This window comes from Paenibacillus sp. Root444D2 (assembly GCF_001426375.1).
Taxonomy (GTDB): domain Bacteria; phylum Bacillota; class Bacilli; order Paenibacillales; family NBRC-103111; genus Paenibacillus_E.
The window spans coordinates 1-115,343 of record NZ_LMEO01000053.1; the positions used below are offsets into that span (position 1 = coordinate 1).

At 45.2% G+C, this 115,343-nt stretch carries 101 protein-coding genes and 7 pseudogenes (1 of these 108 running past the window's edge); 22 read left to right on the plus strand and 86 right to left on the minus strand.

What is annotated here, in order from left to right:
* The 7 genes and pseudogenes from ASD40_RS34995 to ASD40_RS35020 form a co-directional block, all read right to left on the minus strand.
* Positions 1-146: pseudogene (locus tag ASD40_RS34995) on the minus strand (ABC transporter permease); the annotation flags it as partial.
* Positions 147-497: AAA family ATPase (locus tag ASD40_RS38980; protein ID WP_235549505.1), on the minus strand; the 351-nt coding region annotated here is incomplete at its 5' end.
* Position 498: 1 nt separating this feature from the next.
* Positions 499-848 (minus strand): annotated as a pseudogene (locus ASD40_RS38985) (ATP-binding cassette domain-containing protein); the annotation flags it as partial.
* A 12-nt stretch (positions 849-860) separates the two neighbouring features.
* On the minus strand, positions 861-1,727 hold the full coding sequence (locus ASD40_RS35005) for a pentapeptide repeat-containing protein (RefSeq protein WP_057307938.1): 867 nt from the start codon (positions 1,725-1,727) through the stop codon (positions 861-863).
* 16 nt (positions 1,728-1,743) lie between these two features.
* Positions 1,744-2,073 carry a PadR family transcriptional regulator gene (locus tag ASD40_RS35010; RefSeq protein WP_057307752.1) on the minus strand — a complete coding sequence of 110 codons (330 nt, stop codon included), beginning with the start codon at positions 2,071-2,073 and terminating at the stop codon, positions 1,744-1,746.
* 294 nt (positions 2,074-2,367) lie between these two features.
* Positions 2,368-3,219, minus strand: a complete 852-nt coding sequence (locus tag ASD40_RS35015; RefSeq protein WP_057307753.1) for an aldo/keto reductase — start codon at positions 3,217-3,219, stop codon at positions 2,368-2,370.
* Positions 3,220-3,537: 318 nt separating this feature from the next.
* Positions 3,538-4,251 (minus strand): 2OG-Fe(II) oxygenase, encoded by a 714-nt coding sequence (locus tag ASD40_RS35020; protein ID WP_057307754.1) that lies wholly within the window; start codon positions 4,249-4,251, stop codon positions 3,538-3,540.
* 116 nt (positions 4,252-4,367) lie between these two features.
* Between ASD40_RS35020 and ASD40_RS36860 the strand changes: the two genes are divergently transcribed.
* From ASD40_RS36860 to ASD40_RS35035, 4 genes are all read left to right on the plus strand, one after another.
* On the plus strand, positions 4,368-4,496 hold the full coding sequence (locus ASD40_RS36860) for an Ada metal-binding domain-containing protein (RefSeq protein ID WP_156390285.1): 129 nt from the start codon (positions 4,368-4,370) through the stop codon (positions 4,494-4,496).
* A 120-nt stretch (positions 4,497-4,616) separates the two neighbouring features.
* Entirely contained in the window at positions 4,617-5,102 is a 486-nt protein-coding gene (locus ASD40_RS35025) for an SRPBCC family protein (RefSeq protein ID WP_057307755.1), read from the plus strand.
* Between the two features lie 46 nt (positions 5,103-5,148).
* Positions 5,149-5,547: a DoxX family protein gene (locus ASD40_RS35030; protein ID WP_057307756.1), complete on the plus strand. Its 399-nt coding sequence runs from the start codon at positions 5,149-5,151 to the stop codon at positions 5,545-5,547.
* A gap of 46 nt (positions 5,548-5,593) precedes the next feature.
* Complete coding sequence (locus ASD40_RS35035; protein ID WP_082562657.1) at positions 5,594-5,923, plus strand: metalloregulator ArsR/SmtB family transcription factor; 330 nt, start codon at positions 5,594-5,596, stop codon at positions 5,921-5,923.
* Between the two features lie 128 nt (positions 5,924-6,051).
* Here ASD40_RS35035 and ASD40_RS35040 read toward each other — a convergent pair whose 3' ends face one another.
* From ASD40_RS35040 to ASD40_RS35080, 8 genes are all read right to left on the minus strand, one after another.
* A complete protein-coding gene (locus ASD40_RS35040) occupies positions 6,052-6,540 on the minus strand; it encodes a hypothetical protein (RefSeq protein WP_057307758.1) in 489 nt (162 codons plus the stop codon).
* Positions 6,541-8,125: 1,585 nt separating this feature from the next.
* Positions 8,126-8,476, minus strand: a complete 351-nt coding sequence (locus ASD40_RS35050) for a DoxX family protein (protein WP_057307760.1) — start codon at positions 8,474-8,476, stop codon at positions 8,126-8,128.
* 22 nt (positions 8,477-8,498) lie between these two features.
* Complete coding sequence (locus ASD40_RS35055; RefSeq protein ID WP_057307761.1) at positions 8,499-8,918, minus strand: SRPBCC family protein; 420 nt, start codon at positions 8,916-8,918, stop codon at positions 8,499-8,501.
* A complete protein-coding gene (locus tag ASD40_RS35060; RefSeq protein WP_057307762.1) occupies positions 8,915-9,244 on the minus strand; it encodes an ArsR/SmtB family transcription factor in 330 nt (109 codons plus the stop codon). The genes ASD40_RS35055 and ASD40_RS35060 overlap by 4 nt, the downstream gene beginning before the upstream one ends.
* A 423-nt stretch (positions 9,245-9,667) precedes the next feature.
* Positions 9,668-10,414 carry a 3-oxoacyl-ACP reductase family protein gene (locus ASD40_RS35065; protein ID WP_057307763.1) on the minus strand — a complete coding sequence of 249 codons (747 nt, stop codon included), beginning with the start codon at positions 10,412-10,414 and terminating at the stop codon, positions 9,668-9,670.
* A 75-nt stretch (positions 10,415-10,489) separates the two neighbouring features.
* Positions 10,490-11,050, minus strand: coding sequence for a TetR/AcrR family transcriptional regulator (locus tag ASD40_RS35070; RefSeq protein WP_057307764.1), 561 nt, complete (start codon positions 11,048-11,050; stop codon positions 10,490-10,492).
* A 348-nt stretch (positions 11,051-11,398) separates the two neighbouring features.
* Positions 11,399-11,749 (minus strand): DoxX family protein, encoded by a 351-nt coding sequence (locus ASD40_RS35075; RefSeq protein WP_057307765.1) that lies wholly within the window; start codon positions 11,747-11,749, stop codon positions 11,399-11,401.
* Positions 11,750-11,790: 41 nt separating this feature from the next.
* Complete coding sequence (locus ASD40_RS35080; RefSeq protein WP_057307766.1) at positions 11,791-12,216, minus strand: VOC family protein; 426 nt, start codon at positions 12,214-12,216, stop codon at positions 11,791-11,793.
* 249 nt (positions 12,217-12,465) lie between these two features.
* Between ASD40_RS35080 and ASD40_RS35085 the strand changes: the two genes are divergently transcribed.
* Entirely contained in the window at positions 12,466-13,344 is an 879-nt protein-coding gene (locus ASD40_RS35085; protein WP_057307767.1) for a sigma-70 family RNA polymerase sigma factor, read from the plus strand.
* A 156-nt stretch (positions 13,345-13,500) separates the two neighbouring features.
* Here the strand turns inward: ASD40_RS35085 and ASD40_RS35090 are convergent, their stop codons facing one another.
* From ASD40_RS35090 to ASD40_RS35110, 5 genes are all read right to left on the minus strand, one after another.
* Entirely contained in the window at positions 13,501-13,956 is a 456-nt protein-coding gene (locus tag ASD40_RS35090) for a GNAT family N-acetyltransferase (RefSeq protein ID WP_057307768.1), read from the minus strand.
* 110 nt (positions 13,957-14,066) lie between these two features.
* Positions 14,067-15,020, minus strand: coding sequence for a hypothetical protein (locus tag ASD40_RS35095; RefSeq protein WP_057307769.1), 954 nt, complete (start codon positions 15,018-15,020; stop codon positions 14,067-14,069).
* 350 nt (positions 15,021-15,370) lie between these two features.
* Positions 15,371-16,573, minus strand: coding sequence for a macrolide family glycosyltransferase (locus tag ASD40_RS35100; protein ID WP_057307770.1), 1,203 nt, complete (start codon positions 16,571-16,573; stop codon positions 15,371-15,373).
* Positions 16,574-16,782: 209 nt separating this feature from the next.
* Positions 16,783-18,102: an MFS transporter gene (locus ASD40_RS35105; protein WP_057307771.1), complete on the minus strand. Its 1,320-nt coding sequence runs from the start codon at positions 18,100-18,102 to the stop codon at positions 16,783-16,785.
* Positions 18,103-18,588: 486 nt separating this feature from the next.
* Positions 18,589-19,047 carry a cupin domain-containing protein gene (locus ASD40_RS35110; protein WP_057307772.1) on the minus strand — a complete coding sequence of 153 codons (459 nt, stop codon included), beginning with the start codon at positions 19,045-19,047 and terminating at the stop codon, positions 18,589-18,591.
* A 221-nt stretch (positions 19,048-19,268) separates the two neighbouring features.
* Between ASD40_RS35110 and ASD40_RS35115 the strand changes: the two genes are divergently transcribed.
* Both ASD40_RS35115 and ASD40_RS35120 read left to right on the plus strand, forming a co-directional pair.
* Entirely contained in the window at positions 19,269-19,616 is a 348-nt protein-coding gene (locus ASD40_RS35115) for a winged helix-turn-helix transcriptional regulator (RefSeq protein ID WP_057307773.1), read from the plus strand.
* Positions 19,617-19,960: 344 nt separating this feature from the next.
* Entirely contained in the window at positions 19,961-20,302 is a 342-nt protein-coding gene (locus ASD40_RS35120) for an antibiotic biosynthesis monooxygenase family protein (protein WP_057307774.1), read from the plus strand.
* 281 nt (positions 20,303-20,583) lie between these two features.
* On the opposite strand, the gene ASD40_RS35125 is transcribed toward ASD40_RS35120, so the two are convergent.
* From ASD40_RS35125 to ASD40_RS35155, 6 genes are all read right to left on the minus strand, one after another.
* Positions 20,584-21,174 carry a TetR/AcrR family transcriptional regulator gene (locus ASD40_RS35125; RefSeq protein ID WP_057307775.1) on the minus strand — a complete coding sequence of 197 codons (591 nt, stop codon included), beginning with the start codon at positions 21,172-21,174 and terminating at the stop codon, positions 20,584-20,586.
* Between the two features lie 125 nt (positions 21,175-21,299).
* Positions 21,300-22,121 (minus strand): SDR family oxidoreductase, encoded by an 822-nt coding sequence (locus ASD40_RS35130; protein WP_057307776.1) that lies wholly within the window; start codon positions 22,119-22,121, stop codon positions 21,300-21,302.
* Between the two features lie 489 nt (positions 22,122-22,610).
* Positions 22,611-24,095 (minus strand): Lsa family ABC-F type ribosomal protection protein, encoded by a 1,485-nt coding sequence (locus ASD40_RS35140; RefSeq protein ID WP_057307778.1) that lies wholly within the window; start codon positions 24,093-24,095, stop codon positions 22,611-22,613.
* A 244-nt stretch (positions 24,096-24,339) separates the two neighbouring features.
* Entirely contained in the window at positions 24,340-24,870 is a 531-nt protein-coding gene (locus ASD40_RS35145; protein WP_268795953.1) for a PrsW family glutamic-type intramembrane protease, read from the minus strand.
* Positions 24,871-25,240: 370 nt separating this feature from the next.
* On the minus strand, positions 25,241-27,106 hold the full coding sequence (locus ASD40_RS37670) for a stalk domain-containing protein (RefSeq protein ID WP_235549506.1): 1,866 nt from the start codon (positions 27,104-27,106) through the stop codon (positions 25,241-25,243).
* Positions 27,107-27,133: 27 nt separating this feature from the next.
* The gene (locus ASD40_RS35155; protein WP_057307780.1) at positions 27,134-27,700 is read right to left on the minus strand and encodes a hypothetical protein; all 567 of its coding nucleotides are present in this window, start codon (positions 27,698-27,700) and stop codon (positions 27,134-27,136) included.
* 781 nt (positions 27,701-28,481) lie between these two features.
* Between ASD40_RS35155 and ASD40_RS37675 the strand changes: the two genes are divergently transcribed.
* Positions 28,482-28,652, plus strand: coding sequence for a hypothetical protein (locus tag ASD40_RS37675; protein WP_156390286.1), 171 nt, complete (start codon positions 28,482-28,484; stop codon positions 28,650-28,652).
* 66 nt (positions 28,653-28,718) lie between these two features.
* Here the strand turns inward: ASD40_RS37675 and ASD40_RS35160 are convergent, their stop codons facing one another.
* The 5 genes from ASD40_RS35160 to ASD40_RS35180 form a co-directional block, all read right to left on the minus strand.
* The gene (locus ASD40_RS35160; RefSeq protein ID WP_057307781.1) at positions 28,719-30,062 is read right to left on the minus strand and encodes a NosD domain-containing protein; all 1,344 of its coding nucleotides are present in this window, start codon (positions 30,060-30,062) and stop codon (positions 28,719-28,721) included.
* Positions 30,063-30,470: 408 nt separating this feature from the next.
* A complete protein-coding gene (locus ASD40_RS35165) occupies positions 30,471-31,970 on the minus strand; it encodes a glycoside hydrolase family 32 protein (RefSeq protein WP_057307782.1) in 1,500 nt (499 codons plus the stop codon).
* A gap of 41 nt (positions 31,971-32,011) precedes the next feature.
* On the minus strand, positions 32,012-32,857 hold the full coding sequence (locus tag ASD40_RS35170; RefSeq protein ID WP_200957503.1) for a carbohydrate ABC transporter permease: 846 nt from the start codon (positions 32,855-32,857) through the stop codon (positions 32,012-32,014).
* 16 nt (positions 32,858-32,873) lie between these two features.
* Positions 32,874-33,755, minus strand: a complete 882-nt coding sequence (locus tag ASD40_RS35175) for a carbohydrate ABC transporter permease (RefSeq protein WP_057307783.1) — start codon at positions 33,753-33,755, stop codon at positions 32,874-32,876.
* Between the two features lie 69 nt (positions 33,756-33,824).
* On the minus strand, positions 33,825-35,204 hold the full coding sequence (locus ASD40_RS35180; protein ID WP_057307784.1) for an ABC transporter substrate-binding protein: 1,380 nt from the start codon (positions 35,202-35,204) through the stop codon (positions 33,825-33,827).
* A gap of 284 nt (positions 35,205-35,488) precedes the next feature.
* On the opposite strand from ASD40_RS35180, the gene ASD40_RS35185 reads away from it, so the two are divergent.
* Positions 35,489-36,370 (plus strand): AraC family transcriptional regulator, encoded by an 882-nt coding sequence (locus ASD40_RS35185; RefSeq protein WP_057307785.1) that lies wholly within the window; start codon positions 35,489-35,491, stop codon positions 36,368-36,370.
* A gap of 140 nt (positions 36,371-36,510) precedes the next feature.
* On the opposite strand, the pseudogene ASD40_RS38990 reads toward ASD40_RS35185, so the two are convergent.
* The 5 genes and pseudogenes from ASD40_RS38990 to ASD40_RS35210 form a co-directional block, all read right to left on the minus strand.
* Positions 36,511-36,684, minus strand: a pseudogene (locus ASD40_RS38990) (RNA polymerase subunit sigma-70); the annotation flags it as partial.
* Positions 36,685-36,993: 309 nt separating this feature from the next.
* Positions 36,994-37,329 (minus strand): thioredoxin family protein, encoded by a 336-nt coding sequence (locus ASD40_RS35195; RefSeq protein WP_057307787.1) that lies wholly within the window; start codon positions 37,327-37,329, stop codon positions 36,994-36,996.
* Between the two features lie 32 nt (positions 37,330-37,361).
* Complete coding sequence (locus ASD40_RS35200) at positions 37,362-37,679, minus strand: hypothetical protein (RefSeq protein ID WP_057307788.1); 318 nt, start codon at positions 37,677-37,679, stop codon at positions 37,362-37,364.
* 96 nt (positions 37,680-37,775) lie between these two features.
* Positions 37,776-38,651, minus strand: a complete 876-nt coding sequence (locus ASD40_RS35205; RefSeq protein WP_057307789.1) for an alpha/beta fold hydrolase — start codon at positions 38,649-38,651, stop codon at positions 37,776-37,778.
* A gap of 170 nt (positions 38,652-38,821) precedes the next feature.
* Positions 38,822-39,271, minus strand: coding sequence for a MarR family winged helix-turn-helix transcriptional regulator (locus ASD40_RS35210; RefSeq protein WP_057307790.1), 450 nt, complete (start codon positions 39,269-39,271; stop codon positions 38,822-38,824).
* A gap of 729 nt (positions 39,272-40,000) precedes the next feature.
* Here ASD40_RS35210 and ASD40_RS35215 point away from each other — a divergent pair.
* Positions 40,001-41,110: an ATP-binding protein gene (locus ASD40_RS35215; RefSeq protein WP_057307943.1), complete on the plus strand. Its 1,110-nt coding sequence runs from the start codon at positions 40,001-40,003 to the stop codon at positions 41,108-41,110.
* Between the two features lie 103 nt (positions 41,111-41,213).
* Positions 41,214-41,408: a hypothetical protein gene (locus ASD40_RS37680; RefSeq protein ID WP_057307791.1), complete on the plus strand. Its 195-nt coding sequence runs from the start codon at positions 41,214-41,216 to the stop codon at positions 41,406-41,408.
* Positions 41,409-41,680: 272 nt separating this feature from the next.
* Here the strand turns inward: ASD40_RS37680 and ASD40_RS35225 are convergent, their stop codons facing one another.
* Together ASD40_RS35225 and ASD40_RS36885 are read right to left on the minus strand one after the other, a co-directional pair.
* Positions 41,681-42,475, minus strand: a complete 795-nt coding sequence (locus tag ASD40_RS35225; protein ID WP_057307792.1) for a hypothetical protein — start codon at positions 42,473-42,475, stop codon at positions 41,681-41,683.
* A gap of 323 nt (positions 42,476-42,798) precedes the next feature.
* A pseudogene (locus tag ASD40_RS36885) lies at positions 42,799-42,940 on the minus strand (YdeI/OmpD-associated family protein); the annotation flags it as partial.
* A 98-nt stretch (positions 42,941-43,038) separates the two neighbouring features.
* Here ASD40_RS36885 and ASD40_RS35230 point away from each other — a divergent pair.
* The 3 genes from ASD40_RS35230 (at position 43,039) to ASD40_RS35240 (ending at position 45,336) form a co-directional block, all read left to right on the plus strand.
* The gene (locus ASD40_RS35230; protein WP_156390288.1) at positions 43,039-43,278 is read left to right on the plus strand and encodes a hypothetical protein; all 240 of its coding nucleotides are present in this window, start codon (positions 43,039-43,041) and stop codon (positions 43,276-43,278) included.
* 26 nt (positions 43,279-43,304) lie between these two features.
* Positions 43,305-44,120 carry an enoyl-CoA hydratase/isomerase family protein gene (locus ASD40_RS35235; RefSeq protein WP_057307794.1) on the plus strand — a complete coding sequence of 272 codons (816 nt, stop codon included), beginning with the start codon at positions 43,305-43,307 and terminating at the stop codon, positions 44,118-44,120.
* A 1,006-nt stretch (positions 44,121-45,126) separates the two neighbouring features.
* Positions 45,127-45,336, plus strand: a complete 210-nt coding sequence (locus tag ASD40_RS35240) for an alpha/beta-type small acid-soluble spore protein (RefSeq protein ID WP_057307795.1) — start codon at positions 45,127-45,129, stop codon at positions 45,334-45,336.
* A gap of 128 nt (positions 45,337-45,464) precedes the next feature.
* On the opposite strand, the gene ASD40_RS35245 is transcribed toward ASD40_RS35240, so the two are convergent.
* From ASD40_RS35245 to ASD40_RS35255, 3 genes are all read right to left on the minus strand, one after another.
* Positions 45,465-45,716: a hypothetical protein gene (locus tag ASD40_RS35245; RefSeq protein ID WP_057307796.1), complete on the minus strand. Its 252-nt coding sequence runs from the start codon at positions 45,714-45,716 to the stop codon at positions 45,465-45,467.
* A gap of 79 nt (positions 45,717-45,795) precedes the next feature.
* A complete protein-coding gene (locus ASD40_RS35250) occupies positions 45,796-46,656 on the minus strand; it encodes a protein phosphatase 2C domain-containing protein (protein WP_156390289.1) in 861 nt (286 codons plus the stop codon).
* A gap of 238 nt (positions 46,657-46,894) precedes the next feature.
* Positions 46,895-48,226: an epoxide hydrolase family protein gene (locus ASD40_RS35255; RefSeq protein ID WP_082562660.1), complete on the minus strand. Its 1,332-nt coding sequence runs from the start codon at positions 48,224-48,226 to the stop codon at positions 46,895-46,897.
* 561 nt (positions 48,227-48,787) lie between these two features.
* Here ASD40_RS35255 and hcp point away from each other — a divergent pair.
* Together hcp and ASD40_RS38370 are read left to right on the plus strand one after the other, a co-directional pair.
* Positions 48,788-50,080, plus strand: coding sequence for a hydroxylamine reductase (hcp, locus tag ASD40_RS35260; RefSeq protein ID WP_057307798.1), 1,293 nt, complete (start codon positions 48,788-48,790; stop codon positions 50,078-50,080).
* 449 nt (positions 50,081-50,529) lie between these two features.
* Entirely contained in the window at positions 50,530-50,673 is a 144-nt protein-coding gene (locus ASD40_RS38370; RefSeq protein WP_200957505.1) for a hypothetical protein, read from the plus strand.
* 931 nt (positions 50,674-51,604) lie between these two features.
* On the opposite strand, the gene ASD40_RS35270 is transcribed toward ASD40_RS38370, so the two are convergent.
* From ASD40_RS35270 to ASD40_RS35370, 21 genes and pseudogenes are all read right to left on the minus strand, one after another.
* Positions 51,605-52,063, minus strand: a complete 459-nt coding sequence (locus ASD40_RS35270) for a PIG-L family deacetylase (protein WP_057307800.1) — start codon at positions 52,061-52,063, stop codon at positions 51,605-51,607.
* 224 nt (positions 52,064-52,287) lie between these two features.
* Positions 52,288-52,632 carry a hypothetical protein gene (locus tag ASD40_RS35275; protein ID WP_057307801.1) on the minus strand — a complete coding sequence of 115 codons (345 nt, stop codon included), beginning with the start codon at positions 52,630-52,632 and terminating at the stop codon, positions 52,288-52,290.
* A complete protein-coding gene (locus ASD40_RS35280; protein ID WP_057307802.1) occupies positions 52,629-53,057 on the minus strand; it encodes a hypothetical protein in 429 nt (142 codons plus the stop codon). Before ASD40_RS35280 ends, ASD40_RS35275 begins: the two co-directional genes overlap by 4 nt.
* A 533-nt stretch (positions 53,058-53,590) precedes the next feature.
* Positions 53,591-53,773 carry a beta-galactosidase gene (locus ASD40_RS35285; protein WP_057307803.1) on the minus strand — a complete coding sequence of 61 codons (183 nt, stop codon included), beginning with the start codon at positions 53,771-53,773 and terminating at the stop codon, positions 53,591-53,593.
* Positions 53,774-53,812: 39 nt separating this feature from the next.
* Complete coding sequence (locus tag ASD40_RS35290; RefSeq protein ID WP_057307804.1) at positions 53,813-55,252, minus strand: glycosyl hydrolase family 28 protein; 1,440 nt, start codon at positions 55,250-55,252, stop codon at positions 53,813-53,815.
* Positions 55,253-55,613: 361 nt separating this feature from the next.
* Positions 55,614-57,461: a glycoside hydrolase family 97 protein gene (locus ASD40_RS35295; RefSeq protein ID WP_057307805.1), complete on the minus strand. Its 1,848-nt coding sequence runs from the start codon at positions 57,459-57,461 to the stop codon at positions 55,614-55,616.
* A 216-nt stretch (positions 57,462-57,677) separates the two neighbouring features.
* The gene (locus ASD40_RS38375) at positions 57,678-59,810 is read right to left on the minus strand and encodes an RICIN domain-containing protein (RefSeq protein WP_057307806.1); all 2,133 of its coding nucleotides are present in this window, start codon (positions 59,808-59,810) and stop codon (positions 57,678-57,680) included.
* 255 nt (positions 59,811-60,065) lie between these two features.
* Positions 60,066-65,729 (minus strand): discoidin domain-containing protein, encoded by a 5,664-nt coding sequence (locus ASD40_RS35305; protein WP_057307807.1) that lies wholly within the window; start codon positions 65,727-65,729, stop codon positions 60,066-60,068.
* Positions 65,730-65,766: 37 nt separating this feature from the next.
* Positions 65,767-67,191, minus strand: coding sequence for a glycosyl hydrolase family 28 protein (locus ASD40_RS35310; protein ID WP_082562661.1), 1,425 nt, complete (start codon positions 67,189-67,191; stop codon positions 65,767-65,769).
* Between the two features lie 87 nt (positions 67,192-67,278).
* Positions 67,279-68,877: an extracellular solute-binding protein gene (locus ASD40_RS35315; RefSeq protein ID WP_057307808.1), complete on the minus strand. Its 1,599-nt coding sequence runs from the start codon at positions 68,875-68,877 to the stop codon at positions 67,279-67,281.
* 78 nt (positions 68,878-68,955) lie between these two features.
* A complete protein-coding gene (locus ASD40_RS35320; RefSeq protein ID WP_057307809.1) occupies positions 68,956-69,819 on the minus strand; it encodes a carbohydrate ABC transporter permease in 864 nt (287 codons plus the stop codon).
* Positions 69,820-69,847: 28 nt separating this feature from the next.
* Positions 69,848-70,822 (minus strand): ABC transporter permease, encoded by a 975-nt coding sequence (locus ASD40_RS35325; RefSeq protein WP_057307810.1) that lies wholly within the window; start codon positions 70,820-70,822, stop codon positions 69,848-69,850.
* Between the two features lie 228 nt (positions 70,823-71,050).
* Positions 71,051-72,628 carry an extracellular solute-binding protein gene (locus ASD40_RS35335; RefSeq protein ID WP_057307812.1) on the minus strand — a complete coding sequence of 526 codons (1,578 nt, stop codon included), beginning with the start codon at positions 72,626-72,628 and terminating at the stop codon, positions 71,051-71,053.
* A gap of 80 nt (positions 72,629-72,708) precedes the next feature.
* Complete coding sequence (locus tag ASD40_RS35340) at positions 72,709-74,919, minus strand: AraC family transcriptional regulator (RefSeq protein WP_057307813.1); 2,211 nt, start codon at positions 74,917-74,919, stop codon at positions 72,709-72,711.
* A 280-nt stretch (positions 74,920-75,199) separates the two neighbouring features.
* Positions 75,200-75,373 (minus strand): annotated as a pseudogene (locus ASD40_RS38995) (PhzF family phenazine biosynthesis protein); the annotation flags it as partial.
* A 109-nt stretch (positions 75,374-75,482) separates the two neighbouring features.
* A complete protein-coding gene (locus tag ASD40_RS35345; RefSeq protein WP_057307814.1) occupies positions 75,483-77,030 on the minus strand; it encodes a response regulator transcription factor in 1,548 nt (515 codons plus the stop codon).
* 27 nt (positions 77,031-77,057) lie between these two features.
* The gene (locus tag ASD40_RS35350; protein WP_057307815.1) at positions 77,058-78,794 is read right to left on the minus strand and encodes a sensor histidine kinase; all 1,737 of its coding nucleotides are present in this window, start codon (positions 78,792-78,794) and stop codon (positions 77,058-77,060) included.
* Between the two features lie 75 nt (positions 78,795-78,869).
* On the minus strand, positions 78,870-79,703 hold the full coding sequence (locus ASD40_RS35355) for a carbohydrate ABC transporter permease (protein WP_057307816.1): 834 nt from the start codon (positions 79,701-79,703) through the stop codon (positions 78,870-78,872).
* A 13-nt stretch (positions 79,704-79,716) separates the two neighbouring features.
* Complete coding sequence (locus ASD40_RS35360; RefSeq protein ID WP_200957506.1) at positions 79,717-80,595, minus strand: carbohydrate ABC transporter permease; 879 nt, start codon at positions 80,593-80,595, stop codon at positions 79,717-79,719.
* 66 nt (positions 80,596-80,661) lie between these two features.
* Positions 80,662-82,011 carry an ABC transporter substrate-binding protein gene (locus tag ASD40_RS35365; protein WP_057307817.1) on the minus strand — a complete coding sequence of 450 codons (1,350 nt, stop codon included), beginning with the start codon at positions 82,009-82,011 and terminating at the stop codon, positions 80,662-80,664.
* A gap of 12 nt (positions 82,012-82,023) precedes the next feature.
* Positions 82,024-83,487, minus strand: a complete 1,464-nt coding sequence (locus tag ASD40_RS35370) for a glycoside hydrolase family 32 protein (protein ID WP_057307818.1) — start codon at positions 83,485-83,487, stop codon at positions 82,024-82,026.
* A gap of 408 nt (positions 83,488-83,895) precedes the next feature.
* Between ASD40_RS35370 and ASD40_RS36905 the strand changes: the two are divergent.
* Positions 83,896-84,072 (plus strand): annotated as a pseudogene (locus ASD40_RS36905) (helix-turn-helix domain-containing protein); the annotation flags it as partial.
* Between the two features lie 229 nt (positions 84,073-84,301).
* On the opposite strand, the gene ASD40_RS35375 reads toward ASD40_RS36905, so the two are convergent.
* The 3 genes from ASD40_RS35375 to ASD40_RS35385 are packed head-to-tail and all read right to left on the minus strand — an operon-like array spanning position 84,302 to position 86,970.
* On the minus strand, positions 84,302-85,156 hold the full coding sequence (locus ASD40_RS35375) for an SDR family oxidoreductase (protein ID WP_057307819.1): 855 nt from the start codon (positions 85,154-85,156) through the stop codon (positions 84,302-84,304).
* A gap of 2 nt (positions 85,157-85,158) precedes the next feature.
* A complete protein-coding gene (uxuA, locus tag ASD40_RS35380) occupies positions 85,159-86,241 on the minus strand; it encodes a mannonate dehydratase (protein WP_057307820.1) in 1,083 nt (360 codons plus the stop codon).
* 57 nt (positions 86,242-86,298) lie between these two features.
* Positions 86,299-86,970, minus strand: a complete 672-nt coding sequence (locus tag ASD40_RS35385) for a GntR family transcriptional regulator (RefSeq protein ID WP_235549507.1) — start codon at positions 86,968-86,970, stop codon at positions 86,299-86,301.
* A 227-nt stretch (positions 86,971-87,197) separates the two neighbouring features.
* Here ASD40_RS35385 and ASD40_RS35390 point away from each other — a divergent pair, with 227 nt between their 5' ends.
* From ASD40_RS35390 to clpP, 3 genes are read left to right on the plus strand one after another with little or no spacing between them, the layout of a single operon-like run.
* Positions 87,198-87,782, plus strand: coding sequence for an ArsR/SmtB family transcription factor (locus tag ASD40_RS35390; RefSeq protein ID WP_057307822.1), 585 nt, complete (start codon positions 87,198-87,200; stop codon positions 87,780-87,782).
* A gap of 13 nt (positions 87,783-87,795) precedes the next feature.
* The gene (locus ASD40_RS35395; protein ID WP_057307823.1) at positions 87,796-88,089 is read left to right on the plus strand and encodes a hypothetical protein; all 294 of its coding nucleotides are present in this window, start codon (positions 87,796-87,798) and stop codon (positions 88,087-88,089) included.
* A gap of 32 nt (positions 88,090-88,121) precedes the next feature.
* Positions 88,122-88,703 carry an ATP-dependent Clp endopeptidase proteolytic subunit ClpP gene (gene clpP, locus ASD40_RS35400; protein ID WP_057307824.1) on the plus strand — a complete coding sequence of 194 codons (582 nt, stop codon included), beginning with the start codon at positions 88,122-88,124 and terminating at the stop codon, positions 88,701-88,703.
* Positions 88,704-88,798: 95 nt separating this feature from the next.
* On the opposite strand, the gene ASD40_RS35405 is transcribed toward clpP, so the two are convergent.
* The 17 genes and pseudogenes from ASD40_RS35405 to ASD40_RS35475 all read right to left on the minus strand — a co-directional run bounded on the left by ASD40_RS35405 (position 88,799) and on the right by ASD40_RS35475 (position 109,714).
* Entirely contained in the window at positions 88,799-89,623 is an 825-nt protein-coding gene (locus ASD40_RS35405) for a carbohydrate ABC transporter permease (protein WP_057307825.1), read from the minus strand.
* Positions 89,624-89,646: 23 nt separating this feature from the next.
* Positions 89,647-90,522: a carbohydrate ABC transporter permease gene (locus ASD40_RS35410; RefSeq protein ID WP_057307826.1), complete on the minus strand. Its 876-nt coding sequence runs from the start codon at positions 90,520-90,522 to the stop codon at positions 89,647-89,649.
* A gap of 72 nt (positions 90,523-90,594) precedes the next feature.
* Positions 90,595-91,920, minus strand: coding sequence for an ABC transporter substrate-binding protein (locus ASD40_RS35415; protein ID WP_235549508.1), 1,326 nt, complete (start codon positions 91,918-91,920; stop codon positions 90,595-90,597).
* A gap of 115 nt (positions 91,921-92,035) precedes the next feature.
* Complete coding sequence (locus ASD40_RS35420) at positions 92,036-93,496, minus strand: response regulator (RefSeq protein WP_057307828.1); 1,461 nt, start codon at positions 93,494-93,496, stop codon at positions 92,036-92,038.
* Positions 93,468-95,255 carry a cache domain-containing sensor histidine kinase gene (locus ASD40_RS35425; RefSeq protein ID WP_057307829.1) on the minus strand — a complete coding sequence of 596 codons (1,788 nt, stop codon included), beginning with the start codon at positions 95,253-95,255 and terminating at the stop codon, positions 93,468-93,470. Before ASD40_RS35425 ends, ASD40_RS35420 begins: the two co-directional genes overlap by 29 nt.
* Before the next feature lie 110 nt (positions 95,256-95,365).
* Positions 95,366-96,553 (minus strand): M24 family metallopeptidase, encoded by a 1,188-nt coding sequence (locus ASD40_RS35430; RefSeq protein WP_057307830.1) that lies wholly within the window; start codon positions 96,551-96,553, stop codon positions 95,366-95,368.
* 63 nt (positions 96,554-96,616) lie between these two features.
* Positions 96,617-97,099 (minus strand): hypothetical protein, encoded by a 483-nt coding sequence (locus tag ASD40_RS35435; RefSeq protein WP_057307831.1) that lies wholly within the window; start codon positions 97,097-97,099, stop codon positions 96,617-96,619.
* Positions 97,100-97,116: 17 nt separating this feature from the next.
* A complete protein-coding gene (locus ASD40_RS35440) occupies positions 97,117-97,542 on the minus strand; it encodes a hypothetical protein (protein ID WP_057307832.1) in 426 nt (141 codons plus the stop codon).
* Positions 97,539-97,685, minus strand: coding sequence for a hypothetical protein (locus tag ASD40_RS38380; protein ID WP_200957507.1), 147 nt, complete (start codon positions 97,683-97,685; stop codon positions 97,539-97,541). The genes ASD40_RS35440 and ASD40_RS38380 overlap by 4 nt, the downstream gene beginning before the upstream one ends.
* A gap of 16 nt (positions 97,686-97,701) precedes the next feature.
* Positions 97,702-97,851 (minus strand): hypothetical protein, encoded by a 150-nt coding sequence (locus ASD40_RS38385; protein ID WP_164484210.1) that lies wholly within the window; start codon positions 97,849-97,851, stop codon positions 97,702-97,704.
* 15 nt (positions 97,852-97,866) lie between these two features.
* Positions 97,867-98,766 carry a hypothetical protein gene (locus tag ASD40_RS35445; RefSeq protein WP_057307833.1) on the minus strand — a complete coding sequence of 300 codons (900 nt, stop codon included), beginning with the start codon at positions 98,764-98,766 and terminating at the stop codon, positions 97,867-97,869.
* A gap of 13 nt (positions 98,767-98,779) precedes the next feature.
* Positions 98,780-99,712, minus strand: a complete 933-nt coding sequence (locus ASD40_RS35450; RefSeq protein WP_057307834.1) for a hypothetical protein — start codon at positions 99,710-99,712, stop codon at positions 98,780-98,782.
* The gene (locus ASD40_RS35455; RefSeq protein ID WP_063870895.1) at positions 99,709-101,265 is read right to left on the minus strand and encodes an ATPase, T2SS/T4P/T4SS family; all 1,557 of its coding nucleotides are present in this window, start codon (positions 101,263-101,265) and stop codon (positions 99,709-99,711) included. The genes ASD40_RS35450 and ASD40_RS35455 overlap by 4 nt, the downstream gene beginning before the upstream one ends.
* 25 nt (positions 101,266-101,290) lie before the next feature.
* The gene (locus ASD40_RS35460) at positions 101,291-102,526 is read right to left on the minus strand and encodes a hypothetical protein (RefSeq protein WP_057307835.1); all 1,236 of its coding nucleotides are present in this window, start codon (positions 102,524-102,526) and stop codon (positions 101,291-101,293) included.
* Positions 102,527-102,643: 117 nt separating this feature from the next.
* Positions 102,644-103,351 (minus strand): flagellar biosynthesis protein FlgA, encoded by a 708-nt coding sequence (locus tag ASD40_RS35465; RefSeq protein WP_057307836.1) that lies wholly within the window; start codon positions 103,349-103,351, stop codon positions 102,644-102,646.
* A 247-nt stretch (positions 103,352-103,598) separates the two neighbouring features.
* Complete coding sequence (locus tag ASD40_RS35470) at positions 103,599-107,471, minus strand: S-layer homology domain-containing protein (RefSeq protein WP_057307837.1); 3,873 nt, start codon at positions 107,469-107,471, stop codon at positions 103,599-103,601.
* Between the two features lie 250 nt (positions 107,472-107,721).
* Positions 107,722-109,714, minus strand: a pseudogene (locus ASD40_RS35475) (serine hydrolase).
* Positions 109,715-109,917: 203 nt separating this feature from the next.
* On the opposite strand from ASD40_RS35475, the gene ASD40_RS35480 reads away from it, so the two are divergent.
* Both ASD40_RS35480 and ASD40_RS35485 read left to right on the plus strand, forming a co-directional pair.
* Positions 109,918-110,502 carry a sensor domain-containing protein gene (locus tag ASD40_RS35480; protein WP_057307838.1) on the plus strand — a complete coding sequence of 195 codons (585 nt, stop codon included), beginning with the start codon at positions 109,918-109,920 and terminating at the stop codon, positions 110,500-110,502.
* 124 nt (positions 110,503-110,626) lie between these two features.
* Positions 110,627-112,426, plus strand: a complete 1,800-nt coding sequence (locus ASD40_RS35485; RefSeq protein WP_057307949.1) for a helix-turn-helix transcriptional regulator — start codon at positions 110,627-110,629, stop codon at positions 112,424-112,426.
* A gap of 42 nt (positions 112,427-112,468) precedes the next feature.
* Here ASD40_RS35485 and ASD40_RS35490 read toward each other — a convergent pair whose 3' ends face one another.
* From ASD40_RS35490 to ASD40_RS35505, 4 genes are all read right to left on the minus strand, one after another.
* A complete protein-coding gene (locus ASD40_RS35490) occupies positions 112,469-113,236 on the minus strand; it encodes a polysaccharide deacetylase family protein (RefSeq protein WP_082562668.1) in 768 nt (255 codons plus the stop codon).
* Complete coding sequence (locus ASD40_RS35495) at positions 113,233-113,886, minus strand: YkoP family protein (protein ID WP_063870896.1); 654 nt, start codon at positions 113,884-113,886, stop codon at positions 113,233-113,235. Before ASD40_RS35495 ends, ASD40_RS35490 begins: the two co-directional genes overlap by 4 nt.
* A gap of 84 nt (positions 113,887-113,970) precedes the next feature.
* The gene (locus tag ASD40_RS35500; protein ID WP_063870897.1) at positions 113,971-114,576 is read right to left on the minus strand and encodes a sensor domain-containing protein; all 606 of its coding nucleotides are present in this window, start codon (positions 114,574-114,576) and stop codon (positions 113,971-113,973) included.
* A 468-nt stretch (positions 114,577-115,044) separates the two neighbouring features.
* Positions 115,045-115,343, minus strand: the end of a protein-coding gene (locus ASD40_RS35505) for a PfkB family carbohydrate kinase (RefSeq protein WP_057307840.1). Its footprint extends 664 nt past the window's final position; the window shows 299 of its 963 coding nt (coding positions 665-963); its start codon lies off the right edge, out of view — the gene reads right to left on this strand; it ends in the stop codon at positions 115,045-115,047.

The following is a 115,343-nucleotide window of genomic DNA, read 5'->3' on the forward strand; positions in this document are numbered from 1 at the left end:
CCTAACACATAGACGAACAGCAGCATCATCGCAATTGGAGTGATGCAGACCGTGATGATGGTGTCCATACTGCGGAAAATATGGCGCATGGAACGTCCGAGCATAACGCTAATATCGGTGAAGAAATGATTCTTTGCCGTCTCCATTTACTTTCCCTCCTTTTTGCCGATGATTGAGAGGAATATTTCCTCTAATGTCGGCTGTTTTTCAACATACTCCACCTTTGCGGATGGGAACAGCTTTTTTAGCTCCGAGAGCGTGCCGCTGGCGATAATCTTACCCTCATGCAGAATAGCAATTCGGTCGGCAAGTTGCTCAGCTTCTTCCAAATACTGCGTGGTCAGCAGTACTGTCGTGCCACCGTCAGAAAGCTCCTTGACAATCTTCCAAACCTCGATACGCGACTCGGGATCAAGTCCAGTGGTCGGTTCGTCGAGGAAAATGATCTGCGGTTTTCCCACAAGGCTCAAGGCGATGTCGAGCCTGCGGCGCATACCNTCGTCCGCTACCTGACGCGGATTTTTGAGGTATCGCAGCTTGGCAATCATGATCAGATTTTCCCGTCCGGTCAAAATTTCGTCCACGGCGGCAAATTGCCCGGTCAGACTGATCGCCTGCCGCACATTCTCGGGTTTTGACGCAACATCGAATCCGTTTACGGTCGCGGTTCCGCTGTCTTGTTTGAGCAACGTGGTGAGGATTTTGACAACCGTTGTTTTGCCAGCTCCGTTGGAGCCGAGCAGGGCGAAAATACTGCCCTTTTCCACCTCGAAATCTACGCCTTTTAGGACTTGAAGCTGCTTGTAGGACTTTTGCAGCCCTGTCACTTTAATGGATTTAGTTTGCATGTTTTTCCCTCCTTATCGAATAGTAACCTTGGACAAGTCTGCCCCCATTCCTTTAAGCGAAGCATAGGTCAACTTATCCATGACTGCACCGTCAAAGCAGATGGTTTTGAAGGCACGGTAATACTTATTGGTTAATGAAAAGAACGCCTGAAAAGACACATTCTTAAGTATAGCGCCCCTAAATGAAACTTCGTTTACTGCCGATTTCTCAAACTTAACGCCGATAAAGGTTTGACCGTCAAAATTCAGCCCGCTCAGGTCGGAATATTCGAAGTCCACGCCGTCAAAGATACAACCTTCAAAGGATGTTTTTCTAAGGTCGATCTTGCTTATCGTGGCGTCGGTCAGTTTTACACCTGTGAATTTGGCTCCTTCCATCCCCGAAACGCTGAAGTTGGTTCGTACAAGGATCGATTCATTGAAGGTTACATTCGTAAGGTCAGTTGCTGTTAGGATACAGTCCGTCAGATTTGCGCCGTCAAAATTGGCATCACGTAAATCACTACTCTTAAATGAACTTCCCGTCAAGTCAGCGCCCGCAAAGTCGGCACCGCGTAACGCGCTAGCATTAAATTGACCTTTATGGGCCCTAACGCCTGCAAAGTCGCTCATTGCCAGGTTGCTGGCGCTAAAGTTTGTCACTACTTGCCGTTCCAGCGATCGGGAGAGGTTGGCGACTTCCAATATCGTTTGCTCAATGTCGCCGATGCTCTCAACGGTCATCATAAACGCGGTTTCATCGTCTTTGCCTTCGGCTTTGAGTTCACGATATCGCTCCTGCAAATCGGAGTGAAGGTCCGTCTTTAATTCGGTGACGCTTTTTACCCCATCGTATGGCGTAAACACGCCGTTCAAATAGTTCGTTAATTTCTGATTCATCATAATAATCTCTCCCTTATAATAAATTTTCTAGTACGCGCTTGGAATACTCCCAATTGCTTTTGTTGCGTGCGTAAGCACCTTTGCCTTTTTCGGTAATCCTAAAATATTTTCGACGTCCGCCTTGAGATTCATCGCCCCAATACCACTCGATATCGCCGTCAGTCTCTAGCCGCCGGACGCTGGAGTACATCGTGGCTTCCTTTAATTCATATTCGCCGCCCGAGCGCTCGGCAATTAATTTGACAATCTCGTACCCGTAGCGGTCAGCTTCGGATAAAAGCCGTAAAATCATCGTATCGGTATGTCCGCGCAGCAGGTCTGATGTAATTTTGTTCTCGCTCATATAATCACCTCCGCATCTCCATAATACGACACACTACTATGTCTGTCAAGGTAGTATTTCAAATAAAATACTTTGTTTGAAAAGCATGATGTATTCAAAACGATATCTAACGGATTCATTCTATTTTTTTGTGCTTTATCAGCCAGTATAAAGAACATAAAAATACCGATGCCCACTCCGACTTATGCATCGGTGTAGGCATCGGTATGAATGTAGTCATTTGCACAATATAACCCTCAACTTCCGAGCAGACAGATCCTTGATACTCTATCTGATCTTTCGAAATATCGATTATTAGATATCAAGTTTACGGGTACCGATCCATTTGACCATTTCAGGATCGCGATGTGAAAAGAACAGGCTCTGTTTCGTATCTAACGTAGTAATCGACTCCATATCCTCTTGGCTTAATTCAAAATCAAAGATGTTGAAGTTTTCGATAATTCTTTCTTTACGAACAGACTTAGGAATCACAACGACTTCTCTTTGTGTCAACCAACGTAAAACCACCTGAGCAACGGATTTATTAACCTTTTCAGCTATGGATACCAATACCTCGTTCTGGAACAAGTTATTTTTCCCTTCAGCAAAAGGCGCCCAGGATTCGATCTGAACATTATTATCTTTCATGAATTTTGCATTTTCAATTTGCTGGTTGAAAGGGTGCGTTTCAACTTGGTTTACGGCAGGAACGACATCATTATGAATAATCAAATCGATCAGACGATCCTCATGGAAGTTACTAACGCCAATTGCGCGGACCTTTCCTTCACGATTCAATTCCTCCATAGCGCGCCAAGACCCATGCACATCGCCAAATGGCTGGTGAATTAAATACAAATCCAAATAATCCAATTGCAGTCTTTCCATTGATTTTTCAAATGCTTTTTTTGTGCGCTCATAACCAGCATCCTGAACCCAAAGTTTCGTAGTGATAAATAATTCCTCTCTTGCCACGCCACTCCGTTTGATCGCTCTGCCAACTGCTTCTTCATTTTGATAAGAAGCAGCGGTATCAATCAGCCGATAGCCTGCCATAATAGCGTCATAAACGCTTTGTTCACACTCATTTTGATCTGCAATCTGAAAAACACCAAAACCGAGTATAGGCATCTCAACACCATTGTTCAAAATTACTTTTTGCATATAAAATCCTCCATTTTCGAAAATTATTTGTAAGTCGATACAGAGATCACGAATTGTGAAGTACCGACTAAAAGGTTGATAAGGGTCAGCATGTAAATTTTTCAGGTGTTGCTCATTGCGATGTATTATCTCCCCTCTTCACTTCCTTATTATGTACCAGATAACAAAGAGACTGGTATCCCATTCGTGCCAAATGTTTGCCTAATCCTCTCACTACCACTTATGTAACAGACAAATATGGACTATAATCGAACTATAAATCTGAGAAAAAGTTTCAAGCAATTTGGGAGTCGGTGTGGATCGGCACGCCTCCCAACCCTATTTCGCATCGTGAAATATAATACCCAAACTGTATCTTGTACCTGTGGTAACTGTGTTTACACCATGTCGAAGAGTCGTTCTATAATAGCCGCGCGTTCCCAAAACCGGACGATGATTGGTTGGAAAAATCAGACCCTCTCCTTCTTTCAGCGTGATGACATGGCCTCTACTTTGCGCCCTCGGACGCTGCTCCACCAAAAGTAACTCCCCGCCTGTGAAATCTTCTTCTCTTTGATTAAGAGCGAATACGACCTGAAAGGGAAAGAATACTTTCCCATACAAATCCTGATGCAGACAATTGTATCCCCCAGCTTCATATTTCAGGATCAATGGGGTTGGACGGTTCTGCCCCTCCTGATGGCATTGATCGAGGAATTCCGCTAATGCTGCCGGATAAGAAGCATTGTGGCCCAATTGTTCTAGCCAGCGATTAGCTGTTAGGGCAAGTTCCGGATACAATCCTTCGCGCAGCTGTTGAAGCAAAAATGGCAAGGGAGAGTTGTAATACTTGTACTCTCCGACCCCGAAGCGATATCTGGCCATGTCTATGGTCGTTCGAAAGTTACCTTCTTCCTCATACGTGCTTATGGTTTCCTTACATTCCATATTGCTTAACAAGCCAGGTAGTTTGGCATAACCGTGCTCGTCCAGCGACTGCTGGATGAAATTCCAATCCAGATCAGCTAATCTTTGCGACAGATTCTCAGGCATGCTGTAAGCCTCCTATTTGCTTCGCCATTTTTGTTAACCTCTGCGAACAGTATAACCCCGAAAATGAGCTTTTGTACGCATTCTCGAATGTAACAGCAAGATTACGAAATTACTAAATGTCGTTTTATGTTCGCGTATTTTTCGAGAATGAAGAAATCGCTATAGCCGCTGGATACAGACCTTGTGCAGGATGTTTACCGGAACATTATGCAAGATGGAAAGCGGAACTATCGAAGGAGGGTTAATGAATCTAGCTGCCTTCTTGGCAATAACTGAAATATTTTTTAAATATTCCTTTACAGGAATATTCCAGTTGTGGTATATTTAAAACACAAAGAACAAAAACAATTTGGAGGATGATTATTATGAATAACGCTAAGGACACAGACAACACGCGCACGTCAATCGCAGGTCAGGAACTCCGCGTCACCCGTATCTTTCATGCGCCGCGGGAACTGGTTTTCAAGGCTTGGACAGATCCGGAGCATTTGCCGAAATGGTGGGGACCCAAGGGCTTTACGAATACGGTTCAAGAAATCGATGTTAGACCAGGCGGGGTATGGCGTTACGTTATGCACGGTCCGGACGGCGTCGATTACGATAATAAAATCACCTACCACAAGATAGTAAGCCCAGAGCAACTCGTATACTCCCATGGCGACGGCGATGACGACGAACAATTTCATGTGACGGTCACGTTTGCCGAGCAAGCTAATTCGACGACAGAGCTAACCATGACGAGTCGATTCAAAACAGCTGCTGACCTTGAAAAAGTGGTCAAGGAATACGGAGCTATCGAAGGCGCTAAATCGACACTTGATCGTCTCGAGGAACAACTGGCCACTATGTAAGGGCCAAAATAAAATCAAATTATAAATTGAAGGGAGTAATTAATTCATGAAAAAAACCAAAGTTATGTATTGGATTTTTACAGCTTTGTTGGTAGCCTTGATGGGCATTGGTGCTATCCCGGATATCCTCTATGCATCAGATGCGGTTGCCTTATTTGCTCATTTAGGCTATCCCTCTTACCTCCTGCCCTTTCTTGGGGTGGCCAAATTATTAGGTCTTGTAGCGATACTGATTCCCGGCTTTCCGAGAATGAAGGAATGGGCTTATGCCGGGCTTACATTTGACCTTGTGGGTGCGATGTATTCAAGTATCGCGGTGGGCGATCCTGTTGGCGGCTTGGCATTTTTCATCATCGGATTTGTTATCATCGGCGGGTCCTATGTGTGCTATCATAGGAAACAAAGAGCTGCATCTTTAAGTCAGCCACCACGCTTAGCGGCATAAAAAAACTCCCTTGCCTGGTATATGTTGAAGGAAGGAGTGCATGAACATGGGCTTGATCACAACAACCTGGAGCGCACTTTCAGAGCCCAACCGATTGTACATCGTCGAACTCCTGCGGGGCGGTCCCCTCACCGTAGGGGAAATCGCCGAGCGCCTCAGCCTCCAGCAGCCACAAGTTTCCAAACATCTCCGCGTCCTAAGCGACGCGGGGTTTGTTGAAGTACAGCCCAGCGCCAATCGGCGCATTTATAAGCTTCGGGCCCAGCCCTTCATAGACATGAACAACTGGCTGGAATCTTACCGCCGCATGTGGGAGGAGCGCTTCGATCGATTGGACGAATATTTGAACGAATTGCAGGGAAAGGGGAAGCAGTAGGAGTTCTCTCCCCGTTCCCGCATAAGAAAAGACACCCTCTCGGGTGTCTTTTTCGTCTATTTACATACAAATATTGCAAATACCCCACCGGAGGCAGGAGAAACTCGCTAGCGACGCATACTCCTCCCTTAAATCGAAAAATTTTTCATCAATGGCATGATAAAGGAAATTACTCCCATCCCCAATTTAAAAAAACTACCTATGTTACCAAAGAAACCTCCACCTCCACCCCCACCAATACCTTTAGCGGCACCGCCTTTACCAAGACCACCCAATAATCCCCCAGAACCCCCGCCACCAAAAAGACCAAGCATGCTTCCTAATCCACCTCCACCAAGTAAGCCTCCCAAACCTCCTAAATTGGATATTTGCGCTTTGGCTTTGGTTTTGTTTCGGGGGAGTTTCTGATCTCCCTTGAATCCTTGAAGAATGACTTGGTTGCCTTGTATTTCGTTTAGAACCCCGTAATACAGAGAACCGTTCTTGAGCACTACACATACCGGTGTTCCTAAGTTGTCTTTAACTTGCGAAGAGATAGAGGGCGATGATGCAGGAATGGCTTTTTGCCCGACTTTCACGCGTCCGTGCTTTTTATTACGTTGCTGTAAAGTTTTCATTCCAGCTCACTCATCCTTTTAAATGAAATCATACTACTTGTCATCTTATGTTGATACGACATGTTTGGACTATGCTCTCTTGAACATTTTCCGCTAATTTGATAACTGCCCACTCACGGTTAATGGAGAGTTATCAAATTTTCGAAGGAAGCTTTCTGGTATTGAGGGTAAGTAACAGAGAAAGACGGCGGCCATTATTGGCTTCCGTCTTTTGCGTCCCCCTTAGCTGACTACACTTTACTTTGAATCTGTAATTGATTCTTAATACCTAACAAAACCTGTTCTGTACTGGATTATGGGATATCCAAAGGCATAGCTGTACGGAAAGCCCAAATACATTGGTGTAATCATAGGATAGGGTGCATAAGAATAGCCGTGAATAGGGCCAAATAATTGCGTTCCTAGATGAGGACTTTGATAGTTTATTTTGAGACCAGTTATGCCAGGTGGCCATACCGTTCCAATATTGCCAACTGCCTCAGGTCGCCCAAAATTCATTTCTTTTATAAAGTTTTCCTTTATCATTCAGTAGGTCACCTAATTCCCTGCAGCAAATTTGTTCGGGCTGTCATCAATTTGGTCGGACTCCTCCGTTATCCTTATGATATCCCTAATATATGTGTGCCTGTCCTTTTTGCATGCTTGCTTGGACGTAAATACGGCTATATTGGAGGACCGGGTGAAGTTGGAATATACGGTTTGAATAAAGACCAGTCCGCCAAAAAAAAGTCCGTCAAAAAAGCCAAGCAAGTAAAAACATCCGCTTTTTTACCTGGTTTCGGTTTTGAAAGATTCTTCTTTCCATTTGCAGCTTCACTTGCGTTTTTATTTGCCATACCGTTTCTTGGGTTCCCGTTTTTCTTTTAATTAAGTAAGTAAATTCTATGTAAACAAGAAAGACGGCGGCCATTATTAGCTTCCGTCTTTTCTTTTTGGATTAAGGAATATTTAAATTGCAAAAGCTGATGTGATGATAACCAAAAGAATAAAAAGAACCAAAATAAATGCTACGTTGCGGCCCATACCATAACCTTCACCATAACCTACGCTCATGTATACTCATTCCCTTCATTGATTTTTCACTACGGTATAATTATACGTTCGGTACATAAGGTATGCTTGTATACATACCACGGAGGCAATCGCCAATTGTTTTGTATGAAGATTTGGCGACGGATATCCGTCCGAATAAGAAGGGCAGCAGCTTGCTTATACCGCTTCAGCTCTTGCTCACTAGATGCAGCGGAAGCCTCTGCAAGCCCAGGATATTAAAGTTGGTCAGCGTTCCAGCCATGTTGACGCCTCCTTTTTGGAAATGAAAAAGAGCCCTGCGTCGTGGGCTCTCCTACATTTTGCTATAACAAATTTACATACTCACCTTTGGTGGAAAATAGGCTCTCCGGAAAGGAGTGTAAATACTTTCCAATCACTCAGGGTCATATTTGCGTTTGGAGGATTTTGACGTGTTCAGTGCAATGGCACGCGGACGAGAGCTATTAGAGCATCCTCATCCAGTCGCCTAGCTCCTCGATTTTTACGTCTATCAGCTCTGATGGCGATTCGAGTTTCATTGACCCGCTCTTCTTCATGCTACCTGGTGCACGACTACCAGAGTCACTGCAATCAAAGTAATCACAAAAGCCGGTATCGCACTTCCAACAGGATGCTTGACTCTGAAATGTGAAAGGCATGCCACTAGCATCGTAATGCCAATCCAAATGCCTGCCCATACGGCTGCTACCGGATTCCAGTATCCGATAACAAGTCCGGCTGCCCCGACTAGTTGAACGAGCCCAGTAACAACTCGAAACCATTGCGGCAGTTTAATCGACTCGAACATTTCAACAAAATTTTTCGCACCAGCCAGCTTGCTTCCGCCGCCAAAGGCCATGGAGACGAGCAGAAAGCTTTGTAAAATAATAAAAATGATATTCATAAGGCTCCCCTTCCTTTTACAACTAGGCCAATACCTTTTCAAGCTCGCCGCACCATTTACCCCAGCCATACCTAGCACCTTCGAGACCTTGAGCATTGGCGAATCCGGTTTGTTCGAGATGAAGGTTAACCTTGCCGTCCCCTAAATCCTGCAGCGTCCAGGTGACCGTGTGCTTCTCCCCTCCGCTGGCCCAAGTATAGGACACCCGGTTTGGTGCGTCCACGATAAGCACTTCGCCGTCAATAATGCCATCCCAATATTCGGACGGCTGCGTGCGAAACTGAAAACGGTGTCCTATGACGGGCTCAAAATCATTATCCATCGCCTGACCATTGTGGATGTTGACCACCCACTTGGCAAGCTTGCTTGAATCGGTTATTGCGGACCAAAGCTTCTCGATCGATGTCGTGTACTGAAAATCCAAGGATAATGCTAAACTCATTCTTCTTCCTCCTCTAATAGTTGGTTCAAGCGCAACATATTCGTACGCCAAAAATTGCTGTAGAAAGCCACCCAATCTTGAATTTCTCTGAGTGGAGAGGCGTTTAACCTAAATCGCGTTTCTCTACCGACTTTTCGGTCAAGTACCAGTCCAGCTTCTTTAAGGATTGTCAAATGCTTGGATACCGCTGTACGGCCCATTTGAAACTGTGCCGTTAATTCATGAAGAGGTATCTCCTCTGCCTCTGCTAACAGACGAATTAGCCCGCGCCTAGTCGGATCTGCAATCGCGTCAAAAACATCCCGCAATTGGTTGTTCTCGCTCATAACGCCCCCTCCTAAAAATCTTATTTTCTGTATTATAAATCTACTGATGTATGAAGGGACCGCCGTTTATTTCAACACCTCCTCCTAATTGGACACCATTTAGTGACACTTTGATTATAGGTCACCATTTGGTGTCGTGTCAACTATTGATTTTAAGCCATTTGGCTCCTTGATTACATATTAAAAAGCCTCCGAGCGATAATGCCGAAGCTTTATGATCATGACTCAGTTTTGTTGGGTGTCAGGATTGCTTAATTAATCTCATTCGCTTCTAGATAACTGCCTGCTACTTCAACAGGCTGCCGAGTAAGCCGGCAGCCTGGATATTGTGCTATTGTTCACCGTTAGAGTAACAGTTAATCACTTTCAAATTTCAAAGCGAAAATAAAAATAAGGGTAAGCTACGCTTACCCTTACCCAAGTTTAAATCATAAAGCCTCCGTTAATATCGAGCGACGCACCGGTAATATAGCTTGCTTCCGGGCTGGATAAGAATGAAACCAAGCTAGCGATGTCATTTGCGGTACCATAGCGGCCAAGAGCAATCATATTCTTTAATATGGAAGCCATAGAACCTTCAGCAGGATTCATGTCGGTATCAACCGGACCTGGCTGAATATTATTAACTGTTACCCCTTGCGCTGCCAGATCCCTTGCAAGACCGCGAGTCATAGCAGCGACTGCGGCTTTGGACATGCTATATAGACTCATTCCGGGAAAACCGGTTACATCGGCATTTACACTGCCTATATTAATGATTCTGTCACCACTCTGCATGTGGGGTCCGGCTGCTTGAATGGCAGCAAAAACCGCTCGAATATTAACAGCAACGGTGCGGTCGAACTCTTCCATTGTAAATTGGTCATATGGTTTAACATCTAGAATCCCAGCGTTATTAACCAGTATATTTAAATGACCAAAAGTGTTAATCGCCTCAGCAACTGCTGACTTAACCGAGTTAGTATTTTCACTGTTTGCTCTAATGGCTAAAGCTCTCCCACCTTCAGCCTCAATGCTCTTGACCAATTCATTAGCTTTCTCAGCAGAATTGGCATACGTGAAGGCTACGGCCGCGCCATCTTTAACCAACCTTCTAACAATTGATGCCCCTATACCTCGAGAACCGCCTGTAACAAATGCCGTTTTTCCATTTAAGAAATATAAATTCATGATATTTAGTCTCCTTTAGTGTGGATTATATATAAGTTTTAAGGGAATGATCGTTCCAAATTAGAACAAAAAAAATTATCGTAAAAAGTAAAGAGACGTCTCTAAAATGGTATCCAATGTTTTTCGATCTGCAGCTGCAGAGGTGATGGTTATTCCATTCGTAACGTTTACAAGGTATTGAGAAAGATCACGTAAATTGGGATTACCTTTTATTTCGCCATTGGCAATTCCGCGTGTAAGCAATTGAAAGAAAGCTCTTTCTCTTAAGTTATTGTTCGTACTAACTCTTGCTCGAACTTCCGGATGCTCACTCATCTCCAAGGATGCATAGATTAGTAAGCAAGTTCTAATACTATTATGTTCAAACAATTTATTGAAAAACCTCAATAACACTTCTTTACAAGTGCCCGGTTCATATAAGATGGAAGTAATATCACTCGTTTTCTCCCCATAACGATCCAGTGCCACTAAATACAAGTCTTCCTTACTTCGGAATGTCTGGTAGATGCTGCTCCGGTTTAGAGACAACGCACTGACCAAATCCTGCATGGATGTTCCCTGGTAACCTTTTTCACGAAAAACATCAATTGCCTTATCGATTGTCTCTTCGATCTGAAATGTTTTTAGTCTGGACATTATTCATCATCCCCTGTAACGTATGCTATCTCAATTTAGATTCACTGTCAATACTTTTGGAAACGATCATTCCAATTCAAGCGTTGTCAAAAGATGCTACGGCCATATTCTCCGTTATGTTGAACGATTAGAAGCTTTTTCATTCATCGATCATCGGGTGAGAGAGGCATTGGAGAACTAATCTACATTCAGCAAGCGCCCTCTCCTATCTGCCTTCGTATTTTCATTGTGCTAACTTTCTCCTCAACCCCTCGACTTAGAAAACAAAAAGGCTTACCCGACTTAGGGCAAGCTCATGGTTTAAGAGTTAATAAATTTAGATGATGCTTTATTATGAAAAGGGAAGTATCAGACCGCCGCATTAACGATGCTTAGAATGATAATTAACGCAGTAAACAGGAGGGCCGGTGCCGTTTTGCCGATCGGATCTTTGACCCTGAAATGTGCGAGACACGCCAGTAACATTGTAATTCCAAGCCAAATGCAAGCCCACGTGACCGCCGCTGAATACCAGTAGCCGATGATGAGTATAGCGGCACCGACTAACTGGACGACTCCTGTGACGACACGAAACCACTGTGGTATTCCAAGATTGTTGAAAATATCGACCCAATATTTGGCCCCTATGGTCTTTGCAGTGCCTGAAAATACATAGTATAAGGCCAGCAAGCTTTGAAGAACGATGAAAAGAACAGTCATTAGGATTTCCTCCCTTAATTTTATTTAGTAACAGTGATTGATCACTGGTGTCCTCTTGTGAGAATTCGAAACGTGACGCCGAATTTATCCGTTACATTGCCGTAAGCGGGGCTGAAAAAACTTGCCTGCAGCGGCTCATTTACTTGACCGCCCTGCTTCAGTGCTTCAAAATATTGGGTAGCCTTGTCTTTGTCATTGGTTTGAACAACTATGGTCACTTGCGTTCCCTTCTGGTAGCTGCTGCCGGTAACATTGTCGGTGAGCTGAAGCTCCGATTCGCCGATTTTCAAGATGGCGTAGCCTATCAAATCTTTCTTTTCTGGAGGCAGCGGAGATTCCGGATTTCCCGGCAAATCGCCGAATCGCAACGTATAGACAACCTTGGCATCCAGCGCTTTCATGTAAAAATCAATAGCCTCATTAGCGCTGCCGTTCATTTCAAGAAAAGGGATCAAACTCGTACTCACAACAATCATCTCCTTAGTTTAAATGTTCTTTTGCCAGGACACCCGGTATGGCCTCTTATTTCGTAGTGGCGTATTTCACTTGTCACTAACTATGTCGGAAGTCAGTAAGGAAACGTGACCGATTCGGTGAAAAAAATTTTTAGGATGCGTAACTCAGAAAAAACTGCAGATATCGTACATCTCTGTCACATCTGTTGAGTTTCATACGACATATAAGTAAAAATGAAAACGAAGGAAGGGATGTAACGTATGAACGATCATCATTGGCTTGTGGAACAATTCGAGGCGCATCGGAATCACCTGCAAGCGGTGTCTTATCGGATGCTCGGATCTCTGAGCGAAGCGGATGACGCTGTACAGGAGTCATGGATACGCCTTAGCCGCTCCGATACTAGTGGAGTCGAGAATATGGGAGGATGGCTGACAACAATAGTCTCCAGGGTGTGTCTGGATATGTTGCGATCTCGCAAATCGCGGCGTGAGGAGCTTACGCTGGTAAGTGTACCTGAACCGGTTGCTAGCCGCCAAGATGGAAGCGATCCCGAGCACGAAGCACTGCTGGCTGACTCTGTTGGTCTTGCGATGCTTATGGTCCTCGGAAATTTGAATCCCGCCGAACGCATTGCGTTCGTATTGCACGATATTTTCGCCTTGTCTTTCTCGGACATCGCCCCGATTATAGGGCGTAACGAGGTTGCAGCAAGACAGCTTGCGAGTCGTGCGCGGCGTCGGGTTCAGGGGGCGAAAACGACCGCTGATTCAGAGGATTTCAAGCGAAAACGGGAGCTAGTAGATGCTTTCCTAGCTGCGTCGCGCTCCGGAGATTTCGAGAAACTTCTTGCGGTATTAGACCCCGATGTCGTGCTCCGGAACGATCCTGCATTTCCACCGGTCGCCGCATGGCCAGTTGTTCACGGTGCGCATGATGTGGCCATGGGATTCGTTGGTCGCGCCCAAGGTGCACGGCCGGTGCTCGTGAACGGATCTGTGGGCGCAGTCGTGGCTCCTCGCGGTCGACTACTTTTCGTACTCGAACTCAAGATTGTGGATGGGAAGATCACCGAGATCGACATGATAGCCGAACAAACTCGTCTTCGCCAGCTCGACATAGCAGAAATGAACGATTGATAGGGCTAGCTTCAAAGAGCAGCAATAATAACAATAAAATAGAAATACAAAAGCAAAAAAACGCTCTGTCGCAGACCGCAGACAATGCGTTTTTTTGCTTTGTTCAGTAGACAATGTTTTTATTACTTATACCAATGACTCGTTCGTGTGAATACTTTATAAATACGAATTGAACTTCTTTATGAAATTTTTTTGGTCCTTTGTAAACATGTAGCCACGTCGTTCGTAGAACTGGTGAGCATGTAATCGAGTTGGATGGGATAACAATTTAATCCCAGAAAATCCATTATTCATTGCCCACTGCTCAAGACGCCCTATCAACATGCTGCCTAAACCTTGATTTCTATACTCTTCTTTAACAACAAATCCTAAGATGTTTACTAAAGAGTCAGAAAAAAGCAACTCATATGGGCTACCATGAATATAACCAATTACCTCGTTTTCTTGTTCATAAACATAGATGATATCTTTTGTTTTCTTTGTGATGATTTCAATCTTCTCTTTTACTTTTTCTTCAGAAAAGAAATATAAATTCGGATTAAAGATTTGGTTTAACAAATAAATATCATGATAATCAGTTACCCTAATTTCCCGAACGTTTTTTTCTCTCATTTTTGTACACCTCAATTCGTTATACCAGAATGAACATCTGAAATAATGCTAGATATCTTTGCATGTTTTGGCAAGACCCTACTCTTGAACTAGCCTACCTATGACCTCAATTAGTGTCGTGTTGAATACCAGTCCAGCACTCGTAAGGCGCGGAGAGTGTTCCAGCGGCTAGGCTCGCCTTCCACACCTTCCATGTCGAAGTGAACTCGATCGGGGTGAGAGTTCTCGAGCGGCCATTTCCCGTTTTGGTCTTGTTTCTTCGCCACCAGACCGACGGCCTCGGTGACGCGTTCATCGGGTTCTACACCAGCGCTGCGTAAGTAATCCAGACCCCGCAGCACGTCATAATGCCACGTAGTCGGGAACGAGGAACGCATCCAATTTGGATCGATCACCTCGCCGGATGACAGGGACCTCAACATGCGACGCTCCAGAAGGTACTCTTGTGCCCGGATGCGGGCTTCGGTCACCGCAGCAGTTTCACCCTTAGCCTTCTCGTACTCTAATAGTCCTTCCAAGACACAAATGGTGCTGTGGAACGAGGATCGTCGACTTTGAGGGGCGTCGCAATTCCAGCCTCCGTCCTCAAGCTGCTCACCGAGGAGTCGATCGACTAGCCGACCGCTTGCCTCTCCGAAGTAGGCACCCACTCCAAGGATCCAACCATTGACACAGGGCTCGGTCTCACCGTCGAAGTAGGGCCGGCCGCCCATTTGCAGCGGCCAGGTGATCTGGTCACGCACGAGGCCGATCGATCTGCGGGCTTCCTCACCCGACGGATCCAAGCCTAGGTCCTTCAAAAGCAGCAAAGTGTAGCTCGTGCATAGCCAGTTCCGTGCGTCGGCGTCACCGCCCCAGTTGCCCTCGGAAGATTGCAGGCCGAGGATCCGGGCACCCCAACCTTCCGAAGCAATCCGCGACCGCTCTGCGGCAACACAGTCATCGGGCTCTTCGGTTAAGTCACGCATCACCTGCCAACGGATCGCAGGATCCCCGCCAAGCAGCCAATCTATTACTGATTTCTTTGGCTTCGGGATTTGCCATTCGGAATTTTTTGTAGTCATCTAATGGTCCTCCTTAATTTGGTCAAGTTTATACTACGTATCCTCCTTGGCTGTTTTTGACCATCGCTAAATATTTATATTTTTATATTCGCGAAGTGATTAAACTATCCTGCCCTGCCCGTATTAATCACCCCCTGGAGTGAACGAAGAAAGAGCCAAGGAGCCCAGAATTGGATCCCGCTTCTCGCTCGGCTCTTAGGCAAACATATAACGCCGCCCCGCGTGAGAGTAGGAAAGGGTACCGGATTCAAGAAAAGATTTAAATAAAAAAACAAGAGCCATTGACGGCCCTTATTTATTACTGACACTTTTTCTTTGGTACTGCTGTTGGGTGACAAATAAGTTGAGAATTAGATATGATATTGACTTTTAAATTGGAAAATCTCATCAACAGCTTGATGATACCCACCTGTTTTTCGAAAGGATTCCCTCATATCTGCAACAGCTTTCTTGAAAGATGAGAGGCCTAACACATGATCTACGGCATCACGTAGTTGATTTGCAGTCAAGCTTTGCATTTGCAATTGAATGCCTGCTCCGATTTCTGCGACTTGCCCGGCAATGATCGGCTGATCCGCACTTTGCGGGATTACAATTAGCGGAACCCCGTAATAGAGGCCTTCATGGGTACTGTTCATTCCGCCATGTGTAATAAATAATTTAGTGTATTGCAGGACGTCCGTTTGTGGGACATAATTTTTTACGATGAAGTTTTTGGGGATTTCCCCTAAGTCAAAAATTTGGACTTTATTCCCAATTGACATGACAATGGTATGATCCGTGTTCCCAAATGCCTCAAAACAAAGCTTATAGAAATCGATTGCTTGGTTAAAGACAGTACCCAGTGAAATGTAAATTGGGTTTTTCCCCTTGATTGCAGTAAAGTCGAAGTTTTCTTGCGTTAATCGTGAAGAGATGGATGGACCTACAAATTTATAAGTTTGGTCGAATGCTTCTCCATAAGGTTGAAACTCCCTTGTTGTATAAACGATTGAAAGTGGTGCAGGATTACAAAACACTTCGTAAGGAGAATGGACCTCCACATCATATTTTTCCTTCACCATTGCCGTCAGGCTTTGAAATTTATCGTTTATAGGTTTAACTATTTCTGTAGGGACTTTTATGGAAAATTGCTCCAACATTTTATCGAATGAACCTTTTGTCTGTGCAAAAGAAGTACAAGAGTTGATTGCAGGAAGTTTAAGAATTTGAGCAAGTAAACGTCCACAACCAAACATGGAATCATGGATGATGTAATCAAAATGCTCATCTTTGATCTGTTCAAGAACGCTTGGTATGACGATATCTGCCGTAAGTAAAAGACCGTTGATTCTTTCGGGCAAATAATCTCTTCCACCTGAGATAAAGGCTCTTATAAATTTTTGATCGTCAAATGTTCGTACTGAAGCTCCCGTCTTCTCAATACGTTCCCGAAAAGCTTCTATAGAAAAGTACACTACCTCTTCTCCACGTGAAATAAGCTCTTGCACAACGCCAATAGTTGGATTGATATGTCCCTCTGATCCACCATTAATAAATAAAACACGCGCCATTTCTACAACTCCTTAGGTATACTGTTCTCTTGAAAAACTCAAAACTTTAATCACCATATTTTTCACTATTCTGCCCGTCCCTCGGTTCAATAAAAAGAGCAGGTCAATAATTGCCTGCTCTTTCCTAATTTTAATTTTGTCATCTTGTAGAATAGCAAGTCAACTTATGACCGCCTCTTCCACATTTCTCTCTAGTTCAAATATCAATATTATTTCTTCTTTTTACTAGCGTCGAGTTCTGCTTCGATTTGGGAGACTTTTGAAGACTCCCCCATACGCCAGTAGACGAAAAAACTAATGGCAATACAAGCAGCTACGTAATAGTAGAAAAGCGACTCAGCCCCAATGCTCTTGAACCATAATGCAATGAACTCCGCAGTTCCACCGAATACCGCGACGGTGAGTCCGTAGGGAAAACCCACGCCAAGAGCACGAACTTCTGTCGGGAAGAGTTCGGCTTTCACGATTGCATTGATGGAAGTATATCCAGTGACAATAATGAGACCCACCAGCATGAGCAAAAAAGCACCGATAGGGTTCTTCGCATCCTCCAGGATCAGGAACAGCGGCACTGTCAGCAATGTTCCAAAGATTCCGAAACAGAGCAATAACGGGCGCCGTCCAATCCGGTCGGATAACATGCCAGCAAGCGGCTGAAGTACGACGAATACCAGCAGGGCAATAAAGTTGATCCAACTGACAACCTCCTTTTGGAGCCCCACCGTATTTACCATGTACTTCTGTAAATACGTCGTGTAGGTATAGAAGGCGACGGTTCCGCCGAGTGTTAGTCCAATTACTGTCAGCACCGCCTTAGGGTGCTTCATCAAAGCCCGAACCGTTCCAGCGCTAGCCCGGCTTTCAGAACTCATTTTTGAAAACTGTTCCGATTCATCCATCGTGCGGCGCAGCCATAATACGGCCAAAGCTCCCAATGCTCCGATAACGAAAGGAATACGCCAGCCCCAAGACTTCAGATCAGGTTCACTGAGTACTTGCTGGAGGATGATCTGCACTCCCAGTGCCACCAGCTGTCCGGCAATAAGTGTGACGTACTGGAAGCTCGAGTAGAAGCCTCGGCGGCCACTGGTAGCCATCTCGGACAAGTACGTTGCCGAGGTTCCATACTCTCCTCCTAGCGACAACCCTTGGAGCAGACGGGCAAGAACCAAAATAATAGGAGCCAGCACGCCAATGGTACCATAACTCGGGGTGCAGGCAATGATCAGGGAACCACCGGCCATGACGGAGATGGAAAGCGTCAGCGCTGCACGCCGGCCATTACGATCAGCGTAACGGCCTAGCAGCAGGCTCCCTATCGGGCGCATTAAAAAGCCGACGGCGAAGATCGCAGCTGTGTTTAGCAGTTGGCTAGTCGGATCTCCCTTGGGGAAGAACTGGGACGAGAAATACACTGCGAAAGCAGTATAAACGTACCAGTCGTACCATTCTATCAGATTTCCAACCGATCCTTTGAAGATGTTGCCTGTGATCCTTCGTATCTTTGCGCGCTCAATGGACTGAGTCATAGTTATATTCTCCTCCTGAATTGTCGGTGTTAGATCACTAATGAGCTCATTATAACAAGGTTTTAATCGGTTGGAAGCGCTTTATATCCAAGATGTATGATAGTCAACCTAAGATGTTATAGTTCGATCCTGAAACGCAATTCCCTTACTTTGTTAATTCATTCAATTAAACTTCCCTTTGATTTGAACTATTATTCTCAGTTAGCGCCATAGAGAAATCGGCTATGCGATGAAGCTTCTCTTTGTCGGTGGAGGTTCGGCAATAATCTGCTACGTTCGGTTAAAGCTTTCTTCAACCTCGACGTCTACTTCGGTTGCTGCTAGACTTTACATTGGACATGGAGAATCGAGAATGCGACAAAAAAAGAAAACCCGCTTTTTAGAGCGGGTTTCCTTCGTTTTGGTAGCTGATACATTAACCAATATTAAGTGCTTATCAGCGCCGAACATTTTGCAAAAGCTCTTTTCTTTTCCAGATCAAAAGCATTAACCCAGCGAGATACCAATCGAAGCATTATCGTCGGGGGTACCGAGCCAATAGCCATAAGCTATGGCTACCTCAACAAAATGTTGTAAAACATCTGGCGCAGGAGGGCCCGGTGGCACAGTATCAACGGGACGGCCAATTTCATTAAAAAATTCTCCCATTCTCACAGTCGATACGACTAACAATGTTACTATTTCGTTAGAGGAATTTCTCCAAGCGTGCTTTACATTTCCCGGAATATCAATAGTATCACCCGCCTTAACAGCTTTCCAACTGTCTTCCGTGAAAGCTTCGAGTTCACCTGAGAGAACAACAAAGGTTTCGCGATCTCCATGACTGTGAACAGGAACAATAACACCTGGTGGAACTTCAGCCTTCATAATGGAATAATCCCTATTTTCTGATAACTCCGTTAAGAGTTGAATACGTGGTCCCATTACATCCAAAAATGTTGACATAAATATTAGCCTCCTATTTTAAACATATTATAATACAGTCGACATGAATGATTTCCCCTCGTGGTTAACTAATATTTGAAATTATATGATTAAAGCTTGTAGTATTCTTGTCCGCGAACAAATGCTATTATGAATCAAAAGTAACATTTTGAAAAGTACACACCTTTTTGTTATATAGTAACTAAAAGGTGATAATTGAAATCGGGAGATGGTTATCAAACATGAAAACTTATTATTGTGACCTAGAGGTTTCTTTGGAGATAATCGGAGGGAAATGGAAGGGACTTATTTTGTACTATTTGATAAAGGGCCCTAAACGAACAAGCGAATTAAAAAGACTTGTGCACAGTATTTCTCAAAAAATGCTTATTCAAACACTTCGAGAACTAGAAACTGACGGACTCATACGTAGGAAGATGTACAATCAAGTACCTCCTAAAGTTGAATATTCAACTACTGAACTTGGTCAATCGCTTGAACCAATCCTGAGAGAGCTTTGCAGTTGGGGAGGAAATTATGCAGAGAAAACGTTTGCTCAGGGTGAGTATCAAATTTTGTATGTAGATTAAGAAAATAACAATATATCCATGTACTGCTTTCCCAAAGGATGTCATTTTTAACGATGACATCCTTTGGGATTTTCATTTCATACATGGTCATATAACCTAAGTATACTTCTTCTTACATTTCCAAATAATAATATTAAAAGACAAATAGTAAACATTGTTGTGCCTCCATTTATCCGTAAAATTTACCAATTAAGATTTTGCATGCATTAGGTCTTAAATATCACTTTTTAGTTACTATATAACCAAAAAGTATGTACTTTTTTTATTGTTACTTTTGATCCATAATGGCACTTGTGGCTACGAAAGCATGAAAAAAAATATACAAACCCAAGGAGTGTGTGATTATGTCCACAAACTTAAATCAAGTTATTCTCAATATCCGTTTTAAAATAAAACCCGGTAAGAAAGAGACATTCCGCGACAGTCTCTTTGCAATGATTAACAATTTTAGAAATGAGCCTACTTTTGTAAATGCAATTGTCTCTGATGATCTAGATAATCCCCATGATCTTGTCATCTATGAGATTTGGCAAGGTACTAGAGATAGTTGGATAAAAGAAGAGCTTCCAAAGTCTTATCGTACTGAGTACGAAGGGACACTTACAAGCTTAATTGATGATAGAATAGTAAGCTGGCTTGAACCTATCGGTGAATGGGGAAGCAAACTAACAAATGTGCCACGTTAAATAAACAACAAAATAGGCATTCTAACCTACACGGCCTTTTAGAATTAGTTGGTATTACGGACCGTCTGATCAGCCAAAAACTATCACCAGGCAAGATTTCATGCTCGTTGAAAATGGTTTGATCCATTCCATGACTGTATTTATTGAAACTCCTGGCGGATAAATCCTCTTCATTCAGGAATCGGACCGTCCAAAGCCGACTATGCCCCACCCATAAAAACAGAAGCCGCCCTCAAAGGTTCTTATCGAACTTCCTTTGAGAGCGGCTTTTGGCCATCTACCTACGTTACATCTCTAAGAGTTACAGCATTCCAACACGAACGGATTGCACTACTGACGCTCTCGCTGCTTAACTCAAAGATTCCGTGTAGGTGGGCCTTCAACATATAAACAAATGTGCCGTAATGCATCTGCACCATCATTTTCGGATTCATCGCGATAAACAGCTTCTCCTGAATGGCTTCTTCATATAAATCGTTCATTGGCCCACACCATCCGCCGGTATAGACTTCTTGCTTTACCTCTTCGTAAATGTATGGCGAGAACGAATACTGCTCAATAAATTGAAAGCCCTGAGGATATTGTTTCCCCAATTCGATAACCCGATTCCAACCTAATTCAAACTTTTCACGAATCGTTGTGCCCTTTAGCAAGCCTCCACGCACATACTCTCCGTTAAACGTAACAATGGCTCTATACAATTCGTTAACGATATCTTCTTTACTTTTGAAATAATGATAAATATTCCCGGTCGATACACCAGACTCCTTGGCGATAAGCGCCATTGAGGTAGCCTGTAATTCTTTTCGGATGATGATGTTAAGTGTTGTTTCAAGGACAGCCTGCTGCACCTTGTTATAGTTCTCAAACATTAAGTTATCCCGCTCCCACCATAAGATCGAATGATCATTCTAATCAACAAACATACACCTCATACAATCCGTAGTCAAGATTGTCAGATCGACCTGGCGTTATGACGAAGCGTTTCATAATGGGCTTACATATAATTCTTAGCGATCGTCTCCAAATATTCTTCTATGGACACAGAATTTCTAAGCGCCATCAGATCATTGCCAGCTGTTCCGATGACAGTGCGAAATTTATTACTCTCTCCAGTCGCCACAGCGGCTATGGCATCCACGATAATCAGAGGATCATCCAATGTAGAGCTAGATTCCGCATGATTCATTAAATTCTGCACTTTTGTCATCAGATTATCGTAATCTTGTATGTTATCATCTCGGTTCCAAGTGATACTGTTCTTGAAATTATTTCCTGTAGAACCTCCCTGCTCGATTAATCTAAGCTCGATATTCAACGGCTTCAGTTCGTAATAAAGACCTTCCGTCAGTCCTTCCAAAGCAAATTTCGACATATTATAGAGAGATCCGAGCGGCACCGCTGTCGTGATTCCCATGAAAGAGCTAATATTGATGAACATGCCTCCGCCATTGGCTCTGAAATGTGGTATAAATTCACGAATGACATTGATCGGTCCTCGCGTATTAACGGCGAATTGCCAGTCGATCGCTTCCTCTTGGGCTAATTCCAACGGACCGTAAGTCCCCATACCTGCATTATTGATAACGACGTCGATCTTACCGAACGCGGCAACGGCTTGATCTACCGATGTTTGAACTTCATTCACATTGGTGACGTCCAGTTTGAAAATTTTGATATTATCGTAACCGGTAAGCTCCGTTTCTTTGTCGGGATTACGCATGGTTGCAGCTACGTTCCAGCCCATTTCAGCAAACCGAATCGCCGTAAGTTTTCCCAAGCCTGAACTGGTTCCCGTAATAAAAACAGTTTTACTCATGTTAATACCTCCAAATCATAAATTGAACGTTCATTCTATTCCAATTAAACGGTTTAGATCGAATGTTCATTCTATTATGATACGGGATTCGTTTTCTGTCAAATACAAGATTACATAGCCATCCATATCTAGTAGCGCGATCCGCCCGGATGTCCTAATGTTCTTGTCAAAATCGGGAATGTCCTCAAGTTCTAGTCATCTGATTTTCACAAGCTAAAATAAAAAAGCTCCCGCCTCTTAAAAGACGAGAGCACGATTCCCGTGATACAGTTGCCACAAATGTGACGTTTTACTGTTGATAACGGGGCCTCCCCGACGTTCCTTCTAAATAGCGGAACATTAGAACGCCTTGTGCCTTTGTCGATAAACTGGTAAATCCCCGAGATTATATTTTCGTGAACCTTCTCATTCGAAATGAACAGGTTCACAAAATCATCTACAACCTCAACTTCAACCTCAATCATCATTGCCCTCATCCTCCAAGAAAGGTTAGTTTGTCAGTTCTACAATCTTTGTCGCGATATTCTTGCAAAACTCGCTGTCATGCTCCACGAATAGAATGGTTGGGGTATGCTCAAGCAGCAGTTCTTCGATTTGCATCCGCGAGATGACGTCAATAAAGTTAAGCGGTTCGTCCCAAATATGCAAATGCACTTGCTCGCTCAGGCTTTTGGCGATCAGCACCTTTTTCTTCTGGCCGCCGCTAAACGCCGACATATCCTTTTCAAACTGGGGTCTGGAGAAATCAAGCTTCCTAAGAATCGATTTAAACAAACTTTCGTCAATTCCATGCTCCCTAGCATAGTCCGACAAATTTCCACGAAGGTGGGAAGTATCCTGCGATACGTACGATATTCGAAGCTGGCTATCCTTCCGTAAGCTTCCGGTGTAGCTTAGCCCCTCACCACATATCAGCTTAAGAATCGAAGATTTTCCCGAACCGTTTGGGCCTATTAGCGCAATGCTTTCGCCCGGCTCAATCGTAAAGCTTACATTCTCGCATACCTGTCTTTCCCCGTAATAAATCGAAACTGCATCCAACTCCACAAGTTGAGGCTTATGATAAGAGAGCTGTGTAATCTCCAGATTTTCTGAGCTTTCAATATTTTTCAGAAGCTTGGATTTCTCTTCGATGGCCGATTGCTGCCTTTGTTCAATCGATTTCGAGCGTTTCATCATTTTGGCGGCTTTGTGGCCTACATAGCCTTTGTCGATTTTGGAGCCGGAATTTCTTGTGCCGTTTTTGCTTTTTTCTACTGCATGCGCCCAATTCCCAGTACGTCTGGCCGAATCGGACAACCGTTTGATGTCCTTACGGAGTTTTTCGTCCGTCGCAAGTTCGAACTGATCCTGCCTCCGTTTATTTTCCCACCAGCTCGAAAAATTGCCTTTCTGGATCTCGATATTGGTTTTGTTGATGGAGAGAATGTGATCGACGCAATGATCGAGAAACGCTCTGTCATGAGAAATAAGAATGAACCCACTCTTTGATCTTAAATATTGGCTTACAAGCTTCCTCGCATTCATATCTAGGTGGTTTGTCGGCTCGTCAATGAGCAGGAAGCTGTTTTCCTTAATGACCAAGGTCGCTAGCAGCACCTTGGTCTGTTCGCCGTTGGACAACGAATTGAAAGGGCGATACAACACGTCCTCGGACACTTTTAGTAGCGAAAACTCCCGTATTAATTGCCAGTGCTCATAGTCCGGGAAAATATCTTCAATTACTTCATACGTAAGACTTTCCTTGCGCTCCACATGGAATGGAAAATATTCAAACTCTACCTGCGACGAAATATAGCCGCTGTATTCATGTTTGCCGAGTAATAGTTGGAGAAACGTCGTTTTCCCACGGCCATTTCTCCCTGTAAAGCCCAATTTCCAGTCAGTATCCATCTGAAAACTGACGTTCTCAAAGATGTTGTCATAGCTGCCTTCATAGGCAAATGTCAGGTTTGATACGTTAATAGTAGACACTCTGATATCCTCCTTTGTCGAAAAAAAATTAAGCTGCAAGAAAGTTACCTTTCTTGCAGCTCAAAAAAATACGACAAATTCAACCCGGGCAAGGGTATGAAAAAGGATCTATTTTGAGAGAGAAGAATAAGGTAACTTTCTTGCCAATCAGGAATAAAACAAGCACTGTTCTATTCTTAGAATAAGGGCAAGAAATATTACATTATCCTCTTCATCTCCAATCGTTAAATGTAGCTGAATATTATCATATTCTTTTCCTTGTTGCAACTTCCGAATTCCGCGCGGCCTCCGCCCGGAGTGACTGCCCGCAGCGCGGACAATAACGTGTTTTTGGCGGGCACTGCGTGTCACATGCTTGGCAGTTTAGCGGACGCTCGACGTCCGCATCGTCTATCAACCGGTCCGCGCTCAGCGCAGGATTCAGCAGCGTGAGCGCTTGTATTTCTTCCACTGTGCCGGAACGGATAAGCAGGAATAGCAACAGGAGTCCAGCTGCACCGACTGCAGCCATGCCAACCACCCTCAGCGCTCCGCTTGCGAACTGGAAATCCCAGAGCGTGTGCAGCAAAATGCTCGCGCTAACCAGTCCAGCCACCTTTAGCCATACGCTTAACCTGCCAGACGATGTCGAGGCCTTCGACAATCCGATCCCAATGCCTGCTGCCGCAATAGCCGTCCAAGTCCCGTGCCCAAATGGTAATAGCAAGGCTCTCAACCATAAGACAGCAAGCATGCTGCCGGTCGCTCCCTTATCGGCAGCACGCTGCCCAACAATAAAACAATAGCGAGTACGAGAGACAGCCTTCTTTTAAAATGTTTCATCAAGAATGCTTGAACGCTCATTTGATTAGTAACTCCGAGATTATTATTAATTTCGATACATATTGTATCACAATAAACGTAGATGTAAGGTTTATCCAATCTTGGTTCCCAAAAAATTCAATCACTTACCCAACACTATACCAACATCATCATGTCCTGTGTATTTTCCGAAAGTATATTCTGCTCAAGTTTACCAACCATAAATAAATTTATATCTTAATGCTCGTTGGGCTAAGTGTTCATCATATCCCTCCAAAAAAATCGCAGCCTCTCCAAATAGGAGAGGCTGTGTGCTAACAGTACAGCAGATTTTCCAGCAAATGCTAAGGAAGTTTGACTACAAACTCGCTTATATAGTAGGAAGTGGTTATGGATTCGCCAAATTCGAATTCGGCAGAATCCGCATATTTACCGCCCTTAACACTAATCTGCATGGGCAATGGTTCGTGACCTTCTGGCAGCCATCTGGCACTCGCCTTGTATCGGCCGATCGGCACATGATCGATACCCGCGCCGCCTGGGACCGGGCCGCCCCGTTTAATCAACGTTTGGCCTGTGCTTCCGTCAAGCAATGGTCCTACAGGCGTAAGTGTAATTTCAAGATCGCTCATATCGAACTCAGGCAGGCTGTCATCGAAGGATGAAAAATTAGGATAAACAAAAATATGACCGTCGAATTTCTTCCAAGTAAAATCTCGGACAGCTCCTGTGCTTCCCGCAAGCGGACGATCGACGTCAGCTGCTAAATGGAATGTGAAGTTTTTGCCGTTAAACTCTTTGGTGATGTTAGCTCCCATTCGATAGGTTGTTGCGATTTGCGGTAATTCAATCCGATAGTGTCCTGATTCATCGGTGACTGCAAGGAGATTGCTGTCATAAAGCAAGGTGTTATCCGCAAAGATCTCAACGTCTGGTATCGGATTGCCCTTCGCGTCTCGTACGTAGCCTTTCACGACGTATGGTTCAACTTCCTCTACAGATGGTACGGGCGCCGGCGTTGGTTCCGGTGTTGGTGCTGGCGTCGGTGCCGGTGTTGGTGCTGGCGTCGGAGCCGGTGCAGGGTCCGGATTCGTGCCAGGGGCGGCATCCTCGATCCGAATCGTCCAAACATTGCCGCTACTGGAGAAGACAACATTGTAGCCGCTGCTCTCCGACACGAAGCGCAATGGTACCATCGTGCTTCCGTCAATGATCTGGGCAGGTACATCCAGGGCGACAGCTTTTCCGTTTACGATTGCATTCGTATTATTAATCGTCAATTCGATGGAAAGGCCGTTCTTCGTTCCAATCGCCTTCCGGACAGCTCCCTCTTCCACCCATTGCACCGTAAAGCCTAGGGTTTCAAACAGTTTGCGGAATGGGACAAGCGTGCGACCGTCTTTAACGATCGGTTGCGCATCGTTAAAGTGAAGCTCTGCCCCTTTGAAAAGCACATGGATCGCAATATCTTTCGTTCCATCCTCAGAAGCAGGGACGGGAGCCGGAGCAGGGTTCGGCGTCGGTGCTGGCGTTGGGTTTGGCGTCGGGTTTGGGTTTGGCGCCGGTGAGGGTGCCGGACTCGGTAACGGCGCTGGCGTCGTAGTAGGAGCAGGCGTCCCATCCGAAATCATTGGCTTCTTGTATTTAATCGGTTTGGAAACTATCGCACCTTGCGGTGTCTCGATTTCCAGCACATAAGACTGCGTTTCCTTAATCGTGCCGTTGTCGCTGGCATACAAGTCGAACGTAAGCTGCCCTTGGAACTCGCCAACCGACTCCTTCACATCTTTTCGAAAGCCCGGGTTAATAATTTCGCTTTCATGGGTTATCGCGCCGTCTGCAGATGTAACCGTTTTGTCCTTTACGATGCCGAGCAGCCAGCCGGTCGTAGCACGGTTTGTTCTCCACACCCCTTGATAATTATCCTTGCCGTAATCATCGGTAGAGCGGAGTACAACCGCATTAATGACCGTTTTCTGTGCTAAGTTCAGCACAAGCTTGAAGTGGCCATCCTTATTGCCCTCCGGCTTGAAGTCAGCAGCGCCGACAACATCAGACGCCGTATCGAGCAGACTAAACTCCTTGATCGCAACTCCCGCAGGTGAGGTTTCTCCGAAAGCGCCAGCGACTCCGCCATACGACAAGCAGCCCGCCAGCACAAGGGATAGAGCTGAATTCCAAATTTTTTGTTTTTTAACCGTAACCATCATGATCATTCTCCTTCTCCCAATTCATTTTTACAAAGAAATAATTCCTTTAATTTTTGCAGCCGGCCCTTTATTATATCTCCCTGTACAAATTAGAAAGCCCATTCCTACATACGATAGACCCCAGAAGAAGGCAAACCACTTGTCGAGCCATGGAAGTCCAAATGAGACCAGCATAATGACCATCAGGATAACCGTCCAACGCGGAAACACTTTTGCGCGGAAGGTTAGAATCGCAAGTATAATTGTCCCCAGCAGCATCCCCATGCCCGAAACGCCTCCCATAATACTTGCGAATGCTCCTTCTTTGGCGTAAAAGCCGTATGCGAACAAACCATAAAAATTAGATGCTACCAACAAATTCCCAATCATAAGGAGTAAGGCTGCAATAAATCCAAGTACCCCGGTTTCACGTGACTGGGACATGTAAAGCGCGATGGAGCTGATGGCCATCAACATACAGGCCATAAATCCGCAAATAACCTCCGGCGTACTATCATCTCCCCAAATGAGGGACGACGGCGTCATCCCCATTCTGATGATTCCCGCCAATAGGCAAAGAAACCCAAGCCACTTGACTACTCTCTCCAATGTCATTCTTTCATCCTCCGTTTGATTTCGATTTATGTAATTATCATAACAAACCTGTATTCCCGTTTTGGAGAGTAGCTCTTCCTGAGTGCTGCGGGAAGTTTCATAGGTAATTTCGGGAAACGATCTTAATGACAGAGCCACTATGAAAGTCTACGCACTAAATGCGTATTGCAATTATGCGGTCCTATGACTCCCGCTCCACCGACAACAATAGAGGCTCTAAACCGCTATCATTTTACGCCCGATACCTATGCGATGCCTTCGTCGTTATCGACTGTATACCCGGCACTGTTGAAGGACAATATAGTTTTGAAGTGCAAGAAGCCAGCAAACTCAAGGGTTTGCTGGCTTTTTCTTGAAAGTAAAATGACAAATTATGTTTTGAAGTAGTGGAGGTGTTCAAAATGTCTAACATACAATTAAGTTTTGAAGTACTTATATTAACTTCGAATTGAATAACCTCGCCATCATGCAAATTGCTCTATTACACACCTTCGTACCGCACGCCATACATAAAAACGAGCGAAATCAATCCTTTTGTAGGTCGGCCTTGTGATGTAATTTCAATAATTAGATCGTATCTGGCTTCTTGCAGTCCAGAAGTCGTAAACTGAAATTCCAGCTCGGTCCGGCCAACGTGGCAATCCTACTGCTCCAAGGAAGCCGCAATTTGTGATCCTGGTGCTATCACCCATCCGTTTGGCAAATGCCATTTCACTTACAGCCATTGCTGCATAAACAGCTGATTTTCTACAATAAGCTTAATGAATTTTGGAACACCATCTTGAATAAACGGCACTTACTTGTAATCGACGATTACCGCGAAAATAGTGAAGTCGTACGCCATTTGAAAAGGGCTTTGCTGCAGCTTGTAGGCAAAGCTCCGCTGCACCCAGGCAATCACTCGTTCTCCAAATATGGGAAACACTATAAAAAGAGGCACTTCCATCGCTAGGAAGCACCCAAAAAATTAGAAACTTTGGAACAAAAACTACCACCAAAACATAGTTGAATATATTATTTATGCTCCTGGTGTTGGAGTGGCTCTGAATGCATTTACAGTCTTGTCCATAACAACCTGTGCATCACTTCCCGAATCAAGAATCGTATTTTGAAGCGATTCTTTTTCTACCAATACTGTTGTTACGGTAAGCGGCTCTGATGCTTCGGTAGTCAACAAAGCGTCTACTTGCGCAGAGAAACAAGAATCACTTATCTTGGCATGAACCTCCGTGGCAACAACATGATTATTAGAAATATAATTTCCCTTACCCGAAACAATACGTATGATTACAGGTGTTGCACCTACCGGCTTGATGTTCTGAGTATTAATTCCTTCAGAAAAGTGATTAGCAATTACAGAATTATTATTGCCACTGATATATAGGAGACCATACAAATCATCTAAACCATTGTCAATTCCCAGAAAAGGGGTCCAAGGTTCATGGTCACGTAAAAAGTGATTTGAAGAAACCAAGTTTTCCGAACAATTTTCCCTGAATACCACCATTCCTGGATAAAATGAATGAAGTCTATTATTTGTGATACTGGAACGTGTCACACCATCAAAATAGATACTGCTCGCACCTCGTGGAAAAACATTATTCGCTGTAATCAAAAGTCCACCAAAATTTTGAGCGTAAATTGAATATCCTTTAAAACCGGCTCCTATCAAGTTATCGGTTATTTTTGAAGCCTGTCCCCAACCTCGTAGTTCTATACAGTTACCACATTCAGCTATGAAATTATCATGTATAGTCAGTGCATCTGCATGATAAATAGTAATTCCATGCTCTAAATACACAAACCCCATGCCTGTAATCCGAAATGAGTCACAAGCACTTGCAACATAAATACCCGTTTTCCCGTTAGTGTATGTGTTTTCCGGATTTGTTTCTCCTGAACCATCTTCAATAAAATGCAAACCATCAATACAAAAGTCAGAAAACTCTACCGAACTTATTCGGGGATTTCCACTTCGTTCAACATAAAATGCAGCTCCTTTATATTCCTCGTCATTTACTTCTAGGGGAATATCTACGAGTATGCGACTTCCTCCCGGCCACAATTCATGCAAATCCGCCCATTCATTCTCAGAAGTATTAAAACGAATACTCGAAGATGTAAACCCGTGTCCAGAACCCATAATTTTAAGATAACTGATGTCTATAACTACTTGACTGCCAAGATGATAATCTCCCGGTGGAATATAGATAACCGCACCCGGCTTTCCGCCTTTATTCACATCAGTGTCCGTTTGCCTACTTTTAATATCTGCTATAATGCTATTGATTACCTCACCAATATCCTCATACGGATTACCGACAGGCCACTCTGTTACGTCGTAATAATTTTTACTAGCCATAAATAAATTCTCCTATCCATTTAGTGTAAATTCTTATATGGTCAAAAAGATCGCTAATATCCTTGCCAAGAAGGCAGGATGAGGCGATTTTCTTACTTTCACAGAAACAATAGGCCCTTCGGTTTATTCGTTAGATGTTTTCAACGCCTTCAAACCAAGCGCCAACGCCCAGCACAGTCCGGCATTATCCCCTTTTGGATGAGATCTCGAAATCTCTGGAATTAGCAAACATTACTTGGTTCGTCTCTTTCAAAAAGCGTTTAGTATGAGTCCGATTCAATACCATGCGTGTGCATGCAGCACGCCATTTGATCCAATTTACCACCGACCCGCTTACCATCATCGCCGAGAAGATGGGCTTTCCAAGCATTCATGCATTCAGGCAGATACGCATCATACTACTTATGATCACCGCCAAATCGATTCGAGTTTCCAAACGTTTAATGAAAGCATTTTAACCTTTCCTCCACGGCAAAAAATGTCAATCCCCGTACTCGCCGGATCAGGATAGATATTGTTTGACATCACGGAGCGCCCTTCATTTGCATAGATTTCTATACATGTAGTATCAACAAAAATTTGCAATGCTACCAAACCATTAGCCGTTGTCTCGAGCATGCACGTTCGCACGCCTTCACTAAACGAATCTGAACGGGATCTATCAAACCGGAGTACCTTGGAGTTGACATCGTAGGATATCAAGGTTTCTTTACCGTCTTCAGAACATCTCAATCGCAATCCGAATTCTTCCGCATCGCAATCTTCCAATGAAAACTTCACCATGATCTCCAAACAATCGCCATTCATTTCTTTAGGAACGGGTCTTCGTCCTTCCTCAACCAACACATTCTCTACTACGTAATGCTCTTTACGCAAAGTTTGCAATTGTTCAACCGGAAGAAACTTCAAACGTCCGCCTGTATCCAATTCAACCGTTCTCGGAAGAGACATGGCCCCGCACCAATAGTTTGCTTTTGTCGGACCGAACGACTTAAACCACGGCATCCAATCCCAAGCGTTCAACCAACCTATAATAATTCGTCTTCCATTATCATCAAGGAAGGATTGAGGAGCATAGTACTCGAACCCGCAATCCACTTCTCCACAATAATCCCAAGTAAATTTCCCGCTACTATAATCTAATGAACCAGTTAAATAACTCGCTTTTTTTTCACCCATTCCCATTGGGGAGAACATTAGTACATAACGATCGCCAAGCTGAAAAATATCCGGACATTCCCACATCGTACCCATCGTACCGTCACTCTCAGCCAATACACTTACATACTCCCATACATACAGGTCATTCGAGCGATAAAGCAAAGCTCTTCCTTTTCCATCTTTACTTGAACCTACGACCATATACCATTTATCTTCGTGTTTCCATACTTTCGGATCCCTGAAATCAGAGGAACTCCCTTCTGGAGGAACAGAGATAACCGGATTTCCTACATATTTTTGAAATGTCACGCTATCGGTACTGGAAGCTAAACATTGGGTTTGAATGACACGCCCTTCCTTCATAATCGTGCCGGTGTAGATCAAAGTCAATATCCCGTTGTCATCGACGGCGCTTCCGGAAAAACATCCGCCTTTTTGGTCAAGATCATAGACTTCACTTGGCGCAAGTGCAATAGGAAGGTGTTCCCAATGAACCAAATCTTTACTTTTTGCATGGCCCCAATGCATCGGACCCCACTCGGCTGAATAGGGGTGGAACTGGTAAAACATATGATATTCTCCTTGATAGTATATAAGCCCGTTAGGATCGTTCATCCAATAGGCGGGAGGCATAAAATGAAACTTTAAGCGCATAGGGTCTTTACCCACATGTTCCTTTATAGTTGCAGCCGATTGTTCTGCTTTACCTAACATGAGATTATGGAACGTATGGTGATCATATTGCATCAATATTTCCTCCACTCTTTATTTCATCATTCAAATTTTCTCTATTCTTTAACAGCACCCATTGTCATTCCGCGAACAATGTATTTTTGCATGACAAACGAAAACAGCATGACAGGCACGCTAAATATGGTTGCCGCAGCCGTCATGGGGCCTAGATCCAAACCGTAAGCTGTTAAAAACTCTGAAATTCCTACTGGCACCGTTTTGGCCGAAGTGCTTGTTAAAAGTAATGCGAACAAGAAATCATTCCAGGAAAGCATAAAGCTAAAAATTGAGGTAGTTGCGATTCCAGGCAGCGAGATCGGTAAGATAATACGCATAAAAGTTCCAAACATCCCGCATCCGTCGACACGCGCAGATTCATCAAGTTCTTTTGGCAAATTGTCAAAAAAACCAATCATCATCCAGATAACAAACGGAATGTTTATGCTGGTATAGACTAAAACTAATGCTAATTTTGTATCCATTAAACCTAATTGCCCAATAATGCGATACATCGGTATTGCAACACTAATCAGAGGCGTCATACGAACACCTAAAGTAAAAAGTAGAAATAAATTCCCTAACTTTGATGCAAATCTGGTTAAGCCATAAGCAGCTAATGAACCCAGAAAAACACTCAATAATGTACCTGACATTGCAGTTATAAGACTGTTAACAAAATATTTTCCGATTGCCAGTTGATGAAACAAGGCATTGTAATTGGCTAAAGTAAACACAGAAGGCAACAACGTAGGGGTTGTGGAAATCACTTCCCTTGGCGGTTTCAGTGAAGATAACACAAGGTAAGCGTATGGAAATAAAGTAACAACCAAAAAAATACATGAGATGACGAATACAAATAAACCGGCAACTCTGGATTTTTGTTTACTCATGGTAATAACCATCTTGCTGATCTCCTTCCTATCGAACCGCTTTCTTATTTGGATTCCAGAATTGTTTAAAAAAGAATGAACAGATTGCCAGCAAGATAATCATAAAGATTACAGCCATTGCGCTTGCAAAGCCCTCTTGATTGTATCTGGCTACCGATTTATAAATTAATGTGCTTACTAAGGAAGAGGAACCATTCGGACCGCCTTGTGTCATCACCCAAATAATATCAAAGGATTTAGCTGCATCAATCATACGTATAACAACTGCAACTAAAATGACCGGTTTTAAACTTGGCAGTGTGATATGCAAAAAGTTTTGAAACTTATTTGCTCCGTCCATGCGGGCAGCTTCGTATAAACTTTCAGGTATACCTTGTATGCCCGCTAATAATATCAACATCATAAATGGCGTGGTAAGCCATACATCGGCAATCATACAGGAAATTAAAGCCAACTTGCTGTCAGATAACCACAAGATACTTTGAGGATTCTTAATCATGCCCAATTTGTATATAATTACATTTAAGATACCAAATTGATCGTTTAGCATAAATTTCCATATCAAACCGCAAACCAAAGGAGAAATCATTAACGGACTCAACAGCAAAGTACGAATGACGTTGGCGCCTTTAAACCCTGTACTTAGCAGAAGAGCAAGAAGCATGCCCAATATTAACTCAATTGCAACTGCACCTATCACATACACAATTGTGTTGTTTAAGGATTGATAGAATGTGTCCGAAGTTAAAGCGTGAGAATAATGCCGAAGACCAATAAATTTTGAAGGATCTTCATCATCAAAAAAACTATCTTTAAAAAGCAATATCATTGGGTAAACAAAAAACAAGACCATGAAGACGAAAGCCGGTAGAAAAAATAAGAAAGAAAGCTTCTGATCTCTTAGGGACATATCCATCATCCTTCTGTGAGAATTGGAATTCGGTTAAAAAGGGGCTCGAACCTGAGCCCCTTTTTCCATTTATTTTCCTTGTATCTCGTTAATTTTTGCTGCGGCTCTGTTTAATGCTTCTTGCGGTGTTTCCTTTCCGGAGAGAGCTACTTGAATGGCAGAGACTAATGCTTCATTTTCGATTTCGTTCCAATGTGGCAATATTGGACGATTTTGTGTTTGGCTGGCAGCCAGTGTAGTTTCAAGCGCTTTCAGGTGTGCATATTCAGGTTTTTGGCCGTATTTGTCAAAGACCGATTTTCGTGCAGCCACTCCTAATGCTTTCATAAACAATTCATTTTTTTCATAAATAAATTTCACGTATTGTTTTGCGATATCTTGTTTTTTGGAAGTGCTCGGGATCACTTGATACCAAGGTCCTGGTACAACCCCTACCCCGGATTCTCCGGCAATCATTGGCGCCGCCCCCACTTTCCCCGCTACTTTCGATTTGGCTGGATCGTTAGAAGGGACAAAGAAATGAGCCCACTCAAGCATCATAGCCATTTTTCCATTCCAGAACATTTCAGAAATCTCAGAAGAGGCCATGTTTAGTGCACCTTCTGGTGCAGACTTGTCTTCACGTAAAATCTTTGTTTCAAATTCCAGAGCTTTTACATATGGCTCCGAGTTGACTAATGCTTTATTATCTTTACCCACAACCAACGGTTTGGCTCCTGCTTGCGCGGCATGATCCAACCAACTGGCAACTGAATCCCCGTTATTCATTCCTAATACGCCTGTACCATATAGATCAGTAGTCCCATCATTATTCGTATCACGAGTAAAGAACTTGGCGACATCCCTGTATTGCTGCCAATTCGTAGGCGGCTTCAAATCATATCCATATTTAGCCTTAAATGCATCTTGTTCCTTCGGATCATTAAACAAATCGGTTCGATACAATAAAATTTTTGAGTTCGTCCAAACCGGCATGCCCAGAATTTTACCGTTCACTTTACCGCCATCGACTACATTAGGTACAAAATCATTTTTGACCTCATCCGTCATTAAGTCATCCATAGCTACCAAGTTTTTTGCCAAAGCAGGAAACCACAAGATATCGATCGTGGCAACATCGTATGCTCCTGAGTTAGCTTTCATTTCTACATTCAATTTGTCATAGACACCGATGTAGGGAACCGTTTCAATCTTCACTTCATAGCCAGTCTTTTGCTTAAATTCTTCCGCCGTTTGGCTGGCGACCGTATTGGCCGGACTTCCGCCCTCAACCAGAACCGTGATGGATTTATCCGACGAGCCAGATGCTCCTTTCTCAGAAGTTTGTTGTCCTTTATTGGACGCAGAGCTTTCAGGGTTCTTTTCATTACTAGAACATCCAACCAAAATCGCTGAAAAAGACATGCATAGTACAAGAACACCAGATAATAATTTACCTTTTAATTTCATAAAAAGTTACCCCCTCATTATTATTTAACAAATGGTAGTCTCCCTAAAGGACTATTAGATTGCCAAACGTTCATAGTAAGTTCCTCCAGGCAATCCCCCCAAGTAAAAGTAAAGATTATCCAAAATTGTGTTTCTCGAAAACGTTTGATTTTCTCGGGTAAACGTTTTCTTTTCTCAGGTAAACGTTTTCTTTTCCACAAAATCAATGATATACTAATATTCAAGCATTGTCGTTGGCTTAAATTATTATTAATTTGTCAAATATTTTGGTTGGAGGTTCATACTTGAACATACACAATCTGTCGCCCTATTTACGAATTGCTATGGATAGCTATGTCTCATTTCCTTGGTATTTGGAGGAAAGGGTATTATTTGACTATGAGATCCTTTATCTCAAAGAAGGCAGATTAAAAGTTACTGTTGAGGATGATGTTTATTTTGGAGAACCAGGTGACATCTTTTTCTTTCGCCCCAAACAAAGGCATTCGATTAGCAAAGTTGGAACAGATTTAGTTCGGCAACCCCATTTACATTTTGATTTGTTCTATCAAGAAGATAGTCACGATGTTAAAGTTTCTTTTAAAAAATTTGAAAATATGACGAAAGAAGAAATGAAGTGGTTCCGAAGCGACGAGATTGACGTATTAACTATTCCTTTAGCAAGTCATATACGCTTACGGCATCATTTAGTTATCGAGAAAATACTTTTTGAAATTATAAGAGAATTCCAAATGAAGCTGCCATTTTATGAATTGAATATGAAGGGATTATTTATTCAATTATTCACCGCATTATTACGCGAAAACTATTGGAACAGAAATCCTCACTTACTTTCCAATATCAATGAGCTGGAGCAAGTCAGAATTTTCTTAAAGCATAACACGGGTCAAAAGGTGACTTTAGATGAACTGGCCAAAATATCTGGAATCAGCAAGTACTATTTAATCACCCTGTTTAATCAAACATTTGGGATGAGTCCTATCCAATATCACCAATTAATGAGAATAGAAAAAGCCAGAGAGATGATCCAATTCACTAATGAACCTTTAAAACGAATTGCGGAACTTATCGGGTTTCCGGATATTCATTCTTTTAGTAAAGCATTCAAAAAAATAGAAGGCGTTAATCCTTCTTTTTATCGAAAAAAGAAACCATCTAGCTCATAATTACATAGCCTCTCGGCATTGATTAGGGTGAATACGAAATAGAGTCATAGGGCGTCTTGGGGAATAGCCTTAGACCATCTACGATATTGCAACGGATTGGGAGCAGATGCGGAGCTGACGCTTGGTGAGCGGAAGCGCCCATTTCCCTCTTTATCGGTTCCGATCGGATCATGCAAGGACACATCCTTGCGCGTTTTCTTCAACGAAAGCAGATGCATCAAAATCTCGTTCTCGATGAAGCGTTCCGCTAACGTTGCGAGTTTCGTTCCCTTGTTTGGCGAAAATGATTAGATCACCTTGATCAGCCCTATCGTCCGGGGAGGAGGGACTGCTGTTCTGTTCTTCTGTTCTTCTGTTCTTCTTCTCTCTTCTAGTTGGGTGACAAATAAGTTTTGAAGTGCAAGAAGCCAGCAAACACAAGGGTTTGCTGGCTTTTTCGTGAAAAATAAAATGACAAATGAAGTTTTGAAATGGTTTTATGGCCAAATTTACTGATTTACAAATTAGTTTTAAATTACTTCTGACAAAATAATTTTAAACAGATAGCTTCTTTAATGGTACGCTGCCATCAGCCGCACGTATGGACGGCTGCCGTCATGTCGTGATTGAGTTATCGTACATCATTACACGCATGAATCGCCCATGGTCGCATATCGGTTGATTTTCTGCAGCAAAACTTCTTTACTTTGTTGCCCAACCAATGTTTCCACTTGATAGCCATCTTTAAACAGCATTAAAGTTGGCACGCTCAACACACCGTATTCCGTGGCAAGTTCTTTTTCCTGATCGATATTAACTTTGGCAATGATAGCTTGATATCTTACGTCTCGAGCCAGCTTCTCAGCAATGAGAAGCTGCTCTTGACAAGATTCGCTCTTAGGCGAATAAAAATCAACGAGCGTGATCCCATGATTTATCTGTCCTCGGAGTGTTTCTTTTATTAATGAAATAACCTCCACCCTTTTACCACCTTATGTTCGAAGTATTTTTATCATTTACCACACTGCTCGCTTGATTTATTGATAAGATTCTCTCTTGCGTCACCTTTTATTCCGTAAGCACTTGCTACACCTGTAAAAGCCCCGTAAGCAATAACTTGCCAAATACTGATTCGAAGTACCCGCTTCAATCCCCAGTAACTCCCTCGCGCTGCCACAATTAGCAATGTTGGAAGTAGGATTGCAGCATAAACGACAAACAAAATTGTAATTTCTAAACTACTGAGCTTATAATGCTCCCCATAAACAGGGAATGGAATGTACGTCGCCGCACAAGACATAATAAGTACGATCAATAGCATTCTTTTCATTCAAGCTCTCCTTTTAAAATTAAGAAGAACTGATATTTTCCTTTATCCTGAGCAACTTCTTTTGCTGCTCCGGGTGATCTGTCAAAATCTAGTTTATTAGTTATCTAACATAACCTTTGCGACTTGGTCAGGAATATCCACTTGCAACCAGTGACCTGCTGGCAAAACATGCAGTTGCGGTTTTTTTAGAAGCGTAGTGAGATGTCTCGCAATACCATAGTTAAGGTACGGGTCATTTTCGCCCCAAATAAGTTTGACTGGCATATCAAGCTGCCACATCTTATTAATTCGTTTCGTATTTCTTGCAAGTTCATCAAAGTGTTGTGAAGTCATTTGTGCGAACGCTGGTCCAGAGCTCGGCTGCTGGCGGAAGTTGGCGTCTATTATAGGGCCAAGGAACTTTGAGTAGTATTCCTTCTGTTCCTCTATAAGATGCTCTTGGAATTTGCTTCTTTGGAATTGAAGGACCCATGCGAATTGTTCTGGGCTTCTAAGAATGGCTTGTGTGAGTGCTTTTAGATTCGTAGTGGCAAACAACTCGATGAATTCGGGATATTTTGCCGTTGGCGACTCTATATAAAAGGAGTTGAGTAGGCAAACGGAATCAACGTGTTGTGGATACTCGATGGCATAGTTGACCGCTGCTGGACCTGAGGAGTCGTGACCTACAGGTACGATTTTGTCTAGTTTCAAGGCCTCCACTACTGCATGCAGATCGCCTATTTGTTGTTCAAAGCTATATTTCCCACCAACTGGTTTGTCAGATGCACCAAATCCTAGGAAGTCGAATACAACGACTCTACGACCGCCAGCTACCAGGTGAGGAACCAAGTCATCGTAAATATGCAAATTATCAGGGTATCCATGCATCAGTACAAATGCTGGACCTTTACCTGCGTAATCACGGACGTAGATACTACCTTGTCCACGGTCAATGCGTTGCTCTTGGAAGTTCGTATTCGTTGTTGTCATTTATTAACTCTCCTCTTGTTTTGTTGATTTACTTTAGTGTGCCCTACAATAAAGTAAAGTTGAGAATATAGTCTCATATGCACATATATCACAAAATAGTCTCATATGCACGTATGTTACGTATCCATGAATTCTCTATTAACAAAGGCTGATGTATTAAAGCAGCCCGTTCATTTTATGTTAAAGGGAAGGTTAGTAATCTCATCCATCATATCCCTCATTGACTTGGCGTGATCGGTGCCGAAAAGCCTCTCAAATTCAGCTTGAGCACGATCCCATCCAGGTCTGCCGATTTCGACTCGTCTAAGACCTTCATCGGTTATTGAAATAATTCGGGCACGTCGATCTGATTCGCTAACCTCTATACGAACCAAACCATCGCGCTCAAGTGGCTTTAAATTATGTCCAATTGTAGCACGATCCATAGTCATCAGTTCGGCTAGTTCCATCATCGTCTTCGGGCCTCCAGTCTTAAGATAACCCAATATGGAGAATTGAGTCGCTCGCAGCCCTGCCCCAGACTCTGCTAGGTTGGTATCATAGAGACGTGTAATATGACGTTGAGCGCGTCTTAACTTCGTACAGTTGCATAGCTCTGGGATATTGATATCTACCGGCATTTTTTCACCTCCTGAATCGTAACCTTATTGTGCTCAGTTCAATAAATCAACTTGCTAAACAAATTTTAGTCTCATATGCACATAAACGCAAGAGGAAAATTTTCCTCAGCTTTATAGTCTTATTGTGACCACAAATTTTTCTACATATTCGGCAAAGATAAAACAAATTGAAAGGCATACTACTGATTATCATTTCAATTAACCAATTTGGTCTTATAATATCTTTTTACTTTAACCAAAAGATTGGTACTGACTTGGGTTATCGTTTGATTTGAAGGGGGTTAGTTAAACTATCCTCCCTCTATGGAAAAAACCATTACCTCTTAAATTGCTCTCATTTTCTCAGATTCTATGGAACTCCACTCGGGCTTTCAAAACCAATTTGTCATCTAAAAACTCTTGTTGGTTGACAAATTGGTTTTGAAGTACTTCTGACAAAATAATTGTAAAGAGATAGCTTCTTTAATGGCACCCAGCCATCAGCCGCGGCAACCTGCTCCCTTATATTGAGCTAACGTTACTACGCTAGCGTAATGACCTCACTTGTTATCTATGGTACGGTTCACCGCGCTGTCTGTAGCGGCAAGTTTTTTGGTACTTTCAAAACCGTGATAAACCACGTTTTTTTGTTTTAGGTATTATTTACAACTAGTTTGCTGTATGTTAAGATATACGTAATTACGTAACTACGTATTTAAATAATTCGGTGAAAGGGTGATCCATTTGACAGTGTCTAGAGACTTCGGCGCAGAATTGGATAATTTAACAAAGCAACTGGGTGATCTTCAACAGCTAGTAAGTCAAATCGTAAATGATAGCTCGCCTAAAATATCTCGAAACCAGATAGTCGACAAAAGTTCCGTGTTAATCGAAATGAACAACAATGAATTGGAACTTGGCGAGGTTTTTTACTCAGGGCAATACCGTGGGGAGAAATGGCGGTACAGATGGGAACCCCAAGAAAGACGTGTTAGTCAATTGATGGATCTGGATGGCGAGAAAGTCGCCAAAGTTTTAGCAGCACTTGGTCACAAACAGCGCTTGGACATCCTTAGATCGGTGTTGAAAGAACCCCTTTCGGGTTCAGAAATTGTTGAACGTTTAAACATGGGGACAACCGGACAACTCTACCATCACATTAAAGCGTTGCTTGGGGCTGACCTCCTTGTCCAAGAAGAAAGAGGTGGAATGTACTCTCTTGCCTCCCACCGAGCACTACCACTACTTTTGTTACTAGCAGCGACTTCCGACTTACTTGATACAAGTGACTATATGGAATTAGCTGAAACAAGAAACAACGCTAGTGCCTATTTGGGTAACACTCAGGATGGTTACGACCCGCACCATCTTCTCTGGGCCGTGTTAGAGAATTCCATCCTAGAGCATCGAGCCGGATTTAGCAGCGAAGTAGGCATTTTCCTTCAAGGTGATGGTAGCATCACAGTTTCTGACAACGGGCGAGGAATCCCTGTTCAAGTCCTTCCGAACACAGAGAAATCCCGTGTGCAAGCAGTTCTCACTGAATTGAGCCATTTTACCAACGACTCTTTCGTTGCTCCGGGAGGAGAAAAAGGTATTAACATTGCGGTTGTTAATGCTCTCTCTCAAAAGCTTTCGATCGAAGTTCGTCGAGAAGGAAAAGTCTTCAGGCAAGACTATAAACATGGAATTCCTCAAACGGGTTTGTTGACAGTAGGTGTTACAAAAGAAACGGGAACAAGTGTTACTTTTCTACCAGATCAAGAAATTTTTAAATCCACTTTTGACAGGGATATTGTAGCGAAACGTATCCCTGAAATTTTTGCAACTTATCCCGACCTAACAATTCACTTTCACTGAGACTAAAAGAACCTGTACCTGAAACAGCAAGAGTGAAAAACATAATTATTTCTACGAGGCTCCTCATTTTGAGGAGCCATTTTCTTTTCAGGAGGAATGCAAGATGAGAATTTTCAAGACACAGCAGGATTTTGACGTACTGCGCCACACCGAGGCACTTCCGGCGGCACTCCTCGATCAAGTCGAGGGCTACTTTAACCAACTAATGGTTGAGCTTGAAGACGAAGCGGAGAGCGAATTTTACTTGGGCAGGCACGGCTACATTGTCGTTCTCGAAAGCAGGAGACAATGTCCGTGACAGGGCTACATTTTAAGGATATTTCTTCAATCTCCAGATTACCCAGTTCACGAATCAACATGTTAAGTTGTAGAAAGTATGCTTTCATTGTATGCGAGCTGAACCCAAGGATACGTTTGTCAGCTTCAGACAGCATCCATAACTCCTTCAATGTCATAATAAAAACCCTCCCAAATATAATTATCTCTAGCTTTGCTAGAATTGGGAGGGTTTAATCTTAACGCTTAAGTTGTGTGTTGTGCTATCGTTTCCGTTAGTTCAATAGTTGAATGCTACTTTATATACTCTATTATGGATTTGAATGCCTGATACTCTTGAAAAAATTTAAGATAATCACCATTTGAAAATATAGCGGAAACAGATAAACGGAAAATAATTGCTCGAATAATCATTTCTTTATATAATTCATTATCTGGAAGCAAATCTATCTCAGAAATATTGCTTCCTTGCCATGCTATACAATCACAAACCAAAATGGCTTCTGCATATTCTACTGGAGCAATTGTAGGAGAAAAATCAATCACTAAAGGACTCAAAACATGGTCAAAAAGAATATTTCCCGACAAATCACTATGAACAATCTGCATCTTATAGTGTTCTTTTAGGCTTACCCTACTTAGTAATTTATTAATAATTTCTTGTGTTTCTCTCGGTAATTCCCCTGGTAATTCATCTATTTGCCATGCTATACGATGACCCTTGGACCAAGGATTATCAGTATGAGGGAAGTTCCCAAAATCAATGGAAGATAGGTCACGATGAAATAACTTCGATACCAGAAGTTTTTCTTCAATTCGCCCTTTTACATCCTTACCTACCTCATACTGAGTGCAAGCCCATCCTCTACTTACGAAGGTGCCGTATTTACTTCTAATAGGCTTTGATACTCTATAACCTTGAGGGATTATATTGTAAATAATATTCAGTAACCATTCAGAATGTTGTATGTCATCCACAGGTTTTAATACAGCATTACTGACTCTTACTGATGTATTCTGTCCGCCACTCAATGGCACAATATCCCCGCTAAGATGAAAAGAATTTATTATTTCTTCTGATAGCCCCATTGCTCACCTTCCTTACATACCAATTTAAAGATGAATATGTATATCGTACGTTTGTCCTACGTGTGCCATGCGTCATACGATATCATCCAAAAGTAAGCGTTCACCGTCGTACTAATATTTCATTATATATCTTAAAGAATCCTGCCCGTTACTTGAATGAACAAAAAAAGGAGATGCCACGAGACAAGATTGCCTCTATGTTCTCATGTGAACGCGTGGTTGAAGGCGGGTTGGATGTGACGTTTACTGTTAAAGTGTTGGCGGGAACCTCTTTCTGCTATAATCTGGCTGGCTTAAAGTTTTGAAAATTGCCCCAGAGCATCTTAATTATCTAGTAGACGTCCATTATCATTCCATTGACCGTACATTTTGTTTTCTCTAGTATTTGTTATGAATTTTGTCTAATCTGCTCCTGAACAATTCTGGCTGATTCTTATTGCTTTGTACCGTATCGATCCGAACTCTTGGACGGCTGAATTGGAGATTTCACTTCGTTCCCGCTTGGCTGGACCAACGACTCGCACTCCCTTTTTGTTACTCGTTTGTCACTAATATCTATAAAAATGAGTACACGCATACTTATTGTGGAAAGCTATAAAAAGGGTGATATCCAAAAAAATCGACATTACAAACCGATTTATGTGAGCAATTTTACTCGCGATATTCGAAACGGTGCAGCCAAGGAAGCAGCGAGCGCAGTAGTTGTGAGCTGGGCAAGGGACTCGTTGCTGACGGCAAACGATACAGCCAAACAAATCGTTGACCGAATTGTAAGCGAGGCGGCCGCACGAATTTACTCATAAAAGCAAAGGAGCTGTTACCAATTCGTATGTACAAACAACTTTCGATAACACGCAAAACGTCATCTTACTGGCGAGTGACATTTCATAACCCTCCGATTAACCTTTTGGATCCGGATACGATATTTGAGTTTTCGACGCTTATGGATCAAATCGAGGTGGACCCGGAATTGAAAATTGTTGTATTCGATAGTGCTGATCCTGAATATTTTATCTCGCACTACGATTTGACGCGAGCTGGAGAAAAGCTAAAAACGCCGAAAGAGACTGAGCTTCCGGCGTGGTTGGATTTCATAACGCGCCTTGCCAAGGCATCAGTCGTAAGCATTGCTGAAATACGGGGACGAGCCCGGGGTGTGGGGAGCGAGTTTGCGCTTGCTTGCGATATGCGGTTCGCAAGCCTAGAAAAGGCTGTTTTCGGACAGTTTGAAGTGGGCGTAGGCTTCGTGCCTGGAGGTGGCGGCAATGAGATGCTGCCCCGATTGGTGGGCCGGTCCCGCGCCCTTGAAATCGTTCTTAGCGCAGACGATTACGACGCCGCAATGGCTGAGCGCTACGGGTGGATTAACAGATCGATTCCTGACGCCCAATTAACCGAATTCGTGGAAAATTTGGCGCAAAGAATATCCTCATTCAAGAAAGAAACATTAATAGAGGCTAAAACGCTTCTTAGCCGCAGCGGACTTCCGGAAGCTTCCGAATTACTAGAATCCCGCACAGCTTTCATCTCTGGGGTAATGTCCAAATATACGCAAGAAATATTGCCGAAAGTACTTGAGCGAGGCCTTAATCAACGAAGCGATTTCGAACTTCATTTAGGTCAACATCTGGGCAATGTAGATTAATAAACGACGAAAGTGGGTGTTCCGAATGTACATTGAAAATAAGTATTAGACTCGATTGCGATGCTAAGTCAGGGATTGACGGCAAATACGAAGAAGAGGATGAGAGCTGTGAATCCAGTCATTGGTCTGGATGTTTCTAAAGGAGAAAAGCAGCCGAACGAAATCCGTTTAAAGAAGCCACGAGGACCAGCCACTTTGTTGATCTTTTGATATGTAAAGGAAAATGATCCACGAATTATCCCGTGGATCAACGATTATGTTTGTGCCGCCGAACAAGAAAAAAAACCCGCAGCATGAAGCATGCCGCAGGTCTCTAACTCGTATTACTTTAGATCGTTCCATGCCGAAGCTCAACTTAGGAACTGACATCCGTATCAATGATTTCATCCAGTTCTGAACTATGTTACTCCTTGATGTCCTCTACTGGATGTCATTGTATTTATCCTCCAAATTCGAAAGTTGATCTCCCTACTATATGATGATGCTATTTTCCACCATTATTCCACATAGAGCCTCATTGGTTCGTTTTCGCCTCATGCAATTGTGTAATCGACACCAACAGATTCAGCTACTGTTAATTGAATGGTTCGCTGAAATGTTTTTAAGCATCACCTGGTTGATCGTGTGTATTATTTTGTGCAGACTGGTCAGGCGATTTTCGAGTTCGAGATTGCAGTTCCTTATCTAGGGTTCGCTGAGATTTGGTTATCTTAGTTTTAGTTTTATCGGACATTGAGATTACCTCCTTTCTATCTTGATGAAATAAGCTAAAAAATTTAGCCTGTTAACTTTAGCACACCCCTTTGAGTAATTTGAAACATATATATTGTACTCACTTAGGAAGTAATATAAGCAGACACATTGTGCCAATCAATTAGTTGGTCGGCGAAATTAAACAATAATTTCTTACTGGGAACTAATGCTTTTCAAATGAGATTATTCTTACATAATCCGCCCTTAATCTCCACAAAATAAAGCACATTGAGAAAAAGAGTGATTTTATCCCATGGCAAATAACAGCACTTTACTCGTACCACAGGCTAAAGCGGCAATTAACCAACTAAAGTATGAAGTAGCTCAAGAATTGGGCATCCCTCTTCAGCCAAATGGCTACAATGGAAATCTCCTTACAAGGGATGCAGGCTCTATCGGAGGAACAATTACAAAGCGTCTTGTACAAATTGCTGAGCAGCAGTTAAATGGATTTAAACGCTAAATCAATAATGTAAGCCTAGTAAAAAAGACTACGATCACCTTTCGTTCAAACTGGCAAACCTTACATTGCTATCATTGAACAAACGTTTCCAGTTAGTGTAACGAATCATTGATTCATTCTTCGAAAGCTTACAGGTTCTTTCGCTTAACGTATCGCACGACCCAGAAAATTGCTGCATAAACCGTGAAAGTAATCACAGCCAATACGGGATACACGTATGGATCAATATGTATCAAGACGAAGTAAGAATCGTGATATTGAAAATCTTCTGGAGGCCCCTGCACGTTACCGAGATTAGTAATAGCTACAATTGCGAAAAACACAATCATCGGTACAGACAAGGATAAAAGTATCCCGGCAACCACGCTTTTCCTGCTCATTCAAATCTTTTCCTTTCCTCTAAAAACCTGCAGACTTACTTTGTGTAGATTGAGCTATCGTTCCCAGTTAGCGCAATTGCTAATGGAAATTAATCACCATTGCGGTCTTATCGTCTGATTTCTTAAAGCGAATATGTTGAATACACTCAGGATCGCTATCCTCAAGTTCTAATAATTCTTGAGTATAAAGTTTTATACCTTTATTCAATATTCTTTGCGCAACAAAGCTCCAATACGAACTCTGTTCGGGTACGATATTTGTTGGTAAAAACATCCCATCAGTCAACAAAATGATATGTTTTAAATACGTCAGATTAATTTTCCCGTATTCGAAAAAACGAACTGCATCCTTTTCCCCATTTAAAACCCCGTAACCACCATCTGTATTAGCGCGATATCGGTTCTTTCTTATTGTATCAATAACGGTTTCATGAAGCTCTTTCTGGCTTTTTAAGCCTTTTGTTATTCCTTCCTGCCATTTAGCGAATGCTGGAGCTTCTAAGTGAGAAACTTGTCTCCATGTTAATGGGCGAACCTCTTCATTAGCATACACGGCTAGAATCATGCAATCCCCTGTCTGTATGAACTCCACACCATCATCCTGAATACGAACAATTGCCAATGCCGCTCCCCAGAGTTCTTCCTTTTTCTCCAGATCAATATTAGCGAGCACCATTTGTTCCCTAAGAAGATCATTCACCTCAATCATGTGGTCCTTTAAACTTCCAGGATCAGTAACAGATTCGAAGTAGTTTTTCACCAGATTCGCCGCAATAAAACCGCCAGTTTCTTTTTTGGAATTTAGATAAGGTACCAAGGAAGATACACCATCCAAAGCTCCATACAAATTTGCTTTCGGATGCATAATAATAGCATCCTCATTTAGTACCCCAACGCCTTTCTTGGTGATCTCCTCATAAGTAACATTCAAGTTGTTCACCCCTTTCTCAAATTAATCTGTAATATCCTCGATCTATTTTACCATTTTCTCCACTACCAAGTATTGGAACTATTCTGCCTGTTAGTTGAATGAGCAAAAAAAGGAGCTGCAGCGAGCTCCTTCACTATCATTCCTCATTAGTTCAACGTTTCTTTGCCAATTCTATAACCGAATGAATGAATGGTGCTTTCAGAAGACACCAATTATAACGGCATCAGCGTATTCCACCTAATTCCGATTAGCGTAGCGACTTGAATGCGGCGCGGAGTTCTGCAGTGAAAAGTTCAGGCTGCTCCCACGCCGCGAAGTGTCCGCCCTTGTCGAGCTTGTTGTAATATATGAGTTTGGGATACGCCCGCTCTGCCCAACTCTTAGGTGCTTGATAGAGCTCATCAGGAAAGACGCTCACGGCAACCGGGATGGAGACGCCCTTGACGGTGAAAAAGGGGTACTTGTTCTCCCAGTAGAGACGAGCCGAAGAAATCGCCGTGTTAGTCAGCCAGTAGAGCGTGATGTTGTCGAGGACATCGTCTCGCGTAAGGCCTCCGGGGTGTCCGGCAAAGGCCTTCGAGATCAGCTCCAGACTACGCGCGTCATGGTCAATCATAAAGGCTGCCAGACCGACGGGCGAATCCGCCAGTCCGGTCAGCGTCTGCGGGCGCGTCCCCATCAATTGGGCGTAGCCGCTGTGCTTGTAAAAGAAGTCCAGCTGCTTGTACGCGCGCTTTTCGTCATCTGAGAGACCGGAGGGCGGCGGGCTATCGCACTTGAGCGACTTATCAATGTAGGCCGGAACCGTGCCAGGCATGTTGGAGTGAATGCCAACCAGTCCCGGAGGCGCCTGTACAGCCATCAAGTCCGTGACAAGCGCACCCCAGTCGCCTCCCTGCGCCACATACTTTGTGTATCCAAGGCGCTTCATCAGCTCTGCCCAGGCACGTGCTATATGGTCGGGATCCCAGCCGATCGTGGTTGGCTTGCCCGAAAATCCGTAGCCAGGCATCGATGGAATCACCAGATCGAAAGCGTCCGATGCCTTCCCGCCATATGCCGTAGGATTGGTAAGCGGCTCGATAATCTTCAGCAACTCGATGATCGAGCCGGGCCATCCGTGCGTGACGATGAGCGGCATAGCACCTTTATGCTTCGAACGAACGTGAATGAAGTGAATGTCCAGACCATCGATCTCGGTGATGAACTGCGGAAGGGCGTTCAGCTTCACCTCGATCTTGCGCCAGTCGTAATCTGTCGCCCAATAGCGCGCGAGTTCCTGAATCGTCGCGAGCTGCACGCCTTGCGATTGATCCGAGACCGTTTCCTTATCAGGCCATTTTGTCGTGTTTATGCGCCTGCGCAATTCAGTAAGTTCCGCTTCCGGAACATTCACATGAAACGGACGAATGGCGTTCTTGTCTGTAGGTAGCTTTTTTATCTCCTTTTGATTAGTTTTGGAATTTTGGGGATTTGCTTGCGGATTCCCGCCTTTAGCATTGGCATTAGTACCGCAGACCGTCAATCCTAGGGACAGGACCAAAATCATTGCCAAACGAAACCAGTATCTGCTGCTCATAAGTAGTAACGCTCCAATCGGAAAGTTTTTTATGGATACCCTTCCGTTAGATTCCATCCGAAGTACAATTCTTATTCCATTTTTCGGAGTAAATGCTGAAACACCCAGCAGTCTAATACTTTATTTACTCAGTTTAGGGATTACGAAAAGAACATTGGCTTAGACCCCCAATACTTATTTCCCCGCAGCGAGGTATATGTGTGGTGGACATTTTGTCTAAATCATTCCATTAGGAGCCGGATGTAAGAGGTGTGCCAGTAGTAAACCTAGAAGAAGAAGAAGTTAGCGTCAGTGATTAAGCCTGTCAAAGGATTGGATACGATAACATCGATTATACCGTTTATAGAAGCGGTAACGCACCGCCGATAGGTACCCATAAGAAACCCACTCGCATTCTCATAAGAGAAGAACGGAGGTTTCTTTTTGTTGGAAATTTTCTTTGCTCATAAGATTTCCTAAATATTGAGTGTGGTGTGACTTCCGTCACATAAGCTTCCTCCCGTTTCTGATAAGCTAATCGGTGTAAGAGAAAATAGCAAATCACCGGATGGAGGATGTATCATGTTTTGTTACCAATGCGAACAAACGCCGAACGGCGGCTGCAAGGTTATCGGGGTATGCGGAAAAGACGAGACGATCGCCAGCTTGCAGGATACGATCATTTTTGCATTGAAGGGAATTGCCGCTTATGCGACGCACGCCAGACAACTTGGATATACCGACCCGGAAGTGGATAAAATTACGCACGAAGCACTTTATCTGACATTGACAAACTCAAATTTCAATCTGCAGGAGCACCTGGATATGGCCATGAAGGTCGGCAATGCCGCAGTGCGAATAATGGATGTGCTCGACCGTGCGCATACGACGCACTTTGGTATTCCGCGGCCGGTTACGGTACCGCAGAATAAGATCGAGGGCAAATGCATCGTCGTGACGGGGCACAACCTGTATGCACTAGAAGAGTTGCTGAAGCAGACGGAAGGCAAAGGCGTCAATATCTATACCCACTCCGAAATGCTTCCGGCCCACGGTTATCCGAAGCTAAAGCAATATACACACTTAAAAGGAAACATCGGGAAAGCCTGGTATGACCAACGCCGGCTGTTCGAGCAGTTCCCGGGAGCGATACTCGCAACGACAAACTGCGTTATGCCGATTAAGGGCACGTATGCGGATCGCTTCTTCTCCTATGAGGTAGCCGGACTTGAGAACGTCACGAAAATCGTCGGTGAGAACTTCTCTCCGCTGATCGAGCGTGCACTCGAGCTGCCGGAGGCGAATATTGACTCTGAGCAGGTGTTGACCACCGGCTACCACCACGAAACTGTCATCGGTCTTGCGCCGGAAATCATTCAAGCGGTCAAAGACGGCCTTATCAAGCGTTTCTTCGTCATCGCCGGCTGCGATGCTCCAGGCAAGGACGGCGAGTATTACCGCGAGCTGGCGACATCGCTACCGAATGATACGGTTATCTTGACGACGTCCTGCGGCAAGTTCCGCTTTAATGATGTGGATTACGGTACGGTTGCCGGCACCGGTATCCCACGGTACATCGATTTGGGCCAGTGCAACAACTCCGGCTCCACGGTCAAAATCGCGTTGGCGCTCTCCGACGCCTTTGGCTGCAGTGTCAACGAACTGCCGGTGAGCATCGTGCTGTCGTGGTTCGAGCAGAAGGCCGTCGCCATTCTGTTAGGCTTGTTCAGCCTCGGAATCCAAGATATCCGTATTGGCCCGAAGGCACCGGAGTTTATTAACGAAGGTGTCATGAACGTACTCATCGAGAAATTCGGACTGAAGCTGATCGGCAATGCACAAGAGGACATGGCGGCCATGCTTTCGCTGCACTAAGCATTATAGCGTTACATAGACGAAAATCCCCCGGCTTTGGCAACTGCGCGCTGTGAAGTGCACCCCTTAGAATAGACATTGGATAAACCCCTTGGTTAATCCGATGAATTCTAAAGGGTGTATTATTATGGCAACTTGTGGTCCTCCAAAGTTGAAAATTTGTCGACCTTCCCATCTTTGCAGTTCTTTCGAGGCTCAATTACACGGCCTACTAGCTGACTGTCTACGCTTAAACCGTAAGGTTACCCTTACCGCTCCAAGACTCGCTATTGGTGACTTGGCTAGAGTCTTTCCAAACAGGATTTCCACCTGCTAAATGACATGACTTATCTTTCAAATTATTATGCCGCTTACGATGCCAGCATCAACGTTTCTGACTTGCTGGAATGAATTTATTATGGCATCCACATTTTTAAGTAAAGATTCACTTAAAACGTTGATTCTCTGTCATGAATTTCACCGGCCAATATTCATCCGATTATGGATCACAATTTGCCGTCATGGTGTTAACTTCGATACCGGCTATTATCATCTACGCCATATTTAATGAGAAGATTACAAAAGGCGTTACCGCAGGTGCAGTCAAGGGCTGATGTCGGAGGACAAGAACATGGGGTTAGTTAACAAACAAAAAGCAGGTACCGCTACCTGCTTTTTTTTCTACGAAATCTAAATCCCCCATAATCAATGACTACGATCTGTTTACTCCGCTTTAAACGCAAGTGCCGCTTTAAACGCAGGTTAAGGGCATACGATTTATAATATTGGCCTGTACCCTTGGATGGAATGATTCCATTGTCCAAAAATTTCTTTACTAATTTCATAAGCAATCGTCTATTTATTCGGGAATTCCGGAATTTCCGATCATATTTTTTCATAGTTACCCAGCGATAATCCGTGTCGTAATCGATAATTCGCGCAAAATATTTTCTTATCGGTTTCAAAGATGATTTATACATGTCTACTTCCCTCTTGTTGCATTTGATCCCTTTTTTTGATTTTGCTATCTTCATAACATAGCCGTTACCTAAATCGTATACAACTCGCGTTACACCAGACCCAATGAATTTCTTCCCTTTTATTTTCCTTTTCATGTACGGATTCATCTTAATCAAGACAGCTCAGCTCCCCCTCATTCTCAATAATGTAATGCCCTCCAAATGCGCCATTTACGGATTTAATTATAAATTTAGTATATGTCGAGAACCTTGACCCGAACTGGTTGTACATATAGATTGTAAAAAAATGGCCTTTACGTGACACATTTCCACAGAAAAAAGTAGAACATGTTGTTCCCTGTGTAGCAACATGTTCTACTTTTTTACGAATCACATCGTTTCTCGAATTGGGATAACTTCGTTGTTTTAGTTACTTTTGATGATCCCATCCAGAAAAATTCACTCCCTCTAATTAAACTACGATTTAGTGGGCTTACTTTGAATTGAGACGGTTCTAATCGAAACGCCCTCTCTTTTCCCCTTAGTTCGGAAGCATTTACTATCAATTGTCGAAGTCGTACACGATTTAGAATGGTGCGAATGAGCTGAACAACAACCATTTTGAGTAAGGCGCATTCCGAACAAAAGCAAATGGATAAGAAGCAGATGATAAAAGAGTGCGCTTGGAACGAAACACTTTTCCTGGAGTTGGACTTTGGGCTATTTGCAACGTTCCTCCATCCGGGAATGAAACGAAGAAAAGATGACTTCGAGGTATCCCTAAAGTAGCTTCGGCCTTAATTGCCTCGCTATGTCGAATTCGACCAAGACGAATGAATGATTGAGTGGTCAAGGGATCTTTAAGAAATCTGGTAACGGAAGCCTTATTCGCGTCACCGTTGGTGATGTATATAACATAAATTTGCTTTCCGAGACCGCGTGCGTGTTGGATTAAGCCGGCTGATCCTAAAATATCGTCGTCCGGGTGCGGTGAAATGATGAGAATCGGGCTATTGAGACTCTGAACACTGAGTTTTCGAAACATTTCCACTACTCCTTCATATTTCAATCTGCAATATACGTTATGCCTATTGTTTCTTTAACGACTGGACCCTGAAAAATTCACTTAATCCTACTACTTATTCCTTCTTGCCAACCAAGGATAAACGACTTCGTCGTCCATTAGGACGAGCGTGTTTGTCAAGGTAGATACGAAGCAAAAGTATTAAACTTCTTATCAACTAAAAAAAGCAGGGAACGAGTCTCTGCTTACTTTAAGCGTAAAAGCAATTGTTCATTATTTGATTCGGACATTCTTTGCTCGAGCGGCCGATAGAATGGAACTTCATTCTTCATGAGCTGCCTCAGAATAAGACTGTACCTGTCGGAACGCTGTGGGTTGTTATAAGTCTTTAAAATACGAACTAATTCTTCAATAAGTGTTTCCTCGTCTTCCAAAAGGATATCCTTACGCTCAATAAATACGACATTACCATCTTGACGTTTAGCACGATAGGCAGAAGAGTGTAATGTCTTAGGCCGGGTAGTTACCGGGCATTTGACAACCTCAACTCGTTCCTCGCGAGATAACCAGTTTGCAGGAATGGAAGTCATTGGTCTTCCTCCTCGCACTCATCGTCCCACTCATCTTCATCAGATTCGGGATTAGAGCCATCATCCTGTTTTGCAGGACGCTTTGCAACGCTTGGCCTATCGACAGTTTGTTTAAGGGAAGCCATTTCTTTCAGCGTATCCTTAAACAGTTCCTGCTGGGCCAAGCTTATAAACTCTGGTCGTACTCCACACATCCGAGAGTTGAAGATGGTTTGATGAACAAGGATCATTTTCTCTGTGAGCAAGGTGTTTATGATATTGTTTGCTAGTTGTGCTGCCATTTTATTGGTTGCGCAGCGCTGTGGTGCGGATTGGATTACTTCACCACATCCCGGAATCCGAGACTCGGTATCCGTCAAAATCTCCGGATATAGGCTGCCGACTGGCTCTAAAATGGTCCGTCCGTTATACTTTAGCCCAACCACAATTTGACCGCTGTTGGGTGACAATTTACAAATTAAGTTTTGAAGTGGTGCTTTCGAGTGAAAAACCTGAATTACAAATAAGTTTTGAAGTACTTTTTACATACATGTATCTATAAGTCTCATTCAACTAATGTGTCCTGTTAGAGTAATAACATGTTTGCAGATCTCCTAATATCTACTCCATCGAGATTAAAAAAACAAAGCTCATAAGACTCGTATCGGCCAACATCTACGTTGAAAATTTTTTCTCCCCTCGGGGAGAAGTCTTTTAAAAGAGTTTACACAAAAGATTTGACAGATCCCCTTAAAATAATAAAACCGCGCTGAGCGCGGGTATCTAACGATATATGTTCTTGTCTAAAACTTTCAACTAATAAAAGGTGTATTTCAACAGTATCATTTTCAATATGTTTCATTGGAATAACAATGTTACTCAATACATTAGTTGGACAACTTAATTAACTCCTGTTCTAGGGTTTGAAGGGGTCTTACTTGAATTCATTTATATCCATCCCTCACAAACATCGGCATACTTATACTTTGTCCGTCACTAATGATATTGAAAATAGCATCCGCGAATTCCATGTAAACTCCCCCATACGCACAATGGTAAAGCCGATTTCCCGCATCTCATCGGCCCACATCTTCTCCGGCCAATGCTTGGGATAGTAGCCCACGCGCAGATCAAATTTCTCTCCCGGAATGGTTTTGTCCACGTTCACTTCGTCACCTTATCGTTTGGTATGATATTTGAATTATTCAAAACGGATGTTGCCAGCAAACGGAAGCACCCGGATGTTGCCCGATTCGGCGTCCGTCACCGGCTTCCCGTTAATTGTGACATTCTTGAATTCGATATGATCGACTGTCCTGTCCGCATCGTATCCGCCGATCTGCGACGGATTGCCGCAGTCCCCGACACAGGAAATATTCTCGTAGCGAATCTGTTCGATCCGTTTGCCCGGCACCGGATTGTACTTCGGGTTGAAGAGCACGCGGATATCGAACAGCCGTCCGAGCTCGAACGGTTCAACCCGAATGTTCCTGTAGGTGACATTTCTGACCGTATTGTTATCGCCGGCATTAATCGACATACAGCCCTGATAGTCGGGCTGCGGCTCATGATGCTCGAGCACATCGATATTTTCGAACAGGACGTTCTCGATGACGTCTCCTATATGGTGATTGCCATGCCCGCCGAGATTCATCGGATGGGCCACATCCGCCCATAAGACGGAATTGCGGACGGTAACATTCCGTGTGTCCCCTTGATAATCCCACCGGCTGGCGTAAACCGCGATGCAATCATCGGAATTGCGCATAAACACGTCCTCGATCTCGATATCCGAGCTGGCCATCATATCGATCCCGTCCGACCACCCTTTCGTACTGAACGCTTTAAAGTTCGCAATCCGGATCTGCTCGGACTTACCGATATAGATGCTATAATGCGGAGGATCGATAAGTGCAATTCCCTCGACGCGAATCCGCTTGGAGAAGATGATACGCACCCCGCGGAAAGCGGAAAAACGCCCGAATTCAGTCAAGTAAAGAACGCCTCTACCGCGGACAGTGACATCGCTGACGGAGTCGCAGACCATAGAGCCCGCGACCGCCGCTCCGCCGGCTATGTAAACCGTCTTCCCCGACGGGATGCGCAAAATCACTTCCTCCAAATGATGCATGCCCGGCCCAAAATAGAGCGTATGCGTCTCGCAGTCGTCTGTTCCCGCAGCCGTCAGCAGCGCAAGAAGGTCCTCGATCCGGTGGATGCCCGGCTTGACGAAAGCGACGCCCGGCTCGTCAGGGGACGGCGCATCCTGCTCGAGCGGATTGGCAAACAGATGCAAATTATGGAACCTGTCACCGTTCACTTCCACCGACAGCTTTTGCGGGCCGTCAATGGTAAAAGTGATCGTGTTGCCGTTAAGCGTGTAAGAAATACCGCGCGACAACGGACGAATCACGCAGTCGTTTACTGTCCCCTCGTTCTTCGTAACCTCAATCTCAGTCGTGCCCGAGCAATCGAACATCGCCATGGAGGCATGCCGTACCTGATGCATGTCGACTTTGACATCATAGACGAAGAGCTGCTCCCATTCGCCGCCCGCCGGTCTTGCCCTAACCGAGAAATCGTGATTTTCCGCTAACCCCGAGGGGCCCGAATACGTAATTAGCTTTGTTACCTTCGACATGTTGGTACCTCCAACTGAGTTCATTTTGATGTTATGCGACTATGCCCACGCGATCCGAAATCATGATTATTGGATTTTCACGTCGAAAGTCGGCTCGGATGATGCTTATTATATTTTTTAGGTTCCCTTATTGGGGGCCTTTTTTATATGACAGCATATGGTCCATCAGAGAAGCCACTCATCCCCAATCGGAAATGAGCGGCTTAAGCTCAATCAATTATCTTAGCTTAATGTTACGAGCTTCCACTGCTGGTTGGTGCTGAGTGCTATCGTTGAAAGAAGTGGCCTGACGACCGTTTCCGTAATCTTTAGTCAAACGCTCAGTCCAAATAGAGAAAATGCTTTAGGTCATCTTTGTACATTACATAGGTTTTAAATAAATTGCTGTTCCTCCCGAGCTTTCCAAATGAAACTCAAGTATGGAATCTTTGGTAACCTCGACAGATCTAATACCCACCTTTGTGCGAGTATCAAGTTCCGATACATCTTCATAAATCTGTGCACTATATTTATTCTCAGCATCCAGAAAATGTAGAGGAATTTTCACAGCACGGGCTTTCTCATTATTAATGCATCCAATAAACCATTCGCTATCCTTGCGTCTTGCAATAATTGCATACTCTCCGATCTCACCCGATATTCCAATTGACTCATCCCAAGTTACCGGTATTTTCTCCCAGAATTCAATTTCCTCCTCACCATGCCAATCCGACGGCTTATCATACCAAAACATCATCTGCATAGGACTATACACAATAACGCCCATAGCCAGCATATGTGCATTCGTCACTTTTAACCGTTTATCAAAATAGCAAAGCGTATAATCGCCTGCTCCAGCCTGAAACCGTACGAAGGGCAATGTCGTGTTATGTGTGGCTGTGGGAAAATGCTCGTTTCCCCGAATCCCCTCCTGTGTAAGCACATTGGGATAGGTACGTGAAAGGCCTGTAGGGCGATAGGCATCGTGTATATTTACCATCAAACCATATTCATGACACTTTTTTACTGCATCTACCACCCAACGTGTCCACTCTTGAGGTCCTACTTTAATAAACCCTAATTTAATGCCTGCAATACCCCAATCTTTCCATAAAGGGAGTGAAGCATCCAAATACGGTTCTGCAGCGGTTCTATCAACGTAAAGGAAAATCCCAATACCTTTCTCTTTGCCATATGAAATGACTTTCCTTAGACCCAAATCCCGTTCGGGGTCTTCTCTTCTAGGATCGATTGCTTTATTTTCCGAATCAAGCGATCCATACCAGCCTCCATCAAAAAGAACGTATTGAAAATGATGGTCTACACAAAAATCGATACATTCAAACGCGCTTTTTGTAGACAGCATCATATCCCTTAATGCTTTTCCGGGCTTTACATAAGTAAGATCTTCAGCCTTGCAGGGCTCACTTAGATTAAGTACCATATTGCTCCGACATAGCAATTCCGCTGCGTGATCTGCAAGTATGAAAGTTCGCCATGGTGTTGCAAAGGGCGCTTTTCCTTCTACATTTGAAACTAGACTATCCGTTTCGTCTTTATTTAAAGTAAACCCATATCCTACATAATCATTCTCACTGAAAAGCCCACACAAATGTCCTGACAAATGCACTTTTAATGTGTTTTCGGCTTCTTCATCCTTTACAATCAACATTCTTGCGTAATCTGTCAGCCCTGCTTCATGAATAAGAACATATCCGCTTTCCGGTAATTGCACAGCGAATGGACGTTCACAATAGCCGCTCACATCACCAACTCGTTTTACAGCATATTCCCCTTCTACTCCATGCTCTTCCCATGCAAGACTTCCTTCCGGAAAGGCAAAGCTTGTATCCTCGTGAATAATGGTAAAATTATTTAACTTTTCCTGCTCCGGTATAAAGTATTGCAATGCAGTACCTTCAAAATAGGCACGTAAACGGATTTCCATTCTCCGTCCCAGGTCATCTTCTACGCAAACAATTGCCTCTTCGAAACTCTCATCAATCTTAGCCCGCTCTCCATATATAGGTTTCCATGCACCTACCACATTTCTTTTGGTTACTTTTGTTATAGTAAACCTGTCACATAATGGACGGGAATTGGCAAAGTGCAGTCCAAGCCTTGAAGGCAGAACAACCTCAGCTCCGTTACGCTTAACGGTATACCATATTTTTCCATCACTATCTAAACGTAAGCAAATACTATTCTCTCCATATGATGCTTCTACCATCGTACTTTCACCTCAAAATATATATTCATTCCGCGTTTGAGTAGATCGGATTAACCCAAAGGAATGTGGCAGGCCTAGCTTAGCAAATCATGCTCATTTCATCAATTTCAAAATCATTCATTTTATTTTGATTTCTTTAGAATCTCCAGTTGAAGCGTACAAAACCGCTCACCCCCGAACGGAAATGAGCGGCATAATCTCAAGCAGTCCGTATACTTAGTTTACGATCTGCCACCTTTGGTTAGCGCTGCTGCCTCCTCCGTATTGGCCCAAGTCCGCCCCGTTGGACGTGCGACCAACCCCATCAAGATATAACCCCGTTGCACGGTTTTGGATCCGCACATTGTTGCCGTCTATCGTGACGGACCATTGCTGATTTGTGCTGGTGCTGCTGCTCCATTGTCCGGCAGCGGAGCCGCCCGTCGTGCGGCCTAACCCGTCCAAATATAATCCGGTCGCAACATTCTTAAATCGCACATAGTTCCCGTTAGTTTCCTCAATCAACCGCTGATTTGCGCTGGTGCTGTCGCTCCATTGTCCGGCAGCGGAGCCATTGGCAGTGCGGCCCATCCCATCGATATACAAGCCGGTGGCGGCGTTTTTGAATCTGACCGAAGCAGTCCCCAAAGTTCCTCCCGTAGCTGCAGATACGGCAGAGGATTTCGATCCTCCGGCTACTTCTACCTGATAATAGTAGGTCGTATCAGGGGTCAAGTTTGTATCGCGATATACTGTCGCTGCAGTAGGGGCGCTGCTAATCTTTACAAAAGTGCCATTCGGATCTGTGGACCGGTAGATGTTATACCCCAGCGCACCTGACACGCCCGACCAGCTTAAGTAGATCGTATTCGCACCGGCCGCCGTTGCCGTCAATCCCGTAATCGAGCCTAACGTGATCTTGTTGCTCAAATCGACCGTCTTTGCTGCATCCGGCGTGTACAGCAGCATCGCAAGCGGATAATCCTTTCCCGCAACCTCCGGCATTCTCGTTTCGTAGGCATAGGCCAAATATTTGTACTTCTCTTGGGTCATATCTCTATTTTCGATATACTTGTAATAGTTATATAAAACACTGTAGAAAGCATCGATTCTGCCTCTGCCGTCTGCGTTGATCGTATCAAAATATTGAATCGTACTGCTTTGGTTTGCCCATGCAGGCGTCCATAACATATCGTAACCCAGATGATACTTGAGCAGATAAGTGGTTCCTGCCAACAGCCGGTCGTCCAGGAAGTTGAACACATTCACCGCACTGGTGGCTGTAGACCTCGCGCCGGTTATTGGGTCAACCTTTGTGCCTTGGGCATAGATGGTCTGGGCCAATGTTGACAGTCCGGCGACATCGGCATAGGAATGCCCCACATCGCGCCCCATTTCGATAGCCTGCACATGGTAATCCGCCGGATCCAATGCCGCTCCTGTTCGCTCATTTTTCGTCATCCACCGCATCTGTTGTTTTATGGAACCGTTTTTCCCCCCTTGATCGCCTGCAGCATTCACGGCCGCTGCTTCTATAGCCTCATCATAAAGCTGAAGATTATTGGTGAAGATCGCTCTTCCCATCGTTCCCATCACTGCGAACTGGTGCTGATTCATAAACATGTTATGCGTATTATACGTAACCGAAACAAGATTCATCGCATTGGCAAGGTTCGCCGTATCCGTAGCCGGCCATTTCAGACTCTGCGTAGGCGTATCGGAATAGCGCAAGATTTCCGCTGCTGCCGAGAGAAAATAACTCATTGTAGCAAAACGGAAGTTCACATGGGTAACGCAATCTTGAATGGCAGAATACTTTCTGATGATATCCATGGCATTGGAACGATACGTTTCATCGCCGGTAATATACCACATAATAGCCTGCATGAAAGCGGTTTCAGAATCGGTATTGGCACGCGCTCCTACATATTCGCTGGGATTATCGTAAACTTTGCCTGTCTCGGGGTCAGTAAACCTCCAAGGACCTTGAATGTGCTTGAAGATATAATTTCCTTCATAATAAATTCTTGGTGATTTGCTGGAACGGGAGTTGCCGGCAAAGGCATTAAACGCCGTATTCCAAGGCTCATCCCCCGCTCTTACGTGATCGCGCATGTTGTCCAAATCCGTCTGTCTCAGCGCAATGCCCGGATGGTGGATGGTTCCCGATACCGTGTTCCCGGAGGAATCGGTATAGGACACATTTGCATCCGAATTGATGACCTGCGGTTTATAAGAAGTAATCAGCGGTGAAATAGCCGCTTTCGCCGTTTGGCTGCCAATACTGAGGAAGCTCGTGAGTGCCAGCATAAAACAAAGAATGCCGAATAACCAGCTCTCACAGCGCTTACTTTTCTTAAAGTAATTCATTGCAATTTTCCTCCCTTCAAATAAACACATCATGTTTTGCTCAGCCGCCAAAATCGAATCATTTCGGAACACGGTCAGAACCAATTATTCCCATCGCCCTCTTATGTTCACCCCCCACATCAACATTCTGCTGCACTTTCATATTCCTGCTGTATCCGTTTTCACATGGGAAACACCCCCTTAAATTTCCAAGCCGGCACAGAGGACTTGCTAACTTGTGCCGGCTTGGGATGAATCCATGATTACGAAACAATTTTATTGTTTGTTTAACAAGTACTCGGCATCCCGAAGCAAGTAATCAGCGGCTTTCTCAGTAATATGCTTTCCTCTAAGCGCCTGTACTTGATTCACAAGGGCTGCCAGTTCATTCGCCGCCAATTTGCTTTGCAAGCTCTTTGCAATACCCATGTTATCGATCCAGATATACTCGCCATTGATCCATCCGGCTTCCGTAAAGCGTCTGACCAGGGCCTGCATAGACTCCATGCTGGCGGTAGTCTGGAAGATGACCGTTTGACTGCTCGTATTCCCTGCCATATCGCTAGCCGTTACGACCAACGAATGTGAACCGAGAGGCAAGGATAAGAGCGGAATGCCAGCTCCTTCCCGCACGCTATACGTATCCAGCGTGACCGTAATCTTGCTGTTGTCTACACCGGATAGATTATCGTTGAGCGTCAGAACCGGCGTTATCTCCAAGGAATCGTTATACGCACCGTACACGATACCAGATACGGTAATTGCCGGGGCAGTCGTATCCAGATTGAAGGCGGTCAATTGTACGTTCCCCGCAATCCCTGCTTCGTTCCTTGAACGGTAGCTGACCGTATACTTGCCGTCTTGGTTGAACGTTATCGGCTCTGTGTAACTTTGCCATGTATTGCCGCCCAGACTATATTCCGCATGACCGGAAGTCGACAATTCGACGGTAACCGGCGTCGTGTACCACCCGTTCGTCCCATTCGGGTCCGCAGGATCTTCGGATGCCACGATTTTGTAGATCAAGTTGTCCAGCGCTGTCTTCAAGCTATCGGCAGCTGCGTCAAGTTGGCTTTGGGTTGCTTGTGCAGTTGCATCAACCAACATGGCGCTGGTAAACGCCGTTTGCAATCCTGCATAGCTGTCGTCCGTATAACGCTCGGCAGCAACTTGAACCACTTGCCCCAGCAAGAGGGTAATCCGCTCGCGATCGATCGTCTTTTCGTAGAATTCCAGCTCGCCGACATTGGCAAAGCCAGTCGAAGTGGTATATCGCAAATAATGGTATGGTAAATTTTTGTTAATCTCTTGCGAGTACCATTTTACATCCGTAACGCCATTGATCGTATACAAGTCAGTATAGTTAACCCCATCGTTAGAGCCCTGGATTCGCGCCCCGTTCATCCGGGATGCAGAACCTGGCCGTGGGATATACTTGATGCCGACAATGGTCTTGGCATTTCCCGCACCCAAGTCAACGGTAACCCAACCGGCGGCAGTCTTCGTGTCTGGGTACGTGTTCGGATCGCCGTCAAATGCGCGCCATCCATTCGCTGCTGCGCTTAATTTCCCGTCCCACGAAATACTGGATGCCGTCACCATGGAAGAGGTTATGGCAACTTTCCGGGTCAAAGCGCTGACCGGCACGAGCATCGCCTTGGAATCCTGCATTTGTTGAAGAATGGCTATCTTGTTGACGCCCGGTTTCGACAAGTCGGCCTTGAGCTGGTTCACTCTCAGTTGATACAGGGCATAGCTTTGCTCCGTGTAACCCGCCGGTGGAACCATCTTAGAATCGAGATAGGCGGCATCATAATCCAGTTCGCCATGGAATCTCACTTCCGACATATTCCCGAACCAGGCGTTCCCGTTGAATATGCGGATATACCGGTAAGGAGTATTGTCGGTAATCGACAAGTTCTGCCAATCCTTCGTAGATGCCGCTAATGGAGAGATCGTCGTCCAGTTCGAATTGTCGTTGGATCCCTGAATGGTTGCACCTTTGATCCTGGTGTAGTAGCTGTCTTGCCTTGCCAGCAACTCCACAACCTTTAATTTCGCCTTGGCGCCTCGGAAGTCAAATTTGACCCACGACCCGGCTCCGTTGCCATTCAGCCGGTAATCGGTAACCGAACCGGGATTGCCATCGAAAAGAGCGTTCGCCGTTGCGATTGCGTCTGCCGGGGATCTGCCGTTAGAATCGGTCACATCCGTAATGGATGTCACATTGCGGATCAAGTCCGATTCATCAGCCAAGGTCAAGGAAGATCCGTCGGTAGTCGATGTTTTTGCCGGCGCGTCCAGCCCTTCGGATGTTTTGTATTGGATGCCGAAATTCACCGGTCCCGGAGCAGCATTGGACCCCATCACCGCTTTCGCTGTCCAGTTGATTTGGTCATCCGACATGACCGTCGCATCTTGGCCTTGAATCTTCACGTTCACCGTGTTGATCGGTTCCATCGAAGTGAATGCGAGATTCACCGTATCGCCGGTTTCAATCCGGTCGAGTAAGGCTTGCTCCGAGCTGATGGACACCGAGCTGATCTTCGTCAGTACCTTGGCCGATCCATGGAATCTCACTTCCGCCATATTCCCGAACCAGGCGTTCCCATTGATGATTCGGATATACCGGTAAGGCTGATTGTCGTTAACTGATAAAATTTGCCAATCCTTCGTGGACACAGCACCCGAAGAGATGGTTTTCCAGGTTGTATTGTCATTGGAGCCTTGAATGACCGCGCCATTGATTCGGGTATAGTATCCGTCCTGCCTTGCCAGCAGCTCCACATACTTCAATTGGGCATAGCTGCCTTGCCCGAAGTCGAATTGGACCCACGAATCGGCTCCGTTGCCGTTCAGGCGGTAATCGGTCGATGATGCAGGATTGTTATCGAACAAAACGTTCGCCGTTGCAATAGCGTCTGCCGGCGATCTGCCGTTGGAATCGGTAACCGCAGCGATGGACGTCACATTTGGAATGACATCCGATTCATCCACCAGAATCAAGCGAGACCCGTCGGTTACGAACATCGTTTCCGGGGCATCGGTCCCTTCCGCCGTCTGATAATGAAGCTTGAATGTCACATTGCCCGGCGACGTCCCCTGCTGCATGACCGCTTCGGCCGTCCAGCCCAGGCCATCCTCCGAATGAACGGTCGCGGGTACACCCTGAATCGCAACCTTCACGTTCTGAATGGCTTCCGTCGATTGGAAGGACAATTTCGCTGTGTCTCCCATGACGATCCGCCCTCCGATGACCTGATCCGAACCGATGGAGACCGATGCGATCTTGTTGATGACCTCGTGACGCTTCCCGAAGATATGGAACTCGGACAATTCAATGAAGGGAGCGTCGTACGGTTTTTGAATCAATTCGATCTTCAGAAAACGGAATGGCTCATTCTGGAGCTCTGGCGACACCGCCAACATATTCATGGCTGTCGAAACGGGGGTCACTCCCGGCGTCAACCGGGTCCAGTTTTCTTTGTCGTTGGATCCGTATATGGTAATGCCGCCGCCGCGTTCAGGAAATCCTCCTCGTGCTTGAATCCCGAACGCACTGGCCGAAACCCGAAAATTGGGCCCCATGTCCATATCAACGTCCCTACCGGACGAGCTCGGGTCATTATCCATGTAAGTTCCCGTATTGAAGCCCGCAGACAAGAACATCCCCTGATAATTGATACTGCCGTCGCCCAGCAACGGCGTGGTTAACTGAAGTCCTTGCACGACGCCATGCAGAACCGCCAGCTTCTGATAGAATTCGGCGTCCGTTGCAGTATTCATAACGCTCATGATTTCGTTGTATGCTTGTTTATACGTATCGAGCGTGGCCCAGATATAATCCGTGTTGGCGTCATAGGGCGCAATGACGGCATCCACCGCCGACTGCCGATCATTTGCGACGGTAACCGTGACATCTCTTGTGGATACCGTTGTGCCGTCGGAAGCTTCCACGCTGAAGGCATACGTTCCGGCTTGCGCCGGTTTCCAGGAAAATGTGCCGGTGCTTGTATCGAACACGGCGCCTTCGGGCGCACCCGCGATCCGATAGGTCACGACATCGGACGTGCCTGCGTCCGTTGCCGAGAAATCATAATGGAGCGCCGCATCGGACCCAACATAGGCAAACAGGTTCAAAGCGGTTTTTCCTTCATTAAACACCGGCGGCGTCAGTTCATTGGCCGCGTTGACATTGATATGGTCGATATCGACCGTCGTTCCGTTGCCTATAATCGTGAAATAACTCAGGGTCCAGAGCCCACCGCCTTCAGAATATACATATCTCCATTGCTCCTGGGTATCCGGCAACGTGATCGTTTGGCCCGAGGCTACAAGCTTCGCCGCACCGTTCGTCCGAATCTTGTATCCGAGCACGCTCGAACCGCTGCCGGATTCAACCAAAGCGATTTTGCTGCCGGATTCCGTGGCCTGGATGCGGACGAAGGAAACATCGCCCTCTTGCATGGCGGTCGAGTTGCCGTCCAAGTTGGTGAACCGATCCTCGACCTCCTTCCAATTCGGATTCGGGTTCACCTTCGGGAGATGGGCCGTTCCTTCGGCCTCGGCTTCCTTAGGGATGTACAGCCAATATTCCCCTCCGGAATCCCGTGATGCCCAACTGTAATCCGTCCTCTTGTTGAACATCTCCGTGTAGTAGGGAGCAACTTGCTCCATGTCCAAGCCTTGCTCATATTTATAGTAATAGTACAGATCATAGGCATTGCCGCCGATTCTTCCCCGATATCCGGTATTCAATACCTGGTAAATGACCGGGCTGCCATCCTCGCGCATACGCGCCTCTGTCGGGATCCAAGGCGTATCATAGCCGTTCATATACCGGGCAAAGTAGTCGGTACCCGCCAGAATACGTTTGCCAAGAAAATCGTATGTGGTAACCGCATTCGCTGCAGTGGAAACCGTACCATCTGCCGGGTCCACCTTGGTTCCTTGAGCCTGCAACAGACGCGACAATATGGCAACATTGATGACGTCGCCGGTGCTGTGAGCCTGATCCCTGCCCATCTCCGTTATCTGCACCTGCGGGTTATCTACCTTCTCGCCTGTCTCCGCATTCGTATCGACCAACCGGAACAATCTCAGAATGGAACCGTTTATGTGCTGGTCTAGAGCTGTCTTATTCACCGTGAACCACTCTACGGCCTCGCGATAGCGCTCCACATTGCCGGTGAAGATATAGCCGGAGGTGGAACCTACGAGCGGATACAAATGCTGGTTCATGAAGCGGCCATTCGTATGATTGAAGGTATCGGTGACCGGAACGATCACATTATTCGTGAGCTTGCCCGTATCCTGGTCTGTCCATGCCAGTTCCGGCGTCTGCGTGCTGGTATACCTCATGATCTCTGCGGCGGTAACCATCCGGTAGAGCGGGATACCCGTATGGATGTGCGCATCGGTAAAATACGCGTAATCCGCAGGGTTCTTCTGCTCCCATTTCCGGATAATATACATCGTATTGGCCCGATAAACCTCATCGCCCGTGATCACATACATAAGAGCCTGCGTATACGCTGTTAAGCCATCCCATATAAATTTTTCGTTATAGCCCTGGCTGCACCAACAGCCTTCGGAAAATTTGGACGAGACCGTCTTGGTTGCAAGCGGGACTCCCCACGGGTCAGTCGACGTGGCCATCTGGTTGAAATAGGTTTTCCAAGGCTCCTTATTCGCCCGTATTTGAGTTTGCAAATTCTCGAGTGTTTCCTTGGTCAGCCCGATACCGGGATGTTTGAATCCGCTTTCATCTATGGTTTCATAAATAGTTGGCACATAATCCGTCATGAGCGATGGTGAGGCCGTTTCCGCCGCCGCAGTTCCTGCCGTCAGAGGCAGGAACATGACGGTCATGCTCGCGATAACGAGGATGGATAGGTATTGTTTCAATTTTAGACGAAAACTAGTATGATGCACCTTCATCTGAACTCCCCCATTCCAATGATTTTATTCGACTGCATTAGGTGAATTCAACGTCATATGCATGTTCTCCTACCCGAATATTTCCAGACTCCGGATGGAGAAGGTGCCGACCGTTGATTCGAACATTCCGGAACATCACCCCCTTGACGATTCTGGACTCATCGAATCCGGCAATAACCGACGGATTATCGCAGGCTCCGTTGTAAACGATATTGTCGAACAAAATATTTTCCACCCGGTAACCGGGACATGGATTATATTTGGGATTGAAAAGCACGCGAATATCGATCAATTGTCCGAGCTCGAATGGTTCGACCCGGATATTTCGATAAGTGACATTCCTGACCGTATTGTTGTCGCCGCAATTTATTGACATACATCCCCAATAATACGGCTGCGGCTCATGATGCTCGAGCACATCAATATTTTCGAAAAGGATGTTCTCGACGATGTCCCCTTTCTCATGATTGCCGTGCCCGCCGACATTCATCGGATGAGCCACATCCGCCCATAAGACGGAATTGCGGACGGTGACATTCCGTGTGTCGCCCTGGTAATCCCCACGACTGGCGTAAACCGCAATGCAATCGTCGGAATTGCGCATAAACACATCTAGAATCTCGATATCCGTGCTGGACATCATATCGATCCCGTCCGACCACCCTCGGGTGCTGAATGACTTGATGTTGCGGATCGTGATATGCTCGGAATTCCCGATCATAACGGTATAATGTGGGGGATCGACCGCGATGATTCCTTCAATCTGAACGTTTCTGGAGAACAGGATCTCAACGGTGCGGTAATAGGTTGTCTTCTCGAAATCGGACATGTAGATGATCCCGCGCCCCCGGATCGTCACATCCTGTACATGGTCGCAGACGAACGATCCGGCCACGACTGCTCCGCCGGCGATATATACCGTCATGCCGGAAGGGATATGAAGCTTCGGCTGTTCCAGGACATGCATGCCGGATTCGAAATAAAGAACAGAACCCTCACGGGAAACCAGCTGTTGAAGCTCATCCGTCTGATGTCTGCCTGGCTGAACAACGACAACGCCGGGATCGGCAGGGTTCGGCGAGTCTTCCTCGATCGGATTGGCGAAAATGTGCAAATTATGAAACCGGTCTCCATTCACTTCGAACGACAATTTACGGGGGCCGTCCAATTTGAACGTCACCCGGTTTTCGTTCACAACGCCGTGAATCCCCGCAGATACAGGGCGGATCTCCACGCTTCGAATGTCCCCGTAATTCTTGGTCACTTCGACTTCAACCGCACCGGCGCAATCGAAATAGACCATCGAGGCGTTCCGCACATTGTGCATGTCAACCTTCACGTTGTAACAGAACAAGGGCTGCCATTCGCCCTGATCTTGTCGAACACGCACGGTATAGTCGGAATTACCTGCCGCCCCCCCAGGAGCCGGGTATGTGATCATTCGCTTCGACGAAACGGTCATCGATATCCCACCTTGCTTTGAATAGTATCAGTTTGACCGGAACACGTGAGACGTGTTCCGGTCAAATTAGATCATGCTTTGTCCAGATTACTTCGCAGCCTTACGCTCTGTATATACCTTGTTGGCTTCGTCCGTCAATTCCTGGCCGCCGGCCTTCAACCATTCCGCCTTGAAAGTGTCGAATTCTTTGTCCGTATCTGCTGCGCCTGTGATTGCCTTTATCAAGTACTTATCCTGCAGCGTCTGAAGATTTGCCCAGTACTTCGCCTTGGCCGACAATACAGCAGGTACAATAACATCTTTCAACGGCTCATAACCGACATCCAGCTTCGCCTTCAGCTCCCGCAGTTCATTACTCGTATTAAATTTCTGCTTGGCAGTATCTACGGCATTAAGCGGGTTGTAGAAGCTGCCGGCGCCGACTTTAGCAGTTGCGGCTTCAGGATCCGTCTTGGCGACGACAAAGTCGCCGTTCGGCTGATCATAGTTTTTGCCCTTTTCGCCGTATACAGTCAACAGCCAGTATTCGTCGTTAGTAGCAAGGAAGTCCAGGATTTGCTCAATCTTAACCCGTTTCGCTTCATCTTTCTCAAGATGTACGCCCAAGAGTACGGGGGCTTGACGCGCGCCGTAAGACCAGCTGTACGGTTTGCCGGCCGGGCCTACAACCGGCTTTCCTGCGATGACGTTCTGTCCCTTGTCCGCTGCGGGCTTCGCAATAAACCCGGAGGTATTGACAAAGTTACCCCATCCCATGTTTTCGACCATACCGACCTTTTGGTTGGCGAATTTTTCATTGAGCTGGCCGTTGTCGGTCGTCAGAAACTCGGGATCGATAAGCCCTGACTTATACCACTTGTCCAGAAGCTTGAGCGCCGTGCGGGTTTCTTCAGTGATGCCTCCATACACAACCTTGCCGTCTGCGTCCAGCTTGAACGCGTACGGATTAACGCCGTGAGCAGCGAAAATGGAAGTGAACATCTGGATGGGGAGCTTGCCTCGGGCCGACATACCGTATGTATCCTTCTTGCCGTTGCCGTCCGGATCGTTATTGACGAATTTGGTGAGTACATCCTCCAGCTCCGCAAGCGTCTTCGGCGGCTCGTTGTAGCCGACCTTCTTCAACCAAGCTTCATTGTAACCGGGGATGAAGCTGGAGTTGCCGTTCGGCCACACCTTCGGAATCCCCCAGTCCTTCCCTTTGTAGAAGCCGACATCCCAAGCGCCGGCATCCGTTAATTCCAGCGCTTTCATATAATTCGGCATGTTCTTTTTGAGCTCATCCCGAGAAAGACTGGTAATAACACCTTGGTCAGCCCAAGCGGCCATATCGGTTTCATTCGCATCGATCGGGAAGATATCCGGCACTTGTCCGGAGGCAAGCAGAACATTGAATTTTTCCTTCCAGCTTTGGCGTTCGAACTTAACCGTTTTGATCTTGACATTGAATTTCTCTTCAATCTTCTTCTGCACCAGATTTTCTTCGGATTCCGGGGAATTGAAGTTGTTCGACCAAACAATCTCGATCGGTTTCGCATTGGCCGCCGTTGTCGCTGCACCCCCGCTAGCTTGCGGTGAAGCAGTACCTTCGATTCCAGTTTTGCTGCTGCAACCGGTTGTGACGGCAAGCGACATCGACAATACAACTACCGTCAAGCCCAACAGTTTCTTCTTTCTTTGACTCATTGCTTTGTCCTCCCTTTTCATCGTACTCACATTATTTTATTTAAACGGAACGCTTCTGAAGCGCACCGGTTAAACCAACTATCCCTTAATCGAACCGACCAAGGTGCCTTTGACAAAATATTTCTGAAGAAACGGATATATGATCAGGATTGGCAGCGCGGTAAACATAATTACGGCGGCCTTGACGGTCTCCGCAGCCATATTTTCATCCTTGGGGGGCAGGAGCGGATCGCTCTCGGCAGCGATGACAAGCCGCCTCAAGAAGGTCTGAAGCACGTACAGCTTTTGATCCTGCAGATAGATCATGGCATCGAACCATGCGTTCCAATGCCCGACAGCGGACCAAAGCGCCAAAGTTGCGAGCACCGGCTTCGACAGCGGAATGACAATGGTAAACAATATCCGCAGGTCGCTGGCACCATCCATTTTCGCCGAATCCTCAAGCTCTTCCGGCATGGTCATGAAGAAATTGCGGAGAATCAGAAGTGAAAACGTGCTGATCAAGCCGGGGATGATCAAGACCCAGCGGGAATCGATGAGTCCGAGCGATTTGATCAAGAGATAAGATGGAATAAGACCTCCGCTAAAAAACATCGTGACGACGATAAACATCATGTAAAAGCTGCGATGCGGCAGATGCTTCTTCGAAAGTGGATAAGCCGCCATCGACAAGGCAAGGAGCGTCAGAAAGGTCCCGACTAGGGTACGAAAAACGGTGTTTCCTAAAGCACGCCAAACATTGATGTCTTCCACAACCCGCTCCCAGGCTAACCAAGATATCTCGTGCGGGTACCAGTGCAAGCCAGGCCGGACTGCCTCCGCCGTCGTGCTCAGCGATATCGAGAGCACATGCGCAAACGGATAAAGCATAGCGGCACACACCATAAAGATAAATCCGATCAGGAAAACCTGAAACACTTTCTCACCGGAACTGAGTCTCATGCTTGTTCATCCCTTTCGGGTCATGGAGTTATGTAATTCCTTCCTGACCCAATTTTTTCACAATATAGTTGGCAGACAATACCAGAATCAGTGCGACCACATTTTTGAATATGCCGACAGCCGTCGTCAAGCTGTACTGTGCGTTCTGCAAGCCTACGCGATATACGTAAGTGTCCAGCACATCGGCAACATCATATACGGCAGGCGTATATAACGTGAAGATCTGGTCGAAGCCGGCATCCAGAATGTGGCCTACCCTAAGGATCAACAAGATGGTGATCACCGGAAGAATGGACGGAATCGTAATGTGCAGCGTTTGCTTCCATCGGTTCGCTCCGTCGATGACGGCGGCTTCGTACAATTGCTGATCAATGCCGGCCAAAGCTGCCAAATAGATAATCATGCCCCATCCGACTTCTTTCCATATAGCGGATACCACCAGTGTAAACCGGAACCAGCTTTCATCTGCCAGAAAATAGATCGACTTAAAACCGAGCCCCTTGATGAAATAGTTTACAACCCCGCTTTCCGGTGACAAAAGGGAAATCATAATGCCCCCGAGAACGATCCACGATAAAAAGTGCGGCAAGTACGAGATCGTTTGGGCGACCTTCTTAAACATCGTCAGCCGGACTTCATTAAACAGCAGCGCCAGTATGATTGGAGCCGGGAAACCGAATACGATTTGATAGAAGCTGATCAAAAGCGTATTCTTCATGATTTTCCAAAAGTCGGGGGACATCACAAACATATAATGAAAGTGTTTAAACCCCACCCATGGACTATCCACTATCCCTTTCATTACATAAAAATCTTTAAATGCCAGTTGAATGCCGTACATCGGTGCGTAATGAAAAACGGCGTACCAGATTAGCACAGGAGCCAATAACAGAAACAAAGCTTTGTTCTTTTTATATTGTCTCCAGGTGTAGCCCCACTTGGATTCCGTTTTTCTTCCGGTCTCTTTGGTAACGCTTACTTCGGAGGCGTGTGCCGGATTCATATTTGCATCTCCTTTCCAAGTTTGAGTTGGTGTGACCCTGCTGCTATGCTCCAAATGTAAACGATTGAAAGCGCTCTTTCCATGTCAATTTCATTTGAATTTTTTTGAATTCTTTCAAAATCGGATGTTAATTTCTTTAGAAATGAAAAAAAACAGCCTGAAATCGGCTGTTTGGGAAATATTGGGGACGGAAATGCGCTATTCTGCCACATTGAGCTTCCTATTCGATTACTTCTTTTGCCGCTGTGCATATACCTTGTTGGCTTCGTCCGTCAATTCTTGGCCTCCGGATTTCAGCCAATTCGCCTTAAAATCGTCGAACCCTTTATCCGTATCCGCTTTACCGATGACGGCTTTAATCAAATAATTGTCCATCAGCGTCTGCAAACTCGCCCAATATTTTGCCTTGGCGGTCAATACGGTCGGGCCAATAACGTCCCTGAGTGGTTCATAACCACTGTCCAGCTTCGCCTTCAGATTCAGCGATTCCCTGGTCGTGTTATATTTCACCATGGAAGTATCAACATACACAAGCGGGTTGTAGAAGCTGCCGGCGCCGGCTTTTGAGGCCTCCGGTGTCAGCCTTGCAACGACAAAGTCGCCGTTCATATCGTAGTTGACGCCCTTCTCACCGTAATTCGTAAGCAGCCAGCCTTCCGGATTTGTTGCCACGTATTCGAGAATTTGCTCAATCCTGGCCCGTTTCGCTGCATCCTTCTCAAGCTGCACACCTAACAATACAGGGGCTTGACGCGCGCCGTAGGAGAAGGCATACGCTTTGCCGGCTGGCCCGATAACCGGCTTTCCTGCAATAACGTGTTGGCCCTTTTCCAATGCGGATTTCGTAATATATCCGGATTCGACGTCAAAGTTGCGCCAACCCATGTTATCGACCATGCCGATCTTTTGGTTGGCGAATTTATCATTGAGCTGACCGTTATCCGCCGTGATGAACTCCGGATCGATAAGTCCGGCTTCGAACCACTTGTTCAGGAGCTTGAGCGCCGAGCGAGTTTCTTCCGTGATACCGCCATATACGACTTTGCCGTCGGCACCTAGCATGAACTGATACGGCGATACGCCGTAAGCCGAGAATACGGAAGTGAACATTTGGAACGGGAGCTTGCCTCGGCCCGACATGCCGTACGTATCCTTCTTGCCGTTGCCGTCCGGATCGTTGTTGAGGAATTTGGTGAGCACATCCTCCAGCTCCGCGAGCGTCTTCGGAGGCTCGGTATAGCCGATCTTCTTCAGCCATGCTTCATTGTAACCGGGGATCATACCTGAATTGCCGGTAGGCCATACTTTAGGAATCCCCCAGTTATTTCCATTATAGTAACCGACATTCCATGAGCCGGCGTCAATCGATTCCAGCGCCTTCGTATACTTCGGCATATTGTTTCTGATTTCATCTGGGGAAATACTGGCAATGATGCCCTGATCCGCCCATGCGGCCATATCGGTTTCATCTGCATCGATCGGGAAAATGTCGGGAATTTGTCCGGAAGCAAGCAGGACGTTGAACTTATCCTTCCATCCCTGGCGGTCAAGTTTGACGTTTTTGATTTTAACGTCGAATTTTTGCTCCAGCTGCTTCTGCACATAGTTGCCGTCAGCTTCAGGAGGACTGAAGTTGTTCGCCCACGTAATCTCGATCGGTTTGTCGCCGGCCTCGGGCTTCGCCGTTTCTACGAATGCCTTCGGTGTAGTCTTGCTATCGCTTTCTTTGCCGCAACCGGCCGCGACGAGAGACATCGACAAGACGATGCTCATCAGACCAAGCAAAGTCTGCTTTCTTTGGTTCATTGTTTTGTCCTCCCCTTTTAATTTCTTTATTTAGAAATGGAAGAAACAGCCGTTAAAAGGCTGTTTAAGGAAAAAACCCGCTAGTTGGTCGCACTCGCCGTTGGTTTCGTTTGTCTGAACTGAACCGGAGTAATGCCAAAACGTGCTTTGAATTTAACATGAAAATATTGCAAGTTACGATATCCGACAAGTGAAGCGATTTCCGTAACGGACAACTTATCGTCCTCCCGCAGCAAGCAAGCGGCTTTTTCGAGTCTGATTCGGGTCACGTATTCGGTAAACGATTCGTTCATCACTTCGCCGAACAAGGTGGAAATGTAGGCAGGAGCGAGCGAAGCAACTTCGGAAAGAACGTTGAGCGAAAGCTCTTCGTGCAAATGCTCATCGATATAGGCTTTCAGCTTGAAAATGACTTCCGCTTGCTTATGCTTGACTGAATCCCGCACATGGACCCCAATCCGTTCGGAAAGTCTGCGAATTGATGCCATCGTGTCCGCCAGCGTATCTTTCTTCAGTTCGTCAAACAGATTGGAAGGAGGAACGATTTGCTGCAGCCCCAGCTCAATGATCGTTTCGTACAGTGCGGAAACGAGCTGAAGAAGCGCGAGTTCCACCGATTCAAGCTGCATATTCCGTTCCATCAGAATCGCAGCGAATTCATCGATAAATAGATTAGCGCCCTCTACATCCCCGGCCTTAAGCGTATTCTGAAATGTAGCCAGAGGAATTAGTGGCGGCTTCGGATCAAAAGCGGAAATTTTCGAATGAAGAATGATTGCTTCAGGACCGTACATAAAGCGATATCGATACGCTTGATGAGCAACTCGATAGGAAAGAGGAATTTTTTCGGGCGATACGACCGAAGTACCGATACCCGCTCCGAATCGAAGCTCTCCCCGTACTTCGTCCTTGATTTTGTCCAATTCCGCTGCTACCATCTCATCATCCATCTCGGTACGTGAATCCAGGAAGTAAATGATGGCCACTTCCTGCGAATTCAAGCAAACAACCTCGTATGGCACGGTGCGATCGAATTGCTCGTATCGCATCTTAAGCTTCTCGCTATCGCCTTCGATGAGTTGGGCATGTACCACCTGATAACGGCATTCCTGTTGCAGACCATCCACATGTACTAGACCGAGACTGGCGCCCAACACCAGGTTTTTCATCTCATTCTTTTTGGCCTGAGATTCCAAACTCACGATTTTTTGTCCCATGAAGTTGAGCGCACTGCCTATAATCATATATTCATTCGCATGGCCGGGGTTCAGACCCGGTTGATACAGGTTGCGAACATGTTGGATCAGCTTTTTCATCGGGAGATAGAAACGTTTGGAAATCAGGTAGGAAACCGCAAGCCCGAACACGAGCACAAGACAGCAGGCTACGAAAATTTTGGTTTTCATTCGTTTTGAATCCAGCACGAATGAATTCATCGGCCGAACCATCGCATAAGTCCAACCAAGTTCCGACTTCGAGCCGGCGAGATGCGATAATACGATGGTACCGCGCACACTGTCGCTGATCTTTGAGACGGTCTTGCCGGATCCGACGGCTTGCTGAAGCAGCCCGACTTCTTCCGGATTCTCCCCGGCTGTTTGCAGGAGTACATTCCCGTTCGCATCGAATATATAGAACCTCTCGAATGAGGAGGTAATGATTTTAGCTACAGCCTGCTTCAGGTACTCCAGATCGACGTCAACATATAGGTATCCTTTCGGCGAAGAGCTGCCAATCCCATATGGGAGCTTAACGACATACGTCATCACTTGTTTTCCGTCCGGCAATGTGCGGATCATCCACCGGTTCGGAGCAATTTGCGAAAGTTGCCCTATAAAACCGAAGTCCTTGGAGTTTTCAGGATTTTCAATGAAAAGATCGCTGTTTACAACATAATTTCCTTTATGAAAATACACGGTTATATTGGAAGCGCCTTCAGATGTTTTCCTAAAACTGTCAAGATCTTGTTGCAAGGATAAAATTAGATCAAGGTTTCCTACCCATTCATTATCCAGCAAATAATTTAAATTAGAGTTGTTCCGAGTGAAAATGGTGGGTATGACCTTATTTTGTAGATTGTCTTCGTATTTTTGCAGCAAGCTCCGTTCCACATAATCCTTTGCCGTAACGAGACGGCTTTGGCTATCCCTGGCGATTTCGTTCACCATCATCTGATTGGCCTGCGTGTACAGGTAGCCCCCCGCAAGTCCGAGCAGCACGATAGCTAATGCCGTATGCGATAAGATGAGGCGGTTAAAAAAGGTATCTCTATAAAAAGACAAGAATTTCATGAGTATCCTCCCGCACAATCCTTGATACCGTACAACTTCTGAATGTTTCTCTTCCATTGCCCTCGGGTAAAACCAATATACCAATCTTTTGCTTGATTTGCCATAGGTTCGTAGATTGCAAGTGTCGGAAATCAATGAACAAACAACTATACAAATAATAAGCGTTCACCATAGAGTGAACGCCTAATTACTTAAAAACTTTATTCTTCAAAATTTTGTTTGTTACTTCAAGACTTTATTTGTTTGCTCAAATTGATTTCGAGAATTAAGCGTTGTGGGCTTATTCCATAATTTGAAGATCTGCAATGGAAAATAAAACTGCTGATCCGCTGATGGTTACCCTGTCACCGACTAATCCACAATACAATGTTCCACCACGCTTGGAAAGCTGCCTCGCCACCATTTCGTTCTTACCTAGGCGTTTTGCCCAGAAAGGGATAAAATTACAATCCGCCTTCAATTGCTCCTAATAACACGTTCTTCCCCTCGCAACTTTAGTCGTTTTTCTTTGTTTTTCTTGCCCTACTATCTGATATTTAGTTCGTACCGCCAACCGGCGACTTTCACTGATGAATCATGTGATCCTCTCGATACTGACCTGGGCTAATGCCGACATGCTTTTTGAATACATGACCGAAATACCTTTGGTTATCGTATCCAACAGATTTTGATATTCTGGAAATTTTGAGACTGCTTTCCCTCAGCAGTTGTTTCGACTTTTGGATTCGCAAGGAAGTGATGTACTCCAAGATTGTCTGTCCGGTCGATTTGGAATATAAGTTGCTAATATAAGAGGCACTGAGGTCAACGTGCTCCGCCAATTGATCCAACTGAATATTCTCACAGTAGTGTGTCTCGAGATAAGTTTTAATCTCTTGAACCAATTTTTCTTTTAGGGTAGTTTTAGTCACATTCAGAAAGAACTGGACACTCTTCAACAATTCGTGACATTCCTTTTTCAACGACAACCAGCTTGATGCTTGCAGCATATTATCGAGCACCGTTGACCGGTCTCCAATTACTTTCTCGATTTTCACGCCATAATCTTCCTCAATCTTATTAAGCATCCAGTTTGTCCACTGTACAGCCGTCTTCTTTATGATGAAGGGAGTGATCAAACCACTCGATCCCTTATCCGTCCACAAATCGAGCATTTCCTCAAATTTTCGGGAGTAAGGGATTATTACCTCGAGCCACTCCGATGCAAATTGATCGGAAACGTAAGAGAGTTCTAGCCACCTTTTGCCATCAACCACAGCAATATTGAAAAATAGCCCCATTTGGCATGCCCCATCCGCAGCTAAAAAAGATTTGTGAGCATCCATAATATCCCCGACTATAGTGCCGGTCCCGAACACCAATGACAAGCAATCCGGAGTAATGCCATACGAGAATCTGGATGCTGCAAGCTTAAGGATTTCCCTCAAATGGTTTGGATCATCTAATGAAACCATACAAAATAAGATGATCTTTTGCTTTTCATAAAGGAGTTCAACCGTTATTCCTTTTGTGGAGAAAAAATCCAATATGGAATCTGTAATACCATCGGCTTTCAAACGTTCTAGCCAATGCGTTGTCGCACTGCTTATTACAATTGCGGAATACTGGGTATATTGCTCAAACGGCTTATGGTCGAACGAAGGATCCTTCCCGTGAACAACAAGATCAGTAAGTACGGCCCGATCCAATGCCTCAGCAATCCGACGTTCTGGACGAATTACGTTTTTTTCAAATTTCCGTTCTAAACGATCAATGGCTCTCTTAACTGTATTAGCGACCTCATCCAATTCCACCGGCTTAATGAGATAATCAACGGCCTCTAATTCAATCGCTTCCTTGGCGTATTCAAACTCTGAATATCCACTCTCGATTATGAACTCCGCCTTGATTCCATGTTTCTTAACCGCACGGATTAACTCAAGTCCGTTTAGACCTGGCATCCGTATATCCGTTAAAACGATATCCGGCTCCGTTTGGATAATCTGGTTCAGGGCTTGTTTACCATTGTACGCTGTTCCCACAATCTGAACTCCGTAATCGTTCCAGTTGATCATGGTTGATAATGTTTCCACAACCAACTGTTCATCATCCACTATGAAAAGTCTATACATGTTGTACTCCCACCTTCACTTCGTGAGTCATTTCATAATGCCGATTACAAGTTTGACTTTGGTACCGACGCCCGGTGAACTGTCTACGTAGATTCCGTATTCCTGACCATAATGCAGCTGAATTCTTTCCTGGATATTTTTTAATGCATATCCCCTTGGTCGAGCTATCGTTGGATCAAAACCCACGCCATCATCCTCAACTTCAAACAGCAGTTCGCTCTCATTCATTCGGCCCCGAATGAATATACTCCCCTTGTCTTCTTTCAATTCGATTCCATGATAAATAGCGTTCTCCACCAGTGGTTGAATTAGCAGCTTAAGCATACTTACCTTTTCAATTCCCGGTTCCAAATCAATCTCGACATCGAATTTCCCGTAATAGCGGATATTCTGAATCTCCAAATAATTTTTTACTTGTTCAATTTCATTGCCGACTGTGGTAATATACTCGCCGTTGTTCAAACTGAGCTTGAAAATGTTGGATAGTGACATAACCATTTTCGAAATGTTCTTGGCCCCGATCTTCTCCGCCATCATATAGACGGAATTCAGCGTATTATATAGAAAATGAGGATTAATGTGACTTTGCAAGGCTATCAGTTCCGCTTCTTTTTCTTTCAGTTTCGCTTCCATTAGCTTATCCGTCAACTCCGAATTATTCCGGAAAATCCGGATAAACTGGTTGCCGATTCTGCCGATTTCATCTTTTTCTTTAAAGTGGATGCCTTCGATTTCTTCCCGCCTTGCCGCTTTCCACGCCACAGATGTGAGGAGAGTCAATTGCTTGGTAATTCTATCAGAAATTAAGAACGCGCCTCCTGCTGCCAGCAGGAAAGCCACCAGCGTCAATCCGATCGTCAGGTTTCGAATGAATGCGATTTCGGAGTTGATGCTGTTATATGGAATCATACTGACCACTTTCCACTTGGTGCTTGCGTTCGTATCGAACGTAATCACGTATTGTTCTCCGTCTATCGTTTGGATTTGGGTCCCTTTGTCAGGCAAAGCAGAAATCGCCTTTAAGTCCTGTTCATTCAGCGGGTTTTGCGTCCCGGTCTGCGCGTTGTAATAAATCACTCTTCCTTGCTCAAGAATCAGTAGGTTCCCGTTTGCCGGTTTATTGATATCGCGAAACATATCATCAAATACTCTGCGGTCGATGGAGATGATCATCAAGCCAATCGGTTCCAGCGTGTCGAGGTTGTTGAGCCTTTTCCCATAGAGAAGCAGGTCCGGCGTTTTGAGAATGTGAAACTCGTCGCTATTCAGCCATATGCCTCGGCCTTGTATATCATCGACTTGACTGTACCACTGGGAATGAGTGACCGCCCCGTAAATGTTGTCGTTCGTTAGGGCGTCCCACTGATTAGTTACGATTAATTCCCGCTGCGGGCTACCGACATACAGGTACCTGATATACGATTTATTATTAGTCATGTTGATGGCAAAATCCCGGGTCACGGTCTGCAGACGATAAATTTCCTTTGAATTGTCTTTGTTATACGTCAGGAAAGACTGAACATCCCGTGAAGACAGCATCAGCTTGGAGATGCCTTCAACATCGTTAACGAACGTCTGAATGTTCCAGTTGATCGAACTGAGCAGATTAGTGGTTGTGTCCGAGAATTTGTGCTCAATGGCCTTACTTAGATATATAAATGTGAATGAAGCGATTAAAACGAGCGGCACCAACGAACTGATAATGCATAAGATGATAATTTTGCTTCGAATGCTGATCGCAAGGAATGGCTTAGTCCATTTCATAATGTCTCCTTCTCGGCAGTAGATGGGTGATAGCTTCATCACTTATTATAACTCCAACCGTGAAGGCACGGGATGTCAACCTTTGGTAGCTCCTGCCGTCATCCCAGAAATTACACTCTTGTTAAAGACGAAATACACGAGCAACGTCGGAACCGTGGTTAGACTGATCGCCGCGAACGTTGCGCCCCAATCCGTCAATCCGTACTGCCCAATGAAGTCCATCAGTCCGACGGGGATAGTCCGGAATTTTAAATTGTGGATAAACGTATTGGCGAAAATGAACTCGTTCCAAATAAAGATCAGATTCATGATGGCGACCGTCACGATCGTATTTCTGGACAATGGAAAGATAATTCGCAAAAACACCTGATATATCCCGCATCCGTCCATGACAGCTGCTTCAATGATCTCATTGGAGATGTACTTATAAAAGCTAACAAACAAATATACGGAAATCGGCAGCGCGAATCCAACCTGAGGCAGGATTAAGGAAAGCAGCGTATTCATGAGTCCAGTCTTGTTATAAATCATAAACAGCGGGATCAAAACCACCTGAATCGGAATCATGATGCCACACAGAAAAAAGAAAAGCAATCCGTTACTCCACTTGAATCGCATCTTTTCAAGCACGAATGCCGCCATCGCGCTAAGCACGATAATGAGCACGATCGACGAAATGGCCACAATGAGGCTGTTCATAAAGTACGTACCGAGGTTTCCTTTGTTCCAAACGTTCAAGTAGTTCTGAAGTGTGAACTGGCTTGGCAAACTAAGCGGATTATTGCTGGAAAATTCTCGCGGGTCCTTAAAGCTGGATATAAAGATCCAGAAAAGTGGGTATATTTGGATAATCAACAAGGCTAAGGAAACGAGCACCAAGATAGCCCTAGACTTTTGGGAAAGTTTCATCTACTTTGTCTCCTTACGATTTTTCGTCCATCATTTTGCGGATAAAAGCGACTGCGATCAAACTTTCAATTACGATAAACACTGCCATCGCGCTCCCGTACCCATAGTCTAAGCTGGAGAATGCCGTTTTGTACATGTAGGTAGGAAGAAGCTCTGTCACTCGTCCAGGTCCCCCGTTCGTCAATAGGAACGGAATGTCAAAGCCTTTGAGCGCACCTGTTGTCGCCATTATGATCGATACCATCAATACAGGCTTGATCATCGGGAATTTGATGCGAAAGAATAAGCTCCACTTGGAAGCCCCATCAATGCGCGCCGCCTCTTCAATATCCGAAGGGATCGAAATCAGGGCCGTGTACAAGATAATCATATACAGTCCGATAAATCTCCAGCCTTCCTGTACCGACACGGCGACGAGCGCCAATTTCAAATCTGCCAGCCACGGCCGATTCCACGCTTCCAAGCCGATCTTTTGAAGGACATAATTCAGCAAGCCGATCGGTTCGAACGAGAACACGTTTTGGAACAACTGGGAGATCGCGACGGATGTAATAATAGCAGGTGTGAAATAAAGTGTCTTGAACAGCTCTCTACCCTTACGAATGTTGGTCAACAGCATCGCAACGAGCAGTCCAAGGCAAACTTGCATAAATACGATAATAACGACGTACACCATGTTGTTCTCAAAAGCTTTCCAAAACGTTTTGTCGCGAGTCAGCATTCTGACGTAATTATCCAATCCAATATACTTCATTGGAGCGACGCCATCCCATGAGAAGAAGCTATAATAAATGGACCATAGGATGGGGGCCATTACGGTAAACAAATACACAACAAGCGTTGGAAGTAAGAAGACAAGTATGGCTTTCCGATCTCGAAGTATTTTTTCCATGCCCTCACTCATTCCTTATCGAAAATCTTGAATGGAGCCAACCGGGAGATCTCGGTTGGCCAATTGCTATTTGAAATATTTCGGTGCGTTTTCTTTAATGGCATCGTCCATCTCACGAGCAAAATCCTTCGGATCGATAGCACCCATGCCCAAGGCATTCAGTTCATTGCCCAGCGTTTCGTTCGTCGCAGGGTCGAGTCTAGTATCCCACGGTACAGCGAATACAGTACCCGATTTCGAGATTTCGTCCTGGATATTGTAGAAGATATCCGGCATACCGTCCATTTTGGCCAGCGAATACTTAAATGGGGAGAATTGTCCTTTCTTCGTATAGGCCTCTGGATATTTATCTAGCAAATACTTCACGAATCCCTTCATATTATCGTCGAAGGTATTCTTGTTGAAAGCGAGACCGATACCCGAGTTAATGAAATAATCGTTCGAAGCTGTTTTAGCGCTATCCATAGTCGGCATCAGGAAGTACCCGATATTGTCTTTCATCTCCGGGCTAATTTTGTCATTGGCGAAATTCATCGTTTCCCAGGAACCCATGTAGTAGATTCCCGTTTTGCCTGCCAGGAACAAGTCCCGTGCCGCCGTGTAATCCGTCGTAGAGAATCCTTGTTGGAAGTATCCCTTCGAACCTAGATCATGGACAAAGTTAATCGCTTCCATTCCGGCAGGATCTTTGAACGACGCTTTTCCTTGTTTTACATTCTCGATGAAATCGTTGCCCGTCATGCGGAATGGTTTGAAGGCCAAGTATCGCAGAACCGGCCATTTATCCTTTCCGTCGACTGCAATCGGTGTAATCTTGTTGCTCTTGATCGTGTCTGCAACTTTCATGAATTCGTCGAATGTTTTCGGCGGCGTGATACCGAGGTTCTTGAACATTTTGATGTTGTACCAGAATACCTCAATACCGAATTCCAGCGGAAGCGTGTACATGCTTCCGTCCGCAAATTGCTGGTATTGAAGCGCAATTGGGCGGAAATCATTATATTTGTCTAGTTCCTGAAGCATCTGTTTCGTGTCGACGAGCTTGCCTTGCTTGGTCAACTGCGCTGCGTAAGCATCGGAATCCGTGTCGAACATATCCGGCATTTCGTTGCTCGCGATCAGTGTATGAAGCTTCTGTAAGTAAGACGGTCGATCGCCAGTCCCTTCAAGAACGAGTTGGAATTCTGGATGCGTCTTCGAGTATTCATCTGCGATCTCTTTAACAGTAACGGCCGGAGCACTGTCTACACCTCGACCCACGAACCATTTGTACGTTTTCTTCGTGGCATTGCCAGCGGTAGCGGCCGGACTTGCTTTTCCCGTGTCCGCGTTCTGTTTTGCACTGCATGCACTAAGTAGAGGAATTGAGATCACAACCGAAAGGGCAAGCACAGACCATTTAGTAAAGCGTTTCATTGGATAACCCCCTTATGAATTTGGAACTGATAGTTCTACTTGTTCAAATATGGCGCGTCCTTCCTGGACGAAGAATCCCCAGTCGCCTTCTTTCATGTTGTAAATCCTCGTGGTCATCGCTACTTGATTGTTCAAATAAACAACGCATACGGAATTTTCGACGATAACCTTGATTTCATACGCGATGCCGGCTTGTAAATCGATAGGTATTTCCAGCTCTACCGCATACGGCTTATCTCCCGCAATGTGCCATTGAGCTTCTCCCTTAATTCTTCTTGGCCAGAAGTCGAATACGAGCCGGTTATGCATCGGTTCGATGCGAATGTAATAGCACTCGTCCATATTTGAGTTTGCTCTTAGCATAACGCCACAGCCGCGTGTCTGGTCTGTGAACGTCACATTCGCCTTGATTTTGCAAGTGGCAGGCATCGCCCCTGCCGAAATGGAAGCGAATGTTTCATCAGCTTCCACGAATGCGGAAACGTCTATTGTATGCCAATTTCCAATCCGCGCTTGATATAGGATAGGTTGCTGGCTACCAAAATGTCGATCCAAGGCCTCCGGGGTGTGGACTGTCAACGTCCCGTCGGTCTGCTGGGCCACCTCATGTACAACTAGATTGCCGGCCCATTGCCAATCGCCAAAATCATTTTCATGTTCCTTGCTTGGGACCCAACCGAACGCGTACCGTTTTTCTCCATCGCCCCACGTTTTGGCAGCATAGAATGCGCGCCCGTCGAACGCATCATGTTTCGGCGCCGTCCAAGGACCACTAAGGGATTTGCTCATCCGGTAATGAGTGACAAAACGTTCAGAGAACGTGGAGTACACCAGGTACCACCATTCGCCTATTCGGAACAAATCTGGACATTCGTGGGTCACATACAGCTTTGGATCCCAGAAAGGCTCGCGAATTTCCCATGACTTCAGATCCTTCGACGAGCAAAGTGCAATGCAGCCTCTTCGTCTCGCGAGTCCTTCTTTAAGTCTGGCAGCAAGCAGCATCCAGTATTCCCCTGCTTCTTCGTTCCAAATCACATGTGGGTCCCTCCAATCATGCCGCTCATACCGAACCCCATCTGAATAGAACGTGTCCTCAGGAAGTTTCGTCCATGTCTCCATATCCTTGCTGACAGCATGCATAACACACTCGAGCGGTATGCCATCCTCGCAAAAATTCGGATAAAGATTTTTGCCAGTATAGAAGAGATGATATTCGCCATTCGCTTCAATGATAGAGCCTGTATAGCAATTCATATCCTGCTCTTCATTACTGCCGTGCTTCAACTTTTCCCCCATCTCTTCATATGTAACGAAATCGTTAGAGCGAAGCTCGAACCAGGAAGTGCCTTCTCCGTACATTTGCTTGTTCTCTCTCCAATCATGAAGATAGAACAGTCTGAACGTCCCGTCCTTGTAGAAGGGAATTAAATCTCCTACCCAAGCTTTATCGGGTTTATAAAATCTGTTTGACATGTAGCGACTCCTTTCGGTTGTTGTAATTCTATTATAGAACGACTTAGAAAGCGCTTTAAATTCAAACATTTTTTTTATATGTTCAATATTTTTAGATTTGAACTCTACAGGTCCGAAGTCGTGTTTATTTAGCATGTTGAGAGAGGATTTCTCGTTGTTGTAACAAAGTACCTAATGCCAGAATGAAGCTATTTTTTCATTTCTTCATCATAATTGATGGCCTATCGATGTCTCGCAACGGTGTGACTTATCTAGCTTCCATACGACTAAACCACTCTCTCTTCCTCAATGTAACGTTGATTTTCTACTTCAGAACTTGTTTGTCACCCAACACTGGGCTACTTCATTTCAAGCGTCCGGGAGCTCCTGACAAGATAAGAAAAGACAGAGAAGTGGGCTAAAGCCACCATGTCGGAGCTCGTCCTTCACGGAGCGAAGCTGCTTCTTGCCAATCCGATGCTGTCTGTACAGAAGATTTCCTCGGTTCTTGGCTACAGGGATAACGCCCATTTCAGCCGACAATTCAAACGGTGGTCGGGGATCTCTCCAAGCGAGTATAGAAAGCTATGTTCCATATACGAATAGAGGTGCCAACAACACTGACTGTTCCGGAAATAGAACAAGCACTGCCTTTTGTATGAAAAAGGACAGTGCATGTGCGGAATTTATGCTTTTTTTATACAGTCTTGCTTCCTTTTGTGCTATGACTTACCATGTGTCGGACACGTAATCCGACATTAGTGAGGATAAGAATACGGCTGGACCGACAGGTACAGTAAAGATTGAGCTGCAAACTTTAGAATGTTTAAAATGCTTACACGCCCGAGTAAGCCATAAATCCGCCATCCACAGGGATGGTGGCACCGGTAACGAAGCCAGACAAATTGGCGTCCGTCAACCATAGAAGCGTGCCAAGCAGATCCTCGGGCTTGCCGAAGCGGCGCATCGGCGTATGGTTTATGATCTTGTGTGAGCGTTCGGTTAGCGAACCGTCTTCTTTGAGCAGCAGCCTCTCATTCTGCTTCGTCAAGAAGAAGCCGGGCGCAATGGCGTTGACGCGGATGCCGCTTTCGGCCAAGTGCACGGCCAGCCACTGCGTGAAGTTGTCGATCGCTGCCTTCGCGGCACTGTAAGCCGGAACCTTCGTCATCGGCGAAGGGGCGCTCATTGATGAAATGTTGATGACGGTAACATCTGATCTGCCGATCATCTGTCTCGTGAAGATCTGCGTCGGAATGAGGGTTCCAACGAAATTCAGGTCAAGTACATTACGGAAGCCTGTCACGCTAAGATCATAAAACGTTTGGATGTCCGGGTTGGCTAAGTCTTCCAATTTAAACGTTTCATTCGTCGTGTTTGCGCTGGCATGGTTGCCGCCTGCGCCATTTATCAGGATGTCGCACGGGCCAAACTGCTCCATAACCGCTTCGGCAGCTAGCGTTACACTATCTGCGTCGGTCACATCGCAAGATAACGCAATGGCTTCGCCGCCAGCGGCTGTGATCTCGGTCACGACTTCTAGGCCCTTGTCCAGCGAGCGATTCAGAATCGCAACACGCCCGCCTTGACGCGCCAGTTCCAGAGCCATGACCCGGCATAGCACGCCGGCCCCTCCTGTAATAACGATGATTTTTCCTTGTAACGATGGAAAATAAGTGATATCGATCATGTCTAGTTGACCATCCTTTCTGCTTTTTCGCTTCTGCGGTTAGCGTCCCATAATCCCCACAAATACATGATGCCCAGTGCCCGATCGTAAAGGCCGTACCCGGGTCTGCACTGCTCATCCCAGATATGTCTACCGTGATCCGGGCGGCAATAACCATCGTAATCATTTGCGTGCAGCGCGTTTACAATGCCGGCAATATCCACAGTCCCGTCCGTCGAACGATGGGAAGTTTCAATAAAATCGCCATTCTCATAGACACGAACATTGCGAATATGCGCAAACGGAATACGGTCGGCAAACTCATGAACGATTCCTATAATATCATTGGACGGGTTCGCTCCGAGCGATCCGCTACACATTGTAAGACCATTATAGGGACTGTCAAATAGCCCTAGAAAACGACGAATATTCGCTTGACTGGTAATGATGCGCGGCAATCCGAAGATAGGCCAAGGCGGATCATCTGGATGGATAGCCATACGGATGTCATGTTCAGCAGCGAATGGAATGATTTCATCCAGAAAGTACTTAGCATTCACCCAAAGATGCTCTTCCGTCACTTCTTGGTAGGCTTCGAACAATTCTGTTAAACGAGCCAGCCGCTCCGGCTCCCAGCCCGGCATCGTGAACTTTGGATTAGCGTTAATCCTCTCCACCTGCTCGAACAGATTGAGATTAGCGACTTTACTTTTCTCATAAAATAGCGCTGTTGATCCATCTTCCAACGCTTTGTGCAGATCGGTTCGTATCCAGTCAAACACGGGCATGAAATTATAGCAAATCACCTTAACACCGACCTTTGCCAGTTTAACGATAGTCTTCTTATAATTAGCGATGTAGGTGTCACGGCTCGGAAGCCCAAGTTTGATATCTTCATGAATGTTGACGCTTTCAACAACTTTCATATGAAGACCGGCCTGGTCGGCAGCAGCCTTGACCTTCATGATTTTATCCATCGGCCACTCTTCACCGGCCGGAGCATCATGCAGAGCCCAAACAATGCCCTCCACACCGGGAATTTGTCTAATTTGATCCAATGTCACTGTATCGTTGCCCTCGCCAAACCAGCGAAAAACCATTTTCATCGAACACTTCCGCCTCCTATCAGCTATTTATTGCAACTTTTGATTTCCTAATCGGCTTCATTTAAAATAAGCCGGAAATTTCTCCTTAAGTATGGCTTGATCAGCAATCGTGAGGTGCAGATGAGTGTTCATCAATTGCTCAGCCTTTCCGACCTGATGAAGTTCGATCGCTTCCACCATCTGTTGATGATGATCATACAGCTCATCCCAACGGTGATCTGCTGCCAGTCTGAGCATACGGGTGCGATTGAGATGAACATTGATTTGCTGGATCACAGCCCATGTATTCAGCTTCCTACAGCCTACAAATATCGTCCGATGAAACGCTTCGTCAAGCTCGAACATCATTTTGAAGTCCTGCTCACGCATACTAATTTGCTGCTGCGCCAGATTGGACAGAAGCATCTGGAAAGACTCTGCTGGGAAGTTAGCGCAAGCTAGGCTGATGACGGCTCGTTCCAACTGTTCCCGGATGAAACGAGCCTCTTCCACTAGCTGCAAGTCGATGAGTGACACGACCGTGCCGCGCTGGGGATAGATATCCAGTAGACCTTCCTGTGATAATTGAACGAAACTTTCGCGTACCGGGGTCCGGCTCACATTAAATTTAACTGATATTTCTTTCTCGGAGATAACAGTGCCCGGCAGCAGATCGAGTTGAAGTATTTGCTCTTTTAGCTCATGATAGACTGCATCACGGGAAGTACTTATATGTGGTTTTATATACAATGTTGTGATTCACCTCCCTGATTTATCTTATACCCTTCATACTACCATACTTGTATGGTAGTATGAAGGGTATTTCTTGTATTGTTTGATGATCCTTACTCTCTGAAGAGAATCCTAAGTAAATCAAATGCTTTAATCTCTTCTCCCCCCGCCCATTGACATTTCATCTCCCACGTAATAAAATATTTTTACGTAACACATACTTTGTATTGGAGGCTATCCACTCCATGCTAAAAGATATTCAAGACAGCTATTACATCGAGTCTCCAGAGCAAGCTACCGTCTTGTTGAACCCTATTCGCGGGGAGATCATTGCTCAGCTGCTGGAACCTGGCTCTGCTGCTGAAGTGGCTCGAACACTCGGGGAAACGGCCCAACGCATTAACTATCACCTCAAAGCTTTGGAAAAAGCTGGCTTGGTTCAACGCGTTGGCACTCGTCAGGTGCGCAATCTGGTCGAAGTATTGTACAGAGCGATAGCCAAAACATTCGTATTGGCCGAATCGTTAAGTATGAAGCCTGAAACCTTGCAGAGGTTGAAGGACCAGAGCTCTTTGGCTCACCTTGTGACCACATCCGAGCGGATTCGTAGAGATGCGATGCTGCTTATGGAGCAATCCGATGTGGGCGAAGTGATTCCTAGTGCTACGCTTCAGCTGCAGGTCCATCTGTCTGATGAACAGCAAAGGCAAACATTCGTTGAGGAGTACGCTGCCATGGTGCAGCAATTGGTTGATCGATACTCGGGCTGCAAAGACGGAAATGATGCTTATCAAGTCTTTTTAGCCGTATATCCCAAACCGAAAGAATGAGGAGGCAAACGCCATGAATCATGAACAACAAACAAGTAAACCGCAGAATGACGCAGTACCTGCAACACCTGTTATTGCTTGGGAGCAAGCCGTTGATCGTACTCCTGAAACCTCAGGAAGCAACGTGATCTCGATCGACTCTTATCGTCGTCAAGGCACCTCGCCTTATGAATCAGAAGCTACCTTCACCGTTCGTGAATTTCAAACCACCCCTGGCGAAGAACCGATCCGTTTAATCATGGTATCCTCTGGTTTTGGTCAAAAACGTACTGTCCACAGTCATACCGTCCAAAGCAAAGCTTCTTAAATATAATACTTAAAAATGAAAGGATGATTCCTATGAGTTTCATACCTATGGTAGTCGAACAATCTTCGCGCGGCGAGCGCTCTTACGACATTTATTCCAGATTGCTCAAAGATCGCATTGTGTTCCTTGGCACGGAGGTTAACGATCAAGTGGCGAATGCGATTGTTGCCCAATTGTTGTTCCTTTCCGCGGAAGATCCGGAGAAGGATATTTCTCTCTACATCAACTCACCCGGCGGTTCAACATCTGCAGGACTCGCGATTTTCGATACGATGCATTTCATTAAACCTGACGTTTCCACCATCTGCGTAGGTATGGCCGCATCCATGGGTGCCATTCTCTTAACGGCAGGTGCACCTGGCAAAAGGTTCGCTCTCCCTAATGCCGAGGTCATGATTCACCAACCATGGGGAGGCGCGCAAGGCCAAGCCAGCGATATTCATATTCGTGCCCAGCACATTCTCAAAACACGGCGAACACTCAATCGTATACTTGCTGATACAACTAAGCAGCCGATCGAGAAGATTGAACTAGATACAGACCGTGATTATTTCCTAACCGCTGAAGATGCGAAAACGTATGGGTTGATTGATAAGGTAATTGAGAAAATCTAATCGTTCATTTTATAAATCAAGATTGAAAAACCCTAGCCACTGGCTAGGGTTTTTCAATTGAGTCCCTTAAGGGAATGTACGTCTCCTATCAACCCTTAACCTTTTACCGCGGAACCCGTAATCCCTTGAATGATATATTTTTGTCCAATAAGAAATACAAGCAGCATGGGAACAATGCCAGCAGATGTTGCCGCCATCATCCCGTTATAGTCAATATTGAATTCTAGAATGAAATTCTGCATGCCCAATGGGACTGTATACAGATCACGGTCAAGCAGGAAAACGAGGGCATTCTCATAGTCATTCCAGTTCCAGGAGAAATCAATAATCGCTAAGGTAGCCAATGCCGGTTTGGCCAGTGGCAGCATGAGCTGAAAGAAAATACGGAAGTGACCAGCCCCGTCTACAAAGGCCGATTCAGTAATCTCCTGCGGGATCGACATGAAAAATTGTCTCATCAGAAATACCCCGAAAATGGTAAACAAGCCAGGAAGAATAAGTGCCCAGTGCGTATTATAAATCCCTATTTTATCAAACAAAATAAATTTCGGAACAAATAACACTTGGGGTGGAACCATCATCATCGACAAGTAAAACATGAAGAGCAGGTTTCTTCCCTTAAACTCAATTCGCGAAAATCCATAAGCCGCTAAGGAGGATAAGAATGTAGCTCCAATCATGCAAATCAGCGCTATTTTCAACGAATTCATATAATAAATAAGAAAGCTTTCCTTGCCTGTCCACACTTTAAGATGATGTTCAAACGTCACCTTTTGGGGTATCCACTGGATCGGGTACTGGAACACTTCATTGGGTGTTTTAAAAGATGTACTTATCATCCAAAGAAACGGCAAAATCATGAAAAGACCCAGTACCAGCATGGCAATCGTATATAGTAATTTTGTTGATTTTATCTCCATAATGTCTCAACTCCGGTTTTTACTTAATAGTGAACCCATCGCTTCTGGCCAACCCATTGAATCATCGTAATCAAGAAGATGATAGCGAATAAGACCCATGAGATGGCTGAAGCATAGCCCATTTCATAGTAACGAAACGCATTGTGGTAAATAAACAAGGATAAAATCGTTGTACTGCCTCCAGGTCCGCCTTGCGTAACAGCTTCAATCATACCAAACGTCTTCATTGACGTAATTAAGCCCGTAATCATTAATAAGAACGTGGAGGGACTCACTAGCGGGAAGATGATTTTCCAAACTGTCGTCCATGAGCTTGCTCCATCGATTTTTGCGGCTTCCAGTTGTTCTTGCGGTATTTCTTGAAAAGCCGCCAAATAAATGATCATATTATAACCAAGAAGAAACCAGATCCAAATAATGTCTATGGCATACATCGAAGAGGTCGTCGTAGACATCCATCCTGGCGGATTATCAATGCCAATGGAACGGAGAAAACTGTTAATAGGTCCCTGCGACGGCTGAAACAGAAGCATCCATACAAAAGCTACAGCTACACCGCTCGTAATGTACGGCATGAAAAACATAGCCCTTAGCAGACTCTTTACATACACATTGCGATTCAATACAAGAGCTACAAGAAAGGCCAATCCGATTGAAACAGGGACAGCGGCAAGAAATAAGGCTGTTTTCTTCAATGAAACATAGAATACGGGGTCATGAAATAATCTATTGAAATTATCGAGGCCGATCCATTCGATATCTGGCGATGTGTATTTATAATTCGTGAACATAATCCCCAGCGAGAATATGGCAGGGATTACAAAGAATAAGATGACGCCTAGCATATTAGGTAAAATGAACAAGTACCCTAATCTACGTTGTTTTTTTGCCCAGTTCATTCCATAAATCACTCCTTTTTTGAACAAAAAAGGGAGGTGCCTCTTTCTTGATGCATCCCCCCATCTTTCTTGCTATTTCTTATTTTTGGATAAGTAGTCGTTATGGCGCTTGACCGAATTCTTAAGGGTGTCATCTAAGGATTGTGCCTTCAAAAAATATTTCTCATATTCTTCTCTTCGCGCATCCACAACCTGTTGCGGAAGCGTTGCTGTAAACGTAGGGAACTTGCCGAATACAACCTTTTTGAGCGAATCCACATCATATGTTTTTTCATTATCTCCAAGGAGAAGTTTAATGGCTTCTTCCACATTCGCGTCTTTAGAAGAGGGAATGCGACCGCCAGCAGCAAGCGGCATCATTCCACCATCTGCATACCATTTCAAAAACTTCCAAGCTTGCTCTTTGTTCTTCGAGTTTGGATTAATGGAAATAACATCGCCAAGTCCTCCCGGATATTTAAAAGTAGTCTGTTCTTTCGTCACTTTAGGAACCGTGGCAAAAGCAATCTTGAAGTCACGCGGGAAATCTTTCATGTTGTTTGAACTGCGGAATATAAACTCGCCCGCTCCCAGCATGGCTGTTTCGCCTTTTAAAAACATCGAATCGGTTGGCATTTTGCTCGTCATTTGTTCACCAAGAAGAGGCATTGATTTATCATTATGCATCATGTCAAACATCGCTTCGTATGCCTTACGAACAGTCGGTTCGTCGAGGTTGGATGTCCCATCCGCTTTCGTGAATCCCGCTCCGGCACTGGCTCCATCAAAAAAGTTGGTGTATCCAGAAATATGTTCTGTAAAGCCCCAACGTGTGCCTTTTTTGAGCTTCGTCGCATATTGCTGCAAATCAGCCATCGTCCAATCTAACGCAGGAACGGCCAGCCCCGCTTCATCGAGTGCATTTTTGTTCAACCACACGAAAGATACATTCTTTTTGGTGGGAAGACCGTAATACTTATCTTTTACTTTCCAGTCCTTTGCATCGGAGCCCATTTTATCGTCAATATTGTAGTCTTTAAATTCACTGAGATCGAGTGCTGTTCCAGCATCAACACGTTTCGATAAACCCGATAAGGTATAGTTGACATATAAATCAATACCTTGATTTGTCGTAAGAGCCGTATCTAGCTTCAGATTGCCAGCATCATCATTGACAAAACGCTCATATTTCACCTGAATATCGGGGTTCTTTGCGTTCCAATTATCAACAACCAACTGCGGACCGGCTTCGGCTGGTACGCCTCCCCACATCGTAAGCGTGACTGCTTTCTTAGCTTCTGAAGAAGCAGCAGGACTATTTTTAGCGGCGTTCTCCCCCGACGAACCGCAGCCTGCTGCAACTCCTAACACAATAGCCGCAGAGAGTAGACTTAGCGTTGTTTTCTTCATATTCATCATTTGACCCTCCTGTATTTCATATCCTTACTGGTTACAAATCAACTATATCACCAGCTTTTTAGGGTTCGAAGGAACAATGTATTGTTCTTTTAGCACAAAAGTTTGATTTGATTCTTCATAACTTCGCATTTTGTTGTCTGAAAATACTTGGCGGCATGCCGACTTCTCTCCGAAATATGCGAGCGAAGTAATTCTCATTAGCAAAACCAACATTGGCCCCGATTTGAGCAACAGGTTGATCCGTGTGCAGAAGCAGGTGACATGCCTTTTCAATGCGCAGCCCCATAATGTATTCCGTTATAGTTTTACCGGTTTTTTTCTTAAAAAGGACACTCAAATATTTATCGTCCATCGTTGCAATACCAGCAAGCAGCGACAGCGGCATCTCTTCTTCAAAATGCTGATTCATATAGGCAATGACTTTATTGATTTCAGCATGATCCGTAACCTCATAGTTCGTTGCCTTCCATTGTGCCATGTATATATCGATTCTCTGTTTAAAAAGAGTCCCCGCCTCCCTATGAGAAAGAGCCTCTACAAAGGCATTTGACGAGTCAATTGTCGTGAATGCGAGCTCTGCAAATTTGCGATCCAAACGCAGCATTATTTCTTTTACACGAAGTAAAGACAGTTCTATGTCCCTCATCCACAACCAGATTTCCTGCCATGAAAGATCCAGTAATCCTTGGTTCATCTGTTCAAAAGCTTGGATTAGGTTCTTCTCCAAGGACCAAGGCAGGTTTGAATAGACATTAGACTTCAAGGTTTTGGGCTGGTGGAAGAAAATGCCCGATCTACCTGCATACCATAGTTCACTCAACCGAGAAACCATGGTTTTCCAAACCGTATGAATATGCTCATCCGACAACCGCTCTGAGATTAAAACAACGAAATCGCTACTCTGTTCAGTGTTCCTTATTCTAATCTTTGTTTCCTCAGGAACGCAGCAGAAGACAGTGGTCATCCCCATCCTGGTAAAAAGATGCATCCTTGCATTCATTTCCGTGTCGAATAAAGGCAGTTGCAGCAAATCTGGCTTATCGAAATTGGTTTGTCCATGCAAAACAAGGATAAGTAGATCGGGGTTAAAAGAATCCCGAATAAAAGCCGGGCTTTCAATCGTCCGCACCTGATCATTAGGTTCGTTATATAAAATCTCACAGTAATCGTCTATTTCTTGAGAAATAAGACGTAAATTTCTTTCTAACTCCCGTTTTACCTTCGTCAGCGCCTCTGTCATTTTCTCCGGAGTCAAATAAAGCTTAAGCACATAGCCCGATGCCCCTAGCTCCATCGCTTGCTGGATAAACTTAAAATCATTCATGACAGTGAGCATAATGAAGGCTGTTCCTAAATTCTCCCGGCGAACCTGCACAAGAAGCTCTACACCATTCATGACAGGCATCATAATATCGCAAATAACTAAATCCGGCTGTTTTTTCCTGATGAATTCCAAGGCTTCTTGTCCATTTCCGCATTCCTCTATCACCTTGAAGCCATTTTCTTCCCAGGGCATTCCCTTTCGGATACTTCGTCTCACGAAGGCTTCATCTTCTACCAAGAGAACTGTCCACATGTAAGCTTTCCCCTTTCGAATAGGGTGGAGACAACAAGAACGGAATGCGAATGCGAACTAATGTCCCAATTGGGATGGATTCTATCGCCAAAGTTCCTTCTTTTCGAAACAGGAGCACGAGTCTCTCTTCGAGATTTTTCAAGGCAATGCCATTTCCTGTACTGGTTGTTGACCCTGCGTTACCTACTCCGACTCCATTATCTTCCACTTCGATAACAAGCTTATTTTCTTGTTTTTGAACTCTAATTTGGATGCTGCCTGCCCTCTCGATCTTCGCAAACCCATGATAAATGCTATTCTCAATTAGCGGCTGCAAACTCAACTTAGGAACAAGCGCATGGCGAAGCTCTGGGTCAAATGTGATATGAACATCAAATTCGCGGTCATAGCGAAGCTGCTGAATACGAATGTATCTTTGGGCAAGTTCCATCTCATGCTCCAGGTGAATTAAATCCACATCCAATCGCATTCCTGCTTCCAATAACTTACCGAGTGACTCGCATACTTCAGGAATTTGATGATTACCGAGTTCAATGGCAAGCCATTTCACCGTATTTAACGTATTTAACAGAAAGTGCGGATTCATCTGTGACAAAAGCATTTGGAAACGCATAGCCTCTTTGTGGCGTTCTTCCTCTTTTAAACGGTTAAGAAGACTTTCCACATCCCTAACCATCTTATTAAAAGCCTGAATAAAGGTTAGAATTTCCCCCTTATAGCTTTCCTCAGGCAATTGAATCTTCAAATTCCGCTTCACGACATCAGACATTTTTCTCTGCAAAAGCTGCAGGGGTCTCGTGATGGTGGTCGAGATCAGAAAGGTCATGACAATAAAGAGAACGGCAATAATCAGCGTTGTCAAAAAGTAGGATTGCTGAAGCTGATTCACTTTATGGAACAGATATTTGGTCGGGATACTCTTGATCAGATACCAATTCAAGCTCGGAATTTTAGAATAGCTAATGATGTGGTCATTCTCGACCTTGCTTCCAGTCGGCTCCCAACCTAACGTATTCATTGGGTTTGGCAGCGCAAGAGCGTTGGATGTGTTGCTTCGCCCATAGATTTCTCCTTCTGTAGAAGCCAATACATACAATTCATCATTCATCGGGCTTGGAATAGCACTTCGAAGCCAGCTTTGATAGTCAACGCCAATTCTTACAACGGCATATACCTGATTATTTTCGTCTCGTAATCCTTTATACATGGTTAATAAAGAGGGTTGGATACCAAAGGCTGAGGTTAGCCCGCCTTCTTCTAACTGCCATTTGGAAAGGGACTTTCCAAGGAAAGCATCCTGTATCACTGGCATTGCCGAAAGAGCAGCGTGGCTTAATATATGAGTAGGTCCATAGGAGGTGTAAACATGATCTTCCGTATCGAGAACGGTATAGTAGACGTAGGAATTAGCAATAAACACACTATTATTAATAGCATTAAACTTCTCTTCAATTTTCTGTCTTTGTTGGAAAGAGGCATAAGAGCCCCCCGCTTCGGGGTTTCTCAAAATCGCAGTTACAAAAGAATCCTGTTCAATCAGGGTAAAGGTCTTCTCTGAAACACTTAATAAACTGCCAAGCGAGGATGTAATCGTTGTCATTTGTTCGAGATTTTGGCTGCTAACTTGTTCTCTCATTAACGTCTCAAACTTTTGAACGTGCGTCATATTTAAGATGATGATGGGCAGCAGAATAACAAGTAGAAAAGCTAAGAACAGCTTGTACTTTAACGTTTGTGGTATGAAATGTCTCAATTTCATTGTCCATTGTCCCCTTATGATTTTCATATGGGTCAAGTATACTTGCTTGTTAATTAAAAACAAAGAGACTGGCATGAATTTCCGCCAGTCTCTCATTTATGGAAAATTAGTTATACTCGGAGAATGCCGTCCCTCGAGATTGTCAGCTTTTCATAACCATTCTCGGTAATCAAATACGTATCCTCAATACCAACCACCCCGCGACCGGGGAAGGTGAATTTAGGTTCGATCGCGATGACCATGCCGGGCGCCAGCGGGTATTTGAAGCCTTTGGCGAGAACGGGCAGTTCGTCGATTTCGAGCCCAATGCCATGACCAAGGAATTTCACTTGGTCGGCGCCGTACCCCATGAAGTGAGCGCTTAGCCCCGCTTCCTGCACTTGATCCAACGCGAGCAGATACAGATGCTCGGCGATAATGCCAGGCTGCAGCCTGGCTTCCGTGGCGCGAAGCACCTGCTCCGCCACGTTATAGGCCCGCTGCAGCTCAGGGTCTAGATCGCCGATCACGAGCGTGCGCGTCTGATCGATCAGATAGCCGTCGATCGAGCAGCCGATATCGACGAGAATCGGTTCGCCGCGCCCAATCAGCGCGCGGCCCGAGCTTTGCGGGCTGGACGGGTGAAGCCCCGTGCCCCCGGCCGGCCCGTCAAAATAGGTGGGCACCGCTGCCGCCGCGCCTGCCGCTACCATTCCGGTTATCAACTCGGAATTGTACGCGCGCATGCGCATCAGCCCTTGGTGCCCGCGCAGCCGGAGCTGATGCTCGATGAGCGCCATCAGCTCAAACTCCGCCATCCCCTCACGAATGTGGGGGATGACCGCTTCCAGCGCTGCGTCGACGACGCGCGCAGCCGCTCGAATCGCCGTGACTTCGTCCGGCGATTTGATCATCCGCTGCTCGCGCACGAGCAGCGAGCCGTCCTCCCAGGCCGCGCCGGGCAGCGCGGCCTGCAGCCGCAAGTACAGCTGGACGGGTAACACGTCCAGCTCTGTCCCGATCCGCAGCGGCGAAGCCGCGGATCCGCCGCCGCCCGCGCAGCGCGCGCGAAGACGCTCACCCAGCGTCTTCAAAGACCCCAGCGCTTCCACGTCCGCTGACGCTTCCTCCTCCGCTCGGACCAAACTTCGGCGTACGAGGTAAAGCGCGTCTCCCTCCGCCGGAATAAACAAATACCCCGTCTGCATGGATCCGCAGTAGTAATATATATCGACGTTGTTCGTGACCAAGAAGCCCGACCAACCTCGCTCGATCATCTCACGCTGCAGTGCCTGCTGCCGCTGCTGAAAAATAGTCATATGTATCGCTCCTCGTAACCCTGAATTTCACACCTCACCCTCTCATTATACTTACATATGTGGTCAAAATACCATCTCCGCAGAAGACTTAATCGTCCAAGTAATCGGCTGCAAAACCGTATAAGTCCGCGGAAACTCCAACCGGATGAACATAATCACACCAGGTCGATCCAGCGTTACAGAGTAGCCATTTCCCGCATTCACATACGTATAAGGAAATACCTCATTATCATTAATAATCTTAAATAATTCCACGACAACCCTGCTGCGCAAAAACGTACTCGGCAGCGGATCATTCGCCGTATTTAATCTTAAATTAGCTTGCAAATATTGCATGGCCACAGCTCTAGCCTTCGTCTCATCAATACTGTGAATACCGCTTGCCAGCTTTACTTGATCACTTTGCTGAGCCGCCGCATGCACCGAATTATTCAATGCATGCTTCCCGTGAAAAACCGTATGCATCGCCAATTCCTCGTCGGTTTGCAGCCCATATAGCGACATAAAAACGACGCTCATCAAGACGATTAAAAGCAGTTTATACAAGACATCACCTCAGGCCTTTAAGGTACGTACTCACTCATCTTCATGCCTGTTGCCCCCATACGATCAGATCCGGAAGGAACCGTAATCCCCACAAGCTGATCAATGACAAAAAGTCGATGATACGGATACGTCATTTTCAAACTCAATCCCGTTCCTCGCCAAACGGGCATTCCTGGATCCATTCCCCCGACCCCCGTAGTCGTATTTACCGTGTAAACGAGATCTCCCGGAATGAAGCCTCTTTCCGCCATCCGATCCCTAGACTCCTGAATCATGGTGCTATTAATATAACCGTGTCTGCCATTAGCACCGATTTCAAGCAAATAATCGACTTCTTTTTGCAAAACAGCCTGCCGAACAATAATGACATGCTTATAAACCGGCGCAAACATAAACCAACAAAGCATCGTCGCAAATAAGATAAACACCAAAATCTGCTTCATGGATTAATCCGCTCAATCGTCCCATTGATCCTTGCCCCGCTGTTGCTTACTTGCTTCCGAGTACCTGTGCCGCCGCCAACCACATTGTTATATATGACAATCACCACCATAATCAACATCACCGTAACTAGGATCGATCTCACAGCAAATCTTCCATCATTATGGCCTTAATGCCGTTATATCCGTATTTGCCTGCGTTCCGTGCGTCGAAATATTCCGCCTCATACCTGTCGATCCATCATTAATAATCGATGTAAAAAGTAATGCCACAACAATTAGCATCATAACTGTAATCAAAATATTTCTCATAACTTCCCTCTCCCCTTAGTTAATCGCATTAAATAATCGCTGGCCTTCAGCAATCCACGGGTACATGAATACCCGAAATGTGTTCAAAATCGGCAATCCTGCTAATACAAACAAAAGATAAGACACGGTTTCTTTTCTACTATCTCGAACCAGTTCCATTTTTTCTTTGTAGTCCTGAATTCTTTGCTTCAACAACTCGTAATAGCTGCCATGCTCATTCAGTCTCAAAGCATTCAGCGTTTCTCCAAAACTGTGTGCTTCGTCTGTCCCTAGTCTGATTTTAAAATGGTTAATAGCCTCTTCCGAGCCTTGATACCATTCATTCAACATCAATTGAAAGTGCGACCGGATGGAGCGCGTTTGTGAAACACATAAAGATAGCTTGGCATGTAAATTCAGCCCAGAATCGTTATAGTAGAGAAGATGATGACTTATCACGTAAATCTCTCGGACTATTCGATGTGCTCGTTTTTCTTTCAATTGAGCCAGCACCTTTTTGTCAAAAAACAAAAAAATGAGTACGCAAGCAGTCCCAACCATGACATAAATCGGCTGTATATACAAAGTTAGCATCGGATACTGCAGAGCTAAATAAGCAACACTACCAAGCAAAAGTGCGCCACCCATCCCTATCCTTCTCACACCTTCATACAGGTTAGCATTCATCCAAATACCGCACCCCAGCAGCAGTTGACGCTTTTCCTCCACAATTTTCGTACTCATACCTAAGCATATAAACAGCCATGAAGGAAGTTTTGTTTCTTGCAGTGCTTTTTTGACATGTAATGATCTCCATCTCTTCTTACGTGCAGGCATTTGCATGAAAAAGTGATAAAAAACAGTCATGAAAAGAAGAAAGAGCAGCAAATTAGAAACCATCTGCAGATTAGCTAGTTGCGTGCTTTCAATAATCATGGAAGTAAATCCCTCACATTCTGCGCATAGATAAGTACATGCCCATTAGAAACGAGACGAAAATGAGCAGAAGCGCATCGAGAATCATGTTTCGCCCGCCAGGGTCAACCATATAATACAAATAAGCGTTCTCCGTGTTTACCTTGAAATTAATAAATAAGAATAAGGCAAGAAATAATATCGGCGTAAAATTAGCAATACGTATCTCCAGAAGTCGATTTCTTTCCAACTGATCGAATCGCTGCGCTTTCCGCATATCGACAATCAAATCCTTTAAGCTTTCACCGACAAAGCTACCTTCCGTCAAAGCAACACGCATGACACCGATAAAATAATCGGCCCATGTATGGCCCAAAGTGAGTGAAAAAATGCGCAAGCTCTCCTCCGTATCCCTTTGCGTCATGAGATTCCGGTATAATTGCTCAAATACGGGCTTGATCGGATAAAGAATGCGATTCTCTTCTAAACAATATTTAAGAGCCATTTTCATATTTTTATTTGGATCCACCATATAGTACTGATAAAACACTTCAATGGCCGGAAGAAACTCCAATCGGGTTTGCAGTCTGACACTGACCAGCTTCAACCGAAGCAGCAGATAAGGAAGTGAAACACAGATAGAAGTAATGATAACGACCCCTTTTAACGTCTGAAAAAACAACGTCCCCGCCAATAATCCGACTAAAAACAAAACGAAACTGACTGTCATAATGCCTCGCATGCTCATTTTGGATTCGACGGATTCCATCATTTCCTTTATATGCTTAAATAAAGAGCTCCTATTTCCCAAATATTCGCTGAATCTAGCGACGAACGTGGAGGTTTTGACATAATGCAGCCTATATCTGGCTTTGCGTTGTCGGATAAGTACGTGTAAAAGCGATTGAATAAGTACAAAAACTAGAACAAATAACAACAAGAGAAATACATATTTGGCGAAAATCATGGATAATACTCGCCTTCTTTCTCAATAAATCCGAGTTCCCTCAACAAAGCTAGCGCCTCTTTGTCGTACTTAACAATTTTCCGCGATGCATGATGCGACAATTTCCCGGGAAATGTCCATTCCTCTGTCGACTTGTCATAAACTGCGAGATCCGTGACGCAAACCTCCTCATTTTCATAACGATATTCGACGATCCGCACAATCTTTCTTTTTCCATCAACGACAGCCATCTCCATACCGATTTGTGTCACAAACTCTGTAATCCGTTTTGTTAGTCGAAGCGGATTCATCCCCCTGCCATCCAGCATACACATATCTGTAATCGCATCAGGCACATCCTCAAGTTCACTCACATGAACCGACGTAATACTGCCCTCGTGCCCCCGCGTACAAGCCCTCACATAAAGGTTCGCGTCATCGTCCCGAATTTCAGCATGACAAATGCGCTTTGGCGATTGCCTCAATGCCAATTTAAAAGCTTGCAGCCCAGAATGCCGCGGATCTTCCTCGTCAATTTCGTATTCGACGATATTTTTATGCGGAAAATCGCGTTTTAAATTCAACTCGAATCTCGATTCGATCGTAATAATTCGTTCATTATCGTCCATTTCGGCAATAATCGCTTTGATTAAATTTGTCTTCCCCGAGTTGGTAGGACCGATAACCACCATATTAAAATAGGATCGGATCAAGATCAGAATCAGCTTTTCCATCCTTTTATCCATTGTGGCTAGTTCCGTAGCAGCAAGGGACGCCAAATCAAACCGCTTAATCGTATAAAAGCGAATCGTTAATGTCGGTTCAGCCGTGAACCCGAACCCCGTCATCGTAACGCGGGATCCGTCCCGCAGAACAACCTCTGCCCATCGCTTCCTAGGATTCAAAGTGTCATTGTTAAAAAGAACCAAATTCTGCTGAATCCTCTCTAATTCACGCACAGAAGGCAACGAATAGGCAGACGGCATTGCCACCCCGCCACGCACTTCAAAAATTTGCCTTCCCACAACCTGTATCTCTTCAAGTCCCTCCTTTTGCTTTAGTACAAGTTCAAGAACGTTCAGCCCAATAATCTCTGCAAAAATGGCTTCTGGCAAAGTCGTATAACCACTCGTCCTCGGAGGCACATCTGAAAGCCTTCTTTTCGAAACCAGATCATGGATAATCGCAAGAAGCTTGCCCCGATCCTCGTCATAACCAAGAATCGCACGATTCAACGTCTCGTTATACAGCTGCTTTTCGGTCTCAGTCCTGCCCTTCATCGAAACAAGTTCGCTTCGAATATCCTGTACCCATTGGTTAAAAAGAGCATCCCCCTGCATTTGCAGTTCAGCTCTTTCAGCGCTGATAGCTCTTGCACTTCCCTCGCCATCTTCCTCTTCTCCCAAAGAGCCCAGAGTCCGACCACCATGCTCTGCCCCAAAACCAGATCTCACCGAGCCATAATCTGATCCTCTTCTCTTTTCCAGCTCAGTTCTTGGAGTCAAATCAACTACTTCGCCTTCGCTTTTGCGTTCATGCATGTATGTAATGATTGAAAACCTTACCTCGCTCACTCCCTTAACCTCTTCCCTACTTGATTTAAGTTGCAGCACGTCTGCCTGTTATGATCTTTTGCAGCCATGTTACTTGTCGTAAACTCACCTTCCTTGGCAGCTTATAGTAATCAATGAATTTTCGAGAAACCGCCCTAACCTCCTCATGCATGGCGTGGGTCGGCACGAACATGTCCAACAGTTTACCTTGATTACAACGAGAAAGCGCATCAGCATGCCAGGATACTTGACCTATCAGATGCAGCTGTGTCTCCTTGCGAATATCTTTAATCGTGAACTCGCTATGCTTGGCATGCCGATCCGTTTGAACAGCCATTAACTCAAAGCCATCCGGTTGAAGACCAAAAACAGCGCCAACCTGCCTAATCCACCTCGAAAAATCCTCTTGAAAATGAGCGATATCCGCTGTCGTTACCACAATTTTGCTATCTGCTTCGAGCAGTCCGCAAACAGTCGCCGCATTGTCCCAATAAGCGCTCACTTCTATGATGCATACATCAAAAGTGCCCCGTGCGATACGCAACAAATGAATAATCTCCGATGGCGTAAAAAACTCCGCCTGTTCTCGAAGCATATTCCCATATAGGATATGCAGCCCCTGTGCCTCTTTCGGCTTATCGCATACCTGCTGCAGCCTTTCCGGTGTCAGACTTTGCGCTTTCAACTCCGCTCTCAGACCATCCAAAGTAAAAACATGCTCATCTCGACCTAAATAACGATGAAGTTTAGAACTTTTTAGATTAAGGCACAAATATCCGACTTTCATTGATGTCTCTAAGGCTAGCGCATGTGCTACACCAAATGAAGCCAACGTTGTACCTATATTCGGTGTTGAGCCGATGAAAGTAATTAACTTTCCTGACGATTGTTGATTCGCATGATCTGTCCCATAACCATCAACCCAAGCCCGAATATCGTCAGCAATAACAGCGGTGCTGCGCCCTGGCTGAACATAATCAAGCTTCATCAGCTTGCACATTTTTAAATACTTTTCATTAATGGAAGCATCGTGATAGTTCGAGAGCAGAACAATAATTTTTAAATCCTCATACTGGTGCTGTAATTCCTCAAGAAACTCTTCAAAGTCTCCAAAATCCATTTCCCGATCCGAAATAATCGTATGCGAGTAAGGTATCTCCGTTAATTTACTACGTAAATCATCCGCAGCCGGGCAGATCATCCAGTTTAATGGCTTCGAATAAACCACATTCGTAATCTCATCAATTAATCGTTGATCCGATGATAGAAGCCCTATATGCACATCTCTTACCTCCCTTCATTCCTCACTGTTCTCATACACCTTTTCATTCTTCTGCCTTCCATCTTACTCTCGTTAAATCTCCTACCTTCGTTCCTCCACATTCAACCATACTCCCCTTCATTCCCCCTCCAAAATAGAAGAGGAACTGAACGCGATGACTAACCTCGCTTTCTTCGAGCTGCATAATTGATCAATCTGAAGCCACTCACTCTCCGCTAAATTAAGGTTGATCTGGTCGATAGCACCGTTCGCTTCCAATCGGGAAGCATACATCTTTTCCTTATCGCCTTCCACTTTGGATAGCAGATTAGAACTCTTCGGGTTGTCCACCTCCACATTTGCCGAGGACTTCACGGAAGCAACCGTAATTTCCTTTTCATCAAAAAGCCTGCGCGAGCTGCCGTCGGCACCAGATACATAAATACGCACCCGATCCCCGGCACGAATACCATTTGAAACTGACAATAAATATTCTTTAGGAATTTGAAAAGTTGCCTGCTGCTCATTGGGGAGCAGATGATAACGATTCACCTTCCATTTCAAAATAGGCTCTTGCTTACCAAGCGGTATCAACGTCTCCAGCCCAACCACCTCCGTCAGCTTCGTCATCATGCCTTCAGTGTAACTGCCCTTCTGAACAGCTTTAAATTCCACCATATCCTCACGAATCAAGACACCTGCCCGAATAAAGTCCTTCGGAACCACAACCTGAACAGTCTGCTGCAGCTCGACCTGATTCACTTGCATGACATACACCCCATACACAAGCAACCCCGCCATAACCGCAGCAAGCAAACTAATAAGCAGGCTTCTCCTGCGATTCAAAACCTCACCCCCTTTTTCTCACCAAAATAAAAAAGAACGCAAACCCCGGATATAAATCCGAAATCTGCGTTCTTCGCAAATAAAACATATTTGATTGAGTAAATAAAACGATATATTTAAAATAGCATATGATCTTCCATTTTTCAACATATTTTTACAATCGTTCTGAAAACCACGCCTAGTATGCGTCCTTTTGTTCAAGGAAAATAAAGTATTAGACTGGATGTGTTGATCCCACGCGGCTTTTCTACTTCCCCTTAAGCGCCAACATCTTCATCAAAACCGTTACGGCTTCCGCTCTCGTTGCTTGTTCACTAGGATTGAAACGGTTCGTGCCCGTTCCTTCCATAAGGTTATGTTCCTTTATTACGGCTACTGCGCCTCTCGACCATGACGGAATGCTCTTGTCATCCGAGAATCCGGTTGCGGCGTCCGGCACGATGGATAACTTTAGCGCCTTCGCGATCATTACTGCCATCTCGGCGCGCGTAATTTCTGCGGTCGGACGGAATGAGCCGTCCGAATAACCATTAATAATGTCCGCTTGTACCGCTTGCCCGACCGCTTTCCGGGCCCAGGATCCGATCTTCGCGGTATCTGTGAAAGTCAACTCTGTGCCCGCTTCTTGCGACTTCAACGCATTCATCAACATGACAGCAAATTCGGCTCGACTCACGGATTTGCTCGGTTTGAACGTTCCGTCGGCGTACCCATTAACAAGGCCAATACTAACCGCTTGCTTGATGCTTGACTCCGCCCAGTGTCCGGAGATATCGCTGAAGTCGGCCGAAGGATCCTTAACAGGTTCTTTCCCTTGATTTAAGGTGAATACCGCATACTTGGTAAAGTGATCTACTTCTACGGTGATCTGGTTGCCGCTTACCAGACCGCCGACTTCCAACCATTCCTTCTTCGTTTCATCATAGTAGAAGACAACGGGCTTTTGATTCCCCTTTATTTGTTTCGGATCAAAGGTGAAGATCAGCTTTACCGGCTTCATGAAGTTTTCCGGGAAGTTCTTCAGAATCTCGAATACCGCGCTGACTAGAACTTCATTATTCACGAGAAGCTTCTGAGAGTCCGTTACTTTATCGATGGTGACTTTTATTTCTTTGTCTGTCGCATTGGCCGGGATCGAGACGACGACTTCATTGTCTAAGCTAACCTCTCCCGCTTTACCTGCCGGAAGCGTCAGCCTGCCATCCGTCGATCTTACGAGAGTATCACTTGGCGAACCGCCGCTTCCACTATTTCCGCTCGGCGCCGCAGCGTTCACCGACACCGTGTAGATCACCTTCGTTAACCCGTCCTCCGCGATGACGATCACCTTCTTGCCCGTCGCAAGCTCGATCGCTACGGACGTTCCGTCCGTGTCGTAGATCTCGAACGTTGCACTTGTAGCCGGCGTGATCGCTGCCTTGAAAGCAGCTAACGAAGTCCCGTTCGGAATGTTCGTGATGCTTTCATTAGCCGTTCCTCCCGTGCTTACGGTCCCGATCGTCGAAGTCAGCGTGGCCGCACTACTTATCGGTGCATTCACCATCACCGCATACGTAACCGTAGTGATTCGATCCTTGGCGGTGACGATCACCTTCTTGCCCGTCGCAAGCTCGGTCGCAACGGTCGTTCCATCCGCATCGTAGATCTCAAACGAGGCTCCCGCGGCCGGAGTAATTGCCGCCTTGAATGCGGCTAACGTCGTTCCGTTCGGAACGCTCTTAATCCTTTCGTTCGCCGTTCCTCCCGTGCTTACGGTCCCGATCGTCGAAGTCAGCGTGGCTATCGCACTGGCCGCCTTCCATTTCGCATACAAAATTTCATTGGACGTAATGCGGAAGGAATCCCCCGGCAAGTAGGAATCACCATCGCCGTCAGCCTGCGTGTTCCATCCATCGAGGAGATATCCCGTTTTGCGTAAATCCACAGTTCCCGAATAAATGTCGGCTACCACGCCCGGCATGAAAGAGACGCTGGCCGGAACGGCCCCGATGGCACTTCCATTCCCGTCATAGGTTAAAAATACCTGAATGTCTCGCAAGTAAGGATACCCGCCGTTAAGCGACGAATCTATTGCCCAGAAATCCACAAAATCCCAAGCATTAGCGCTGTCTTCTTCGTAGGTAGCTCTATCCTTCATGACTTCGGTTGATTTACCTACCCCTCCGGCAGATACGGATTGTCCGGTAGTTACTGAGTCGTAGAAGCTATTCGTGATGATTCCCAAGTTGTCTTTTCCTATTAACCCACCCAGAGCCCCGCTATACATTTCTCTTCCGTTCACGGCACCTGACGCGTAACTGTTGATAATCTCTCCGCCAGAACTGTTATTGTTAACCCCGATCATGCCTCCTACGCCATAACTTCCGCTAGCTGCGGCAGAAGCGTAGCTGTTGCTAATCTCTCCATTGCTATTGAAACCGACTAAGCCTCCTACTCCAAAGCTTCCGTTCATTTTCCCCGAGGCGTAGCTATAGCTGATCTTTCCCATGAAGTTGAATCCGACCAAGCCGCCTATATCCTGCATATTCGTCCCCGTTACATTCCCCGTGGCAAAGCTGTAAAGGATCTCTCCACTGTTTATACCGACTAGTCCTCCTGCTTCTTGACCGCTCACGTTTCCTGTGGCATAGCTATGGCTGATTGTTCCATCAAGTGATCCAGCCAAGCCGCCGATATAGTTCAATCCGCTCACATCCGCCGAGGAAAGGCTGTTGCTGATCTCCATTGCGCCGCTACCGCCAACCAATCCGCCGACGTAGTATTCTCCGCTCACCGTCCCCGTAACGGAGCAATTTTCTATGATGCCGGTATTGGTGCCAACCAATCCACCGACGCTATATCCACCTGTAATATTCACGTTGCGCAGCTTCGTGTTCTTAATCGAACTAGTCGTCCACGTCCTCCCGAATAGTCCTACATTTCCGCCAACGCTAGTGATCGTTAGTCCCGAGATGATTTTCCCATTGCCGTCCAAGTGTCCGTAGAAGGGGGCGTTACTGGTGCCAATCGGAACCCAGTTCGGGTAACCGCTCAAATCGATATCGTTTTTCAACCGATAATGCTCGAGGTACCCCATATTCTCTCTAACGCCATCCAATTGTTCGGGAGTTGCAATAATATACGGATCGGCTTCCGTACCCGTTCCCGATTCCGGTTCTTCGTAAAACTTGATAACGGATTGATTCAGCGTCACATCCGAATACCCCGCTGCCTTGATCAGGAGGTTATAAGTGCCACTGGCAAGCACGCCGGCTTTGATCGTAATGAGACCTGGCGTGACAACGTATTGCGTCCCCTCGATTAACGAGAATCCCCCGTTCCATACTGCCGTGATCGCCCCGCGCCACAGCGGATCGTCCGCGAACGCGATTTCGATGTCGTTAACGGTATAATTATCGGTCGCGTCGGGGACGAGAACCGGCGGGGCAAATCGGAGCGGTGCAATCTCGATCGATTGACTGTATAGAGAGCCCGAGCTATCTACGAACGCCCCGCCATCTATTCGAATTGCATTTTCCGAACCAGTTACAGTATCTTCAAAATGAATCTCAAGCTTACTCGATGTAGGGGTATAGGTTGCATTCACCACCGTATCGGCTTGACCTAACGCCGCGAAGCTGCCTCCACTCGTCTTTTTCACGGTAATCTTACTCTTCAAATCATCCGCGGTTCCCGCCTGCAAGGCATATACACTAAAGGTAACTGTAACAATCTTGTTGAGTCCGCTAATCGTTGTAGTTATCCCCCCGCTGTCCAACTGCACGCCGCTATAATAGCACCTTTTTACAACTCCGTTCGCGGGATCGCTTCCGCCGAAAGCAGCCGTTGTACAATCAATATTGTTCGTTGCGACGCTTGTCCGATAACCGATCGAGGTCTGGCTGTTATCGTCATATCCCCAATATCGGACTTCCTTCGTTCCCAGGAAGGTGCAAGTCATCCCTTCATCCGCGCAATAGGTCCAACCAGGACTGCCGTCCGGTCCAGCGTTGCCTCCGCTTGCCGATGCATTTAACGCAAGTGAAGGCGCGAACAAACTAAATAACATTAATCCCACTAACAAACGAATCGTGAAACTTCGCAGCACTCTTGTAGAAGCTGATAATTTTAATAGAAACATCGTTGTTCTCCCACTCCCATGATTGATCCTACTTGCATAATCTTAACTGTACACGTCGAAACAAGTCTCAATGAATATTGCAATCTCTATTCTTTAATTTTACTAAAGCCCAATAAAAGAATAATGAAAGACTTTGTATAAAAAAGAACAAAAACCGCGTAGCATCAAGGCTTCGCGGTTTTTGGGGAGTGATGTAAATATTTATTTGTTTTCTTTTAACACTTTTCCGTTAATCGCCAGCCCTTGACCCTTAGAGTTTAATTGGCAATGTGTAGTAACCAAAAGCTTTATCAAGTAATGCACTGGCTTCTTGACGACTCAAATTTTGTGTGGAGCGGAAATCAACAGTCTGATCCGAATTAACCTTCGTATCCGGGTCTACAATGCCTTGAGAAACAAGCGCAGTGATAGCTTCAGCCGCCCAAGAATCCGTTTTGCCGATTAGCTTAACATTGGTTCCAGGCGCTGCTTGCTTGAGATTTTGAATCATAACCGCCGCCATTTGTCTTGTGATTGGAGACGCTGATTGATAATTGGGTATTCCAACTATCATCTGTTTCTTATTCCCTTCGAACAAATCCGAAATTGTATGCCAACCGTGGGCGCGCAGCAGCACATCCGCAAATTCTCCTTGTGTCATCGTTCCTTTAGGGTCAAAGCGGTCACCTGACTTGGCTCCCATAATGTCTAATCCGTTTAGATTATCAATATACGATTTAAATAGACTGTCATTAGGCACATCGGAAAATGCCGCTTTCATCTTCACTTTTTGCGCATGAGCAACGAAATCCAGTCCTTTTGGATTCGTATAATAGAAATAGGCGATATTGCCCGATTCATCTTTCTTGAATGCCATTTTATTACCGGCTTCGTCTTCAAATAGAAGCGGATGGACCATTCTCAGCGTGTGCTTGCCCGTAGTCCCCGTTTCCATGAGCAAATTCCCGTCCGCATAAGAAATTTGAGTCCTTAACGCATGTACACGCGTATTTTTGTATAATCCAATGTATGCTTGAGCTGCTTGCTCACTGATTGGCGTATAGGTTGGATGGCTGTGTTTTCCCAGTCTTAGGAAAATAGTGATTCATAAATGCCTCGTACACTTCTAAACTCATCATTGAATCGTTGTTGTAAGACATGTAAAAAGCAGTATTCTTCTCTGGCAGGATGGCGATCAACGAGGAATGGCCCGGAACATTCCCTCCCTTGAGTATCACATGCTGGCCATTCATCAAATTGTTGAAATACCCTTCAAATCCAACGGTTGTGATAGGAATTGTTGGGTCAGCGAAAATATGGTAGGTGTGCATCAGATCGACGCTTTTTTTACTTACGATTTCTTTGCCTTCAAATACTCCTTTATTTAAGTGCATGATCAAGTACTTAGCCATGTCTTCGCCTGTTGAAGTCATACTTCCCTCAGGCTTCTCTGACGGCGCAAATCCAATTGTCGGCTGAAGCTCGCCATTCGGTCCATAGTGTGCAGCCATATTGGATAATACCTCAGGAGTTAATCGAACACCGGTCTTGTTCATCCCTAATGGTTTGAATACATTCTTCTCCATATATTGAGAATAAGGCATGCCGCTTACGCTCTCTACCGCATATCCCGCTAACATAAAACCAAAATTGTCATACGTATAAGCTTCTCCGGGGGGTCTTACCACAGTCGGCATATGCGTATTAAAATACCCCTTCATTGGAATGTCCTTATTCAAATGCTCCAGCGAAAAATCAGTGACGATATCCGGTAAGTCCACACCGCTCGAATAAGTAAGCAGATCAAACATCGTCAGCGGTTTTCCCGTTGTATTCGGTACTTTCAATCCTCCAAGATATGCTTGAATATCTTGAGTCATACTCACTTTCCCTTGATCGACAAGCTGCATAGCCGCCAATGCTGTAAAAGACTTGGTAACAGAGCCAATTTGGAAAATAGTGTCTTTATCGACAAGGATATTCTTTTCCTTATTTGCATATCCGTAGCCTTTGCTTAACACTACTTTCCCATCCTTGACGACTACGAAATTGGAGCCGACCGTATTAAATTTCTTCATCTTATCTGCGAATAAGGGATCAGCGAACGCCTCTACTTCTTTCCCATCTAGAGGTCCCTCCAAGCTGACTTTCTCTGTTGATACCGGTACTGATGTTGGTGCACCATTTGAAGCAGTACAAGCTGTAACGACACTCGCAGATAATAGTAGTACTGCGAGACTGGTGTTGCGAATTATTTTTCTCATGATATCCATCTCCTCTTTTTCGCTTTAGCCTGTGAACGCTCGGCCTACCCAGTATTGCAAAACGATTGTCATACGAACAAGTTGCATTTCGTCATCGTTTACTTGGCTTTCCCAATAATGTCATATGACATTTTGGCACTAGATTATTTGACACGGAAAGCAGTAGGATACGGCTATTACATTGAAGGGACGATGAGTTATTCATGAAAAAGAAGATCATAGGCTTCATTCAAAATGGCTACTTCTTACTGTTCACTTTTGCTACAGGATTATTTTACTTTTGTTTTTATCTAGTTACCCTTACCTTAGGTTTTGGTCTTTCTTTTACAGTGGCAGGCATTCCACTTCTCACACAAGTACTGCGAACCACGTCAACTTTCATACAATTCGAACGTATACAAACGAAGATCTATACCGATATCACCACTCCGCCTTACGAACGGAAAATAAGACTAGAGGCGTCTTTCTGGGAGCAAGCCAAAGAGGAGCTTCAAGATCCCCGCAACTGGATCGCTATCTGTTGGTTGATGTTGAAATTTTTGATTGGGCTTCTTTGTCTCCTAAGTGCAGCCATGCTCTATGTGACGCCTCTTTTGTTTATCCTGGCTCCGTTGTTACTTCCTTTTTCTGACATAAACGTCATTGGAATACCGATAGATACATTCACGAAATCTCTTCTTGTATCAGTTGTGGGGATTCTTATGACTTTTGTGAGCGCTTGGTTAGCAAATGGGTTGGTACGGTTGATCGGCGGTTACACACGTCAAATGATCAGAAGGTTAAACTGATAGCTGCTGCGTCCCCAACTTACAGGTATCCACGACTAGCTGAGATAGTATCGTTTAATAAAAATTTGTTCTATACTGGTTAGGAAACAGCAAGAATCAGAAGGTTTAGTAGAGGATGATGGACTTGTTTGAAACAGTAAAACAGTGGTTCTGGTATGACTGGATTATGTTCGTTTTACGACTTATCTTAAGTATTTCTCTCATGGTTACCACCGTGCATTTGCATGCTGAAATACCGCTGCCGCTGTGGGCTTTGATTTTTTGGCAGATTATTGCTTTTTCTGTTCCTTGGCTTTGTTTATTGCTCAACTATAAGTATTATCTACTTACAGAAATCATTTTTTCTGGCGGACTAATCTTGTATTTAACTTCTTTGTTCCCGGAAGCTTATCTCTCATTTCTGACATATGCTTTCCTGATTGCAGTGAACAGCGCTCACCAATCCTATCGTTGGTCAGGGCCCGTCACGATCTTTCTCATACCTCTTTTCATAAATTTGCTTTCTCATCAAAACAATTATTGGATCATGATGAGCCACATCGGACTCGCTTATGCCATTGGGTTTGCCTTTCATTTACTGGTGGTCAATCATCGGCAAAGTGAGGTCATCCGTGAACAGAATACGGTTTTAGAACAGTATTTGTCCCAAATCGAAAGCATCACACTAGCTGAAGAACGCAATCGGCTCTCCAAGGATCTTCATGATACGGTTGGACATTCCTATACCTCTATTATCATGGGATTAGAAACTTTGCGTCCGGAACTTTCTATGGAAGCCGGGGAACAGAAGCTCGATTCTCTGTTGAATTTAGCTCGCAAGGGCATGGACGAAGTCAGAGGATACTTGCATCAATTAGAGTCACCGCAGGAGACGCTTCCGCTGCTTCAGTCGTTGCAGCAATTAGGAGAAGAATTTCAAGCACATGCCAAAGTGAGCGTTCGCTTCCGAACTTTTGGTGAGGAATACCCGTTACCCAAGCAAGCCAAAATGGCCTTCTTTCGTTGTTTGCAGGAATCGTTAACTAACGCTGTACGTCATGGGCAGTCTACGGAAATTACCGTTTCACTGCAATTTGAGCAGCGGCACACTAGACTCGAAGTACAGGACAACGGTACTGGGAAGGAGAAATGGCAGGATGGCTTCGGCTTGAACGCGATGAAAGAGCGAGCCATGAATCTACAAGGGCAAGTCTCTGTTTATACAAAGCATGGTGAAGGAACGCTTGTTACCTGCACATTGCCGAGGCAAGTGGAATTATCGGATGAGGTCATTCGCTTACTGATCGTCGATGACCAACCCTTCATCAGAGAAAGCCTCCGGACCATTCTGGAGGGACACAAGGATTTGCAAGTGGTGGGATTGGCCGAGGATGGCGAACAAGCCATTGAGTTATGCGAGCAGTGTCAGCCACAGTTGGTTCTCATGGATTTGGACTTGCCCAACATGGATGGGATTTCAGCATCAAAAAAAATCAAGCAAGCATGGCCTCACATCCGTATTCTGATTCTTACTACGTTTCAGGACACCGAACAAGCCCTGGAAGTTCTGCGAAGCGGAGCGGATGGTTACTTATTGAAATCTATTGAACCGCGTGAGCTTGCTGAGAACATTCGTCTTGTCTATCGCGGGGGCACACTGATTGATCAGGAAATGTCCCATAAATTGTTTGAGAAGCTCGAAATGGACAATAATGAAATCGAATTATTGAAACCGAAAGCAACCGAAAACTTCGACCTAACTCCACGCGAAATTGAAATTCTACAACTTGTATCCAAAGGTCTACGTTATAAAACCATCGCCTCGAAATTATACTTATCTGACGGCACAGTGAGGAATTATGCCTCAACAGCCTATATGAAACTGGGCGTTCGCAACCGGGAAGAAGCTGTACAGAAGGCATTGGAAGCCGGATTTCTTGAATAAATCCTGGCTTTCTATCCTTACCTTCTCATTCACTGAGCGAGCCTACATATGGACTTGACCAGGAGATTTGCCTCTCGGCACGACGTCCCCAATCCCCCTGGCTTTCTTGTCCAGCAGTTCATCCATTCGCAAACATTTCAAACCCTTCATTTGAATTTCTTCCAATACTTCTTTCAGACCTTCTATCATGTGCCGCGGTGCTTCTTCATCTGCTCCAAGTGTATCGCCGCTATCGTGCAGAACAACGATGGAACCAGGCTTAATCCTTTTCAACAAGGCACGCTTCATTTTTTCAGCGCTGACCGTTGGTTTCCAATCTCCTACAATGACCGACCACAGTGCGATCCGATAAGACTTTCTCATCAAGAGGAGATCTCCTAGATTGAGAAGCCCCCAGGGCGGTCGGTAAAAGGTAGGCCGCTCTCCTGTGATTCGCTCGACAATGTCAGCTGTGCGATCTGCTTGCTCCCGTTTACTCGTCCATGGGGACAAAATCCAGTTGGAAGTGTGCGTATAGTTATGAATGCCGATTTGGTGCCCCTCCCGGTACATGAGCTGAATCAGCTCCGGGTATTTTTCGGCCTTGCTGCCCAGTACGAAGAAGGTGGCCTTTACTTCATGCTCTTTTAACAAGTCCAGCAATTTAGGCGTGTAGCAAGGGTCAGGACCATCATCGAAAGTAAAGGCAATTCCCTTCGCCACTTTTCCTTTGGAGTGAACGCCCCACCTACATATTCTTGTAAGAATAAAGGGAACTATCATATAGAGAATCATCACATCTATGGATAAATTTATTAGCTTTTGTATCATGAGACCGCCTCTTTCTTCCGTTGATCCCGCAGATCCTGGTTACCATCAAGAGATGATGGATTGGAATCTTTTTTCCGTACCGTAAAACGTTCCTTCAGAGACTGTTTGCTTATCACTATCATTATGGGAGATAACTTCTCGATGCTGTGCCCGACTCGCTGTTTCCCTTCCGGATGCAGCATACGAAGAAGAAAGCGAAGATATATCGCATAAAATCGTTGCTGCCATTTGGACTCGATGGGATGCTGTTCAAACCCTATTCCGTGAATGATCCCCCGATGAAGCAGCGTGATCCCGGTTAAGGCCTGGACCTTCACCAGTTCCGGATTGCTATCCAGCTCCTGACTAATTTGCTTGATTGCAATGCGAAACAAGCGTGCAGTACTCAAGCCGGCTCGATCTGCACCGACCGTACGTGTAAGCTTCAGTACCTGCCGGTTATCCAGATGAAGTTCGCCCACCCAATCCCCGGCAAGTATTCGGCGCCCGTCTTGACAGGTAATACTGTTTCCGTGATGCTGTCTGACCACCAATTTACATATGCCATATCTATACACAGACTCGCTTCGAAATCTGTTTAAGAACTCAAACACGTGCTCCCACATCATCCAGAGGGACTGTAAGGATGTTTGCATAAGTGACGCTGTCATGATCTCCTCCTATTCACATTTGATATGCACATTCCATTCATCCTAGACTACAGCTGGAATTCCATATCATCTGTTGTTATCACTTTATTTTCCAGTAAATCCTTCAACTAAACGACGCGTATGGCTTCCAATCATCGTTACCAAGCCATTACCCAAATAAGGGCCGAACCATATTAGGATTGCTCCTGCAAGCATGACGTAGAGCGAGTCGCTAAACGTTCTGATTTCCATCCCTAAGAATGAAAAATAATCTAACAGATTAAAGACGGACAATATGGGCGCTAACAAAAGGATAATCGGTGTCACATAGAAAAGAGAAGCGCAAATCACACTGACAAGTCCGATAACGAATATCAACATCAGCCCGAATATTGCTCTCCAATTACGCGCTTCGGATAGTTCAGCTTTAACCTGATCCCATAAGCTTCCTTCCGTTCTTATTCGGCTTGGAACCGGGCCAATGGAGATATCCGTATAACATTCGGTTTGGATCCGTTCGTGCTCTACTAACGCTCTGGTCGAACGCAAAACATAATGGAGGATTGGAAGCCCTACTAAGGTGAACGCCATCGTGACCCCCATTGTAATACCCACCAAATAAAAGCAAAAATAAAAAAAACCTGTTACAAAAGTAAGCAACAAAAAACAGAAGTTTCTCAGGTGTTTCCGGATTATTTGAATCGTGTCCATCTCTTCCTCTCTAATTTAGAAATCCCTTACAACTCTTATGCTAGTTCTTGTGATGTAAAATCGGCTAGTGCCATAATGTCATATGACAGATCTTTTCGATAAACGTTGTCGGTAAAGGGTCATTCCATGGAAAAAATACCCTATCGTCTAATTCCGAGAAGGAATGTAGAAGGTAGAGCTCCCTTGCCTCAAAGTAAACAAAAAAGAACGCATCCCCGGATATCCATCCGAAATTTGCGTTCTTTGAAATATAAACCATAATTATAATAATTCAGAGTGCAGGGTGCTATAGCCTGCACTATACTGTTTGTGCCTTGGCCGTCTTGAGAACCACTATCCCTTTCACTCAGCATTGCTCATTCGTCAGGAAACTACTTCATCCCGTTAACTTTCGGTTAATTGGATGAGATTTTTCTCGCATCCATTTCTGAGCTGTGGGGATAGTGGGCATTGGTGGATTCTCACAAGCTAGTCTTGCACTTCCGCCAGCGTAGGGAGCGCAGGAATCGCCCCCCTGCGCGTCGTCGTAATTGCGCCTACACGATTGGCGAAGGCGAATACCTGCTCAGCGGCTCCTGTTTTGGCGAGCACGTCAACGATGGTTGCTGGCGTAGCGCCCAGCGAAACCAGCTGATAAAGCATGCCGCCGACAAAGCTGTCGCCGGCGCCAGTCGTATCCACGGCTGCCACAGGCGTGCCGGGGATGACGACATCCTGCCGTGCGGTCACGACACGGCAGCCCTCAGGACCTAAAGTGATGATAATCA

Bases quoted from the DNA above. Each gene is read 5' to 3' on its own strand.
- ASD40_RS35005 (WP_057307938.1), bottom strand. From the start codon at position 1,727: ATGAATCAGAAATTAACGAACTATTTGAACGGCGTGTTTACGCCATAC.
- ASD40_RS35010 (WP_057307752.1), bottom strand. From the start codon at position 2,073: ATGAGCGAGAACAAAATTACATCAGACCTGCTGCGCGGACATACCGAT.
- ASD40_RS35015 (WP_057307753.1), bottom strand. From the start codon at position 3,219: ATGCAAAAAGTAATTTTGAACAATGGTGTTGAGATGCCTATACTCGGT.
- ASD40_RS35020 (WP_057307754.1), bottom strand. From the start codon at position 4,251: ATGCCTGAGAATCTGTCGCAAAGATTAGCTGATCTGGATTGGAATTTC.
- ASD40_RS36860 (WP_156390285.1), top strand. From the start codon at position 4,368: ATGTCGTTTTATGTTCGCGTATTTTTCGAGAATGAAGAAATCGCTATA.
- ASD40_RS35025 (WP_057307755.1), top strand. From the start codon at position 4,617: ATGAATAACGCTAAGGACACAGACAACACGCGCACGTCAATCGCAGGT.
- ASD40_RS35030 (WP_057307756.1), top strand. From the start codon at position 5,149: ATGAAAAAAACCAAAGTTATGTATTGGATTTTTACAGCTTTGTTGGTA.
- ASD40_RS35035 (WP_082562657.1), top strand. From the start codon at position 5,594: ATGGGCTTGATCACAACAACCTGGAGCGCACTTTCAGAGCCCAACCGA.
- ASD40_RS35040 (WP_057307758.1), bottom strand. From the start codon at position 6,540: ATGAAAACTTTACAGCAACGTAATAAAAAGCACGGACGCGTGAAAGTC.
- ASD40_RS35050 (WP_057307760.1), bottom strand. From the start codon at position 8,476: ATGAATATCATTTTTATTATTTTACAAAGCTTTCTGCTCGTCTCCATG.
- ASD40_RS35055 (WP_057307761.1), bottom strand. From the start codon at position 8,918: ATGAGTTTAGCATTATCCTTGGATTTTCAGTACACGACATCGATCGAG.
- ASD40_RS35060 (WP_057307762.1), bottom strand. From the start codon at position 9,244: ATGAGCGAGAACAACCAATTGCGGGATGTTTTTGACGCGATTGCAGAT.
- ASD40_RS35065 (WP_057307763.1), bottom strand. From the start codon at position 10,414: ATGAATTTATATTTCTTAAATGGAAAAACGGCATTTGTTACAGGCGGT.
- ASD40_RS35070 (WP_057307764.1), bottom strand. From the start codon at position 11,050: ATGTCCAGACTAAAAACATTTCAGATCGAAGAGACAATCGATAAGGCA.
- ASD40_RS35075 (WP_057307765.1), bottom strand. From the start codon at position 11,749: ATGACTGTTCTTTTCATCGTTCTTCAAAGCTTGCTGGCCTTATACTAT.
- ASD40_RS35085 (WP_057307767.1), top strand. From the start codon at position 12,466: ATGAACGATCATCATTGGCTTGTGGAACAATTCGAGGCGCATCGGAAT.
- ASD40_RS35090 (WP_057307768.1), bottom strand. From the start codon at position 13,956: ATGAGAGAAAAAAACGTTCGGGAAATTAGGGTAACTGATTATCATGAT.
- ASD40_RS35095 (WP_057307769.1), bottom strand. From the start codon at position 15,020: ATGACTACAAAAAATTCCGAATGGCAAATCCCGAAGCCAAAGAAATCA.
- ASD40_RS35100 (WP_057307770.1), bottom strand. From the start codon at position 16,573: ATGGCGCGTGTTTTATTTATTAATGGTGGATCAGAGGGACATATCAAT.
- ASD40_RS35105 (WP_057307771.1), bottom strand. From the start codon at position 18,102: ATGACTCAGTCCATTGAGCGCGCAAAGATACGAAGGATCACAGGCAAC.
- ASD40_RS35110 (WP_057307772.1), bottom strand. From the start codon at position 19,047: ATGTCAACATTTTTGGATGTAATGGGACCACGTATTCAACTCTTAACG.
- ASD40_RS35115 (WP_057307773.1), top strand. From the start codon at position 19,269: ATGAAAACTTATTATTGTGACCTAGAGGTTTCTTTGGAGATAATCGGA.
- ASD40_RS35120 (WP_057307774.1), top strand. From the start codon at position 19,961: ATGTCCACAAACTTAAATCAAGTTATTCTCAATATCCGTTTTAAAATA.
- ASD40_RS35125 (WP_057307775.1), bottom strand. From the start codon at position 21,174: ATGTTTGAGAACTATAACAAGGTGCAGCAGGCTGTCCTTGAAACAACA.
- ASD40_RS35130 (WP_057307776.1), bottom strand. From the start codon at position 22,121: ATGAGTAAAACTGTTTTTATTACGGGAACCAGTTCAGGCTTGGGAAAA.
- ASD40_RS37670 (WP_235549506.1), bottom strand. From the start codon at position 27,106: ATGATGGTTACGGTTAAAAAACAAAAAATTTGGAATTCAGCTCTATCC.
- ASD40_RS35155 (WP_057307780.1), bottom strand. From the start codon at position 27,700: ATGACATTGGAGAGAGTAGTCAAGTGGCTTGGGTTTCTTTGCCTATTG.
- ASD40_RS35160 (WP_057307781.1), bottom strand. From the start codon at position 30,062: ATGGCTAGTAAAAATTATTACGACGTAACAGAGTGGCCTGTCGGTAAT.
- ASD40_RS35165 (WP_057307782.1), bottom strand. From the start codon at position 31,970: ATGCAATATGATCACCATACGTTCCATAATCTCATGTTAGGTAAAGCA.
- ASD40_RS35170 (WP_200957503.1), bottom strand. From the start codon at position 32,857: ATGGTTATTACCATGAGTAAACAAAAATCCAGAGTTGCCGGTTTATTT.
- ASD40_RS35175 (WP_057307783.1), bottom strand. From the start codon at position 33,755: ATGTCCCTAAGAGATCAGAAGCTTTCTTTCTTATTTTTTCTACCGGCT.
- ASD40_RS35180 (WP_057307784.1), bottom strand. From the start codon at position 35,204: ATGAAATTAAAAGGTAAATTATTATCTGGTGTTCTTGTACTATGCATG.
- ASD40_RS35200 (WP_057307788.1), bottom strand. From the start codon at position 37,679: ATGAAAAGAATGCTATTGATCGTACTTATTATGTCTTGTGCGGCGACG.
- ASD40_RS35205 (WP_057307789.1), bottom strand. From the start codon at position 38,651: ATGACAACAACGAATACGAACTTCCAAGAGCAACGCATTGACCGTGGA.
- ASD40_RS35210 (WP_057307790.1), bottom strand. From the start codon at position 39,271: ATGCCGGTAGATATCAATATCCCAGAGCTATGCAACTGTACGAAGTTA.
- ASD40_RS37680 (WP_057307791.1), top strand. From the start codon at position 41,214: ATGAGAATTTTCAAGACACAGCAGGATTTTGACGTACTGCGCCACACC.
- ASD40_RS35225 (WP_057307792.1), bottom strand. From the start codon at position 42,475: ATGGGGCTATCAGAAGAAATAATAAATTCTTTTCATCTTAGCGGGGAT.
- ASD40_RS35230 (WP_156390288.1), top strand. From the start codon at position 43,039: ATGAGTACACGCATACTTATTGTGGAAAGCTATAAAAAGGGTGATATC.
- ASD40_RS35235 (WP_057307794.1), top strand. From the start codon at position 43,305: ATGTACAAACAACTTTCGATAACACGCAAAACGTCATCTTACTGGCGA.
- ASD40_RS35240 (WP_057307795.1), top strand. From the start codon at position 45,127: ATGGCAAATAACAGCACTTTACTCGTACCACAGGCTAAAGCGGCAATT.
- ASD40_RS35245 (WP_057307796.1), bottom strand. From the start codon at position 45,716: ATGAGCAGGAAAAGCGTGGTTGCCGGGATACTTTTATCCTTGTCTGTA.
- ASD40_RS35255 (WP_082562660.1), bottom strand. From the start codon at position 48,226: ATGAGCAGCAGATACTGGTTTCGTTTGGCAATGATTTTGGTCCTGTCC.
- hcp (WP_057307798.1), top strand. From the start codon at position 48,788: ATGTTTTGTTACCAATGCGAACAAACGCCGAACGGCGGCTGCAAGGTT.
- ASD40_RS38370 (WP_200957505.1), top strand. From the start codon at position 50,530: ATGAATTTCACCGGCCAATATTCATCCGATTATGGATCACAATTTGCC.
- ASD40_RS35270 (WP_057307800.1), bottom strand. From the start codon at position 52,063: ATGTTTCGAAAACTCAGTGTTCAGAGTCTCAATAGCCCGATTCTCATC.
- ASD40_RS35275 (WP_057307801.1), bottom strand. From the start codon at position 52,632: ATGACTTCCATTCCTGCAAACTGGTTATCTCGCGAGGAACGAGTTGAG.
- ASD40_RS35290 (WP_057307804.1), bottom strand. From the start codon at position 55,252: ATGTCGAAGGTAACAAAGCTAATTACGTATTCGGGCCCCTCGGGGTTA.
- ASD40_RS35295 (WP_057307805.1), bottom strand. From the start codon at position 57,461: ATGGTAGAAGCATCATATGGAGAGAATAGTATTTGCTTACGTTTAGAT.
- ASD40_RS38375 (WP_057307806.1), bottom strand. From the start codon at position 59,810: ATGAATTACTTTAAGAAAAGTAAGCGCTGTGAGAGCTGGTTATTCGGC.
- ASD40_RS35305 (WP_057307807.1), bottom strand. From the start codon at position 65,729: ATGAAGGTGCATCATACTAGTTTTCGTCTAAAATTGAAACAATACCTA.
- ASD40_RS35310 (WP_082562661.1), bottom strand. From the start codon at position 67,191: ATGACCGTTTCGTCGAAGCGAATGATCACATACCCGGCTCCTGGGGGG.
- ASD40_RS35315 (WP_057307808.1), bottom strand. From the start codon at position 68,877: ATGAGTCAAAGAAAGAAGAAACTGTTGGGCTTGACGGTAGTTGTATTG.
- ASD40_RS35320 (WP_057307809.1), bottom strand. From the start codon at position 69,819: ATGAGACTCAGTTCCGGTGAGAAAGTGTTTCAGGTTTTCCTGATCGGA.
- ASD40_RS35325 (WP_057307810.1), bottom strand. From the start codon at position 70,822: ATGAATCCGGCACACGCCTCCGAAGTAAGCGTTACCAAAGAGACCGGA.
- ASD40_RS35335 (WP_057307812.1), bottom strand. From the start codon at position 72,628: ATGAACCAAAGAAAGCAGACTTTGCTTGGTCTGATGAGCATCGTCTTG.
- ASD40_RS35340 (WP_057307813.1), bottom strand. From the start codon at position 74,919: ATGAAATTCTTGTCTTTTTATAGAGATACCTTTTTTAACCGCCTCATC.
- ASD40_RS35345 (WP_057307814.1), bottom strand. From the start codon at position 77,030: ATGTATAGACTTTTCATAGTGGATGATGAACAGTTGGTTGTGGAAACA.
- ASD40_RS35350 (WP_057307815.1), bottom strand. From the start codon at position 78,794: ATGAAATGGACTAAGCCATTCCTTGCGATCAGCATTCGAAGCAAAATT.
- ASD40_RS35355 (WP_057307816.1), bottom strand. From the start codon at position 79,703: ATGAAACTTTCCCAAAAGTCTAGGGCTATCTTGGTGCTCGTTTCCTTA.
- ASD40_RS35360 (WP_200957506.1), bottom strand. From the start codon at position 80,595: ATGGAAAAAATACTTCGAGATCGGAAAGCCATACTTGTCTTCTTACTT.
- ASD40_RS35365 (WP_057307817.1), bottom strand. From the start codon at position 82,011: ATGAAACGCTTTACTAAATGGTCTGTGCTTGCCCTTTCGGTTGTGATC.
- ASD40_RS35370 (WP_057307818.1), bottom strand. From the start codon at position 83,487: ATGTCAAACAGATTTTATAAACCCGATAAAGCTTGGGTAGGAGATTTA.
- ASD40_RS35375 (WP_057307819.1), bottom strand. From the start codon at position 85,156: ATGATCGATATCACTTATTTTCCATCGTTACAAGGAAAAATCATCGTT.
- uxuA (WP_057307820.1), bottom strand. From the start codon at position 86,241: ATGAAAATGGTTTTTCGCTGGTTTGGCGAGGGCAACGATACAGTGACA.
- ASD40_RS35390 (WP_057307822.1), top strand. From the start codon at position 87,198: ATGCTAAAAGATATTCAAGACAGCTATTACATCGAGTCTCCAGAGCAA.
- ASD40_RS35395 (WP_057307823.1), top strand. From the start codon at position 87,796: ATGAATCATGAACAACAAACAAGTAAACCGCAGAATGACGCAGTACCT.
- clpP (WP_057307824.1), top strand. From the start codon at position 88,122: ATGAGTTTCATACCTATGGTAGTCGAACAATCTTCGCGCGGCGAGCGC.
- ASD40_RS35405 (WP_057307825.1), bottom strand. From the start codon at position 89,623: ATGGAGATAAAATCAACAAAATTACTATATACGATTGCCATGCTGGTA.
- ASD40_RS35410 (WP_057307826.1), bottom strand. From the start codon at position 90,522: ATGAACTGGGCAAAAAAACAACGTAGATTAGGGTACTTGTTCATTTTA.
- ASD40_RS35415 (WP_235549508.1), bottom strand. From the start codon at position 91,920: ATGATGAATATGAAGAAAACAACGCTAAGTCTACTCTCTGCGGCTATT.
- ASD40_RS35420 (WP_057307828.1), bottom strand. From the start codon at position 93,496: ATGTGGACAGTTCTCTTGGTAGAAGATGAAGCCTTCGTGAGACGAAGT.
- ASD40_RS35425 (WP_057307829.1), bottom strand. From the start codon at position 95,255: ATGAAATTGAGACATTTCATACCACAAACGTTAAAGTACAAGCTGTTC.
- ASD40_RS35430 (WP_057307830.1), bottom strand. From the start codon at position 96,553: ATGACTATTTTTCAGCAGCGGCAGCAGGCACTGCAGCGTGAGATGATC.
- ASD40_RS35440 (WP_057307832.1), bottom strand. From the start codon at position 97,542: ATGAAGCAGATTTTGGTGTTTATCTTATTTGCGACGATGCTTTGTTGG.
- ASD40_RS38385 (WP_164484210.1), bottom strand. From the start codon at position 97,851: ATGAGAAATATTTTGATTACAGTTATGATGCTAATTGTTGTGGCATTA.
- ASD40_RS35445 (WP_057307833.1), bottom strand. From the start codon at position 98,766: ATGATTATTGAAAGCACGCAACTAGCTAATCTGCAGATGGTTTCTAAT.
- ASD40_RS35450 (WP_057307834.1), bottom strand. From the start codon at position 99,712: ATGATTTTCGCCAAATATGTATTTCTCTTGTTGTTATTTGTTCTAGTT.
- ASD40_RS35470 (WP_057307837.1), bottom strand. From the start codon at position 107,471: ATGTTTCTATTAAAATTATCAGCTTCTACAAGAGTGCTGCGAAGTTTC.
- ASD40_RS35480 (WP_057307838.1), top strand. From the start codon at position 109,918: ATGAAAAAGAAGATCATAGGCTTCATTCAAAATGGCTACTTCTTACTG.
- ASD40_RS35490 (WP_082562668.1), bottom strand. From the start codon at position 113,236: ATGATACAAAAGCTAATAAATTTATCCATAGATGTGATGATTCTCTAT.
- ASD40_RS35495 (WP_063870896.1), bottom strand. From the start codon at position 113,886: ATGACAGCGTCACTTATGCAAACATCCTTACAGTCCCTCTGGATGATG.
- ASD40_RS35500 (WP_063870897.1), bottom strand. From the start codon at position 114,576: ATGGACACGATTCAAATAATCCGGAAACACCTGAGAAACTTCTGTTTT.